Raw genomic sequence first — 115343 nt, forward strand, 5'->3', positions numbered from 1 at the left:
ACGGATATTCCTGTACGCCGTATTGAAACTGATCAACTCCATGCAATACGGAGAAGCTGAGGGAGATGCATAGTTTGGATATTTGCCCCAAATATTTAAAATTTGGTTAATGAAAAATTCATCCAAAAACGTGTTGACGGAGGAAAGTTTAGCGTAATATAATGACGACAAGCTTGCAGATGAAACCATTTCGTAGTAAATGTGCTCGCGATATTTTTATCCAAACTTCAATAGATTTTACCCCAAATATATTTGTCTTTTTTGCGCAAAGTGATTCAATACCCAAACTTAAGTACTTGGGTAGCACTCATCATATTCCCATCACATGACCATCAATCACGATCATCACATAAGAAAATCCATCACATCAGACACATTTCAATTATTCACCATTCAGCATGGTGCAGGAAGAAAACTCCTTATGAACCCAAGAACCCAATGATCTAGTAGATCTTTGCACCTATGATCCTATGAACCCCGACTCGTATGAATTTTATAGATCTCACCATGAGAGCCGACTAGAAAATATCTGATTGAACGTTAGCCATTGTGCTGCATGCTTTATTGCTGACGCTTATTTCCCCTTACCTGCATCTAGCTGCTGCACAAGAGAACTAGCGGCATCGCGTATTGAAAGCGCTTTACTATAGAGGGCGATGTGCTGCTGCAAGCGGTTGTTTTGCACAAGACTTGCAAGCATAATCGAGAGGAGAATGAGGAAATGAAGACAGAGAAGCAAGTTCGAATTGGCATGATTGGTGCACGAGGAAGAGGGACAATCGCAAAATACTGGCATCAGCCGGAGGGTCGATCCATTGTAGTAGGCGCAGCTGATATTTATCCGGAGCGCCTTCAGGAATTCAAGGACGATGTTAACCCGGATGCGTTCGTCACGACAGACTATCGGGAACTCCTTGCACGCGAAGATATCGATGCGATAGCGGTGACCTCGCCTGATTTCTGTCATGAGGAGCATGCCATAGCAGCGCTGAAGGCAGGCAAGCATGTATTTTGCGAGAAGCCGCTGGCGATTACGGTGGAAGGCTGCGACAATATTTTGAACGCATGGAAGGAATCCGGCAAGCATCTGATGGTTGGCTTCAATATGCGCTACATGAACATGTATCGCACGATGAAGGAAATTGTGGATTCTGGTGTAATTGGCGAGATCAAGGCTGTATGGGTAAGACATTTTGTAGGCTGGGGCGGGTATTTCTATTTCCACGATTGGCATGCGAACTCCAAGAACAGCACAGGATTGCTGCTCCAGAAGGGATCGCATGATATCGATATCATTCATTGGATTACAGGACGCTATGCGACGAAGGTGAGCGCATTCGGCAGCTTGGACTTTTATGGCGGGGATAAGTCGAATGACTTAACCTGTCCAAGCTGTGAGGAGCGGACAACGTGTACGGAAGCGAGCCCAGGGAGACTGATCGAATGTGCATTCCGTGAAGAGGTGAATGTGGAGGACAACAATATGGTCATTATGGAGCTGGAAGGCGGGATTAAGGCTTCCTATTTACAATGCCACTTCACACCAGATTATCAGCGGAACTATACCTTTATCGGCACGGAAGGCCGGATGGAAAATAACGAAATGGAAGACAAAGTATACGTATGGACGCGCAAATCCAATACAGAGCGCGAACTGGCAGATCGCGTGTATCAGATTAAGGAGGCGAAGGGGTCGCATGGCGGAGCGGATCCGAACATTTGCAAGGACTTCGTCGATATGATTCTGCATGGGAAGGAGCCGATAGCAACTCCACTTGCGGGTCGTATGAGCGTGGCTGTAGGTTGTGCGGCAACCGAGTCGATTCGCCAAGGCGGCGGCGTTGTCCCTGTCTCGCCAATCCCGAATTTGGATGCTGCCGCTATCCTATCGGAGGGCTAATCCATGAAGCAGCCGGATAGCTTGCACGTAGACGATGCATCAGGGAGGAAGAGGCGATGAAGGCAACTGAACTTGCAATGCAGCGTTCCAGTGAGCTTGAACCTGGGCGCAACAGTCGAATGGAGCGTATACGCAGGGGGCTGGTGAAGAATTGGCAGTTGTACCTGCTCCTGCTTCCGGTCGTGTTGTACTATATCATCTTTCACTATTTGCCGATGTATGGCATTCAGATTGCCTTCAAGGACTTTATGGCGAATAAGGGGATATGGGACAGTCCGTGGGTTGGCTTCAAGCATTTTGAACGCTTCTTCAACAGCTTCTACTTCGAACGCCTGCTGACGAACACGGTGCTCATCAGTCTGTATTCCTTGGCGCTAAGCTTCCCAATCCCGATCTTCCTTGCGCTGATGCTGAACGAAGTGAAGGCCGAGCGCTTCAAGAAGGTCGTACAGACCATTACGTACGCCCCGCACTTCTTGTCGGTCGTCGTTGTTGTGGGGATGCTGTTTATTTTTCTGAATCCGAGTACAGGCATTATCAATCATCTGATCGTGGCGATGGGCGGCGAGCCGATTACTTTCATGACCTCACCGGGCTGGTTCAAAACGCTGTATGTGTTGTCCGATGTATGGCAGACGATGGGCTGGAGCTCCATTATCTACTTGGCTGCTCTTTCAGGTGTCGATCACCAGCTGCATGAAGCAGCGACCATTGATGGCGCAACGCGTGTACAGCGCATCTGGCATATTAACCTGCCTACGATAGCGCCGACGATCATCATTCTGCTCATTTTGAATCTGGGCAGCGTCATGTCGGTCGGTTTCGAGAAAGTATTCCTCATGCAAAATTCACTCAACATGAGCAGCTCAGACATCATCTCCACCTATGTGTATCGTACCGGTATTTTGGACGCGCAGTACAGCTTCTCAGCTGCCGTTGGATTGTTCAATTCCGTTGTCAATTTTGCGCTCTTGATTGTTGTGAATTACATTGCGCGGCGTGTCAACGAGACGAGCCTATGGTAAGGGGGACAGAAGATGATCGACCGTTCGTTTGGCGACCGCATATTTAACCTAATCAATTACACGCTGCTTACTTTGCTCACTCTCATCGTTCTGTACCCGCTCGTATTCGTGTTGAGTGCTTCCATCAGCAATCCGGAACATGTGCTGCGCGGCGAAATGTGGCTCATTCCGAAGGGTTTCAATCTTGATGCCTATACGAAAATTTTTCAAAACAAGGACATTCTGCTCGGCTACAGCAACACCATTCTATATACGGTCATCGGTACGGCGCTTAATGTCGTGATGACCATCTGTGCTGCATATCCATTATCTCGCCGTGATCTGGCAGGGCGGGGATTTGTAACCGGACTTATCGTATTCACGATGTTCTTCGGGGGTGGATTGATTCCTACCTATTTATTGATTAAAAACTTGAACATGCTCGATACACTGTGGGTCATGATTATCCCGAATGCTGTATCCGTATGGAATATCATCATTATGCGCACCTTCTTCCAGCAGTCGATTCCCGGTGAGCTTCAGGAATCTGCGATGATCGATGGATGCACGCACATTCAAACGCTGCTCCGTATCGTACTGCCGCTATCCATGCCGATTATTGCAGTTATGGTGCTTTTCTATGCAGTGGGTCATTGGAACTCGTACTTCAATGCCTTGATTTACTTGACGACGAAGGAGAAATTCCCGTTGCAGCTTATCCTGCGCGAAATCTTGATTCAAAGCGATTCCGGCGAGTTTGTGAAGCTGACTTCTGAATCAGCGGTCCGGATGAAGATGAGCGTGGAAGGGTTAAAGTACGCTGTACTCGTCGTAGCGAATTTGCCAATGTTGATATTGTATCCGTTCTTGCAGCGGTACTTCGTGAAGGGCATCATGATTGGCGCATTGAAGGGGTAGATTACACGGCTATCGGTATCGGTATTCCAATATTGAATAATCAAGGGGGACATGTGATGCGTTCAAGAAAATGGTTCACATTGACACTTAGTGTGGTGCTGAGCTTCTCATTGCTCGTAACAGCGTGCGGCGGAGGCGGCGGTGGTGCAGCGAACGAAGGCAATCGTGATGAGCGTGTGGCGCTGATGAACAAGGAGGGCATGCCGATCGCGAAGGACAAAATGACGATGACGGCCTTCGCCGGCAAGTTCTTCGCTTCTTCCGATTGGAGCAAGCTGATGCTCTGGCAGGAATACGAGAAAATGAGCAATATCCATATCGAGTGGGAGACGGTGCAGATCGACAGTCTGAAGGAGAAGCGCAACATTAAGCTGGCTGGCGGCGATTATCCAGAGATGTTTTTCGCCTCTGCACTGCCGAAGACGGATTTAATCAAATACGGTAGTCAAGGAACATTTCTCAGGCTGAACGACCTCATTGATCAATATGCGCCGAACTTCAAGAAGATTATGGAGCAGTACCCGATTGTAAAAAAGGGAATTACGATGCCGGATGGCAGCATTTACGGCTTCCCAACCATATTTGATCCGGAGTTCAAATCGCTGTTCTACGGCACACCTTGGATGAAGCAGGAATGGCTGGATAACGTAGGAATGAAGGCGCCAACCAATCTGGATGAATTGGTTCAGGTGTTGAAAGCGTTTAAAGAAAAGGACCCGAACAAGAACGGCAAGCAGGATGAGATTCCATGGGGATCCAGGGGCGTCAGCATTATGATCAACTTTTTGCGCGGACCATTTGGATTAAGCAAGAACGGGATAGCCAACCCGAATGTGGATCTTGATCCGGCGACGGGCAAGCTTCGCTTTGTTCAGTCAACTGATGAATATAAGCAATTGCTGCAATATGTCGCTAAGCTATACAAGGATGGACTGCTGGACAAGGAAACCTTCACGATGAAGGATACGGACATTACCTCGAAAGCGAGCGCCGGCTTATATGGGTTCTTGGACGGTGTTGATCCGAAGGCCGTATACAATCAGGATGGTTATGTGGGGATGCCGGTCATTCAAGGGGTGAACGGAGAGAAGCTGCTGACGAATATCGGCTCGCCGCTTGGCAACCTCGGCATGTTCGTCCTGACGGACAAAGCGAAGAATCCAGAAGCCGCAATTCGCTGGATTGATCATTTCTATGGCGATGAAGGCGCCAAGATGTTCTTCATGGGCTTTGAAGGTGTTACCTATCAGGTGAACGACAAGGGTGACTATGAATATCTAGATGCAATTAAGAACAACAAGGATGGTCTGAATCTGGATCAGGCCATCAGCCAATACCTGACGTGGCCGGGCGGCTACTATCCTGGCATCGTGAAGCAGAAGTTCTTCAAGGGTGCGGAGGGCTATCCTTCTTCTGTGAAAAATGCACAGGATGCAGAACCATTCTCCGTGAAAATGGAAGATGTGTGGCCGTCCTTCAACTTCACGCCAGAGGAGCAGGAAGAATTGACGACGATCCAGACGGACATCCAGACGTATATCGACGAGATGCGCGACAAGTTCGCCTCTGGAGCTGCAGGCTTCGACCAGTGGGATGCGTATGTGAAGCAGTTGGAGCAAATGAACGTGAAGCGTTACTTGGAGATCTATGAAGCTGCTTATGAGCGTTATAAGGGTGGAAAATAATCTATCATTAGACCATATGACCCGCAGTGGGCACTTGAAAAGAGGCTGCCTTGCGGGTCGTTTTTTCGATTAGAAGGATTAGAAAAAAATATTGACACCGTTTTCATTACCAATTACTATGAAATTGCGGATAATTGGGTCACCCAATTTTGAATGAAACGCATGAAAGGTAATGAGCAATGACGATTAAAAAAATTAAGTACCACCGTGTCTATGAAGATGTCATTGAACAAATAGAGAATCTGATTCTCGAAGGCAACCTGGCTCCGGGAGATGTATTGCCAACGGAAAGGGAGCTCGCCCAAGCATTCGGCATTAGCCGCGGAACTTTGCGGGAGGCCTTCCGTATTCTCGAACGAGAAGGACTCATAGAGACGCGCCCCGGAGGCGGACGCTTCTTGAGCAAGACGCTGAACGAAGCCGAAGACAAGAAGCGTATGCTGGAGAATATCGAACGAGCCACGATCATTGAGCTGCTCGAAGCAAGAGAGATATTCGAGACGGGCATCGTCGAGCTTGCAGCGGAACGAGCGACCGAGCAGGATATTCGGGAGATTGAGCAGGCATTTGAGAAATGGGGCAAGATTGACCGTGACTCTGATGATTCGGATGATTCGAATGGTCAAGCCAATCCGGATCAAGCATTCCATCTCTCCATTGCCAAGGCGACACACAATGTTGTACTCGTCAACTTGATCGATCTGCATATCGATCTGCTGCAGAAGACACTTGCGAAGACGGAACATATTCCGGGACGCAAGGACGATGTATATAAGGAGCACTACCGCATTTTACAAGCCATTAAGGAGAAAAACCCACAAAAAGCAAAGGAAGCACTGCTCTATCACTTGCAACAAGTTAAGCAGAACATTCTGCTCCACAATGGAAGCTCAAAAGGGTGAGCGCATCGCTTCCTTTTGATCATTAAATTGGATCATCCAATTACCCACATTTCCAATACTCCCTAGAACTCACACCTAGACCCTAAAGAACACCGGATAGCAAGCTGCAAACAAAAAATTACAACACGCATTGCGTACTGTGATGGTGGAGGGTACCTATGACAAAAGAACAATTCAAAATCCTGGCCCCGTGCGGGATGCTGGGCTATGGCTTTCCAAGGGCCTCGTTCATGAACGGTATGGCGCATCATCCGGATGCCATTGTCGTAGACGCTGGGTCTACGGATGCCGGTCCCCATAAGCTGGGTGCGGGAACTGCAATCGTCAGCAAGCAGGCTTGCAAGAAGGACTTGGAGATTATGATCAACGCGGGAATCCAGGCGAAGATTCCGATCATCATCGGATCGGCCGGGGGCAGCGGCGCCAAGGTACATGTGGAATGGACACAGGCCATCATCATGGAGATCCTTGAAGAGCATCGCTTCCAAGGCATCAAAATCGCCACGATCTGGGCAGACATTCCTCACGAGGTGGTTGCTGCGAAGCTGGATGCCGGGCAGTGCGAGCCATTGGGCCTGACGGTTGCACCGCTGACTCAGGAACGCTTGGCGGCAACGACGAACATCGTGGCGCAGATGGGGCATGAGCCAATTGTAGAGGCGCTTCAAGAAGGAGCGGATATCGTTATTTGTGGACGAGCCTATGATCCGTCTCCATTTGCGGCAGTTGCCATGCTTCATGGGTTCGATACTGCGCTTGCCTATCATCTAGGGAAAATACTAGAGTGCGCCGCGCTGTCTGCTGAACCGGGTACGACTAAGGATTGCATGCTGGGCATATTGCAGCCGAATTCCTTTATCGTGAAGCCGCTTAGCGAGGCACGCAAATGCACAGCCGTATCGGTTGCCGCCCACACGTTTTACGAGAAGGAGCATCCGTACATTTTGCATGGTCCAGGGCTGACGCTGGATTTGGAGCATTGCATCTTCACGGAGCTTGGTGATGGCAGCGTAGAAGTAAGCGGCAGCCGAATATCGGAGACTCCGGTGTACAAAATCAAACTGGAAGGCGCTATGAAGGTGGCCTGCCGTACCTTCGTCATTGCCGGTGTACGCGATCCGCTCCTTATTGCACGGATTGAAGAGGTAGAGGAACTGGTCAAGCAGCAGGTGTATGAGTACTATGATGAAATTTCAAGGGAAGACTACCACATTCATTTCATTAATTATGGCTTGAATGGCGTGTTGGGAGAGCTGGAGCCAATTCGGACACCTGCTCATGAGCTCGGTGTCGTCATCGAGGTAACTGCCAAGACGCAGGAACTGGCGAATGCGATTTGCAGTTCTGCCCGTTCCACCTTCCTTCATTACGGGTATGAGGGAAGAAAGTCGACGGCTGGCAATCTGGCATTCCCATTTGCACCGAGCGACGTGCCGTTCGGCGACGTTTATGAATTTTCCGTCTACCACTTGATGGAGGTTGCGGATGGGCTGGAGATGTTCAAGAACGAATATACAGAGGTGTAGTCATGAAGCTATATGACGCTGCGGCCGTATTTCGAAGCAAAAATAGCGGGCCCTTCGAGATTACGATAGACGTCTTGTTCAAAGAACCGGAACTCTATTACAAAATGAAGCAGTCTGGTCGAATTAATAAAGAGATGGTATCCAGGTTATACCAAATCCCGGTTGAACATATTACGCAGCTTGTGTTTTTCGACCAAGCGCTCGGCTTCAAAATTACGTTCGCCAGACAGGTATCCTCAGGCACCGTATTCGATCGGGATGTATATGGAGCGCAGCAGCATGCGCCGCTCATGGAATTGGAAATCAGCTAAGCAACCGCCCGGAGGTGAGTGGAAATGAAAGCGGCTTCGAAATTAAAGCGGGTGTGGGCGGACAAAGTGCTCTATCTCCTGCTGCTGCCTTGTATTGCGTATTTTCTCATTTTTCATATATGGCCCATTATCGGAATGAAACTGGCCTTCTTCGACTATCGCATTTTGGGTGACCATGTGTTCGTGGGTTTGCAATATTTCCGCGAATTATTCAGTACACCCATCTTTATGAATGTTCTGGCGAATACGCTCATCATTAGTGCGATGAAGCTGGTATTGCTGTTCCCACTGCCCATTTTGTTCGCATTAATGCTTAATGAATTCCGCAATGGGCGCTTTCGCAAGGCGGTTCAGGTTATCTCCTATTTGCCTCACTTTTTATCGTGGGTCGTCATTACAGGAATATGGTTCGAATTTTTATCTCCATCGACAGGTGCCGTCAATGAGCTCATTCAAGTGTTCGGCTTTCCCGCGCATGACTTTCTGACTGACAAGGGCAGCATTCGCTGGGTTCTGCTAGCGAGTGAGGCATGGCGCAGCATCGGATGGGATTCGATTATTTATCTTGCGGCCATCATGGGAATCAGTCCTAGCTTGTACGAAGCGGCATATGTAGATGGGGCGAGCCGTTGGCATATTGTAACGCGGATCGTGCTTCCGCATTTGTATATTCCGATGGTTACGATCTTCATCCTCAATGTTGGTTTCATTATGAACGCAGGGCTGGATCAAGTATTGAACTTCACGAACGATTCGGTCAACAGCAAGATCGATATCATCGATACTTACGTGTATCGGGTTGGTCTCATTAATGGCCAATACTCGTTTGCAACGGCAGCGAATTTATTCAAGAGCTTAATTGGGGTCATCCTTGTGCTGTCGACTCATTTTATATCGAAAAAAATTACGAACAAAGGCGCCTGGTAAGGAGGGATGCATCTTGCGAAATAAAATAACCGTATCCAAAATGCTGATCGGCCTCATCCTCTCAGCACTTGTCTTAACGATGTTCATCCCGATCATGAACTTGATTGCCAGAGCGCTGTCGAATCCAGACAAGGTTCATATGCTGCGGGGCTATGAAATCTGGCCGCAAGGCTTCTCCCTTATTAACTTTCAAGTTGTGCTCAACAATGCACTGGTCAGCAAGGCGCTGTTGAACTCTTTGTTTATTTCAATTACGGGTACATGCATCAGCGTTATCTTTACCACACTCGCGGCCTATGTGCTGACCCGCAAACATTTAGTAGGCAAGACGCCGATTATGATTTTTCTCATTATTATTATGATCTTCGAACCGGGGATCGTGCAGGAATACATGGTCATTAAGGATTTGCATCTGCTCGACAGCTTATGGGCTATGGTATTCTACCGGATGATCAATGTGTACTACCTTATCATTATGATGCGTTTCCTTGAAGAGATCCCGGACTCCCTTATCGAGGCGGCGAGAATCGACGGTGCCGGACATATTCGAATGTTCGTCAAAATTGTCCTGCCGCTGGCTCGCATACCACTGCTGACAATCGGGATGTTCTATGCGGTTGCCAAATGGAATGAATTTTTCAAATCGAGCATTTTTCTATCGAGCCGCGACAATACCGTATTGCAAGTGCTGCTGCGGCAGTTCGTTGTGGAACGGGACAGCACAGCCCTAATCGGCACAGCCGATCTGCTGAAAAACAGTAATGTTGCGCAGCTGGATTTCTCATCTCTGAAAGCAGCGACGATCGTCATTGCCATTATCCCGTTTCTTATCCTCTATCCTGTCATTCTGAGACATTATACAAGCGGAGTGATGGAGGGCGGAGTGAAAGAATAAACAAGCTATTGTGATCAAAGAATTGCATTTTGTTCAAAGAAAAGCAGCACAGCCTTCTTGGTGCTCAATACCAGCGTATGAACACGAAGGATCATAAATATGGGGGAGGAAATGCAATGAAAAAAATGATTTTCCTTATGCTTGCCAGCTTGATGATGCTTACTACAGCGTGTGGTTCCAGCGGAACGAAGGATGCGGGAGATGCACAATCATCATCCGAACAAGAGGCAGTCACGATATCAATTGTCGGTAAGGATCTGCCGCCTGATGCAAGGGTGATTAAAGGGATTGAGGAAGGCATGAAGGCAGAAGGAAAGAACATTAAGCTGGAGGTCGTTCCAGTACAGAGCGGAACTTATTCGGAGAAGCTGGGCTTACTGCTGCAAAGCGGCACGATTCCGGACATTATGTACTTCCAAGGCGGGGATTACGCATTTGCCATCACGCAGCAAATCCTTGAAGATCTCACCCCTTACATTGAACAATCCACCCATGTAAAAGCATCCATGAACGTGTTCAATCAGGAACGCACGAAAAACTATCCGTATTTAGTATGGCTGTCGCCAACAAGCAGCCAAATTCCAGTCATGCGCCAGGACTGGTTCGATAAGTCGGCTACAGGCAAGGAATTGCTCGCGAATCCATCCATAGATAACTATTATCATTTTTTCAAAGAAATGAAAGAAAAGAATGGTGCCAAATTTGCCTACACGACAGCGGGCAATCTTGATGAGCTCGATGTGATGTTCGCACAAGCATTCGGTTTGAACTCGACATGGATTAAGGGCGCGGACGGGAAATACGCATTCGGCAAAACTACATCATTTGAAAAGGACAAGCTGGAGTTCTATGCCAAGCTGTATAAGGAAGGTTTGCTTGATCCAGAGTTTCTAACAAAGAAATGGGATACGAAGGAAAAAGCTTTTTATGATGGCCAAGCTGCCATTATCGCAGGGACACAGGGCAAGGTGATCGACCTGTACAATAACAAAATGACGTCTCAGAATGGAGCGTCGGCCAAGGTAATGCCTCTGCTGCCAGCGAAAGGCAAGGCGCAAGGCTACCTGCCGATCGATGTCAGCAAGGAAAGCCGCGGCTTTGCGATAAGCAGAGTGTCCAAGCATAAAGATTTGGCTTTTGCTGTACTCGAATATTTGGCTAGCCCGAAGGGGCAAATGCTCGATAAGCTCGGCATTGAAGGTGAAGAGTATGAGATCGTTAACAACAAAATCAAGCTGAAGGACAAATTCGCGGAATGGTACCCGCTATTCGTCGGCTCTACGATTAACTTCAAGCCGGAACATGAATTCGATCCTGCGACACCATACCTGTCTGAACCGGCAATGAAGTCAATGGAGATGATTGACTCTCTGTCGAGCAAGGATAATGCCTTCATAATACCAGCCGAACTTGCCGGCAAATGGGACGCCTGCAATGAGCTGTACAAGGAATTCGCAGCGAACATCGTGATGGGCAGCAAATCGGCAGCTGACTTCGACAAGTTCGTGCAGGCGTGGAATGATGCCGGTGGCAAGGAAATTACAGAGTACGCGAATCAAACGATCAAATAGGAAGCTCGAAAGCTAGAGCGTATGAGACTGGATATCGGGGAGCGAGGCGACTGCCTCGCTCTTCAGGCAGGAGGGAGAGAAGCGGGATGGTTTCTTTTGCGCAGCGAGTACAAGGAGCAATCTACGGAACAGCCTATGGGGATGCAATGGGTGCTGTCGTAGAGAAAATGACGTACAGCGAAATTAAAGAGAAGTATGGGCGCGTGGAAACAACGCAAACGAAATGGTGGAAGGCGGATTGGCCGGAGGCAGCGAGGCAGGGGAGAATGAGAGGCCAAGGCATTATTACCGACGATACGTTAATGACGCTCGCATTAATGAATGTATATGTTACGGAACGCCGTCACCTGGATGCCTATGATATGGCAAATGAATTCGTGAAGGAGATTGCGTTTCGGCCACGGTATATTCCGGAATTCGGCCGGGAAGCGCTCATTATGGATCGATTGTTCTATCCCGAGAAGCATATTTTCAATCGGCATGTGCTCGCGAATTGTGAACCGCGCGAAGGCGGGTACGGCAATATGGTCAACTGCGGGGCAGCCATGTATATCTCCCCGATCGGCATCGTGAATGCCTGCAATCCGAAGGGAGCCTATGATGAGGCGATTCTGTTCGCATCCGGGCATCAGCTCAGCTACGGCCTCGAGGCGGCAGGCGTAATGGCATGCTGTGTTGCGAAGGCAATGGAGCCGGGAGCGACCGTACATGATATAGCGGATACGGCGCTGCATTATGCGAAGGACGGCACGAAGCGGGCGATACATGACATTTGCGAGACGGCTCTTCTTCTTCAGTCCCGCAAGGAGGATCGAGAGGAAATCGTTCGTTCCTTCCATGAAGTGCTCGCGCGCTATTCACCAATGGGAGACGATGTGCATCGGAGCATACACAAGATCGGCATCCCATCCAATCACTACACGCCAAGCCGATTGTTCGCCATCGAGGAGCTGCCGCTTGCACTGGCTTATATCTTGCTGCACGAGGGCAATCTGCTGGAAGCGGTCAAGGACGGGGTCAGCTCGGGGCGCGATACGGATTCCATCGGCGTCATGATCGGCGCTATTCTGGGGGCTATGCAAGGCGTGCAGGCAATACCTGCGGAAGAGATAGCTACACTCGAAGACATCAATCAGCAGCGCATCGATCAGCACTGCGAAGCATTCATGGAAGCGGCAACCGCGATCATTGGCACGGATGCCCAGTTACATCGAAAAAGAGAGCAAATGATAGATCAGATGATGTAACTCATTTACAGCATACGAAAATGGAAAACGTTCTTACGTTCTAACATTCTTACTTCATAACATGCAAGAGAATAACGACTTAGAGGCGGTGACAGATTGTATGATACCGAACAATTATGTAGAGAAGATTTATGCAGGTTACTTGGGAATGAATATCGGGATTCGGCTCGGAGCGCCGGTAGAGCCGACAATTTGGACCTATGAGCGAATTCAGAATACGTATGGCGAGATTACGGGATATGTGAAGGATTTTAAAAATTTTGCGGCAGATGACGATGCCAACGGCCCTTATTATTTCCTCCGTGCACTCTATGATGATGCGGTGGATCGTGACATTACGCCAAATGATGTGGCGCGTGCTTGGCTCAACTATTCTCGCGAAGGCATCGGCATGTTCTGGTGGGGCGGATATGGCGTAAGCACTGAGCATACCGCGTATATCAATTTGAAAAAAGGAATCTCCGCTCCGCAATCTGGTTCGATTGAGCAGAATGGACAAATTATTGCCGAACAGATTGGCGGTCAGATTTTTATTGATACATGGGGACTTGTGAATCCCTGCAATCCGAAGAAGGCGGCTGACTTTGGCGAAGCAGCGGCAAGAGTATCACATGATGGTGAGGGTGTGCTTGGCGCGAGATTTTTCTGTGCGGCGATCTCGAAGGCTTTCGAGACAGCGAACATCGAAGACATTATTGAAGCAGGTCTAGCGGAAATTCCAAGCGATTCCCTCTACGTGCAGGTTGCGCGTGCTGTGCTCGCCTTCTATGAACAGCATCCGGACGATTTCAGAGCATGTCGCGCGATGCTGGAGCGGGATTGGGGCTACGATAAATATACGGGTGTATGCCATATCATCCCGAATGCAGGCGTATGTGTGCTGTCCATGATCTACGGACAGGGCGACTTTAACCGTACTGTCGAAATCGCGACGATGTGCGGCTGGGATACGGATTGCAATGCTGGCAATGTTGGAACGGTGCTTGGGGTAGCTTGCGGCTTAAGCGGAATCGGGGAACATTATCGCACGCCGATCAATGACGGTATCGTCATGTCGGGCATTTCGGGTTATTTGAACATTCTTGATATTCCTACTTATGCGAAGGAACTGGCGATTCTGGGCTATCGCTTGGCCAATGTGCCATGCCCGCCCGAGCTGCTGGACAGCTGCAAGGAGAACGAAATCCATTTTGACTTCGAGCTGCCAGGCTCAACACATAATATGCGCGTATCTGATCCATTCTTCTGCCGCCTAAAGCATTCTACAGAACAGGCGTACCAAGGAACGGGATCGCTTGAGGTGCTATTTGATCGCATGACTCGCGGTGAGAGCTCGAAGGTGTTCTACAAGTCATTTTACACTCGGGATGACTTCAACGATGAGCGTTATTCGCCTACCTTCTCGCCGAAGGCTTATTCAGGGCAGACGGTATCGATGAAAATTTACCTTGATCAGTGGGGCGGCAATGCGCCGATGACGATTGCCCCATATGTGCGTTTGGCGAAGAGCAAGCGGGATTTGGTACAGGGTTACCGCAAGCTTGTGAACGAGCAGTGGATCGATGTGGAATTTGTCATTCCAGACACAGAGGGAGAATTGATTGATGAAGTTGGCATCGTTCTGGAGTCAGACTCTACGCGCAAGCCGAAGAGCCTTGGACGCATCTTCATTGACGAATTCCGGATTTACGGCAAGGCGGCCTACACAATTGACTTCCACAAGCAGGCGATGAGCTTCGGCTGTGTGACCCCATTTGCTCATAATCAAGGGGCATGGAGCTTGGTAGATGGCAGCATGTACGTGATGACTGCCGAGTCTAGCGAGTCATATGCAGGCAATTATTTTGCGACAGATTACTCGGTTGAGGTTACGCTCAACCCGCAAAGCGGGGATTCACATCTTGTTGCGATTCGGGCTCAAGGCGCCATGCGCGGCTACCATGCGGGACTGAACGGTAAGGGTCAAGTGTCTTTATACGCCAATGACTTCGGCTACAAGAAGCTTGCCAGCTGTGCCTACCCATGGAAGTTGAATCAGGAGTACGACATCAAGCTAACCGCAGAGGGCAGTACCCTTACACTAAGCATCAATGGCGAGCAATTGCTGCAGCACGAGGATGATGCGTGGAGCTATGGCATGTATGGAGTAAGCACGCTCGGTGCGGCTAGAACCTACTATCGAAAACTGACAATAACGGAGCTGTAAACGAGACGAGCGCCATTTTACAATACGAAGAACCCGCGGGATAAGGAGGGCGGGTTTTTCGTATTTTCGACGATTAGGTCGTGATTCTCGGGTGCTGCGTTTAGGAACGCTTATTTCCTTTGGAACTTTTAGCATCCATCGTGTTAAGGAAATCCTTTGTGGTTCGAACCACATACTTGACCTCATCAATCGATCTTTCCATGAGCGTGATTCTATGTAGATCAAGAAGCATCTGCTTGTCTTCGATGCCATCCTCGATGCCGAGCTTCTGGAAGTCAAACAGTTCACTAGGCATAATATCCAGCGCATGCATAAGAGATTCCAATGTCTTCAAGGTTACATTGACTTTCCCGGATTCAATATCGGATATCCGCGACTTGCTCATGCCCTCTTTTCCCGTTCTTTCTGCAACTTGCTCCTGGCTTAATCCTTTTGCGAGTCGAATCATTCTTAGCTGTTCGCCAACAAACTTAAGCAAATCTGACATGATGTTCACCTCAGTTTAGAGGTTATTGAATCGTAGAGGAAAATGAGATATCACTATAACATAACAAAAAGATAAATGTTATACTATAATGGAACTATTATATGGAAAATGATATGAATCATGGATAATTGCATTTCCGTAATCAGTTTAGTAATCGATGTGGAGGAAGAAAAAATGTCTGATTGGGTAAAAGATACCTTGCAGCAACGGTTGGAATTCCTTAGGACACAAGTCGAGATGCTACCGGAAATAACAATACTGCAGAATAAATTAGATGAATTGGAGCATTCGATTCAGCGCAAGTTAGGTCGAAGTGGGCGCAGCTTGCACAAGGAATGGATACAAGTGCAGAACGAGATGGCTTCTATGCAAATGGGATGGATCTATGCAAAGGGTGTACAGGATGGATTGAAGATGCTCATCTTCTTGAACAAGTCAGAGGAAGAATTGGCGATGAGTAATAGCCATCTCCCAATGAACTAGCAAGAACAATGTCATCAGGTTAGACAAGCTCAGCAGTAAGAACTGTTGGGCTCTTTGTATTGGTTTCATTCATAGCTATATTGACGATGATAATCATTATCAATTATGATGAGAAAGATGGTAGGATTCATTAAGATAGATTCATTATGCTCACCGATTTCTTCTATATAAAGTAGGAGGCAGTATGAAAACGATGAATAAACGGAATCATTCCAGCAGTCGCATTTCCTGGAATGAAGCGATCTATAAACTGCGTACAGCAGAATACCGCAAGGATGTGCAGGGCTATCAATCCGCTCAACAGTGGACAAGTACACATCTGTTGATCATTACAACACAAGGGCATGGAACGGTACAGCTGGACAAGAAGGAATATTCCTTGTCTCGTGAAAGTGCGTATTGGTTCGCCCCTGCTCATACATTCGGCATGAAATCAGAAGCAGAAGATGGCATAGAGGCCTATCTTTTTTATTTCGATATGTATAGAGAAGCAGAGGAAGGAGCACTGCTTCATCCCTTGCATGATGAACGGGAAATCGAACACCAGGAGACAATTGCGGTGACTTCAGCAGGAGAACTGACACTTCTGTGCGATGCAGTCGTTCGCATGCATGGCAGCGAGAGTGCTCAGGAACGATTCCGTGCTCAATATGCCTTCCAGGAGCTTATCTATACGCTGCTGAATAAGAAGCCGAACCACACTGATCATGGAAGTTCTTCCATTGAGAGAGCGAAGGCATACATGGAATTGCACTACAGTGACAGCTTGTCGATCGAGCAATTGGGAGCCATTGCAGGAGTAAGTCCGAAGTATTTCGTCGATTTATTCAAAAAAACATTTGGCCTCAGCTCAAACGATTATTTGACAGAGCTGCGAATGAATAAGGCGAAGCAATTCCTGAATCGATCTGATGTGAAGCTGCGAGATATTGCGCATCAGGTTGGATATCAGGATGAGTTTTATTTCAGCCGGAAGTTCAAGCAGATGGTTGGTGTTTCCCCTTCGGTTTATATGAAGAGCCGCAGGAAGAGAATTGCTGCATACGGAACTGGAGTAGCGGGCTATCTGCTGGCGCTCAATATTATTCCCTATGCTGCGCCGCTGCACCCGAAATGGACGAAATACTATTACGATCAATATCGCTATGATATTCCTGTTCATCTCAGCGCGTACCGTGTCAATGAGCACTGGGAAGCGAACATCATGAAGCTGCACGAGGCGGCGCCGGATGTAATCGTCAGCATAGATGGGCTTGCCGAGGAGGAGCAAGAGCAGCTTGGTCAGGTAGGCAACGTCTGTCAAGTTCCAAGTACGAGGAATTGGCGAGAGCAGCTGGTGCATACAGCGAAGCTGCTTGGGGAAGAGACGGAGGCTGCGAATTGGCTTGCTCAGTATGATCGTAGAGTGGATTGGGTAAGAGAACAACTTCCATCTGGCGTGAAGGATGAGACCTTCCTCTTCGTTAGAATTTTGAGAAAGCAGATCTATGCATATTGCAATCGTGGAATTGCAGAGGTTGTATTCGATAATCTGCAGCTCCAACAGGCATTCCAATGGCCAGAGCAAGTCTATAACATGGAGCTGTCATTGGAGCAGCTTGCCCTAATCAATCCAGATCGCCTGCTCGTCAACGTCTGCCAAGAGAGTGAGACGTTAGCCGCTTGGGAGCAGCTGCAGGAAAGCTGGCGATGGCAGCAGCTTAGTGCTGTGCGTCGTCAACGTGTTCATCTGATACATACAGATCCTTGGGTCGAGTATTCTCCGATCGCGATGGAACGAATGATGGATACGATGCTTCAATTGCTATCTGGAAATTGTCCATAACAATTCAGGAATTTATCCATTGGAGATTCGGGATAAACGTTCTATCATTTAATAGTGATAATCATTATCAATTGAAACGTTAGAAGGGAGTTCAGAAATAAATGAACAAATGGATGGTTAAGGGGTTATTATTGCTTTCACTTTCACTGGCATTGACAGCATGCGGTGCTGGTGGCGCGAAAGAAGGCGCTGATGCGAAGAACGGTTCAGGCACGGAAACGACTGCACCTGCAGCGTCTAACACAGACAATAAAGATAAAGAGTCGGCACCATCCGGCGAAACAAAAACAATTACGTATTTGGATCAAACGTATACGATCCCTGCTAAAAAGGAACTTCGCATCGTAATTTCTGGTTCTATGGAGTCCATGGAAGATGCGGTTGTACTTGACGCGAAGCCAGTTGGTGCAATTAGTGTAAGCGGGCAGTTCCCTGACTTGTTCAAGAAAGCGACAACGGAAGCCGTATCGGTCGGAGAGAAGATGGAGCCGGATTACGAAGGAATCTTGAAGCTGAAGCCTGACGTCATCCTCGCTTCTACGAAGTTCAAGCCAGAGGCTATCGAGAACTTCAAAAAAATTACGACTACCATTCCGGTATCACACGTGTCTACGAACTGGGAAGCCAATCTGAAGCTCTTGGCAGAACTAACAGGCAAGGAGAAAGAAGCGGAAGAGGCTTTGAACAAGTATAAAGCCGACTTGGATGCGACGAAAGCGAAGTTCGGCGACAAGCTGAAGGACAAGAAGGTACTAGCGGTTCGTGTTCGTAAGGGCGATCTGGCGATCTACCCTGAGGGAGTCTTCTTTAATGCTTCCCTCTATAACGATTTGGGTCTGACGGCTCCCGCAGAAGTGAAAGCAGCGAAGGCGCAAGAATTGATCTCGCTGGAGAAATTCTCGGAAATCAATCCTGACTATCTGTTCGTTCAGTTCTCTCCAGATGAGAACAAGAATACACCGAAAGCACTGGAGGATTTGGAGAACAATCCAATCTGGAAGAGCGTTAATGCGGTGAAGAACGGCAAGGTGTTCGTCAATGTTGTGGACCCGCTCGCACAAGGCGGCACAGCGCTCAGCAAATTCTTGTTCCTTGAAGCAGCAGTAGATAAGCTGTCCCAATAATTCAGATGTTCAAATAATAAACAACAGGTTGGTACGATATGCATAATAAGAAGGCATTGGCGATTGCAATCATGATCTTGTCACCAATTGCCATGGTGGCGGTCATCGTATTATCCGTGCTCTATGGAGCCAAGAACATTGATGCGAATACCGTATGGAATGCTGTGTTCCACTTCAATCCGGACAATGTAGATCACCAAATTATTTTGCACTCGCGCATGCCGAGGGCAATAGGGGCGCTCTTGATCGGGGCGTTCCTAGCCGTATCAGGAGCCATGATGCAGGGGATGACAAGAAACTATCTTGCATCCCCTTCTATTATGGGGGTATCTGATGGTTCGGCCTTCGTCATTACGCTGTGCACGATTTTGGTTCCTTCTGCGTCATCCATTGAAATGATTTTCTTTTCGTTATTAGGTTCATTGTTTGGCGTCGTTGTCGTGTGGGGATTGGCCTCCACAATTCCGGGTGGGTTGTCGCCAGTGAAGATGGCGATTGTCGGAACGGTTATCGGAACCCTGCTCAGCAGCATTTCATCTGCGATCGCCGTTTATTTTCAAATTTCGCAGAATATCAGCTTCTGGTATAACGCTAGGCTTCATCAATTGGATCCCCAGTTAATTAAGCTTGTTATTCCATTTGCTATTGTTGGATTTATTCTGGCGATGTCTGTCACCAGATCAATTACGACACTCTCGCTTGGCGAAGATGTTGCGGCTGGCTTGGGGCAGAAGACGTTTTTTGTAAAGCTGCTTGCAACCGCTTCAGTCGTCATTTTGACCGGTATTTCGGTAGCGCTGGCAGGCAAGATTGGCTTCGTTGGTTTAATTGTTCCTCATATTGCACGTATGCTGGTTGGAGTGGATTACCGGTGGACGGTGCCTTGTGCAGGCTTGCTGGGGGCCTTGTTCCTTGGCCTTGCTGATGTACTCAGCAGATTCATCAATCATCCATTCGAAACTCCAGTCGGTGTAGTAACAGCCTTAATTGGGGTTCCATTCTTCCTCTATCTCATTCGCAAAAAAGGAGGGGGAGGACGTGCATAGAGATTCATTGCTTCGTTGGTGGGTTGTATTTGGCGTTGGGCTCGCATTGTTCTGTACTGCGGTCTATATAAGCGTGACAAATGGCGTCTTCGATATGACGGTGAAGGATGTCATCAATACCATCCTGGGCATTGATCCGCAGCCGGATCATGAGCTTGTTATCTTCGAGTTCAGACTGCCGCGCATTGTGCTGTCTGCGATGGTAGGTTTGGGTCTGGGCATAGCAGGCGCTGTTATTCAAGGCATTACGCGGAATGGCCTTGCCGATCCAGGGATTTTGGGTATTAACTCTGGTGCCGGAGCTGCAGTCGTACTGTTTATGTTTTTCTTCCAAGGGAAGATCGTCGGCACAGATTGGTTTGCAGTAATGGCTATGCCTTTGTTTGGACTTGTCGGTGGCTTGCTGGCAGCTATCTTTATTTTTGCGTTCTCATGGCATCGAGGCAGGCTTGATCCGCAGCGCTTGATCTTAGTTGGTATTGCGGTAGCTTCTGGTCTCGGGGCATTGTCTATGTATATTTCATTGAAGATGAATCCGCAGGACTTCGAGATGGCAACGGTGTGGATGTCAGGCAGCGTGTGGAATGCGAACTGGCATTACGTTGTGGCCGCATTGCCATGGCTCATCATTTGCGTCCCATTCATTTGGTTCAAGTCACGGAAGCTGGACTTGCTCCAATTCGAGCGAGACAGTGCGATGAGTCTTGGCGTGGCAGTCAATCGGGAGACAAATTTACTGCTCATAGCCAGCATTGGGCTTGTCAGTGCTTGTGTATCCGTATCCGGCAGCATTGGCTTCGTCGGCTTGATCGCACCGCATATTGCACGGAAGCTGGTCGGTGTGAGTCATCATCGCATGCTGCCCGTGTGCGGAATAATCGGGATGGTTATCGTTGTCGTCTCCGATTATATCGGCAGAACGATTTTTGCGCCGATATCATTGCCGGCAGGTGTCGTTGTGGCGCTGCTCGGCGTTCCGTATTTTATCTACTTGCTCTATCGAGCTCCGAAATAGGTCCGATGTTCGAAAGACATAACATTGACATCGGCAGAGTCATCGGAATTCATTCCGCACAATAGGGGGAGGAACCAGCATGAAAATAGCAGAACAACCGATTACGCTGCCGCGTTCTACGGTTTACAATATGGGTTCCACGCATACGAACCGAGATTATCGAATTAGTGTTAGTGTTCCCGAGGGCGAAGCTCCTTCGGAGGGGTACCCGGTTCTGTATGTGCTCGACGGCAACGCGTTATTTCCTCTTTGCGCGGAGTCGGCTCGCGTGTTGAAGGGGCGAGGCATTCGCGGCTTCGGCCCTCTGGTTGTTGTAGGGATTGGTTATTTGACGGAAGGAAACTTTCCTGCGGATCGCTTCTATGAACTGACACCTCCAACGGATCGTGCATCCTTGCCGCCAAGACCAGGCGGGGAGGAATGGCCGCCAACTGGAGGCGGCGACAACTTCCTTCGCTTCATCGAGGAAGAGCTGAAGCCAGCAATCGAAGAGGCGTATCCGATTGATCGTTCGAAGCAGGCTTTGTTCGGTCATTCACTCGGTGGCTTATTCACACTGAATACGATGTTCACGAAGCCTGATCTGTTCCAGACTTATATTGCGGGCAGCCCCTCTATTTGGTGGAGCAATCGCTGCGTGCTGGAGGCGGAGCAGGTATTTACGGCGAACCGAACTGTAGAGCCTGATCCAACCCCTGTGCGGCTGCTCATGACCGTTGGGGAAGAGGAAGCCTCACACCCGAATCGGATGCTGCATAATGCGGAGGAGATGTACCAACGCTTGAACAAGCTGGAGGAGAACGGCTTGTCCGTGGATTTTCATGTATTTCCTGGTGAAGGGCATTTATCGGTGCTTCCCGGCTTGATCGGACGCGCAATCCGATTCGCGCTTCATAAATAAGAAGTAACAAGCAGCCTGCTGACCTATTTCAGCAGGCTGCTTGTTTGTTTGCGGATCGGCGCGCCTATGTTTGCATGTTTTAACGTGACATATATGACATTTATCATGTCCCTTATCTGACGTTTATGACTACTGCGGATGACACGGATTCTCTATACTTAAGATAATTAAGTATGGGTTCATACGATATCACCTATGTTCGTTAACAATTTAGGGGGAACTGACAAGATGGCCGATTCGAAGCTTACTAGCTTGAAGAAGGAAGTAGCGCCTTATGAACAGATCGATATGCGATCGAGCATTCGACAAATATGCAATACGATTTTACCGCTTTTGGTTCTGTGGTATGCCGCTTATGCGAGTCTTTCGGTATCCTACTGGCTATCACTCGTGTTCATGGTCATGGCGTCCGGCTTCGTCATTCGGACATTTATTATATTTCATGACTGCTGTCACCAATCCTTTTTTAAGAGCCGGAAGGCAAACGATATACTGGGAACGATTACAGGGGTGATCACCCTTGTTCCGTACCAGCAATGGAAGAACAGTCACTCTATCCATCATGCCACAAGCAGCAACCTAGACAAGCGGGGAATTGGCGACATGTGGGTGCTGACGGTTGAGGAATACGAGGAGGCTTCCTGGTGGACGCGTCTAGCTTATCGTGTATACCGCAATCCAGTGGTCATGCTCTGCATCGGGCCGATTGCCATCTTCCTGATTGCTTATCGCTTCAATGTTAAAGGTGCGAAGCGTAAGGAGCAAGTGAATACGCACATTACGAATATTGGAATTGTAGTATTATATGCATTGCTGTGTTGGGCCATTGGTTGGCAGGCATTTCTGATGATCCAAGGGCCAATCTTCTTATTGTCGGGCATGCTCGGCATCTGGCTGTTCTATGTGCAGCATCAATTCGAGGAGACGTACTTCGAGCATGAAGATGAATGGAGCTACGTGAAGGCGGCGGTAGAAGGAAGCTCCTATTACAAGCTGCCGAAGTTGCTGCAGTGGATTACCGGCAACATCGGCTTCCATCATGTGCATCATCTTAGTCCGAAGGTGCCGAACTACAATTTGGAGAAGGCGCATGATGCGTCCATTCCGCTGCAGAAGGCAACGACAATTACCCTGCGTACGAGCCTGAAGTCGCTCCGATTCCGACTATGGGATGAAGAGAGAAAGGTATTTGTTAGCTTCAAGGAACACAAGCAGATGCTGCTGCAGAAGTCAGGTCGCATTAGAAGCTCTATCAAGCCGCCAAGAGCGGGGATTCAAGGGGAATAATGAGCACGGCTTGGCATCATTATGGTAAGATACAATTAAATATGGCAAGAGGAAGGAGGAAGACAACCATGCAGAAGTGGTATCACATATTTCACAGGAGTACGGGATTGAGCCCGTACGTGTGGGTTGTCTTTTATATCCTTCCTTTTTACTTTATATTTCGGGCCTCTTCGCCATACGAAGTTGGTATTGGCGTAGTCATGATACTGGCGTTTTTCGGCTGCTATGTGTTGTCGTTTGTATCGAAGGGATGGTGGGTCTACTTTTGGACCTCCTTCCAAGTGATTATTTCCATTACAATGACGGTACTGTTCGGATATGTATACTTTGCATTGTTTCTGGCGTTCTTTATCGGTAATATTCAGCACAAAATCGGCTTTATTACGTTATATACCATCCACTTGATTAGTACGATTGTGACGATCAACTATGGATTTGTAACGAAGAATCCGGTGCTCATCACGCAGCTGCCATTCGTTCTTGTCAGCATGATCGGAGTTATCCTGCTCCCAGTAACGACTTATAATCGCAACAAGCGAGATAAGCTGCAAGGAGAGCTGGAGGATGCCAACAAGCGGATTGCGGATCTGGTGAAGCTGCAGGAGCGACACCGCATTGCCCGTGATTTGCATGATACGCTTGGTCAGAAGTTGTCGCTCATCGGCCTGAAGAGTGATCTTGCAGGCAAGCTTATTCATAAGAATCCCGGACGTGCCCAAGCAGAAATCAATGATGTGCGGCAGACAGCGAGAACGGCCTTGAAGGAAGTGCGGGAACTGGTGACGCAAATGCGGGGGACGCGGCTGGAGGATGAGCTGTTCCGTATTAAGCAAATTTTGAAGGCGGCTCAAATTGAGTTTAGCCTAGAAGGCGGCAAGCCTGCGAATATCTCTCTTCTTTATGAGAATGTACTCAGTATGTGCTTGAAAGAAGCGGTTACAAACATTGTGAAGCATAGCAATGCGACGTCCTGTTCGATTCAATTTGAATCTTCGCAAGCAGAACTTAAGGTTAAGGTGCAGGATAACGGTGTTGGGATGGACACCAGCCTTCAGTCGACAGGCAATGGCTTGCTTGGAATGAAGGAACGGCTTGAGTTCATTAACGCAAGTATGGACATTGTATGTGATCAAGGTACGGCCATCATCATACAAGTGCCGATCGTGACGAAGCAGCCAATTAAGGAGGTGGGGACGTGATACGTATTGTCATTGCGGAAGATCAGCGGATGCTGCTTGGAGCGCTAGCGTCTCTGCTGGATTTGGAAGAGGATATGAGTGTTGTCGGGCGGGCAAGCAATGGGGATGAGGCTGTAAAGCTCGTTCATGAGCACAATCCAGATATATGCCTGATGGATATTGAGATGCCAGGGAAGAGCGGGCTGGATGCCGCTGAGGAACTGAAGGGCGCAGGCTGCAAGGTCGTGATCCTGACGACCTTTGCCCGTCCGGGATATTTCGAGAGAGCCGTGAAGGCAGGCGCGAATGGATATCTGCTCAAGGACAGCCCGAGCGAGGAACTGGCAGATTCAATCCGCAGCATTATGGCAGGCAGACGGATCTATGCTTCTGAACTGGTAGATGAAGCATACTCGGAAGAGAATCCGCTGACAGAGCGGGAGAAGGAAGTGCTTTGTCTGATTGCAGACGGCAAGAATACGAAGGAAATTGCCTCAGAGCTGTATATCACGACAGGAACCGTGCGCAACTATATTTCAGTTATTCTCGACAAGCTTAATGTGGGCAATCGCATCGAGGCGATTACGCGGTTTAAGGAGAAGGGCTGGTTCAAGTAAGGCTGGATATCGATAGAAATGGAGGAGTGCGCTTAATGCGCGACTCCTCTTTTTGTGAAACCATTGCATGACCTAAATAGTCTAATGATGGTGAATATTCGATTAAGGAGTGAGTGGCAATGACAGTTACAAATCATACAACAGCAATTCCGAAATTAGGTGTAGGAGCGGTAATTCGCAATCAAAATGACGAAATTCTGTTGGTCAAGCGCAACCGGAACCCGGAAAAAGGAACATGGAGCATTCCTGGCGGCAAGCTGGATATGTACGAATCATTAGAGGAATGCGTTATCCGTGAGGTGCAAGAGGAAGTTAACCTGGATATAACGGTGACCCAATTGCTATGTACAGCGGAAACGATCCGTCCCGAAAATGATGAACACTGGGTGTCCCTCATCTACGATACAACAGTACAGGGAGGAGAAGCACGCAATAATGAGGCAGACGGAGCAATTGGGGATATGCGTTGGTTTTCCCTGGACAAGCTGCCCGAGCAATTGGCCTGCTTTACGAAGCCTGCAATAGATCGAATATTGGGAAAAGCTTGAGGCTTGAATCTAGTTTGGTTTAAGTGGAACGTGTGGGAATGAGCGTGGTGCAACATTTTCCGGGAAATAATGTGGCTGAGCGACAAAAACAGAACAAAACTACTTTCAGCAACAGGGTTCTTGTATTCTGCTATTCCTCAAAATTATTGAGATGAAAAAGATATCGCAAGATGTTAGCTGATGGGATTCAACAAAATAAACCATTAGAGGGGGAAGACGTAATGCTTGCTTCAGATGGTCAGGTATCGATTAGAGAAATGTCTTATGCTGATGAAGACTTTGCTTTGTTATATAAATGGCTGAATGATAAAAAAATCCTAAGTTTTATTGAAGGTCCAAGTACCAGATTTACATGGGAACAGATTATAGGAAAATATGGGCCACGGGCAAGAGGAGAGCATTTTGTCACCCCGTGTATTATTGAATTTAATAATGCTTCTATAGGATATTTACAGTTCTATCCGTTACAACAGGATGAAATTCATGAATATGGAGCAAAGCTTGATCAACCGCAATTCGGACTAGATATATTTATAGGAGAGACTGATTTTTGGGATAAGGGAATCGGAACTCTGGCATTGAAACTTATCATTCGGTATTTATTTACCGAGCGAGAAGTTGAGGATATTTACATAGATCCACAAATCGTGAATGTCAGAGCAATCAAGAGTTATGAAAAATGTGGATTTAACAAGATAAAAGTACTACATGAAAGAGAATTGTTTGATGGAGAATATAAAGATACCCAACTAATGAGGATAACATTAGAGGAATTTATGATGCAAAATGATTGAACTAATGGCTGTATTCATTCAATGAACCAGCGGCAGTGTACTATTTTACAACACAAAGCTGCCGCTGGTTTTATAGAGTCGACCTATTACTTTTTTGGAACGATTAACTGAAGCCCCTGCTCCCTTACATACTTGATACATATCCGTTTTCACTAGACCAAGCGAATTTTATTCAAAACAATTTTTCACTCGAAGAACATGCTGCTTTGCTCCTCATCTGCAATCGCTTGAATTTCCTCTGCTCCGATATTGATATAGATATAGCCTTCTTCTTCTTGCTTCTTCAAGGCGCGTTCCTTCGTAAACTTCGGACTTGCCTCTCCCGAATCCTCATCATAGACGAGCAGAATGCCATCTGTCTTGCGGAACAGCAGCTCGTCCCTTGCGATGAACTGCCATTTGCCACTGTAGGGAGCATTACTCACCGAGCCATAGTAATCGATTCCGCGCATAATTTCTTCGAAATAGGTTTGCTTCTCCTCGCTCCACTGTGCTTGAGGATTGGCGTACGCCGTAATAATGGAGCATTTCAACTGCGGATATTGTTGTTTCAGCGAGATAGCAGCTTCGCAAGCCCATAAATCGACTCCATACTGGCCAGGTGTGATGACCCATTTTAATCCTTCTTCAATTAGCGGAATAAGGCGAGATTCTATCGCTTTGCGTATATAAGGAACTCCCTGATGCTTATTGTTATAAATGCCGAGTTCGTGAGCTCGATAGCCGGTAACGAGTAGATTTTTCAATGTATGATTCCTCCGAGAATGTATCTATATATATGATTATAGACGGTATAACTAAAAATGATAAATATACATAGAATGGGACTAAATATCTAGTTCCTTCATCAATTTGACACATGTTTTAGTTCTAAAATCCCTGTTACAGAGACGTATGAATTGGTTAATATGAGTAAGTATACTAACATTTAGGGGGAAAAAGTTTTGAAAAAATGGGTTGCACTATTGTTGGGGGCAATATTAGTAGTAAGCATGACGGCTTGCGGAGATAAAAAAGACGCTGCTGGAGCAAACAGCTCTTCTACAGCACAGACGACAACTGAGACAGAGAAAAAGGATGCTCAGGTTCCATCTGTCGATGAACTTATTCAAAAATCAATTGATGCAAGCAAGTCGCTCAAGAATTTCTCTATGGACAGCCAAGTGAAGCAGGATCTTACAATTAGCCAAGGTGAACAGAAGCAAGAGCAAAATACGGAAATAAAACTGAAAAGCGACATGACTAAAGAGCCTTTCAATCTGTATCAAGAAATGACAATGAACGTAGCGGGTCAAGGTGAGCAAAAAGTCGTTCAGTATATTTCGAAGGACGGCATTTATTCACAAGTGAACGGGCAATGGACGAAGATGCCGGATGACATGAAGGCACAAATTCTTGAAGGTGCGGAGAAAGGGGCAAGCCCAGAGCAGTCCCTGGAACGCTTCAAATCGATAGCGAAAGATTCGAAGGTATCCGAAGAAGGTACTAACTATATCTTGACGGCGGACTTGTCCGGTGACGGGATGAAGGAACTGGCGAAGTCGTTGATGACCCAATCTGGTTCTAACAGTAATCCTCAAATGGAAGCAATGATTGAGCAAATGAAGATTAAAAGCATTAAGATGAAGTTTGGTGTCAACAAGGAGTCATACCAACCAACAATATCCGATGTCGACATGTCTATGGAAGTAGAAGAGCAAGGTCAGAAAGTTGAACTCAATATGGTTATGACAAGCACATTCTCGAAGCATAACGAGGTTGGCGAAATCAAGGTGCCACAAGAAGTATTGGACAGCGCTAAGTAATCGCAATGTATAGACTAGACCGTCGAATCTACGGATTTGGCGGTTTTTTTATGGCATTAATAGTTCTATTCTACTAATTTCTGTTTCGGAATAGGGCTACGTTCACTTTGTCTGTCTATCGATATTGGTTACTATGAGGGAGCATACTAATTTTGGGAGGCAGACGGTTTTGAAGAAGTGGACGGCAGCACTCGTAGCGATCATGGTAGTACTAGGCATTACAGCATGCGGCAACTCAACACCTACGGCAGGAGAATTGATTCAAAAGGCTACGGATGCGGATAAAACATTGAAGAGCTATTCAATGGATGTCCATGTTGAGCAAGTGAATGGGATTCAAGGCGACAGCAGCAAAGAAGAAAAATCGGATATTACAATCAAAACTGACTTTACAAAGGAACCGCTTGGTTTCTATCAAGATACGTCAATTGTGTCAGACCAAACGAACCAAACGATTAAACAATACTTCACCAAAGAAGGAGCATACTCTCAGGTCAATGGCGAATGGGCGAAAGTTCCGGATGAGTTGAAGAGCCAGTGGGAAACGAACATTAAGAGCCAAATGAGCTTGACGCAAAATCTCGATAAATTTAAGCCGTTAGAGAAAGATTCGAAGATTACCGTGGAAGGTAACGAATACATCATGACTACGGATATGTCTGGCGATAAAGGCAAGGAGTTGGCGAAGACGCTGTTGTCCGAGTCATCTGGTGAAGAAGCTGCGGAAGCGCTTGGCAAGATGAATGTTAAGACGCTTACCATGACATATGGCGTGAATAAGGAAACCTACTTCCCAACAAAAAGCGGCTTTACACTTGTGCTCGAAGGGGAAGAGAACGGACAGAAGATTTCGATCAGCATGAAGGTGACGAGCACAATTACGAAGCATAACGAATTGGCCGAAATTAAAGTGCCGAAGGATGTTATCGACAACGCTCAATAGGATACGATTTCGATTGTCTATGAAGAAAGAAAATAAAGTTATAGACTGAGAAAATATAGTTCCGACGGCATTACTGTTATCACGCGGTACACCCCATAAAAGGAAAAAAAAGCAGAGATCCTATGTGTTAATCTAGGATCTCTGCTTTTTGTGTCATGATGAATATCTTATTGCTCGTGTATCACGCGGTACAAAACGAGTGCCGCCTGCGCTCGAGTGAGCGTTCCCGCCGGATCAAGTTTGTTATCGGTGGTTCCTTTGATAAGTCCTTTGCTCACTGCGTACACAACGGCTGTCTTTGCATCCTGTGAGATGAGTTCTTCATCCTTAAATCCAAGCGAAGCGCTTGAATGGGACAGATCAATTTTCAATGCCCGCGTAAGCATCACGACCATTTTTTCGCGAGTAATCGGTTTACGTGCCCCAGGCTCTGCAATCCGCTGTTCCCAAGTCTTTCCGTTATTCGTCAAGCGATCAAGCAAGGTGGCGAACTCCGCTTGGGTAATAACGTCGTTCGGCTCGAATGTGTGTATGCTGCCTTTGCCGCGCATCAGTCCGTGAGCTGCAATGACTTCAATTTCATCCTTTGCCCAATGTGCAGTAAGATCATTGAAGGATCTTGCATGCTCTGCAATCGTGTAGGTGCCGAACTGCGTGACCTGGAAGGAAATATGCTTCTTATCAGCTGCCTTCATTCCGGCCAGTTTATAGCTCCAAGCATTTGTTGTTACGCCTTGAGCTTCTGCGTACACGCCTGCCTTACGAATATCTTTTGTAGCTTCCATCAGCTTCAAGGAGATTTCCAACAGGATATTCTTTGCTTCTTGCGGCCCACGGATCGTGATCATCGGAGACGTAAAGGTCGTCTCGCCATGATGCTCGCTAAAACCTTTGTCCTTATGCTCTGCAAGAGACACCACAAGCTTGAGTCCGCTCGTTCCGATGAGTTCCACAATAGACTTATTCGGAATGGTAATATCGAATTCGGCTGTAGACAGAAGCAAATCCTTTCCTGATTCCTGCAGCAGTTTGGCGGCCGATTTGTCCAGCGTGAAGGAGACTTCATTGTAATCCTTCATGCTTACATCGCTAATATCGGGTTGAACCTGCTTGGCATTTTTGTCCTGCAGCTGTTTTTTCACGGTATTCGCATTTATCTTGAACTCCGCATTCACTGCATGCTCCTTCTTCGTCTCTGCCAGTAATCCTGCCTTCATCGTCTTACCGACTGGAATTGTTCCCACAGAAGTCGAAGGTGTAGAACTACTAGAACCTCTAGAGCCTTCAGATGAGGAAGACAAAATAGGCAGCTCTGGCTTCGGATTCGGATTCGGATTCGGAACAGACGGCTTGATGACATCAACGGTAGACGAGTGAATGTAACCGATTCGGATCCGTTCATTGTTTGCGTTGAACAGATTCGCATTTACAAGATTGAAGGTATATTTCCCTTCTTGGTCGCTCGAGAAAGCGATGGTTGCTATGTCGCCGTCTCCTTCATAAGCGCCTCCGTTGAGATTTACGGAGTAATCCAATTGCTTCTGGCCATTAGGTAAATCGGTTATGTTCTTTGTCGTGATAAGCGGGACATCCGGATAGTTCAACTTTTGATAGGTAGCCATCGTAACGCTTGGCTTTATATCTAAGAGAGTCAAGCGGCTGTCATAAGTAAGACTGAATGAAGCTGAATATACTGCTTTCGACACAGAATATTCGACCTTTACATCGAATGGATCTCCTGTCAGAACCTTAGATTTGCTGAGGCTAGGAGATACAACATCAGGATCGGGCTTTTTATCGTCGACGGAATTCTGCGTGACGAAGTTCTGTGTGTAATATACATTTGAATTCCCCCCGAAGTACACACCCACCCCTAGATGAGAAAAGTCTCCCAAAATATTCGAACGATGTCCTTTCGAGTTCATCCAGTTCTCGTGAACGAAGATGGCACTCGACTGTCCAGCAGCAATGTTTTCCCCTGCCTTTTGGTATACGATTCCGTCCGCCTTCAGCCGATCGAACGGGGATTTGCCGTCCGGATTGTTATGATCGAAGAAGCTTCTCAGCCCCATATCGTCGCTATGCTTGCGAGCAGTTCCCGCAGCCTTTTCATTCCACTTCAATGGCTTCATGCCCTCGCGGACACGCACAGCATTAGCCAAATCGAGGATTTGTTGCTCAAAGCTTGTCTGCAATCGCTTGCTAGGCGTGCCAAAGTACCCCTTGAACGCCAGTTCCACATCCTGGGCAATAAATTGGACAGCCGTCACCGTATTCCCTTGATGGAGATCATAGAACACGGTTGCATACATACCGCCGACCTTGTACAGGCTATATTGTCCGCTGTTGTCCATATTGTAAATCGTATTGCCTTTCCTAATTTGACTGAGGGAAGATCCGAAGGCTGCCTCTACCTCCTGCTTGGTTGAACCGAATCCAATGCTTCCATAAGAATCATTCGCATTCGTATAGAGTGCAACGACCTTGTGGTCCTGAACACCAACTTGTAAGTAATGTTTATAATCCTGATTGTAAATATACCACTCGAAGCCATATTCACTTAGATCCTTGCGAACCGGCAGTCCGATTTTTTGGAATAGTTGATCCTCGCTCATTCCTATGGTGATGCCTTGCAGTTGGTCTGCCCCTGCCTGCGGAGCATTGTTCGTTTTCGTGACAGTAATCATACTACCGACCAGCTTATCCGCTGCATAAAGGGTCGGCTGATAGATAAGCATCCCGGCTAACAGCGCAGCGCTAGCTGTAATCGTCATACGCCGCATTCTTCCTGCTTTAATGTGTTTATGCTGTTCTTGGTACATTGCGTTGTTGGTTGCTGTACAACATGGCCGCATCATTTCATCTCCTATTCTTTTACATTCTGCGATCAAATGAGATGAACACCGGGGACGCTTTACAATAGCACAAAAAAAGCGCCACCCTAATGGCAGCGCAATAAAAAAAGACGCACGTAATGTCGCAATTAGGGCAACCCGGCTGTCATCGCATTGTGAAATACATTAGACCCGTGGCTTTGCGTCCCCTGCTTTCGCTAGGGTTTGCCATTATCCAAATGTTACAGATTAAATGTCTATAGTAACATGTAAATGAACAGCTTGTATACAACTGTGCCTATAGGTACGCAAAATTCATCAAGTACCAGGTCTATCAACCCAGTACGATATTTATGTTCGTCATGCACCTCTTCAATGAAGCTGCCCCATTTTTAAAAAAGGATCATGAAAGTACCATTAAGACTTCGCTCGAATTTTAGTTAAAATCACATTGGCCGCTTCTACTGCACCACCAGCATTCTGAAAAGTTTCTGACAGTTTTAGCGCATTTTCCTGATATGTCCGATTCGTCAACACCTCAGATACCGCTGCTGCCAAATATTTTGGCTTCTTTCCTTTCAACTGTAAACCTGCACCCAGTTGAGCAACCCGATCAGCCACTAATCCTTGTTCGCTATGTTGCGGAAATAAAACCATTGGAACTCCAAAATAAAGGCTTTCATTCACACTATTCATACCGCAATGGGTAATAAATACATCGGCTGTTTGCAATACCGATATTTGATCCACGACGTTATTCACTGTAAAATTTCTTGGTATGTTGCCAAGAGAAGCAATCTCCGTTTTTTCACCAACTGACATCACAACATCATAGTCCGTATCTGCAAATGCCTGAATAACTTTTTGGTAAAAATCTTGATTTTGATTCAGTATAGTCCCAAGTGAAATGTAGATTCGTTTTCTATCTTTTTTATTAATCTGTATCGACGGAGACTGTCTGATGGATGGTCCGACAAAAGCATATCTTTCAGAAAACGTATCCGCCATCGGTTGGAATTCTTTCGAGGTATAGACAATGGTGTCTGTCTCATTATTATTTTGAACAATCGATATAAAATTCTCAATTTCATACCCATGATTCTTTAACAACTGAATTTTTCTGTTCATTCGGGGCAAACCCACGATCATTCTCCATAAATCGATAAAACCACGCTTCATCAGTTTCGCGGTGTACTGATTAAAAGCAAAGGTAGTAGTCGAACAAACATATGGAATTTCTAGTTTTTTAGCAAATAATTTTCCCCAAAAGCATATAGAGTCAGATACAATACAATCCGGCTGAATTTCCCTTAATTCCTGACATACCTTCTCATCCAAAGCAATGGTCGTATCGGCAACCATCTCAATTAATGCTGTAAAATCTTTGCCAACCTTGCGATCCAATTCCTTTTGTGAAAGCTGGGGCAAGAACTCATCACAAGCAATGAATGCAGCGCCAGCACCTTCTATTTTTTCCTGAAATTCTAGAAAGGAATAGTACCAAACTTGATGGCCTCTATTGACTAATTCGGCTACCACCGGAATGGTTGGATTAGTGTGACCATGCGCGGGTATCGAAAAAAATACAATTTTGCTCATTCTGATTCATCTACCTCTCGCTCCGCTTTTTGGATCATCTCTACAAATTCCATGAAATGATTACTTTTTAAGAGAGCAATCCCTTTTGTCGCATCTTCCCCCAAGACAATCAGCTTATCACCAGCTTGTATCTGATACATTTCGCGTGCCTGTTTGGGAATGACAATCTGTCCCCGATCACCTACCTTCACAACACCAAAGAACTGCTTCCCCGTGGGAGCGAGCTGATTCGCCGCTTCTTCACTCATATCACGGGATAATTGATCCAAGGTTACTTGAAAAAGTTCAGCGAGTATTTTGCATTTAAAAATATCGGGCAAGGCCTCCCCGTTTTCCCACTTTGCTACGGTCTGTCGTGATACGTTTACCTTCTCCGCTAATTGCTCCTGACTGAATTTATGCTTTTTACGCAACACACGAATATTCATACCAATCATATTTTTCATCTCCATATACGTTAAATATATAGAAGAACCAAGGTGAAAATCTATCAACAGTTCGCAACATTTTATGTTAAGAATTGTGGCGAAGAACAGGTCATAGATGAAGCTAACGTCGATAGCGCCGTATTCGATTTTGCGAACCAAAAGATCCTTAAGTACAAGCTCGTCCAAGGAGACCATGGAGATTTGGGCAACGTCCTTCGCAACACATTTTTCGCAATATATCCAATACCTGTGCACTGCTATTTGTCCATATCATACCAAATTAATAGAGAATACAAACTGAGGTGTTCTGTTAAAGAACAAGACTGTCGACAGTCTTTCTGTATCCATTAGATGTATCGATGATGTCTAAATGCTTCTATTTTATTGAAGTAATAGGTTTTAACTTACTGTTCCCTTCTTTATAAATTGGCTAACATGGGTAAAGCAGATTATTTTAGGGGGCTGTTATTTTGAAAAAACGGATAACCATACTACTAGCATTCTTATCATTACTAGGGATAACGGCATGCGGCAATACGATGCCCACTGTAGATGAAGTATTGCAGAAAGCAATTGAGGCTGATAAACGTGTAAAGAGCTTTTCCTTGGATATCGTTCAAACACAAACATTGACAGCAGACCATAAAACACAAGAATCAAAGGTAACTACAATGAGATATGACTATACCAAGGAACCGATAGGTTCATATTTCGAAAGTTCGATATATTCTGATGAAGTGAACCTAACGAAAAAAATGTACAGAACGAATGAAGGAACATATTTTCTTGGATATGATGGTCAATGGAGGAAGTTGCCAGATGATTCGATGAATCCAACTCAAATACAGAAGGATATGGATTTGAATGAGCTCTTTAGACAGATCAAGATGTATGCAAATGAAGCGAACTTATTTCAGAAGGCAAAGATTATATCGTGACAGTGAGTTTGGAAAATGAAAAGGCTAAGGAAGCGGAACATTTTTTGTGGTCGGAGTTACCAAGCAAGGAAGAGGATAAATTAGAACAGGAAAAGTCGGAGCAAAAGGGTAATAAACAAATCATGCTCGATATGAAAAACATAGTCATTAAATATCGGATCAATAAGGATAATTATTTTCTTATGAGTACCGCTTTAGAATATACCAAGTCAGGAGAAGAGTCCGGACGAAAAATTGAGGAGCATTTTGTAAGTAACTCAACATACACTAGACACAATGTGGTTCCTCAGATTAAAGTGCCACAGCATATTATAAAAAGCGCTCAATAAGAAGTTATTTTTCTACTGGTTGATTCCGCCGCATCTTTTGAATGCGGCGGTTTTTGCATATTCTTGACAGGACGAGCTATGATCGTGTATGATTTTCCTCGTAATACCATTTTATGATGATGAGGATTAGAAAGGGGATGGCGGTATTGTCAACTGTTCTTCAACGGAAATTGGCTTAAGACGGGAGAAGTCTGCCCATTTTTAGCTTAACGCCAATCGAAGAACAGTGGATAAAGAACCGATTCCTTTTTTCATATACAAGTACGCGTTCATGAACTTTGGGTGCAGAACCAAGCGGAACGAACAGACAACGGTCTGTTCGTATTGGTCTACAGCACTAAGGATGAATTGAACTACCATTAAGGGCTATTTGTATAGGGCAAGGCGATTCGTTCGCCTTGCCCTTTTTTGCATACACACAAGTAGATACTTTCTTTATGAAGCTGTTCTCTCGCTTGGCGTTGAGCATCATTTACGCACATGCAAAGGAGAGAATGACATGAGTATGTTATCTGTAGAAGAAGTAACCCATTTTTATGGAGATAAACGAGTATTTCTTGATATTAGCTTCCGCTTGCTACCGGGGGAGCATGCTGGAATTGTAGGCAGCAACGGAGCGGGCAAATCAACATTGCTGCGTATCCTGTCCGGTGAGCTATTGCCGGATGCAGGGAAGGTGGAGTGGCTGCCTCATGTGAAGGTAGGTTATTTGCAGCAGCATATTGATCTGCAGCCTGGGATGACCGTGCTCGATTATTTGCGCGGGGCATTTGGTCACCTCTATGCCATGGAACAGAATTTGATGGAGTTGGCACACAAGATGGCCGAAGATGCTGACAATCTGGAGTTATGGCTTGCCAAGTATGGGGAGCTTCAGCATCGACTGGAGCATTCGGGATTTTATGAGATTGAAGTGAAACTGGAACAGATCGCAGCAGGCTTAGGGCTGCTTGATATTGGTCTGGATCGGGATGTCGAGAAGCTGAGCGGAGGTCAACGCACGAAGCTGCTTCTAGGAAGATTGCTCTTGGAAGAGCCCCATGTTCTCCTGCTGGATGAACCGACGAACTATTTGGATGAGGTGCACATTGATTGGCTGAAGGGCTATTTGAAGGGGTATAAGCAAGCCTTTTTGGTCATTTCCCATGATAATTCTTTCTTAAATGAAATTGCCACGTCGATCTTTCATGTCGAGCACCAGAATATTAAGCGTTATGTAGGCAACTACGAGGCATTCCGCAGCGTATACGAGCTTAATAATTTGCAGCAGCACGAAGCGTATAGCCGACAACAGAAGGAAATTGCCAGACTCGAAGATTTTGTCCAGAAAAATAAGATTCGCAAGGCGAAGCAGGCCAAGAGCCGCGAGAAGATGCTGGAACGCATGACGCGGATTGATCGACCAACTTCTGGTGCGAAGCCGCGGTTTTCTTTCCAAGTTCATGTGGAGCCTGAAGGTAGAATTATGAGGGCTGAACAGCTGCAAATCGGCTATGCGAAGCCGCTATGCTCGCCTCTGAATCTGTTGATGAAACGAGGAGAGAAGATTGCGATTGTCGGTCATAATGGGGTTGGCAAGACAACGCTGCTTAAGACGCTGCTTGGAGAATTAACCCCATTGCATGGCAATGTTCGTCAAGGAGAGCGGGTGAAGGTGGCTTATTTTGCCCAAGAGCTGTTCGTATCCGACGATTCCGCGCTTGATCAATTATGCGCATTCCGTACAGACATGACACATCAGCAGATACGCAAGCTGCTTGCGATGACTGGGTTGACGGAGGAGCATATTCGGCAGCCGCTCAGCTCGCTAAGCGGCGGAGAGCAGGCTAAGGTGCGATTATGCGAATTGATGCTGACGGACAGCAATGTGCTCGTGTTGGATGAACCGACGAATCACTTGGATACACGGGCGAAGGAGGCCCTTATAGAGGCGCTGCGCAGCTACACTGGTTCAGTGCTGCTGGTATCTCATGAGCCTGACTTTTATGCAGATTGGGTTACACAGGTGTGGTCGTTGAAATAAAGGCTGCTCGGTTTGCAGCTCGACCATAGTAGGGAGATTGCAGAAAGCTGCAGTCTCCCTTCTTTTCTTGGAAGCAAGAGAACATTCTCACTATTCATATTTTTTAACTGTGATATAATGTTGGTTAAAATAGGAAGGCGAGGTTATATGAATGCCACTTGAAACATTTACTGCTTCTGCACATCTGCAAAAGGGAATGGTTGTAAAGGCGAGATCACGGAATTTCGAGATTACGATTGACGAGCCGAAATCGCTGGGCGGTACGGATACGGCAATGAATCCGGTTGAAGTCGTACTGTGTGCGTTAGGCGCCTGCCAGTCCATCGTGGCAAGAGCATATGCCCGTAAATTCAATATTCAGCTGGAGCAATTTTGGGTGGAGCTTGAGGGGGATTTGGATACAGATGGCTTCATGAACAAATCTGACGTGCGCCGAGGCTATTCTGAAATTCGCTACAACATCCATGTGAAGAGCAATGCTTCCTATGAGCAGGTCGAACAATTCGTGCAGTTCATTGAGCGTACATGTCCGGTTGGGGATACGATTAGTGCTCCTGTTCGACTTGTATTGAATGGCATTATTCTGGAACAGGACTCTCCGCAGGTCACAACATAATGTAGGAGATGCACCGTAATCTTAATTGCGCCCCTGTACAGTAGGGATGATTCCACCTATGATGGAATAGAGACTACGACATGGAGGCAATTCAGATGAGCAATTCAATTCGACTACATGAAAATTTTGAACATGAACAATTGAACACGAACTTGATGTGGTACTCGCCGCCTCGAGCGTGGGAGATCAATCAAGAATCTGCAAAACTCATTGTTCGCACCGTCAAAGAAACCGATTACTGGCAAAAGACACATTATGGCTTTGAAGTCGATAATGGACATTTTCTATATACAGAAATTGAGGGGAACTTCAGGCTGACGACCAAGGTATATTCCTATCCTGTTCACCGTTATGACCAAGCAGGGCTAATGGTTCGCTATTCGCCAGACACTTGGCTCAAAACATCTGTAGAATATATTCCGGATGGGAGCAATAAGCTCGGCGCAGTCGTCACGAACCACGGATATTCGGACTGGTCAACCCAAGAGGTTGATAATGGGGATGCTCCGGTCTACTTCCGTATTTCCCGGATTGGGAACGACTTTTATGTCGATTACTCACTGGATGGTGCCGCATGGAAGCAGCTTCGCATGACCCATTTGTTCGAGCAGGAGTCGAAGCCAATTCAAGTTGGTGTCTATGCATGCAGTCCGCAAGGTGAAGGGTATGAGGCACATTTTGATTACATAACGATTGAAGAACTTTCGGATGATCGAACTCAAGTGTATAAGTAATGGGATTGCTTCAGAAACAGAGTTTATCTTGAAACTCGACCTTTAAATGGTCAATGTGGGGCCCTTCTCAATAAGGGCCTCTTTAGCGTTTGCGCATTTTGGATACTTCTCGAACCTAGGAACTATCTCAAGTTCGGCAAAAGGATGCACTCCGATCAACCCATCAAGCAATCGATATCCACATGTGACGTGTGTACGTTACCCCCTATTCTTCGCTACAATCCATCGTTTTCGGTGATGGAATTCTGCTCTGCCGTACTAGTTCCTGTATGTTCCGGCCCGGATTAAGTTGAATGCAGGGACGTTTTCGTGCATAGTAGAGGGTGAGGACAGTACGGAACTACTACAATAGAATGGGGAACAATCTTGAAAACGTTCAAAAAAGTCTATATAGAGCTGACCAGTGTATGCAACTTGGCTTGTACGTTCTGTCCGCCGACAGAACGCAAAGCGAACTTCATGAAGCTGGATGCATTCAATCATATTCTAGATGAGATTAAGCCGCATACGAATCATATTTATTTGCATGTCAAAGGAGAGCCCTTGCTCCATCCGAAGATCGATGAACTATTAGACGCAGCCCATGAGAAGAGCTTCAAGGTCAATATTACAACGAACGGTACACTTATACGCAAGAACAAGCATAAGCTGCTTGGCAAGCCAGCGCTGCGCCAGATGAACTTCTCGCTTCATAGCTTCGATGGTCATATTGGCTCGGAGAACCGTGATAAGTATCTTGCTGATATTTTGGAATTCGTGCGTGAAGCTGAAAAGCATAAGGTTATCTTTTCGTTCCGACTATGGAATTTGACGCAGGATAATAAAACAAACATGGAGCGCAATCGCAACCGCGAGACGCTTGAAATTATTGAAAAAGAATTCAATTTGGACTATCGAATTGAAGAAAAAATTATCCCGGGCAGTGGTGTTAAGATCGCAGATCGTGTTTATTTGAATCAAGACCATGAATTTGAATGGCCAAGCTTGAGCGCTCCGGAGGATGATGGCAAAGGCTTCTGCCATGCGCTTCGTTCCCAAGCAGCGATACTCGTGGACGGAACCGTTGTACCGTGCTGCTTGGATGGCGAAGGGGTTATTAATCTCGGTAATGTGAACCGTGACTCATTCTCGGAGATTGTTGAAAGTGAGCGAGCGAACAACTTGTTCTACGGATTCTCCCGCAGAGAAGCTGTGGAGGAACTGTGCCGCAAGTGCGGGTATCGCAAGCGGTTCGGCACATAACAGAATGATGTTAATCTGAGCGACAGCAGCGCATGAAGGTAGGAAGTTCATGCCCTTCTCTCGAATACGTTGAAAGTTGAAGTCCTTATTAATCATGTATGGTTAATAAGGGCTTATTTGTTTTAGTATTGTTGCGATGCTCTAATTGAGGAGGAAGACATTTCAAGGGTTTATCAAAATGTTTCCAGGTTGTAAAATGTTGATATATAAACAACAGGAGAGATATGTACATGGGAAGCAGTGAATGGATGTTAATCGCAGCTGTTATGATAGCCATTTTGCTCGGAGCTTCGATCTTGGTTGCGATTCAAGGAAAGAAGCCATCGAAGAAGAATGGAAGATTACCGCAAAACCGGGCAAAGCGAGGTACTACAAATAGAGCTTCAACACGTTGTCGTGAAGATGAAGCGATCTTATCAAGTAAGTTGGAAGACTTGACGGGTGCTGAGTTCGAGCGCCTGTTGGCCCTTTATTTCCGAGATCAAGGTTATGGGGTCACAGAGGTGGGAGTCGGCGGCAGCGATGGGGGCGTGGATCTTGTGATTACGGATCGACGGGGAGAGAAGACCGCTGTTCAGGCGAAGTGCTATGCCAGTCACCATAAGGTTCCTGTGCAGACGGTTCGTGAACTTGTTGGTGCTAAACGGAATCACGATTGTATTTTATCCTTGTTGATTACGACATCAGATTTGACAGGGCCAGCGAAGAAGGAAGCGGAACAATTCAAAGTGGATTATTGGCACGGTGCACTCATTGAACACAAGCTGCGTTCATGGGGGAAGTGGAATCCTAGGAAAAGGACATCGAAGAAAAGTAGTCGAGAAATGGAAGTAGCAAAAGCAGAGCTGAAGCAAGGTAGTAAGGAAAGCGCAGCATCCGCATCAATGATTTGTACTTGCGGCTCGCCAATGGTGAGAAGAAAAAGCAAGCAAGGACAAGCATTCTGGGGATGCTCAACCTATCCGAAGTGCAGGCATACCCGATCGGTATAATGGTACTCTAGGAACAGAACACATATAACTAAATTACGAAACCGCTGGATGATCAATCATATAATCATAGTTGACGTTAAGCGGTTTTGACCTACCCACACTTTTTTATCCGTAGAATCTATCCCTTCAGAAATTCTTCAGAACTCATTAAGAACTCATTCAGAGCAAACTCCCTATGATCCCAAGACATGTTGGATATGATAATAACAACCAAGGATACGAGCGAAAGGGAGACGTCAAATGAGTGTGAACATGATTCGGGAAAAGCTACTGTTCTTAAATACATTTTTTCGAACGCCCAAACAGATAGGGAGCATTACGCCAAGCTCACGATTTCTCGCGCAGCGCATGATGGATGCTGTGGACTGGCAAGAGGTGCAGCATGTTGCCGAATTAGGCGCGGGAACAGGGGCCATTACCAGATTTATCGATACGGTTAAACGAGATACGGCCAGAGTGATTTTGTTCGAGAAGGATCCATTGTTGCTGGCGCGTTTGCAGGATAACTATCCCGAATACGCTGCTTATCCGGATGCTGGTGAGCTAGGCAAGATATTGGGGGATGAAAGTAGGGAGAAGCTGGATTGTGTGCTGAGCGGGCTGCCATTCTTCAACTTCCCGCAGCAGTTGCGTGATCATCTGATCGAGGAAATTTACGCATCGCTTAAGCCGGGAGGTCTATTCGTTGCATTCCAATACTCTCAACAAATGAAGCCGCATTTGGCTCGCTATTTTAATATCGAGAATATTCATTTTGTGTTTCTGAACGTTCCACCAGCCTTCGTATATGTATGCCGGAAAGGGAGCGGGTTGCAGTAATCGGGTATTCGGCCTTCGACTCTCGATCCTTTTGGGGGTTGAATATCATTTCTTTTTCAATTGGATTGTTCATACACTTCTCTTAAGCTGTATACTTGCTCTACAGAAAGGAGAGTAAGGATGGGATGAGTCAAGGGATATTAGTAACAGATGATGATGCGGACATACGAGATGTGCTCCGCATTTACTTGCACAATGAAGGCTATACCGTGTTTGAGGCAGCAGATGGGATTCAGGCATTGGAACTGCTGCAGCATGAACATATTGATCTTATTATTCTGGACGTGATGATGCCGAATATGGATGGTATGCAGGCATGCATGGCCATTCGTCAACATACGAAGGTGCCGATTATCATGCTCTCCGCCAAAGGAGAGAGTCTGGATAAGATCACTGGACTTCATACAGGCGCGGATGATTATATCGCCAAACCATTTCATCCGATGGAGCTTCTGGCGAGGGTGAAGGCTCAATTGCGCAGACAATCTTTCGCGGAACAGGAAGAACGCATCATGCAGGCGCCCCCGATTTCAGATGAAACGTTTATCGAAATAAAAGATTTATGCATATATCCGGAACGGCATCTCGTTATTGTCCGGGGGAAGGAAGTGCTGCTCACCCCTACTGAATTCTCGATATTGGAGCGGCTGGCACGGCGGCGGGGGCATGTATTCAGCATTGATAAGCTTATTGAATTGGTCTGGAAGGAAGACAAATTCATCACGGACAATACAGTAATGGTGCACATCCGCAATATTCGAGAAAAGATTGAAGAGAATCCTAGAGAGCCTCAATATATTAAGACCGTATGGGGAGTGGGGTATCGGATTGAATAGAAGGATATGGGCGATGCTGCATGGGAAGCATAACATCCGAGGACGTTTGTTCTGGTTTGCGCTTCTCAGCTTGTTTTGTACCTTTATTACAATGGCGCTCATGGATACGGTATCGTCCTATTTAATAGGTCACGGTGTCAGTCCATTAGTGTTTCTATTTCTATACCTTGCATACTTCTTTCTCTTTACACGCGGTTTACTACAAGATTTAAAGAGATTGACAGAGGGGATCATGTCTATTGCCGAGGGGGATCTGCAATCCCGTGTAACCTTGGATAGACAGGATGAACTCGGCATTATTGCAGATTCTATTAACCATATGGCGGAACAGTTGCAGCGCATGATTGAGAAGGAGCGTCTTACCGAGCAGATGAAGATGGAGCTTATTACGAATGTCTCGCATGATTTACGCACACCGCTGACAAGTCTGATTGGATACTTGAACTTGTTGCAGCAGGAGGGGGCAGCAAGCAAGGAAGAGCAGCTGCGCTACCTTCACAATGCATGCCGGAAGACCGAGCAGCTTAGCCAGCTGATCAATGATTTGTTCGAATATACAAGACTAGCTGACAATCGAGTGGAAATCGAGCGCTCTCGTCTTGATTTGAGCGGACTGCTCCGCCAATTGCTTGTTGAATTTGAACCGTTGGCAAGAGAGGCGTCGCTCAAGATTCGGCTTGTCCATGCATCCCAACGTGCGATAATGATAATGGCAGATGCAGAGCTGCTTGTTCGATCAATGGATAACTTACTAATGAATGCGTACAAGTTCTCGATAAGGCCCGGAGAAATTACGGTGCGGCTCTGGGAGCAGAATTATACAGTATGGCTGGAAATAGAGAACTGGGGGCAGCCTATTACGAAGGAACAGGAGCAGCGATTGTTCGAGCGGTTCTATAAGGCGGAAGCCTCTCGTAACGATCAACACGATAGCCCCGGGGCGGGTCTCGGCCTATCTATTGCCTATCATATTGCAAGACTGCATCGTGGTCAGCTCAGCATGTCGCATGAGGAGGGGAAGTTCACGTTCCGTCTGGAGCTCCCGCTGGACGGTCAGTAACAATGGATAAGTCTGGCTTCTCCCCTATACCATGGAGTCAATAGAATAGATCTAGTAGAAGAGGGCACATTTCCAGTTCATTTGGGAATGTGCCTTTTATGATGTGGAGGGGAAGAGGATCACCCAAGGAATCAACAATCATAGAAGTACTCTATTTGATGGATAAAATAACCATAAAAGGATTGCATCGTCTTCACAATACAGGAATGATATGGTATCACTAGCATATGGATCGCGAGAGAATCACTCAGGAGGAAATTATGAATCTAGTACTGCATATGGTGAAGTCACTATGCCTCAGCTTTTTTGCATTAATCATGATAATGCTCATTGTCCTATTTCCACGCAAGCTGGAGATCGGCATGGAAGGCTATAAGATGACAGCGAAGTATCAGTTCAGCTGGTCGCAGTATGCCGAGAACATCACAGGATTTATACGCGGTATCTTTGTTGACAATACCTTAGGCGTAACCCGTTACGGGGAAGCTGTAGGTTCTGAGGTGCTGACAGTGATGGGGAACAGCCTAACTATTATTGTGATTGGCTTTCTATTAAGTTTTATATTGGGCTTGTTGAAAGGGATTGCTGACTATAAGCTGTCCAAGTCGAAGTGGAATGTGATCGGGAACGGAACGACTTGGTTGTTTCAATCGGTGCCTGACTTCATGGTCGTGCTGCTCATTCAATGGTTTGTTATTCGATACATGCCGTTTATTCATTTCTTTGAGCAAAAAGAATGGTATGCCTTCCTCATTCCATCTGTACTTGTATCCGTATATCCAGCTATGTATATTGCACGAATTACGAGCGCTGCAATTGCGGCGCAGGAAGGACAGATGTACATTCAGGTTGCCAAAGCGAAGGGAGTGGCGCAGCGAATGATTTTGTTCAAGCACGTTGGCCGCAACAGTATGGGAACGATTTTGTCCCACCTGCCTTCCTTGTTCGGATACACCCTGTCTAATTTACTAATGGTTGAATACTTAATGAGTTATCCTGGTGCAGCTCACCGTTTGTTCCAAGCGATTGATTATGATACTAGCTTCGGATCGGGAGTGAATTATGAGCCGGGTATCATTATCGGGATTGCATGCTGTTTTACGATTATGGTGGTGCTAGTTCAGTGGATTGCCTTGCTGGCCAAGCGTTCCATTGCGCCGACATCGAGATAAAGGAGTGTCCTCATTGAAAAACTACACACTATGGATCGGTGGGGCAATGCTCGCCTTGGTTTTATTTGTGATGTACCTTGGTCCAGAATTGCCGTTCATAGACAAGTCGCTTACACCCGAAAAGCATAGATGGTCAGAGCAGGGCAAGCTCATGCTACCTCCCTACAAAGCTTCGGATCTGAACTGGATTGGCTCGGATAAGAAAGGCGTCGACAACTTGAGCAAGCTCGTGGTAGGAACCAAGGAGACGGTCTATATCGTCTTCTTCATTGCTCTGCTGCGCTATATAATTGCAGTGCCATTAGGCGTGCTCGCGTATAAGCAGAAGGGAGTTGCTCATTGGCTGGTAACAAGCTTGAATCAGATATTCACGTTTCTGCCTGTTATTTTCTCAGCTATTCTATTACTGAGTATGCCGTTCATCCAATATTCGAGCAATCGTATTCTATGGGTAATCCCAATTCTCGCTTTGCTTGAGGTGGGGCGAGTGGCACATATTGTGCAGCAGCAGGCGAACCATATCTCACACGAATTATTTGTGGAAGCAGGAGAATCGCTTGGATTAAGTGGATGGCGCCTGGTTCGAAATTATTATATGCCGTCGCTTGTACCGGAGATCGTCATTAATTTTTGCATTGATTTGGGCAAGGTCATGCTGCTTATTGGACAATTAGGTGTGTTGAGTATTTTCTTGACGCACAATTGGGCCGAGGTTGATTACTTCACCATGAAATTTGTGAATACAAGCACCAACTGGGTGTCCTTGCTTGCAGAGACGCGCGCGGATATTTATTTAAGCAAGTTCACTTTCGTATTTTATCCCGCGCTCGCTATTCTGTTCACGGTGCTCACCTTCAATCTATTGGGAGAGGGCCTACGACGCCACTTCAACCGCCGTATGGGCTCCTATTTATAGAAGACAGAGAGACGCAATACGATGCGAATTTTGAAATCATCACGTTCGACAGAGACAGAATCCAGCAGGCAGAGAATCGAGCGGAGACAGACAAATCTGGCTTGGCGTTATGCAGAAGGATAGCAAGCTTAGCTTCTTCGTAGAGTGGGAAGAGCAGGATGTCTTCATGACATACGATGTTCATAAATAGAGTGGGGAAACGCATTGCTCCGATTGGATATATGCTTTAGATTATAGAATTATAGACAAAGAAAAATATCCCAATCACAACGAGATGATTGCTTAATGGAGGGTGCCGGAGAGATGAGTGTGAAGGCCATCTTGCTAGGAGCAGGAGTGCGAGGAGCAGATGTATACGCACAGCATGCTTTGCAATTCCCAGAGGAATTAGAAATTGTCGCGGTTGCCGAACCGGACGAGGAGAGGCGGGCGGTGTTCGCGCGCGAGCATCATATTCAGGCGGAATATGTATTTTCGGATTGGAAGGAAGCACTGCAAGGGGCACGCTATGCGGATGCGGTGATGATCTGCACGCAGGATCGCATGCATTACGAAGCGACGATGATGGCACTGGAGCAGGGCTATCACGTGTTGTTGGAGAAGCCGATCTCGCCTTCACCTGAGGAATGCGTCGAGATTGAGGCAGCTGCGAGACGGTGCAACCGGATCGTTCTTGTATGCTATGTGCTGCGCTACACACCATTCTGGTCCTCTATCAAGCAGGTGATCGATGCAGGCAGCATCGGAAGGATCGTGAATATTCAGTTATGTGAAAATATAGGCTTCGCTCACATGGCCCATAGTTATGTACGTGGCCATTGGAGTAAGACGAGCGAGTCCAGTCCGATGATTTTAGCGAAGTCATGTCATGATTTAGATATTATTCTGTGGCTTATGCAGCAGGATTGCAGGCGGCTGACGTCCTTCGGCTCGCTGTTCCATTTCAAGCGGGAGAATAAGCCAGCAGATGCGCCGCTCTATTGTACAGACGGCTGTCCGCACGTTAAAGAATGCTGCTATGCAGATTTGAGATATTACTTAGGAGAAGGTCGTCGTCGTGCGCTGCATTTCACGAAGGATCCTACAGATGAGCATATTCGGGACGTGATTCGCGAGACGCCTTATGGGCGGTGTGTCTTCCAATGTGATAATGATGTCGTCGATCATCAGGTGGTCAATATGGAATTTCGCAACGGAGCGACGGCTTCCTTTACCTTGTCCGCCTTCACGCATGACAGCTCGCGAATGGTGCAAATATCAGGAACGAGCGGGGAAATACGTGGTAACCTAGAAAAGCAGACATTCACAGTATATGATTTTGTTGATGATACCTCACAAGAGATGCATGTCCATGATGAGGGTCGCGAAGGCTGTACGGCCATGATGCATGAATTTTGCCGTCTCGTTTCGCAGCCGCATAATAGGAACGACTTATCGGCTGTGCTGCGCGGCTCCGTGCAGAGCCACATGATGGCGTTCGCTGCCGAACGATCCCGATTGCATGACGGAATGCCTATGGATATTCAGCAGCTGACGCGATATTACCAGCAGGTAGTCAGCAAGCCCTTGGTAGGTACATGTTCAGAGCGGTAATGTTCCAACGATCACTCGATAAAAAAGAGAAGGGGCTCACCGACGAATGTAAAAATTACGTTTGGTGCAGCCCCTTGTTATTGTAGAACGATGATTCTGTCTTCCGCAACGTAAACCTGTAATTTCTGAGGATTACAGGTTTACAACTCTTTGCTTGTTCCTGCGGCCTTCACTGGAACGCGGTCACCACGCTGCGTCCAGAACGCCAACCCCATCGTTGCAAGCAGTAATATACCCGTGACCCAAAATACCATGTGGATGGAGAACACACCACTAATAGCCCCCCCAACGAGTGGGCCGAGCATTCCGCCAAATTGATTCGCGGTCTGATTCAAGCTGAAGGCGCGTCCACGGAAATCACTGTCTGTTGTCCGCACCACGAGTCCGTTCAATGCTGGGAACACAGCGCAGAAGAAGATGCCATATGTAAAGCGGATAATCGAGAACCACCATATATTTTGAAACGGAATTTGAGCGAGCGTACCGATACCGCCCGCGAGCAGGCCGATCAGAAGAACCTTCTGGAAGCCGATGCGGTCGGCAAGCTTACCCCATCTTGCTGCGAACAGAATACTTGCAACGCCAACAAGCGAGAACACAAATCCAGCTACTAATGAGGCGTCCTTCGCGGAATGCCCGATCTCTACAATGTAGAGAGGCAGAACAGGCTCTATCGTCATGACCGAGAATTGGGTCAATAGGGAGAGCAGAAGTACGATCATGAACGGACGATTTACGGATGCGATCCGAATGGTATTGACGATCGAACTGCTGTCCTTCGTTGGAACGAAGTTCTCTTCTTTTACCCAGAAGATGACGAGCAATGTTGCAATCAAACACAAGATGCCTGCACATGCGAATGTCAGACGGCTGTCGAACAGCTTCGATAAAATACCGCCAAGGAGCGGTCCCATTATTGTACCGGTTGCAGTTGCGGTTGCCATCATCGACAGGGCATAGCCGACCTTTTTTTCAGGTGTACTTGTGCCAACAAGGGCAATTGATCCGGGGATAAAGCCTGTCAACAGGCCTTGCAATATACGGATCGTTAATAGCTGGTACTGATTCGTAACGAAGGCTAGCATAATATAAGTTACGAATAGTACAATTCCGGCCCGGATAATCATTGGCTTGCGTCCATACTTGTCGCCAATCGCCCCCCAGAACGGAGAAGAAATGGCACCAGCGAAAAATACGCTGCTGAACAAAATCCCCGACCACAGCTCAATATGATCCTTTACACCAATTTGAATCAAGAAGAGCGGCAGGAATGGGACGACCATGGAAAAGCTTGATGAGACGATGAATGTACCAAACCATAGAATCCATAAATTTTTCTTCCATGTTTCCATTGGACTTTCACTCCTGTAGTTGTTTTCAGCAAGAGAGCGATTCCTTCGGAGTGTGTTGTTCCTAGAATCTCGTTTCTATTTGCCTACTTACTTTAGCAATAAACTATTATACACGACCCGCCTATGAAAAGCTTCCAACGTTTGCATATGCAAACTCGCTGTATCGTATGCGGTGACATGCCGAATGGACAGCATATCCTCTCATAATGGGCATATGATCGAAGAGTCGACAACTGAATAGGGGGGCGTATAGAAGGGACAGATTGTCTTCCTAGCTTGAACCTATTCATCTCCTGTCTCCCGTAGGCGCCTAGCGATATATCAGCCAAGTGTCTATCACTGTCGGCAGCGAAAGAAGCAAAGAGAGCGCCCGCGTAATTTGCAGGCGCTCTACTTCGTAATGGTATAGTATACGTAGCGTTCGCGAATCACACTATAGACTACAGGCGAAGTGCGGCTAAATCGAAAGCAGGCACGAGACCTTCCTTCGCTGCGCGGCCAAGCAGTGCTTCGACTGCAGCATAGCCGTCTTCACCTAAGTTTCTAGTAAATTCATTCACGTACAGGTTAATATGGGCATCCGTTACTTCAGGCGACATCTCCTGTGCATGAGCTAGGACGTATTCACGCGATGCTTCTGGGTGTGCCCATGCATATTCGACTGATGCGCGTGCCCAGCCGGCGATTGCGTTCACATTAAGCGTGCGGCGGGCGATTATGGCACCGAGTGGAATCGGCAGGCCGGTATCCGCTTCCCACCACTTACCCAGATCGGCAAGCATTGTGAGACCGTAAGACGGATATGTGAAGCGAGCTTCATGAATAACTAGCCCTGCATCAATGTGGCCATCTCGAACGGCCGGCATGATCTGATGGAACGGCATGACGACAATCTCTCCGACCCCGCCTGGCACATTCTGTGCAGCCCACAACCGGAACAATAGATAGGCTGTAGATCGTTCACTGGGCACTGCGACACGTCGGCCAGACAAGCTGGATGGGTCAGCTGGGGTCGAAGCCGATTCCTTCGTCAATACAAGCGGTCCGCAGCCACGGCCAAGCGCTCCCCCACATGGCAGCAGGGCATACTCAGACAGTACCCAAGGCAATGCTGCGAATGAAATCTTGAGCACATCTAACCCGTTTCCGCTCGCTGCAAGGTGGTTCGTGATATCAATATCTGCATATGTTACATCTAACTCCGGGGCACCCGGTATAAGTCCATGCGCCCAAGCATGGAAGACAAACGTATCGTTCGGGCATGGGGAATAGGCGATTTTCATGATTACAGCACCTCTACTAATACTGCGCTGGCAGCTTCTAATGCATTCAGCGCTTCTTGAATCCGCCAAGCGGCACGATCGCGCGGTCCGACGGCATTCGATATCGCGCGTAGCTCTAGTACGGGCAGACCGAAATCCTGCGCCGCGGTTGCTACGCCATAGCCTTCCATGGCTTCAACGGCTGCTCCAGGCACACGTTCTGCCATTTGGGCTGCGGTTGCAGCTGTGCCTGTCACGGTTGCAACCGTGAGCACGGGGCCGGAACGTGCTGGCAGATTCGCTGCTTGCAGAGCTGTCGCTACTTGAGCGACAAGCCCAGCATCGACAGGAATGCGAGCAGAGCCGAAGCCAAGCTCGTCCAGACTGGAGAATCCCTCTGGGGTCTCCGCACCTAAATCTGCGGCAATGATGTCGCTTGCGACGACCAATGATCCAATCTCAGCTTGTCCGGGAAATCCCCCGCCGATACCGGCACAGATGACAAGCCGATAGTTGGATGAACCCTCATTTGCAAGCTTCCGAGCCGTCCGGGCTGCGGCCGCTGCTACACCCACGCCACCGAGAATGACGTCATATTGGGGATGATGCTGAAGGCCGCGCAATACGGCATCCCGCTCTGCTGTGACAGAAGTCACAATTAGAATGCGGCCCTCTGTTGGCTGTTCGGCGGCTTCAGCTGCACTAAAGACAGTTGAAACCGCTGCTGAGGCATCCTTCATTTCCTTCATCATGTTGGTCGCTCCTTTATGATACAAGACAAGCGTTTCACACACACCGTCTATCGCATCGGAAAAATTATATATCGATTTACTTCCTTCAAATTATCTTCTTCCTCAATTTCTGTAAAGAGGGGATTTATTGTGTAAAGGGGATAATCTATGCTTGCTTCTTATCTTATGTTTATACTAACATATCATAGGATGGTTTATGAATAGAAGCATTTACGATTACCAAGTGAGCTCAGGATCGTGAACAGGTTTCCGCAGTGGAAGCAGCGGTTTAGCAGATCAATATCGGTTATGATATTGTTGGGCATGGAATGACTGATGCAGATAGATGGACTCAAAAGCAGGCAGATGATTGTTCAGGAGGAGTTGATTAGAAGTGGTCTCAAATCGTTGGAGTGAGCAACATGAAGTATCATCTGATAACTGTGATTACAAGCGCGATTGTCGCTTGTCGACATTAATGGAGTGGATGCAGCGGGCAGGTGATTCCCATCTTGCATCGCATGATGTATCCATGGACGAATTGGTAGGCAGCGGCATGGCTTGGATGCTGTTGACCGTGGATTTGGAACTGATGAGAATGCCGAAGTACGGAGATGTACTTCAGTTGGATACATGGCATAAGGGAGCGAGAGGCGTTCAATGGCTGCGTGATTATGTGGTCTACGATGCAGAGCATCAGCAAATTGCTCAATCCCGCACGACATGGGCACTTGTTGATCTGAATAAGCGGCGTATTCTTCGGGCATCCGCATTTCCTTATGATGTTCCTGTCAATAATGAGGATTCTGTGGGGGAGATGCCTGAGAAGGTTGCCATACCAGAAGAATCTTCTCTTCGCCTTGCTTATACCCTCCACGTAAGACAGAGCAGTATTGATATGAACGGCCATTTGAATAATGCCAGATTTGCTGATATATGCTTGGATGCGATGACGCAAGAGGAATTGGAACGAGGTGTGTCGCGCTTCCGAATTACGTACCATAAGGAAATCATTCTCGGGGATCAAGTAGATGTATACCGTTCTACTGGTGAAGCGCTGCATGCAGATGATCGCCGCTGCTTTATTCGTGGACAAGCTTCGGATGGCAGTACGTTGTTCGATGCTGAAGTTGTTTATCGAGAAGAATAGCTGCTGGATGGATGGTGCCGGGGATTGGGGAGCGCTAACGTTGCGCTCCTCTTCTCTGTGACAATGACATTAATCGTCAGAATGATCGGATTACGTCGGCTAATTGACATAATTGTCGAAAAAAGACATCGTCCTCAAAAGGATGATATGATACTATATTCCTGAAATTGGATTTTTTCGCCTGGGAGAGTGCAGAAATTGAAAAAAATAATAACAGCAGTTCTAGGGATAGCCTTAACTTTTACATTCATTACACCACATGGGCAAGCTCACGCAGATGCAAGTTCATATGGGGTTATGGATACGAAGGCGTACCGTACTTACGTCCCGATACGCTATTTGAGCGATAAGCTGCACTATCAAGTGACATGGGAGCCTACGAGTAAGCGCATAGAGGTGGTAAGCGACGATAATTATCTGGAGATGACATTAGGTACAACGCAGGCATATGTCAACGGAATGAATACGGAGTTGGAAGCAGCCCCATTCCGAGCAGGGGGGACGACTTATGTTCCAGTTCGGTTCGTCAGCGAAGCAATGAACCTGTCTATGGAATGGGACAAGAACGGATCGCTTGTCCATTTTTGGAATGGGGACAGTCATGTTCGCTTGCCTATTGTCTCGAAGCAGCGGATCAACCAAACATCGTCAATTGAGAAGAGCTGGCGAGCATTCAAGGTCGGGAACAAGCGGGTGACGACCACGATGCTGACCATAAATCTGCTGCATCCTCATATACGTCTCGGCGTAGGAGTGGGTTACGGAGGAGAGGGCTCGGTCGATAACCTCAAGCATATGGCAAAGCGTAATTATGCAATCGCTGCGATAAATGGGGGCTACTTTGATGCTTATTCCAATTCGAAGGTGAAAGTCCCGTATGGCTATGTAGTTAGAAACGGAAAAATGATACATAACGGCTCTGGCGATAAACGAAGTGTGCTTCTGTTCACGAAAGATAATCAAGTAGAGATGATCCCGGGGCCATCATTCATAGATCGATTCCAAGAAGGGGATGTGTACGGAGCTTTGCAGGTAGGGCCGCGTCTTATTACAGACGGCAAGATTACCGTTAATCTGAAGGGCGAAGGCTTTAAAGATCCGAAAATATTGAAGCACAGCAGCATACGCAGTGCGGTTGGTATAACCAAGGACTACAAGCTAATGATCTTGACTACATCCAGCGCTACGATTCCAGAGCTTGCTAAAGTGATGAAGCAGGCTGGCGCTTATCAGGCGATGAATTTGGATGGCGGAGCATCAAGCGGCCTTTATTACAATGGAAGATATATGACATACCCTGGGCGGAACATTAGCAATGCGCTGCTCATTTTTAAATAAAAGAAGTACTGAAAAACAGCCGCAAAATTGCTATATTAGCAGACTGCGGCTGTTACTCTATCTACGAATCAATCTACCTTGGCTCCGTATGCTCTAGCAAATGCAACGGCTTGAATCATATCAATTCGGACTTTGGTAAGTTCCAGTGCTTTGAAGTTCACTCCGTTCATCTCAGCTCCTCGCAAATCTGCACCAGCCAATTTGGTTTTGGTGAGATTTGTACGGGTTAGATCGGCATCCCGTAGGTCAGCCTTCTCCAGCTTGCTTTCAGTCAGGTCTGCCTCCATGAAGCGAACACCACGCAAGTTCTGCCTCGTTAAGTTCGCATGGCGCATATTCGTATACGACCAATCTCCTCCGATAATCGTTATGCCATCCCATAATACAGTGGTGAAATCCGTCCCTACCATTTTGCATTCTGCAAATTTGGCCGCGAATAAATTCACTCCTGTGAACCGGCAATTCGTAAATGCACTGTGCGTGTGTGTAGAGCCATTGAGCACGGCTCCGGTGAAATCACAGTCAATAAATTGACAGCTTGTTGTCACTGCTCCATCCAGTTGTGCACCTCGGAAGCGGCAGGAGGTAAACGTGCAATTGCGCAGCTCAGACTCGCTCCAATTGACATAGCTAAAGTCGTTGCCGTCGTACTGTTCTTCTATATAAGTTGTCATAGGATACTCCTTTGTAGATTTCATACGATATCGTTCATCTATCCCAGTAGTTATCGTAACAAGGAAATCTACCTGTTTGCAATGATGCAAATATTACGAGGGGACATCACGAAAAAATACATTTCGACATTCTTTTTTCGACAGTCATCTCACTATTGTTTGTATATACTTTCTCTATGTCTTTTCCCATCCATAGATCGACACAGAAGTAGCATGAACAGGGATTTTCAACAAGATCCATGAAGATTATTATATTTTATGGAGACGCATATTAGAAATGGTTCAATTTCCAGATTCTAAGCAGGATTTTACATATTTTTGTTGAAGTATTGCCCATATCGGATATGGAATGATCCTTGAATACATACAGGGGTGTGAAATGGGATTTAAAAACTGGTTCACGCGAGGTATTTTCATAGGCCTCATTATATTGGTTATTGGAGCTATAACATCGCCTTCTCTATTATCCACACAACCAGAACCCACTAAAATAACGATTACCCAATGGGATGTAATATGGGAAAAGCAGCAAAGTGCATGGAAGGACATTGTAAGGAGAACAGAGGGATGGGAGACAATTGATCTTCAATCAAGCGTCCCTCTAAAGCCACAAGGAAGCCAATCTGCATGGTATCGAATTTCTCTCCCGCCTGTGCATTGGGATCAACCCGGGTTATACATAAGTATGTTATATGGATTTGAAGTAGATGTATACTCGGATGAAGGTAGAAAGCTGTACCACTCTGCACGTGATTATGGATCTGACGTATATCAAATTCTTGTGCCGATCAGACCATCCTCTAATAGTCAACATGTATATATCCATACGGCTACAACGGTAGAACGAATTGGAATCCAGAAATCAATCATCATCGGCAATTACCAAGAAATCATTCAAGATTATGCGAATCAAGGGCTCATAGATATTTTACTAGGTAGTTCATTGGTGTTTATCTCCATTGTAATGCTTATTTGCGTCTTTTCCCTTCGTAATATTGACGTGCCCAGTTGGTTATCTCTTAATATCGTAATCATGGCTGTTGGTATTATCATGATTACGAACTCTAAGTTTATTCATACTTATTTCGGCGAATATGGCAAACTGACTGTCATCTTATTTGACATCGCCATGCAAGCCCTTTCCCCAGCACTAACTTATTATTTCGAGCAAATTACTGGACCCGGACCATTCTCAATTACATTGAAAATCAGGAAGTTTCAAGTTGTTTACTCTATACTCATGCTTGTGTGCCTGTTTATAAATATACTATCTAATAATCAGTTCTATGGTTTTTTTTACTTTATAACCGTCAAAGTGTATGCAGTCCTAATTGTCGGGCAATTGTGCTTGCTGACGGGGCTTTCTATCGTATACGCTATCCGAAAAAATGTGGACGCGATATTGTTTGCAATTGGCTTTACTGTTTTTGCTATTGTGACATTAGGAGAATTAGTTTGGTTTCTGCTTCATTCTGGCCAGTATGAACTTACCATTTGGAAATGGGGAGTTATTGCCTTTATCATTGCCTTCATCATGATTATGGGCAGAAGAATCGTTGCGACGCATGAACAGGTTATTCAATATTCCAAGGAGCTTGAAATGTACAACGGCAAGCTGCAGCATTCCGAAAAGATGCACATCATCAGCGAACTTGCAGCCTCTGTAGCCCATGAGGTGCGCAATCCGCTTCAGGTAACGAGAGGATTCCTTCAGTTGATGAAGAATCACTCGAATGACAAAGAAAAGGAATACGTGAAGCTTGCATTAACTGAGCTTGATCGCGCATCCGAAATTATTACTGATTTCCTCACTTTTGCGAAGCCAGAGCTCGAGGATGTCGTGATTCTTAATGTTGGGGAGGAGCTTAGGCAGATTGAGGGGATACTTATGCCGCTTGCAAATATGCAGGGTGGTGTTATCGAATTGGAAGTAGAGTCAAATTTATTGATTTACGGCAACTCATCCAAGTTCAAGCAAGTATTTATCAATCTGATCAAGAATAGCATCGAAGCACTGCAGGATGGCGGTATGATCCGAATAGCAGGGTATGAAGAAAGAGGGGGTATCATGATCTGTGTTCAGGATGATGGTGTAGGGATGGATCAGGAGGAGATAGCACGCCTTGGCGAGCCTTATTTCTCGAATAAGACGAAGGGAACTGGGCTAGGGTTGATGGTCACCTTCCGCATCGTTGAAGTTATGCAGGGAAGCATCCATTTTCACAGTGAGAAGGGGAAAGGGACAGAGGCGATAGTGCGCTTTCCTTCTGCACTGGAACAGCCACCTATTGCGCTTCATAGTGGTACTTAGACGATTATACAATAGTGAGAAGGGGCATTCCACAAGTCATAGCCTGACGAGGGAAAGCCCCTTTTTAGAGGGAGATTATTTACCAAACGAAACGGCGAACGCCTTCTGCAGGGAGTGTCTCTGCTGGATTTGGAGGTATGACGAGGACGAAGCGATCTTTTGTTTCTTCCTGAGTCGTTAGTTCAACATGGTCAGGAATCGAAATGCCTAGTACTTCTTTAATGGCAGCCTTCGGATCTTTGAGCAAGCGCTCCTTAAATGAAGGATCTTCCCAGGCCTTGTGAATGATTTGATTTTTGAAAAGTTGCTCCGTAGTTACCATGTGCACCCCTCCGTATATGGAATGAACTACACAGATAATGTAACACTTTGCCTGTTTTCTGAACTACTACTTTGTTACCGAATTCGACAACCAATACGACAATCCGCCCATCATCAGCACTTCACGCTGCTGTCGAATATGGTCGGCTTCTTCGACAAGAATGTTTGCTAGTGAACGGTTAAACTCTACAAGTTGAGGGGACGCTTCCGGCATGGCATCCAGCTTGGCTTGAAGTTTCAAAGCTTCTTGACCAAAGGAAGCGAGGATGTCGGATACGGTAATGGCATGTCGAACGAGTTCCTCGGTAAGTGGTTTATCTGTCGGAATCTGTTGAATAGAACGAATCCACGCCAGCAGACAATTATAGCTTCCATCTTGTAGATCTGTCTGCCAATCTGCCCAGTCATCGGTCATCTGCAAACAAACAAGCACAGTATCAACGGCCTCGTTTACATGCGGGAGCTTATCCTCCATACCCGTTAAGAAGAGCGCGCCGCTACTAGACAGCTTGACGAGGGCTGACTTGTGAGCGACCTTGAGGCGATCCGTCATAAATACATCCTGCTCACGCTCGCTAGTGACGCCATGAACCCACTCCCATGTGTACTGCCTGAAGCTGTCCCATAACGGGGACTGGGGAGGGAACATCTGTCTATAGATGTCGAGCAATTCGATATAGCATAGATTACCCAAGGCAAGCTGCTCGGCCTTGTTATCGCAATCATTATCCATGACATCATCTTGGATAAAGTAATAGAGCATGCCGAATATGCTTGCAAGCGCCAGGCGGCGGCAATGCGCTGTCGAGAGTCCAGTCATGTCCTGCATCCAATAAGGGAGGCAGTAGCATATATAATTATTTGTGCTTCGATCGTTACTGGGATTGAATTTCTCTATATAGCGCAATCCTGCGTCATTCAGCGGGGCTGGGAATGTCTCGATGATACACTCGGCATCTTGAAAGACCTGTTCAATCTCGGAGCGGAACGGTTCATACCAATGCATAGTATCCCTTCTTCCTATGTGATTGATGTTGCAACTCTGATATGTATGATGTTCGGACATGATGAGAAAACTGGCAGGCATGTGCAGCGTTTGTGAGTAGGATGGTAGCAGCATGAATGCATAAGAGGTAGGTGTGAGTGCGGAACTGACACAGAAGATGCAGATGTTGATAGGATATCTTGAATAGGAAGTGGAAGCTAGGAAGTTGAGATCAGTTACCACCAGTATAGAGGAAGATTGGATACATCGACAAGAACATTGCTGACTATTAGGAAGAAGTCCAACTGGAGAAGTCTGCCTACAAAAATCTATCTACAAAAGTCTGTCTACCAAAGTCACATCTCGCTTTGCTCATTTCGTTTCTACCTCGGCGCTCCCCTTGAGTTACCAGGGAACGGGATCTCGCTCGGGGAAAAGGGACGCAACCTACATGAAGCCATTCCGTATTGGTATAGAAATAACGGTTTAATCTAATGCGGAGACGGAGAGATCAAGAGGAATGGGAGAATCGAGAGACGAGCTTCAACAGATGCTGCAAGCGATAGAGGAATGGGAACGCGAGCAGAAGGACTTATCCATATTCGAGAAGATAGGACGGCTGCCATTCGCGCTGCTGGATCGCTTCACTCCCAAGGGGATACAGAATAAGATTGCTGAATTGCTAGATGAGTTGGGAGGCTATCTCCATACAGGAGGAAGCTACCTCGTCCAGAAGAAGAGCATATTGCAGAAGCTTTGTGCAAAATGGGCAGAAGAAGATCCTGTTTCCCTGGCGGCCTCTACTGCGCAGGGGAATCCACTGGATCTGCTGGCTGTGAAGCAGATGCCTCTAGCTCTGAGCAACACAGTTGCGGATTCGGTACGGGAATCCAATAAGAAGGTAGCATTTGCTCAAGGGGCAACGACGGGATTTGGCGGCATATTTACATTAGCGGTAGATATACCTGCGGTTCTTGGGATCGCGCTTAAGGTGCTTCAGGAGACGGCGATCTGCTACGGCTTCGATCCGGATGATCCCAGAGAGCGGCTCTTTATTGTGAAGTGTATGCAGTTCACGATGTCCGACATTGTAGGCAAGCAGGCGGTGCTGCAAGACATTGGCGACTACGACAACCCGAATAGACTTCGAGACTCGGTGTCTGAAGTACAGGGATGGCGGGAGACGATGGTGTCCTTTACCGATAATTTTGGCTGGAAGAAGCTGTTCCAATCCGTGCCGGTTATCGGCATGATATTCGGTTCGTTTATGAACCGTTCTATGATTCATGACATGGCAGAGACAGCGCAGATGCTATACCGCAAGCGGGCAGTGCTGGAACGTCTCAATGCGCTGGATGACTGCTGCTAAGCGCTAGTTGCAGATATTGCTTGCTGCCCCTTCGAACCGATCCTTAATCCTATGGCAAGCGGCTCAAAGGGGCAGTGGTTAGATGTAATGAATTCGGCCCAGCGGCAGCGGCCTGCGGCACAATTCACGTAAAGCAGGCCGCGGACCAGAGAGGCCGATGATGGAGATCAGGAGACGCTCTACTCTAGGACATGATTCGCTTCTGTCCCTCTAGTGCTCGAATCTCGCTTACATTTTGCGTAAATTCTAACGTCCCCATATATTGCCCCGACTCATCCCGAACAGCGAAATAGCGAAAATAGACGAACTTATCCTTGAACGGGATCCAGAAATCCTCGACATCTTTTTTTCGCGATTATTAATAAGTTCGCTCATCGTAAGTCTCCTTTGTCATTGAGATCCATTATCAATAAGTCAATGCATGCTTAGATGAAAGCAAAGAACAATACGGGACGATTTGATTGAGATCACATTTTGCTTTGCATAATTTTTGACGCATTTCCTTAAACGAATTGCATTTCCGTACCCAATCTTGGAACAGTACGGCTTATTTGTGCTGGCTAGGCACTTCATTTGTGTGTGGGGATAGGTGTGTTCTCAGTTTGTAAAGAAGAGTGAGGAAGCATAGGTGTTATGTATGTAAAAATATGGTTTGTTAATGGCAGGTATTTCAATTACTATTTATGTACGGATATACACAGTGCGATGTAGAAATGAAGTGCATATCAAGGTACAGGAGTGCCGTAGACAGGCGGGCCCACATGCGGCTGATGAAGAGTCAGTCGATGCCGACATGGCCCAGTGCACGGTGCTGGTTAAACGAATATGAGACGGGATGTGATGCTATTCATGAAGGGAAAGACATTGTTGTTTAGTCATGTCCGTGCTCATCTGCCGCTCTATGTGACAGCTGTAGGCTGCATGGCGTTAGCCAATATCATTTACTCCTTTTTCCCCACCTTGCTAGGGCGATTCACTGATGAGCTGCAGATGCGGGGGCTGACGAAGGGGTCCGTGATTCATTACAGCTTATGGCTGCTTGGAGTTGCTATCGGATATGGCTCCTTGTTTGGAATTGGACAATATTTGAATCATCGCCTAGGACGTAAGTTTGAATTCAACATGAGACAGAAGCTGTTTACTCAATTTACAAGATTAAGTGAGCACTATTATTCGAATCACGGTGTAGGCAAGCTTCTCAGCTATTTCATGAATGATGTTACCTCGGTTCGAGAAACGATTGCCAACGGCGTGAACCAGACGACGAATGCGACGATCCTGCTCCTGTCGGTCATCATTATGATGGGGGTAAGTGGCATTCCGCTATATTTGGTATTCGTGTGCGTGCTTCCACTGCTTACGATTCCGCTGTTTGTCATTTATTTCGGACCGCGCATTCGCACTCGTTCACGTGCGGTGCAGGATTCCCTTGCGGCGATGACGGAGTCCGCAGAAGAGCAATTCGGTGGCATGAAGGTGACGAAGACATTCGCAGTTGAGCATGTGGCAGAAGAACGCTTCGGCGCAACAGTGGATCAGATTTGCAGCAATCAATTAGGGCTTGTGCGGATGACATCTCTCTTCCAAGCGCTCATTCCGTTCGCTGGCTCACTTTCCCTCGTTATCGCAATAACGTATGGGGGTGTGCTGTCGATGCAGGGACAATTATCCCTTGGAAGCTTCGTTATGTTAACCCTGTATTTGCGCATGATTATGACACCCCTGCAGCAAATCGGCAATGTCATCAATGTGATGCTCCGCTCACGAGCTTCTCTTGATCGCTTGAACCGGCTGTTGAATGAAGAGCCGGACATCCGTGAATATGCGGGTGCTCAGCCAATCTCGGCGGACGATGCTGTGATCGAGATCAGGAACCTGACATTTGCCTATCCAGAGGAAAGTAGAGAATCATTAGCTGATGTGAATATTCAGATATCAGCAGGCAAGACGCTCGGCATTGTTGGCAAGACGGGCAGCGGCAAGTCGACACTAGTGAAGCTGCTGCTTCGCGTCTACGATCCTCCGAAGGGGACAATTCGAATCGGAGGCCAAGACATCTGTGAAGTTACGCTAGAGAGCCTGCGTACCCAAATTGGGTATGTGCCGCAGGATGGATTCCTATTCAGCACGACTATTCGAGATAATATTGCATTCTATAACCGAAATGCTGCAGACGAAGCGGTTGAGGAGGCGGCGAAGCAAGCGGACGTATGGGACAATATTATGGGATTTCCCGATCAGTTCTTTACGAAACTGGGAGAGCGCGGCCTTACCTTGTCCGGCGGCCAGCGTCAACGAACGAGCTTGGCACGGGGAATGATTAAGAACGCGCCCATTCTCATTTTGGATGATAGTGTAAGTGCGGTTGATGTTGTAACAGAGACGACGATATTGAACAATCTCCGGGAAGTTCGAAAGGGCAAGACGAACATCATTATCGCACACCGGATAAGCGCTGTATGCCACGCTGATGAAATTATTGTCCTTGATCATGGCAGCATTGTGGAACGTGGAACACATGAAGAACTGATCCAATCAGGCGGCTATTATGCCTCGCTCTATACGATTCAAGAGGAGGGGAAGAGAAATGCCTGAACCGACAGCGAACGTAAAGGGCAGGAACAATCATCATCCTGCACAGTCCAAGGAGATAGGCTCACGCATGGCAGGGGCTTCTCCCGAAGAGCGCAGGCAATCGTTTCGCGCTATGTTCGCTTATGCGAAGCCGTATCGCTTGACGTTTCTCGCCATATTTTTATGTACATTCCTTGCAATTGGAGCGGATTTGCTGCAGCCTTATCTCGTGAAGATCGCGATTGACGATCATGTCTTGGCCGGGAAGCACGGTGTGGGCACATTATTTCTGATTGGCGGCAGCTATTTGCTTCTCGCGCTGCTTAGCTTGCTGTTCACCTATATTCAGGCGAACCTGCTTCAGAAGGTGGGGCAGGGCATTGTCGGCCAGTTGCGGAAGGATCTGTTCAAACATATATCAAAGCAATCGATGTCATTCTTCGATCGCCATTCGATGGGCAGCCTCGTAACGAATGTGTCCAGTGACACCGAGACGATCAACCAGTTCTTTACTCAAGTGCTGTTAAGCGTAGTAAGGGACGGCATGTCGCTTCTCTTGATCGTGGTGTTTATGTTTTCGCTCGATGCGAAGCTTGCGATGTTCTGCCTTATCTTGTTCCCAATTATTTTGGCGATTGCGGTAGCTTTCCGGAAGGCGCTGCGATCTGCTTATCAACGCGCACGGGGTGAGCTGTCAAGGCTTATCGGATTTTTGGCGGAGAATCTGTCGGGTATGGGCCTCATCCAGGTGTTCCATCAGGAGAAGGAGCAGACAGAGCGCTTCACGGCGCAGAATCGGAAGTATTTGCAAGAGAATCTGCGCGAGGTGCGCACGAGCATCATGTTCAACCGCTCGTTCGATGTGCTCGGCAATGTGTCGGTCGCATTCATTGTGTGGCTTGGCGGCATGGCCGTATTGGATACGTCATTGGCGTTCGGAGTTCTGTATGCCTTTATCAATTACATTCGGCAGTTTTTCCAGCCGATCAACCATATTACCCAGCAATGGAACACGCTCCAATCCACAATCGTATCTATGGATCGCTTGTGGCGCATCTTCCGCATTCAACCTGAAGTACAGGATCCGAAACCAGAGCAGGAGCATAATGTAGTTGCCTCTGAAGTGCAGGGCCAAGTCGACTTCAATCATATTCGCTTTGCTTATGTTGATGATCGCGACGTGCTGCATGATCTGGATTTGCACATTAAGCCAGGTGAGTTCATAGGTATCGTAGGCACGACGGGAGCTGGCAAGAGCTCACTTGTGAACCTGCTCGCGCGTTTCTATGACGTCAAGCGGGGAAGTATTGAGATTGATGGGGTTGATATCCGCCGACTGCCGCAGCATACGCTGCATCAGATTGTCGGACTAGTGCAGCAGGATCCATTTCTGTATTCGGGATCCATTCTTGATAATGTCCGCTTATTCCAGGATACCGTATCGCGGGAGGAAGTGATCTGGGCCTGCAAGTCGGTTGGGGCGCACGGCCTGATCAAGCGCTTGAAGCATGGCTATGATACAAGGCTGTCTGATCGCGGGAGCGGTCTATCGGCGGGAGAACGGCAGCTGATTTCTTTCGCTCGGATTCTCGTGTTCCAGCCCCGCATTCTCATCTTGGATGAGGCAACGGCACATTTGGATTCTCATACCGAACAGCTCATCCAGCAAGCGCTTGAAGTGGTCTCAGAGGGTAGAACGACGCTCGTGATTGCTCACCGTTTATCGACGATTCAGCATGCAGATCGCATTATTGTCATGCGGCATGGCCGCGTTGCAGAGGAAGGGACGAACGAGTCCCTTATTGCACAGAATGGGTATTATGCAGAGCTGATCCATCATTCGCGTTCGTACCCAAGAACAGCCGAGCAACAATAATCTGCTTAATACGATGCATCTTATCTCCTAATAGCAGTTCAGAGCTAGAATGGGAGGTAAGGTGTATTTTCATTTCAGCTTAGCTACTAGTTCTAGCACCCGTGACTTTATTCTAATTCCCGCCAAAGAAGCAGCACAGGATGGCTTCTATCACCAAGTTTCAGTTCTCTCGCGATATCCAGCATCAGTATTATCCTCTCATTCACTATTTAATCCTTGGCCGCATATCATGTGCCGGTACCCACGATTATTCTGTTATTTTATCTAAATTTAGTATTAGATTATAATTATTATTGATAAATGCATCTCGGTGTGCTAAATTAATAACACGCTTAATAATAATAATTATTATTTAAAACATAAAATAAAAACATGCGGAGGCGATATTATTGAGTAACCCGACGAAACTGACAACAAATCAAGGCGCCCCAGTAGCTGATAATCAAAACTCGAAAACAGCTGGACAGCACGGTCCAGTGTTGTTGGAGGATTACCATCTCATTGAGAAGCTTGCGCATTTCGATCGAGAACGTATTCCTGAGCGTGTCGTCCATGCTCGCGGTGCAGGGGCGTTCGGTGTGTTTCGTCCGTATCAAAGCATGTCTAAATATACAAAGGCAGCCTTCTTGCAGGATCCTTCCATTGAGACGAAGGTATTCGTGCGTTTCTCTACGGTCATCCATGGAGGGACATCTCCTGAGACGCTTCGCGATCCACGCGGATTCGCTGTGAAGTTCTATACAACCGAAGGCAATTATGACTTAGTAGGCAATAACCTGCCTGTGTTCTTTATTCGGGATGCGATTAAGTTCCCGGATATGGTGCACTCCCTGAAGCCGGCTCCACATACGAATATCCAAACACCAGATCATTACTGGGACTTCATGTCGCTGTCTCCTGAATCGACCAATATGTTGACATGGTTATTCTCAGACCTGGGTATCCCGGCGAATTATCGAGAAATGGACGGATTTAGCGTACACGCCTTCAAATGGGTGAATGAGGAAGGCAAGGTTGTCTATGTGAAATATACATGGAAATCACTTCAAGGTGTACGTAGCCTGACTGCAGAAGAAGCGGAGCAAATTCAAGCGAAGGATTTCAACCACGCTACTCGTGATCTGTATGATTCGATCGAAGCAGAAGACTTCCCTGAATGGGACTTGTATGTGCAAATGATTGAACCATCGCAAGGGGATGATTTTGATTTCGATCCGCTTGATCCTACGAAGGTATGGCCGGAAGAGCTCGTGCCGATGATGAAGGTAGGGCGGATGACATTGAACGAGAACCCAGCGAACTTCTTTGCAAGTGTAGAACAGTCTGCCTTCTCGCCAAGCGTACTGGTACCTGGCATCGAGCCATCGGAAGATAAGCTGCTGCAAGGCCGCTTGTTCTCTTATCCGGATACACAGCGCCACCGTCTAGGGACAAACTATTTGCAAATACCAGTCAATTGCCCGTTTGCCCAAGTTCGGAACCATCAGCGCGATGGAGCCATGAATGTGAATCAGGATCCGTCTCCAATTAACTATGAACCGAACAGCCATCCCGGCGCATATGTTGAAGCTGGAGGGCAATACGCAGAGAGCGAAATGCTCCTCGACGGCACGACGATGCGGCGTACGATTAGCAAGACGAATGACTTCGGGCAGGCTGGCGATAAGTATCGCAGCTTAACCCCAGAGGAGCAATCGCGATTGATTGCGAACTTGGTGAACGACCTCAAGCAGGTTAGACCTGAGGTTCAAATGCGCGCATTGTGCAACTTCTTCCGTGCCGATGCGGGCTATGGTGCCCGAATTGCGGCTGGCCTTGGGATTGACGTAAGTGCGCACACACAGCATATGAACTCATAACATGCTCTTAAGTAACGACGAAGACAACGATAAGAAAGGTAGGGACCCCCATGAATCGCAATTCGATGATCTCATTCGTACAATCTGACAGTAAGCGAGAACCCGTACATTTAACACAGCAGAGAGAAGCGGTCTTATCGTTCGTTAATCAAGCCAAGTCCCCCGCAACCGCGATTGAAATTTATATTGGAATGCGTGCGACCACGAAGCGCATTTCACTCTCTACGGTATATTGCAGCTTGAAATATTTTGTTAAGAACGGTATCGTGCGTGAACTGAATGAAGATCACACCTCGAAGCGGTATGAATGCATTGCCAAATAAGTACTTGAATCCTTGATGGATTTTATCATTTACATGAGGAAGGATAGAGGCTCAGATTTATATCTGAGTCCCTATCCTTTTTTTGCGTGACCATACCCTGATGTATTCCTTGGCTGCTCCCAATTAGATTGCAAAAAGAGGCTCTCATTTTTTGGATCTGGGGCATCTGATGATAGCGCTCGAAGACCGGCGATATGGTATATTAAGGGGAGAAATGCGTTTCGCTTGGGTGGCACATGGTCAATGATTAGAAGGAGAAATGGGTATTGATGCTTAATCCAGAGCAGCTTCAGTCGCTAATAGAGCAGATTGAGCTTGTTCTGCTGCCTGCAGCAGACATTCGCAGTCTGAATGGGGACGATCCCGTTCAAGTGTCCAATACACCGGTGGATTGGGAGGTTATTGGCGCAGGGAATTATGCGGTCGTCTTCAGCCATAAGCAATATGCCTCTGTTGCCGTAAAAGTGTATGCAGCAGGTAGGAAGGGTTTGGACGACGAAGCGGAAGTATATCGACGTCTTGGCAAGCATCCTGCCTATTCGGAATGTTATTACGTCGGGCAAGGATATTTGATATTGAAGCGGCTACCTGAGGTAACGCTGTATCACTGCCTCCGGCACGGGATATCGATACCACAATCGGTATTGGATGATATTGATGAAGCGCTGGAGTATGCATCCGCACGAGGGTTGACCCCAAGAGATATTCATGGGAAAAATGTCACCAATGATTGTGGCAAAGGGTATGTCGTGGATGTATCCGATTTTCTGATCCCGCAGCCTGACCGCATGTGGGGAGACTTCAAGCAGGCATATCGGTTGTTGTACAAACCGCTAGGCTTGAAGTGGGGAGTGCCGGTTCCGGAGTGGCTGCTTGAGCTGCTTCGCAAAAGCTACCAGATGTACCGTAGACGCGCGGCTGCGACGGGCTGCGATAAGAACTGACTAAGCGAGTGGGAAGGAAAATACATGGGAAGTAGAAGGTCATTAGTACTAGGAATTCATATTTAGCAATGTCCATACACGGTGTCAGGTAGGGCTGGCATGCCTCAGTATGGTGCAATATAAATGTAGTCATTATTGCCGCGAAGGGAACGATAAGATCATGTCAACCGAGAGACAAGGCCTGTCTTCAGACAAGAAGTGGGACAAGCAAACAGTAGTCGTGCATGATTGTCACGATGAACGGCATTTCGGAGCAGTTACAATGCCGATGTATCAGAACAGTCTGTTTACCTTTTCATGCCATAAGGAATTTTATGAGGCATTGGATTCTCCGCTAGAGCACCATCTCTACTCGCGCGGCAACAATCCGAGCGTCAATGAATTAGAGCGTCGGTTGGCTCTGCTGGAGCGAGGGGAAGCAGCACGCTGCTTCGCTTCAGGAATGGCGGCGATCTCTGCGGCCATTATGTCAGCGGTGAAGGCCGGTGATCACGTCATCTGTGTGGATCATGTCTATGGGCCGACTCGTGAAATGCTTGGCAATTACCTGCACCGCTTCGGGATTGAGACGACATTCGTGAATGGGGAATCGATTGAGAGTATAGAAGCCGCTGTTCGGCCGAATACTTCGATGTTATATCTCGAGAGCCCGACAAGCATGACGATTCGACTTCAGGATCTGCGTGCATGTGCAGAGCTCGCCAAGCGAATCGGAGCGACAACGATCATTGATAATACGTGGGCGACTCCGATATTCCAGAATCCGCTGGAACTCGGTATTGACTTGGTGGTTCATTCCTTGACGAAATATATTGGCGGACATAGTGATATTATGGCTGGGGTTATTATCGGTTCACATGAACGGCTGCAAGAAATCGGACGCCAAGAATTTCTGTTATACGGCGGAATCATGACGCCGCAGACAGCATGTCTTGCGATGCGCGGACTGCGCACGCTCCCACTGCGTATGGAGCGGCTGCAGCAGAATGGTCTTGCTGTGGCTGCGTATTTGGATGAGCTTCCGTACATTGCACGAGTAAATCATCCCGGACTGACTACTTATCCGCAGCATGAGTTGGCGAAGCAGCAAATGAGTGGGTACGGGAGCTTGTTCTCCTTCGAGATGGCGCTTCCGCTTGAGCAGGTGCTGACATGGGCAGATCGGCTGCAAATGTTCCGAATCGGGGTCAGCTGGGGTGGCTATGAGAGCTTAGTGCAAGTTGTTCGTCCACTAGCAGGGCAAGAGGGAGAAGAGCTTGTCCTCGTACGGCTGTACGCAGGACTTGAGGATCCTGAACTGCTCATTCAGGATATGCGCCGCTCCTTCGAACAATTGGGACTATCGTAGAATTAGAGGTATATAGGATGAACACAAAAGAACTGGCTGCGCAGATAGACGCGTCCAGTTCTTTTTGCGTTGCAGCCATCATTTTTCGATACAGAGGGTAATGTTGAACTCGCTCTCTTCATCTTCGATGTAGGCTGCAATCTTGCGCAGCAAGGCAGCAGCCTGTGATCCTGAAGCTGCTAAGTCATACTTGAACTTCATCTCTTCTTGGGATAGTACAACTTGGTGAGAAGCCGGAGAGAAGCTGCCCGTTTCATCTCGGAGCGTATAGCTTGCGTTTGCAAGCAGCGACTCGTTGGATGATCGAGGCATAATCGGATTGAATACACTTTTTTTCCCGCATAGATCCTCATAAATTTGTAGCTTCTTCAACCAATTGTAATACATCGAAGAGCTCTTGAACCCGAAGCCTTCTGCCATTTCATGAATACGATTGCTTAGACGCAGCTTCTTTATGGTATCAATTTGTTCGTCTCTCTCAAGGGACTCAATATCCTGAAGAGAAGGGAAATTCATACAATCAGCTCCTTAGTGTGATGAAAATCTCTTGGATTGATTTGGATAGATTATAATCTGTCAGGATCAGAAATACAATGTGTCAATTGTGTTACGAGGAGCAATTGGTTACATGAGAAATGTACGAGATGAAGCAGAATGTTTTAATAATTGTTGAAATTACTCTTCAACATGGCTCTTTTCGATCTGCGTAAGCACATCCCTATGAGATTCATGTGGAATGATAATTCTATTATTATATCATAAATTGAAATAAAATTTCAAAAGCGTATAATAAGATATAGAGGTCAAAAATGACATGTTCTCTCAACAAATAGGGCTTAATGGATTCAGCAGCAATTATTTATGAAGGCGTTTACATATCGTGTAGTGAATTGGAGTTTCTAAGGAGGAGAAAGGTTGCGCACACGATCATTAGCTGTAAAATCGGAACATATTATCATCGGACTAATGTCAGGTACATCACTCGACGGGATTGACGCCGCAGTCGTTCGCATTCAGGGTGCGGGAGTAGAGTCTCGGGCAGATATGATCGTCTTTCATTGCAAGGAATATGATGATGAGCTTCGAGAGCGACTGAAAAGATTGTGTACAAGAGGCGGTACGAGTACAGAAGAAATATGTATCATGAATGCCTATATGGGGGAAATGCTGGCACAGGCGGCGCGCGAGGCGGCAAGCAATGCTGGAATCTCGATGGAGGACGTCGATTTCATCAGCTCCCACGGCCAGACAATCTGGCACCAGCCTGTCGTAGATAAGGCAGATCGATGTGCGGTTCCTTCCACTCTACAAATTGGGGATATCTCAATCATTGCCAAGCATACGGGTGTCCCCGTTATCGGAGATTATCGGCCGGCGGATATGGCAGTTGGCGGACAGGGAGCGCCATTAACGCCGTATGCGGACTATCTGTTGCTGCGAGACTCGGAAGTGGGCAGAATTGCGCAGAACATTGGCGGAATTGGCAATTGTACGATTCTTCCTGCTGGCGGGGATCAGAGTACGGTGACCGCCTTCGATACGGGTCCCGGCAATATGCTGATCGATCAAGCCATCTATCAATTATCGGGCGGGGCATATGGGTATGACCGCAATGGGGAATGGGCGTCACGCGGCCAGGTGAATACTGAGCTGCTGGATGAATTGCTTGCACATCCATACTACGCCGAGCCGCCAGTGAAGACGACTGGACGTGAGATGTTCGGTACGGATTATGCGCTGCATTGGATCGAGCATGGCAGAATGCTGGGGCTGTCGGCTGAGGATATCGTTGCGACATTCACCGCATTGACGGCCCGCACGATTGCGGATGCCTATCGGCAGTTTGTATTTCCTCAACACCGCATACGAGATGTTATTGTCAGCGGAGGTGGAGCACGCAATGCAACACTGATGCGCTGGCTTGCGGAAGAGCTGCCGGAACAGAAGGTGACAGCCTCTGATGAGATGGGATTGCCGGGAGATGCGAAGGAAGCGATCGCATTCGCCCTGCTTGCAAATGATTTTATACACGGGATTCCGAATAATTTGCCTCGTGTTACCGGAGCTGTGCGTCCAACCATTATGGGCAAGCTGGCCATGCCATAATCCACTTCATAGCTATGCTTGCTATGAAGTGGATGAGAATTTCTCGGTAATAGGACTTACGATTGCGTTCTAAGATTCATCACAATGCTGTGGGGGGATTGGGCGATGCCGGAAGGTCGTCTTGCTGCGAACAACGCACAGTTTCAGGATGCTAGCGCGCTGATTGATGATGCAATAATGAGTGGAGATATTCCAGGGGCCGTCTCGCTTATTTGGTACGGTGGTCATGCGTTCGAGTATGCTAGGGGCCATGCAGTGGATACAGATAAGCAGAGGATACCAGTCACGATTGATACCATATACGATTGTGCTTCTTTGACGAAAATTGTCGTGACACTCCCGTTACTATTGATGCTGGTTGAGTCAGATAAGCTTAACTTGGATGATCCTGTGGTCACGCACATGCCCGAGTTCAGCGGCAATGGAAAAGATTCGATTACGATTCGCCAATTGCTCGCACATACTTCAGGCCTGCCTTCTCATCGGGATCTGTACTCGCAGGGATGGTCATCTGATGAGATTGCTCGCCATCTGGATCAAATGGAATTGGTGTATCCACCGGGAGCGGACTGTCAGTATAGTTGTCTCGGCTATATTGTGCTCGGCAGACTTATAGAGCGCGTATGCGGAGAATCACTGGCTACAGCGGCGGAACGCATGCTGCTGAAGCCGCTCGGCATGGTGGACAGCAGCTTCAATCCTCCGCAGGAGGCTCGTTCACGAATAGCGGCTACGGAATATGATTCGATGCTAGAGGAGCATTGCTGGGGAAGGGTCCATGATGAGAATGCAGCTGCGTTGGGCGGCGTCGCCGGAAACGCAGGGCTGTTCGCTTCGGCACGCGATCTGGCGCACTATGCCCGCTTGTGGGTAAACAAGGCTGAGCTGGATGGAGCGGAGGGCAATTTGCTGTCTAACCGCGTCATTCAAGAGGCGCTCCGTTGTCAGACTTCCAATATACCCAATGCAAAGCGAGGACTCGGTTGGGTGCTGCAAGGAGATACCGCTGATTTTGCTGGAACAGGATGGTCAGCCTCCAGCTTTGGTCATACAGGCTTTACGGGTACAAGCATATGGATCGATCCTGAACGGGATATCGTAGTGGTGCTGCTTACCAATCGCGTGCATTATGGACGGGATAAGAGTATATCAGAACTGCGACGCCAATTTCATGAAGCCGTCCTAGCAGCAATCACAGAATAAAGTTGATTTGTCGGCATGAAACGGAGAATTCACGTCCCTTTATCACGATTTTCGTCTAAAACCGCCTGCTGTTCGCTTTGAGCGTTCGGCAGGCGGTTTTGTCTTTCGCTATAATAGATGAGCCAAGTTATCATTTTGGTTATGCATATTTCATGATATAGGATATAATGGAAATCAGCTGTATGTGGAAATATGTCGTATTTTCAATGTAAAAGGGGTACTACGATGACATTACCGATTCTTTATATGGTCATTCCTTGCTATAACGAGGAGGAGGCCTTGCCAATTACGACACCCGTACTCATCGAATTGCTGAAGGGACTCGAACGGGATCAGCTCGTATCAGCCGACAGCCGTATCGTGCTTGTAGATGATGGGAGCCGAGATGGAACGTGGCAGCAGATCGAGAGGGCCCGCGCCGCTCACCCTGTTATTTGCGGATTGAAGCTTGCTCGCAATGCCGGCCATCAGAAGGCGCTGTTAGCCGGACTTATGTACGCGAAGGAGCATGCGGACTGCATCGTGTCGCTAGACGCCGATCTTCAAGACGATACCGGAGCCATTCGAGAATTCGTGCGCAAGTTTCATGAGGGATACGAGGTCGTATACGGTGTTCGCAACAGCAGAGCAACAGATACATGGTTCAAGCGCTGGAGTGCTGAATCCTTCTATAAAGTGATGCGCAAGATGGGTATCCCATTGGTATACAACCATGCAGATTATCGCCTTATGAGCCGGAGGGCTGTAGAACACTTGAGCGAATTCCATGAAGTGAACTTGTTCTTGCGAGGAATCGTACCGCTGATCGGATTCCGTTCTACAACAGTTGCCTATGACCGTATGGAGCGTGTTGCAGGTGAATCGAAGTATCCGCTTCGCAAGATGCTGTCTTTTGCATGGGATGGCATTACGTCGTTCAGCATCAAACCTATGCGCTTTGTTACAATGCTTGGTTTCATCAGCCTGGGAGCGAGTATTATTGCCGGAGGATACACGCTTATTTCCAAGCTGACAGGACATACCGTGTCCGGCTGGGCTTCATTGATGTTCTCGCTATGGTTCATCGGCAGCATTCAGCTGCTGGCGTTAGGTGTGATCGGAGAGTACATCGGGAAGATATATAATGAAGTAAAACGCAGACCACCCTATATTGTGGAGACGGTGCTGTCTGACGCATATGTGGCACAGAATGAGGCGCAGCCTTCCTGGCCGGGTGCCCAGCGTGCAGAGGTGAACCGATGAGCCGTGAGCAAGCGGCTAGGAAGGGCTGGCTGGGATTATTCAGCCGCTATGCGGTTGTCGGCGTGATTAACACATGCATTGGACTTGGGCTTATTTATGCACTGATGCACCTTGCTGGATGGGATCACTTCGCATCGACATTTGTCGGGAACACCATAGGGGTGCTGTGCAGTTATGTGCTCAATCGCCGCTTTACGTTCCAATACGAGGGGGCGCAGCTCAGCAGCTTCATTCGGTTCCTTGTTATTTCCTTGCTCTGTTATGCAGCAGCCTACGTGCTGCTTCATCCTGCATTCTCGGCGCTGGTTACGGGGCTGCTAGGCTCGCTGCCGCAATCATGGCAGCAATCGCTGATTGTGTTATGCGAAGCGGGTGCTTACACCGTAACTTCGTTTGTGCTCCATCGACTGATTACCTTCGCCGCACCATCGTCAGCATCTGAGCCTTCATCCCGTGCGGTGCGAGCGAGTGACGGACAACACGGAGAGGACTATGACAACTACCGCAGTGCAGAACGCCAATAAATGAAATGAGGCGCTTCCCCATCTCGGGGAAGTGCTATTCTTTTTAGTTAGGAGAGTGATTCTTGGCATGAAACGAAAAGATTGGGTATCTTGGGGTTCCGTTCTAATCGGTGCTATCATTTTAACATGCATTTTGTTTACTTCACCTTATATCGGAGTAGCAGATAACGGAGACTTTGATCGTATCGTGCGGAGCGGGGGGATATCGCCGCTTAATGACACGTTTACATATGAGGACAAATATTTCGGATTTAGTCATTCCAAATATGATTACGGCCCATTTGCTGTCAATTATGCGTCTTCGCAGGTGTTGTTTGTCTTCATTGCAGGGCTGCTTGGACGGGTGCTCAATCCATCCTATTTCCCGATGCAGGCAATGGGCATTGTATATTCATTGCTGCTATTAAGCACACTGTTCGTCATTGTCCGCTACGCTTGTGCAGGCAAGCGGTGGCTGCAAATCACAGCAGCGCTCTGTGTGCTGTTCATGTTTTTCGATATTGGATATGTCGGTTATTTTCATTCCTTTTTCGGTGAGTCGGTTTCCCTGCTGTTTCTATTGTTGTCCACGGCGATTGCGGTTACTTTGGCAAGGCAGCAGCATCCTTCACTCACTTGGCTAGTCCTATTGTTTGTCTGCGCGTTTATATTGGCAGCCTCCAAGATTCAAAATGCGCCGGTTGGCTTGGTGTTTGCTTTATATGGGCTTCGATTGTACAAAAAGCGGCCGGATCGAGCTTGGAAGCGGGTGATAGCTGGGGGAGCAGCCTTCATGATCGCGACAACAGCGCTCATCTATGTGTTCGCGCCTAAAGAGCTGAAGCAAATCAATTTGTATCAGACGATCTTCTTCGGAATTTTAAAAGATTCTCCGCATGTGTCAGAGGACTTAGATGCACTAGGCATCCCTCAGAAATATGCGGTTCTCGCTGGAACGAACTATTTTCAATCCGATGTCCCGATTAAGCAGGATGCGCCTGAGCTTACTGAACATGTTTACTCCAGACTTGGACATATGGACATTGTTGGCTACTATTTGCGTCATCCAGGCCGGATCATTGACAAGCTTGAGGCTGCCGCTGCGCAGGCGACATTTATTCGTCCTTATTACCTAGGGAGCTATGAGAAGGAATTGGGTGAGCCACGCGGTGCACTATCGTATACCTACAGTACTTGGAGTGAGGGCAAGAAGAAACTAATTCCGAAGAACTTTACCTTCTTCTTCATCTTCTTTGTACTATACATTGGCATCGTGCTGAAGGAGTATATTCGGAATAAATATAAGCGTCAGATGCTGGATGTCACGCTCATCGTAGCCTTAATAGCGATTATCTCCGTCGCAGTGCCACTTGTCGGCGATGGGGAAGCCGATTTGGGCAAGCATCTATTCCTGTTCAATGTGAGCTTCGATATTATGATCGTATTTACGGTCATTTGGATCGTGTCACAGGTGCGCCGGATATTCGACCGTTCGCCGGAGTTGGAATAGCGGGCGAAATACAGCCATGATATAGCTGCGCATATGGGAAATCCCCTCGGGCCGCAGCTGCACATCGTAAGATATCGATGATGCAGCTACGGAACTCCGAGGGGATTTTTATACTGCCTAATCTGTTATAGATCCTTAACATTGTTATGCATAATGGACAAGATTCTGCGGAACGTTTCCACTTCTTCCTCTGTTAATCCTTCAATCGTTTTCTGGTAAGCTTCAATGGATGGAGCAAGTATGTCTTCTTTGATTTCTCGGCCTTTGACAGTCAAGTATACACGAAGTGATCTGCGATCCGATTCATGCGTTACTCGATAGATAAAGCCTTTTTTCTCGAGCTTGAACAGCATGCGAGCTACATTCGTCTGGTCTTTATGCAGCCGCTCAGCGAGTTCCTTCTGTGTGATTCCTTCCTGCTCCCACAACACCACTAAGATTTCCCATTGGTCGACAGTGATGTCGAAAGGATTTACAACCTTCTGATAATAATTCGTAAGCTTCAAATCTGCCCGATGAACAATGACTCCGATATACTTTTCTAATTCCAAATGCGGACCCCCAGATTCATTCACATCGTTATTATAGTTGTTCAAATACGCATACTTTGAACAACCCCTATCGTTGTTATGACCATTATAGGTAAGGACAAATAACGTGTCAATGAAGCGGGACAGTTGTCGATTGAGCGACGAATCCGGGTTACTTCCGTGTCCTCAAGGCTGTGCTGCTGCCTTCTCAGCAACGCTCATGACGATCTCGGCAGCCCGTTCATATCCTCCTGCTTCGCGAAGAGACTTGCCGATGGCATGGGCTTGCTGCTTATAGGAAGGGGTATGCAGCACTTCGAGTAGTGCGCTCCGCAGCACTTCTGGCGTGAGACTTTGATGATCCACGATAACTCCAGCTCCCCGGTTCTTCACTTGCATGGCAACCATAGGCTGATCGGACGTTAATGGGATCATGACGAGCGGCACATCGTAGTATAAGGCTTCACTTGTGCTGTTCATGCCGGCATGTGTAATGAAGACATCCACTTGCTGCAGCACTTCCAATTGCGGCAAGTAGGGTTTAATAATGAAATTGTCTGGAATCAAGTCAGCAAGCGGCTCCATATTTGTCTCTTTGCCACAGGCTAAAATGAATGTAATGGATTCATTGCGAAAAGCTTCAAAGCATAGCTTGTAAAATTCAATGTTATTGTTCAAAATGCTGCCTAGCGATATATAGACGGTATGTGCGTAAGGAAGCTGGCTGCGATCCAATGTGAAGGTTGGGGCATCCATGCGCGGTACGATGGATGAGCCAGTGAACACATAGCTGTCGTCCAGCAATTCTGCATTCGGCTGCAAATCACGGCTGAGATGCACGACCTTCAGCTCTCCATATGCCTTGAAAATATCAGACATGTCGGGAGTGGATAGTTGATAGCGCTCCGCTAATTGCCCCGCGATCTCCATCGAGGAATCATAGATTGCCTGAATTTCCTGCTCCTCCTGCTCGGTCAGCTGTTGTTCTGCTCCGAGCGGTTTCACGAATACGAACGAAGTGATGGAGCATACAGCAGGGATGCCAAGCCGCTCTGCAATGATTTGCCCGCCCCAGCCACCTAATAAGTAATCATAAATCAAATAGTCGTAAGAGCCCTGCTCAGTGAGAGCAAGAACCTCTGGAATGATAGGTTCAATCATGCCGCGCAGGATGAAATGAATAAATTGGTAAGGATGCATGTAAACTTTCGGCTTCAATATCGGATCATCAGCAAATGATCCTCGGGCGTACGTGTAAGTGATGACTTTTGCACCTGTTGCTTCAATCCGTTTGCGATATTCCTCGGTGCACACATAAGTGACTTCCTCGCCGCACTTCACGAGCTGCTGAACCAAGCCTAACGATGGATTCACATGTCCTTCAGCAGGAGTAATGACAACCAATGCACGTGCCAAATCGTCCACCTCCAATAATGGATGCTACATTGATGAATGTGACTGTACAATGCTGTGGGCTTTCATTGTAATGCGGAAAGACGTAACGAAACTGAGAACAACGAAGCAGAGTTGCAGAACCAATGCCATCATGACACCCGTGAAGATTCCCAATTGCAGGCTTTCACTTAGAGCTACAAGGGCCCCACTTATCCCTATGCTTACAGCTATGCTGAATGAATCGATGAATTGGAGTGTGGCGGATACCTCGCCCTCCTTGCCTTCCTCAGCCAGCTGCAGAGCAACTGCTCCAATTGTTGGGGTGGCTAGCCCGACTCCAAATCCGGTAATCTTTATGCTCCGGAAAGAAGGCAGTGTCATACAGAGTGCGAGCACGATAAGAGGGAGCACGAGCCAAAACACGAATCGCCACGATAAATTGATCGAGATGAGGCCTGCGACATAAGGTCCGATTAATGCAGGAAGAACATAAGCGGCTGAGAAAGCTGCCAATATAGAGGTGCGCAGCGAATCCGGGTATCGAACCGTTACAATGTAATAGACACAGGTGACAAGGGAGCCAGCACCAAAACCCTGCAATGCTCTTCCTGCAATGAGCATATACATATGGAAGGAGAGAGCAGCTATGATGATGCCAATGACAAAGATAGAGCAAGAGACGAGAACGGATGCAATTACGCCATGCCGATCAATTTGTTTGCCGATAACCATGGTACCGATAAGTTGAAATAATAAGAAGGTACTAAAGATCCAGCCATACAAATGGATGCCTTGCAGACTGTGTGCGAGTGTGGGAGCTATGGTAGTAATGGCGAGACCCTCGAAGGCGACAGTAGATAAAATGAGTATGATGCCGATTGTCAACGCCCGATACGGAACTTGAAAAATTCCGGTGTCTGCAGAACGAATTCCAACACACCTCCGTTCAAAAGTTATAATTGCCTTGACAATAGTAGTCATAGCAACTAATTGGGTAAAAAGAGACATAACCGTTATGTATGGATGCAATACAATGGTTATGTCTCTTTGTCGTCCTAGATAGTTGCTACGACTATTATATTCACGGCAATCATTTATGTCAATACCTGTAAATTTGAATATTCACTTAGCTGGAGCTGCAGATTACCATCTGATCCACAGGTTTCCCTTCCAAGTCGGGATATTCGCCCAGCGCTTTCCTTTTGCATCATATTTCACTGTACGCACGGTTACCGTCTGCGGCTTCAATTCTCCAACCTTCTTGCCATCAATGGCTTGATAGAGTGGAGTTATTGCTGTTAACTTGACACGCTGGCTTTGTTCTGGATTTAGTATCCATGCTTTGCCTTGATAACTATTGATCTGATACCAGGTAAATCCGGACTCATCAATTTGCTCATTGATAATAGGAAGTGTCTGCGCTGCAAGATTGCCCGTCTGCTTGCCGTTGGGTATGTTATATATGGTTGTATTGGGGCCGACTGCAACGAGTTTGGAGTAGGCATTCGGGTCTTTCATCCACGCTGTACCCATCCATGTAAACACTCGATACCAAGTCGTATTGTGCTCATCCTTCGATGCTGCTTCAATTGAAATCACCTGGGGCTCCAAGAGGCCTACTATTTTACCGCTGATTGAATCATAGAGAGTCGTGTTTTGTTTCAGGTCTATCGACACGATTTCTGTCGTAACAACTCCAGTTGTATCTGCTGCTTGTGCGGCAAATGCTCCTGTTGCAGCTATCGTACTGAACGTCAAAGTCATAGCCATCACTGCCACTAATTTCTTCATTATTGAATTCTCCTCTCTCATGGTTATACAATGGTATGGTTTACTGCTAAGGTGAACATTCCGATTACTGGTTACTGGACTTGTTGTCAGATACCCACTTTTATGTTAGGCCTTCTCGAGGATATTGAAGTTTGCGATGAGGACATGAAGGTATCATTTATAGGTGACATAAGGAATGTTCCCCCGCCTTGTTTAGTATGTAACCGGTTTACATGGTAGTGAAACAATATTTTGGAAGGAATGATAAGAGTGAAGACATTGTGGAAATGGCTGCGCCGTGGATTGTTGACGGTCATCGTATTGTTTATTCTGCTTGCTGGAGCGGCGTATTTTTACATTCAACCGACTACGGTATTAGGCTGGCCTCCTCAAGTGGATGTGTCCTTGTCTGAACGTTTGGAGCAAATCGTACACAATCGTTCTCTTACGATACAATTTAGCGAAGAAGAGATTAATGGACTGGTATCCAAGCATATGCAGGAGACAGAACCTTATCGCTCGTTGAAGGAAAAGTGGAATATTAGTGGGATGAAGACAGAGCTTGCGAACAATGAATTGGAAGCAACGATTCAATTGGAGCCTATCTCTTATGTTCAAGCAGAGCTCAAGATTACATTCCAATTGGAGTGGGATGATAGCAGTCAATCGGTACGTATAGTGCCGACTGATGCTCGCGTGAAGGACATTTCAATCCCTCTCTCATGGCTGTCACTGCAGACGAAGGAATTTTCCTTATCGTCAGAACTGCCGCATTTAGTTAAAGTAAAAGAAGTGAAGTTCTTAGAGGATGGCTGGAAGTTCCGCTTTGGGCTGAAGCTTTAGTACGGAGTAAGATAAGCCTATTTGATGCCGATTGCTAGGTTCATGTTAGGGTAAGTGTGTTAGATAGGACGATAGAAAAGGACGTGACAGTTTGCCTAATCGTGAACAACTGCTCCAATTGCAGATGAATTTCCGCTCTATGCTGCGTGGGATGCGCACCCAATGGGATCGGCATTTGGAACTGCATAATCTCAATGTAAATATGACTCAATTTGCAGTACTGAATCTTCTATTTCGCAATGGGGCAATGAAAGTAACAGATGTAGCGAAGGAGCTTCGCTTGACACCTGGAGCCGTAACGGGCATAACCGATAAGCTCACCTTGCTGCAATATGTTATACGCAATCGAGATGCACTTGATCGTCGCATTCATTATTTGGAGCTTACAGAAGCCGGACATGAGAAGGTCAAGGCAGTAGAAATCCAGCGTGAGATTGTGTTCTCGCGCTTCTTCGAAGGAATTCCGGATGAAGAGTTGCTTCATTTCATACACATCTGTAAGCAAGTCAACCTCAATCTGGATGAAATATCACAAGTTGGGGAGTAATAATAGCATCACATGATGCTGGATGGAATTATGGACATGAGAATGTCCGCGCCTCCTGCGACCAAGGAGTGAAATGACCGTGAGCAACGGTTGGTGGTTGATCGTTCATGCTGTTGTTGTGCTTGGACTCCTCTATATGCTGTATGTCATGCAGAAGAGGCATGTGTCCTTTACGAAGCGGGTATTTGCTGGGCTCGGCTTAGGGATTGTATATGGAGCGATTCTCCAGCAGCTATATGGAGCTGGGCATGATATTGTACGTGTGCTCAACGATTGGGTGTATATCGTGGGTGGTGGCTATGTACGTCTGCTGCATATGGTCGTCATTCCGCTGATTATCGTATCTATCATTTCCGCGATCTTGCATGTGACGACGAGAACGGGTGTTGGCAGGATGAGTGCAGTGATTATAAGCATCCTGATCGCGACGACTGCCGTTGCAGCTGCTGTCGGCATCGCATCTGCGCTGGCCTTCAATTTGTCCGCTGTGAATATGGAGGCGGGACAACAAGAGACAGAACGTGGGCAGCACTTGAGTGAACAGGTCGGAGAAGTGCGTGATATGACGATCCCGCAGCAGGTACTGGAGTTCATACCTACGAATCCATTTCTCGATATGACAGAGGGAAGAAGAACTTCTACCATTGCAGTTGTTATTTTCTCTGCCTTTGTTGGAATTGCAGCATTAGGTGTGGCTAGGAAGAAGCCTGAGCATGGGCGCACGTTCGCCTCTATCATTGATTCGCTACACGCGGTTGTTATGCGGATGGTGACATTGGTGCTTCGATTAACGCCGTATGGTGTTCTTGCGTTGATGATTCGCGTTGTGTCTACGACAGCACCAGCGGAGATATGGAAGTTAGGCCGATTCGTAATTGCTTCTTACGTTGCACTGATTGTCATGTTTATCATTCACCTGCTGCTTCTTGGGCTATCGGGGATATCACCTGCACGATACGTGAAGCTCGCAACTCCTGCCTTGGTATTTGCCTTTACGTCACGTACAAGTGCAGGTTCTATTCCGATCAATGTGGAGACACAGAGGGATAAACTTGGAGTACCGGAGAGTTTTGCGAATTTTAGTGCGTCGTTCGGCGCTTCAATGGGGCAGAATGGATGTGCCGGCATATATCCTGCCATGCTGGCCGTTATGATTGCACCTACTGTGGGAATGAATCCGCTCGATCCATGGTTTATTCTGCAGCTCATAGCGGTAGTTGCGATCAGTTCCTTCGGTGTTGCGGGTGTTGGAGGAGGAGCTACATTTGCCGCACTAATCGTGCTGTCCTCGATGAATTTGCCGGTTGGCTTGGCGGGACTGTTAATTTCTGTAGAGCCCCTAATTGATATGGGGCGCACCGCGCTAAATGTAAATGGATCCATGCTGGCGGGCGTATTATCCTCTCGTTGGCTAAGACAGTGGGACAAGGAAGCATTTCTCCGTGGTGAGAGCCGTTCACTTTCCGGGGAAGAATCTTAGTTGAATATGATATGAACGGTTAAGTATTACAAAAGGCTAAAGGCTCGTCATACGGACGAGCCTTTTTTGTTATTCTTGTATGCTGCATAGAGCGATATGGCGATTATGATACTCGTCTTCCCGTCACAAGGGAGATGATGAACAGAACGAGGAAGATAAAGAACAGTACTTTGGCGATGGATGCTGCTGCTGCTGCGACGATCCCAAAAAAACCAAACACACCTGCAATTACAGCGATTACTAAAAATATAGCTGACCATGTAAGCATAAGCAGTTCCTCCTTGATAGAATGTTACGAAAAAGGTTTGGGCCGAGCAGCTTGTCTATGCTGCTCGATTGTCGTGGCTTGCATGATGATTACCACAGCGGGAGGACAGCTAAACAATTGGGTATTTTTGTTTCACAGTTCTGCTTTCAGGGTATTTATTCATAATTGGTATACGGAAAAATGTGTTATGCTTGGGAATGCGGAGAAAGGCGGTATTCATCTATGTTATTGGAAATTAGTGCATTACTTGCAGCAGCAGCGTTTGCGGTGCTGGTGTTCTATCTGATTCAAACACTGCTGTCAGCCAAGCGCTCTCTGGAGCGGGCTGCCGATACCCTTGAGCAAGTACAGCAGACCGTGAATTTATTGAGTGGCGACTTGCAAGGTGTCGCCAAAAATGCGAATGAACTCTCTCTAGAGCTGTCTGAGCAATTAAAGAAGATGGAGCCAGTGATGGACTCTGTTCAACATGCCGGTGAAGCCTTGAACGAGATCTCAATCGCTGCGAAGCAGGTATCAGTAGGACTGGTTAAGGGGGTACGTCGAGCCGCAGGGAGATTTGAACGTAAGCCCACCCCTGATAGACGAGTGTCTAAGGAGCATCAGGCAGCAGCGTCTGCGCCTGTATCAGCACCGCTGCAGGCGGATACTGCTGTGATAACACAGGAGCCACTGGGTGAAGCCGAGCATAAGCAAGAACGTGAACAATCACCGCAGGGACAAAGCCATTCCCATTCCACAGCTAGCCAACAGCAGGATTGGAAGGAATGGGTCGATATTGGGACGAAGCTGTGGCAATTGTGGAGACAGCGCGCATAGTGCGGGAGAGCCGGTTAACAGTTTGGTTAACCGGCTCTCGTTTTTTTTCACAGGCAAGTAACAAAAAGAGATGATCTTCTTTGGCCTTTTCCGGTATAGTGGTAGTTGGGAATTATGGGGGGCTATGTCGAAAAGGCACGAACTATATCATAATCGATGAGGGGAGGAGAGTATGATGAACGTTCTCGTCGTTGATGACAATCCGACGAATGTCATGCTCATTCGGGAAATCCTTCGTAAAGCTGGCTATGACGGAGTGCAGACTGCTTCGTCAGCCCATGAGATGTATCAAGTTCTTGGGATGGATGGGCCTCTTGGGCCTATGTATGTACCGGATATTGATCTTATTTTATTGGATATGATGATGCCGGAGATTGATGGACTGGAAGCTTGCAGCACGATCCAACAATACTCTGAGCTTCGGGACATTCCGATTATTATCGTAACGGCGATTGGGGATTCCAATATGCTCGCAGAGGCATTGGATGCGGGTGCGGTTGATTATGTCACGAAGCCGATTAACAGGGTGGAGCTGCTGGCTCGAATCCGGCTAGCGCTGCGCTTGAAGCGGGAGAAGGATTGGCATAAGGAACGTGATCGCCATATTCGCGATGAATTAAGCTTGGCCGCGAAGGTGCAGAGCTCTGTGTTGACAGAGCCTTATCAAGATGAACATATTACGATCAAGGCACTATATCAGCCTTCTGAGGAGCTGGCGGGAGATCTGTATGCTTGGTTCCCGCTGGGCCAAGGCAGATATGGAATTATCATAATCGATGTTATGGGGCACGGCGTATCCTCTGCGCTGCTGTGTATGTTCATTGCTTCCGTTCTACGGGACGCCGTTATGCAGATCGAACAGCCGGATCTTGTGCTTAAGCGATTGAATACGAAATTCCATCAGCTTCATATGAACGGGAATTTAATGCTCTATTATATGACTGCATTATATGTGGTTGTTGATACGAACAAGGGATGCATCCAGTATGCGAACGCAGGACACCCTCCTGGCGTTGTCATGATGGAGGACGGTGAGCTCATAACCTTGGAATCTACCGGATATCCAGTAGGCATGTTCCCAGAGCTTGAAGTAGAGACCAAAGAAGTAAAATGCGACTCACGTGCTCGAATTGCAATGTATACGGATGGGTTAATGGAAACGGCAGGCAACAGCGTGGAAGAGGCTATGGAGCGCATTGCCAATATTCTTCGACACGAGAAGACGTTGCAGAGCAGTTCATGGGACGAGCTGTTTGCACCTGGTTCTGATGAGGACAGTGAGGATGACAAGTGTCTGATTTGGGTGGATGTTCATTGATTTAGAAGGAGGAGCAGACAGTGAAGTTACGCACGAAATTAATCGCTGGCTTCGTTCTGTTCATGCTTATCATATCCGGACTTGGCTGGGTGTCTTATGATCGCATGAGCAGCTTGCAGCAGGATCTGGATCAGATTTATACGGACAGCTTCCGCAAAGTGGAACTTGCCTTTTTGATTCGGGACGACATGGACAATATCGCCAGCGTGCTGGTGACCGATATGCTAAACCCGAATGTTAACGGCGAAGAACTGTTGCAAAAAGGGAAGGTTTACCGTGATGATATTGTTAAATCGTTCAGGGAGTTGACGGCACAATATTCAACGGCGCAAGAGAAGAAGCTCATCGAGCTGGCGATACGCGATTGGGACAAGTACGACGAATTCGTCAACAAGTCAGTAGAGCTCACCACCAAGAATAAATATGAAGAAGCCAACGCATTGCGAAATAAAGAGGGATTGGAATATCAACGCAACTTGAAAAACAGTGTGGCCGATTTGGCCAATCATCATGAGATGTCGATTGACAATCAGGTGCTGGAAGCGAAGAAGCATTACGAGCAGTCGATTACTTTGACGGCCGGTATCATGGTGCTGGGGCTTGTCGTTTCCTGCGCGATTATGTTGTGGGTCATCCCGAGTGTGACACGGAATTTGAATACGATGTCCATCATGATGCGCAGTCTTGCCCGTGGAAGGCTTCGTATTGTACGTAAGCTTGAGCCGCATACGAATGATGAGATTGGAGAAGTCATTCAAGTGTTCAAGCGGATGGCAGAAGACTTGGAAGCACGCAAGAAGAATGAGGAATTGTATCGGAAGGCTCAAGAAGAGCAGGCATGGATCGATGGAAATGCAGCACGTGTTACAGAGCTTCTGAATGGAGCCGCTACATTGAATCAGGTTGGGCAGATGTTCATTAGCGAGTTCGTGCCGACACTTGGTGGACAATATGGCGCCCTGTATATTCGAAATGAGACGGATCAACCAGATGTATTCGAACTGTTCGGTACTTATGCAGCTACTGACGATTTGAAGGCTGAGCGAACAATGGTTGTTGGGAAAGGCCTGCTCGGTCAATGTGTCGTGGATGAGAAGCCAATCATTATAAGCGACATGAAGGATTGCTCCATTCGAATTGAATCGGGCGTATGTCAATCTCAACCGATTGAGCTTATCTTATTCCCGATTATGTTCGAACGCAGAGTGATTGCGGTGTTAGAGATGGCATCATTGACGAAGATGTCACCTGTACAGCATCGACTGCTCGAAAAGCTCGCACAGAAGCTCGGGGTCATCGTGCATACGATCTCTGGACGCTTGCGTGTAGAGGAATTGCTGCGTGAGTCACAGGCGCTTACCGAAGAACTGCAATGCCAGTCTGAGGAACTGATGACACAACAGGAAGAATTGAAGCGCTCGAACGAGCATCTGGAATCGCACACAGAAGCATTGAAGCGTTCTGAGGAGATGCTCCAGCGTCAACAGGAAGAACTGGAACACTACAATACGGAACTGATCGCGAAGACACGTGCGCTGGAAGAACAGATGCTGGCAACCCAAGAGAAGAACGAAGAGCTCGAAGGGGCGCGAACGATATTGGAACGCCAGACATTGCAGTTGGCCTTGGCTTCGAAGTACAAGTCTGAGTTCCTCGCTAATATGTCTCATGAACTGCGTACTCCGCTTAACAGCCTGCTGGTGCTGTCCCAATTGCTGGCGGAGAATAAGGAAGGGAACTTGGGACAGAAGCAGGTCGAGTATGCGCGTACGATTAACATGTCCGGTTCGGATCTGCTTAAAATGATTGATGAAATCTTGGATTTGTCCAAGATCGACGCAGGCAAGATGCAGTTGAATTTTGAAACTGTCTATTTGAGCGAATTGGCCTCCTTTATGAGCGACAGCTTTGAGACAATTGCAGAGCAGAAAGGGCTTGAGTTCAAGGTAGAGATAGATCCAGATCTGCCAAGCTCCCTAGTAACTGATGGGCATCGAGTGAAGCAGGTTGTACGCAATTTGATTGGCAATGCATTTAAATTCACAACGAAGGGCTCAGTAACCCTTCACATTGCGAAGGCGAAGCCGGAGCAATTGCCTTCCCCGCTTCAGGAAGCGGATGAGCCTTATTTGGCGATACATGTTGTAGATACCGGGATCGGCATTCCGAAAGATAAACAAGATTTGATCTTCGAAGCGTTCCAGCAGTTGGATGGTACAACTAGCCGAAATTACGGCGGCGCAGGGCTCGGTCTGTCCATCAGCCGAGAGTTGGCAAGACTGCTTGGCGGCAAGCTGCAGCTGGTTAGTCGAGAGAAGGAAGGCAGTACGTTTACCTTCTTCCTTCCGATGAAGGCGGTAGAGCCTTCATCAATTCCAGTTAACTCCACCGTTGCTTTGTATGAAAAGGCGATCGCAGAAGCCCAAGCGGCACTAACCGTAGAGGGCGAAGAGGGGCATACATCAGAGGAACGCAGTAAGCTCGTCAAGCCTCATCTGCCGCAGGTATCTGCGAACCATGAGGGTATGCCTCTTACTGCTTGGGAAGAAGCGTTGCTCAAGGAAGTCGCTGTTTCTGAAGAAGTGGACGGACATAAGTGGCCATTTGGAGAGAAGAAGCTGCTGATCGTTGAAGATGATGGTCCGCAGCGACAGTCTCTAATTGCCTTAATTGAAGGAGCGGACGTAGCCGTTACCGCGGTCTCTACCGGGACGGAAGCACTCAAGGTACTCGGGGAAGAGAAGTTCGACGGCATGGTGCTGGATTTGCTGCTTCCTGATATGACAGGTTTTGAATTAATGGATGAAATTAGTCACCACTCCCGAATCCGTCGTATCCCGATCATTGTATACACTGGCAAACTGCTGGATGCGAAGGAAGAGACGGAACTGAAAAAGCGTGCACAGAGCATCATTATTAAGGATGTGAAGTCTCCTGAACGTCTGCTGCAAGAAACGATGATTCTCTTGAAGCGTTCGGAGGAAGTTCAGCTAAGCGATGAAAAAGAAAACCAGGGACCAAGTGATATGCTGCTGTCAGGCAAGCGGGTACTGCTCGTCGATGATGATGTGCGCAATGTATTTGCGCTATCAAGCGTGCTAGAGCAGTACGATATGAATATCGTGTATGCTGAAAATGGACGCGAAGCACTTGAAGCATTGGATGGGGAAGAGAATTTCGACCTCGTTCTCATGGATATGATGATGCCGGAGATGGATGGCTATGAAGCGATGCGCCGCATTCGCGAACAGCCTCGATTCGAGAAGCTGCCGATCATAGCACTGACGGCGAAGGCGATGAAAGAAGATCGCAATAAGTGCATTGAGGCAGGAGCGTCAGACTATGTCAGCAAGCCATTTCAGACGGAACAGCTGCTTTCATTGATGCGAGTATGGTTATATAAATAACAGGTAAGCAATATGTTGACATGATGAATGAAGGAGCAAGGATAAGATATGAACGGAAACGGGCTCGGTTTACATGATGAGAGAAGAAGGCCCCAGGATTCGGACCGAGAACGCATTGAGATTGAATTGCTGTTAGAAGGGGTTTATCGAGTTTATGGTTATGATTTCCGGGACTATGCGTATCCTTCGCTCAAACGGCGCATTTGGCATCAAGTGCATGAGGAAAAGGTAGACACGATTTCGGAGCTGCAGGGCCGAGTACTCTATAATCGGGAATGCTTGCAGCGTTTTGTCCGCAGCCTGTCGATCCCCGTTACCGAAATGTTCCGGGATCCCTCCATGTTCTTGGCATTTCGTCAACAGGTCGTCCCTATGCTGCGTACGTATCCGTATATTCGGATATGGCATGCGGGTTGCTCGACAGGAGAGGAAGTATACTCCATGGCGATACTGCTTCATGAGGAAGGGCTGTATGAGAAGACCAGGCTGTATGCAACCGATATGAATCCGCTATCGCTGCAAAAAGCCAAAGAAGGCGTATGCCCGATGGACAAAATGCGCACATACACCAAAAATTATTTGGAGGCGGGCGGGACAAGCTCTTTCTCCGAATATTATACGGCTTCTGGAGAGGGCGTTGTCATTCATCCTTACTTGCGTAAAAATGTAATTTTTGCAGAGCATAACCTGGCAACAGATCGATCCTTTAATGAATTTAACGTCATCCTATGCCGCAATGTAATGATTTATTTTAATGAGCCGCTGCGCAACCGGGTTCATGATCTTTTCTATGAGAGCTTGGCGCCACTAGGTGTGCTTATTGTCGGAGGCAAGGAATCCTTGCATTTTACAGGGAGAGAATCTCAATACGAGGAGATCGATCGTAACGAGAAGATTTATCGTAAAATACGATAGGAGGCACAATTGTGAACACCTTGGAACCAATCAATATTTTGCTCGTTGACGATAGGCGCGAGAATTTACTTGCACTTGAGGCCGTGTTGTCCGAGGAAAGCTATCGCTTGGTCAAGGCTACTTCAGGCGAGGAAGCTTTGCGCCACTTGATGAAAGAGGAATTCGCCGTTATTGTGCTGGATGTTCAAATGCCAGGCATGGATGGGATCGAGACGGCCAAATGGATTAAGGCTCGCGAGAAGACGAAGAATATTCCGATAATATTCGTATCCGCGAACTATAAGGAAACCGAGCATTTATTTGCTGGATACTCAGCGGGTGGGGTTGACTATATGGTCAAGCCATTCGTCCCCCATATTTTGAAGTCGAAGATTCATAGCTTCGTTGGTATATTCCTGGCACAGAAGCGGCTGCAGGCGCAGAAGATGCTTCTCCATCAGAAGACGAAGGAACTTGAGCGGATGAACAGTGAGCTGGCAGCTGCAAAGGAAGCAGCGGAGCGTGCGGCACTTGCTAGAACACAGTTTTTAGCAATGATGAGCCATGAGATTCGAACGCCGATGAACGGGGTGCTCGGAATGGTTGATCTGCTGCTCGACACTGAGCTGACAAGTGAGCAATCGAACTATGCGGAGTTGATCCGCAAGAGCGCCGATACACTGATCAGGACGATTAATAATATTCTTGATTTCACCAAGATGGAATCAGGCAAGCTGGAATTAGAAGAATTTCCGTTCGATATGAACTCGCTCATTACAGAAGTTTATGAGCTGTTCATGGTCGAGGCGAATAAGCGGGATTTGACCTTGTCGTATTCAATGGATGAGGATGTGCCATCGTTATTGTATGGAGATATGCTGCGCGTCAGGCAGATCCTTATTAATCTCGTAGGAAATGCAGTCAAATTTACGAATCGTGGGAATGTCAGCATTTATGTGTCCATTATCGAAACGAAGCGCACGGGGGAAGGCAATAAGTTCCATGTCCAGTTCGATGTACGGGATACAGGAATCGGTATTCCAGTCGATAAGATGGAAGGGCTGTTCCAGCCATTCGCACAGCTTGACTCTTCTATGAACCGCAAGTATGGCGGAAGTGGATTGGGGCTTGCCATTTGCAAGTCGCTTGTCCAATTGATGGACGGGGATATTCGTGCCATACCGGTACCAGAAGGGGCCCTATTTACATTTGACGTATGGTTGAAGGAATGTGGCGAGTAGCCGTCGCATTCTTTTCCCATTGTTTCGATTTAGATGATGAAGGTTATTTACCAATAAAGTACATTTAACAAGTTTACCTATGTATAGGAGAGGAACATGATGAACGGAAAAAAGTTTGCAGTTAAGACGGTACAGCAAGAGGGACAAGTAATTGTCCAGACTTGTGGAGATTTGGATTTGGCAGCAGCGAAAGAGTTTCGTTCCACGATGGAACCGATTGTGAACGATGCGAACACAGAGCTTACCTTAGATCTGAAAGAGCTGACGTATATTGATAGCACAGGGATTGGAATCTTGATCTCGATATTGAAGATGCGTCATGAGCAGAAGTCAGCTTTCCGTATTGTAAATGTACCGACACATGTCCAAAAACTATTTGATATGACAGGTATTTCGAAATTTCTGACCCCACAAGCCTAACAAATGAACGATGAAAGGGACTGAATCAGAATTATGGAACACGCAAGAGAATGGAAGCGCGTTAAGTTATCATTGCCAGCACAAGCCGAATATGTGGAGTTGGCACGGTTGACTTTGTATGGCATCGCAAGCCGTATCGGATTCTCCTATGAGGATATAGAAGATATGAAGGTAGCGATTTCGGAAGCTTGCAATAATGCAGTGCTATATGCGTATGATTCGCAGGGTGGAGTCGTTGAAGTACTGTTTGAGGTTGCTGAGGATGAGATTGGGATCATCGTACAGGATGAGGGAGCGAGCTTTGATGCAGCAAGCAAGACCAGTGGGGTGGAAGGCTTGCATGACAAGCAGCTTGAAGATATTCAGGCCGGTGGTCTTGGATTTTATTTAATGCAGGCGTTGATGGATGAGGTTGAAGTGATGAGCGTCGATGGTCACGGCACCGTTGTGAAGATGAAGAAGCGCCTGCAGCGAAGCGGGGAACTTCTATGAGTGCTGTCCCTCAACAACATTCATCCGAGGAAGCAACACGGCTCATACATGAATATCAAGCTACAAATGATAATGAGATTGCAACGATCCTCATTCAGAGATACGATCCCATGGTCAAGATGGCCGCAGGCAAGATTTCACGCAACCGTCCGGACTTGTATGAAGATTTGATGCAGGTCGGCAATATGGCATTGATTCGCTTATTGAAGCAATTCGATAGTTCGTTAGGTGTTCCGTTCGAAGCTTATGCGATGAAAAGTATGATTGGGCATATGAAGAACTTCTTGCGGGACAAGTCATGGTATATACAAGTTCCACGCCGGATTAAGGAAAAAGGTGCGCTCGTACAGCAGACCATTGATGAGCTGACAATGAAGCTTGAGCGGTCGCCTAATGTAAATGAGATTGCGGAGAAGTTGGAATTGTCCGTCGAAGAAACTGTCGAAGTTCTAGCCGGTCGAGAGTGCTATCATTACGTCTCCTTAGATACCCCATTATCGCAGGATGAGAGTGCTGCGACATTGGGAGAGCTGATTCGCTCTGAAGCCGACGATTATGAATCGGTGGAACGCAAGATGGATCTGATGGAGGCTATGAAGGAACTCAAGCCGGAAGAACAAAATGTATTGGCACTTATATTTAATGAAGGATTATCACAGCGCTCGGCTGCGGATCGTCTCGGCATTTCCCAAATGAGCGTATCGCGCATCCAGCGGCGTGCAACGGAGAAACTTAAGAATATATTGACATCGAATAATTCTTCGTAGAAAAAATGAAGATGCTTGTCTGTATAGACAGCATCTTCATTTTGTGTCTGCTATGATGGTATAGATGCAATTCTCATGAAAGATTAGATACCGTTCACTATTCCTTCTTCAACTCGTCCGCAATTTCCTCTGCTACGTCTGCAGATGCTTCCTTCAACTGATTTGCAGTGTTGGCTGTTGCTTCCTTTACGGTTGCAGCGAACTCCTTGGATGCTTCTTTCACGCTGCTAACGACTGCACCCGCTTTTGATCCAACCGTTTTTACGGTTTCAGCTGTGCGGGATCCAAGATCTGTCGCCATTTCTTTTGTTTTGCCGCCTACTTGCTGTGCCTTATCGCTTATATCTGAGCGCAGCTCGCGTCCGGATTTCGGCGCAAGCAGCAGAGCTGCAGCCGCTCCTATCGCGCCCCCAATGAGAAGTCCCTTTACAAATGTGTTGCAATCCATTTTTGCGTTATTGCATTCTGTGTTTTGACTCATACTAACCTCTCCTTTTGTGTGTAGTCGAAAGTCTTACTAGAGGATTACACAATTTTAGGAGGTTTGAAACAGAGGCACCCATTATCTGTACCTATCGAGCGCTTCTCTTGCGGTCTCTCAGCCACTGCATCGCCATAATGGTAAACAGAAGCCAGATTGCACCTGCCGTGTATCCGCCCAGCACATCGGTTACGTAATGAACACCCAAATAAATGCGGCTAAGCCCGATGCATACAATAAGTAATACCGTAAGCACAAGCACATATCCGGCAGGCTTGCCCTGTTCTTTTAAGTGAACCCATATTAAATATCCAATCATGCCGAAGAAGGCAGTACTAACCATGGAGTGACCGCTTGGAAAGCTGTAGCCATTTTCAACGACCCAGTGTTCCCAGTCTGGTCTTGCCCGCTGGAAGCAGATCTTCAGGCCTTCATTGACCAAGGCGCCTCCCAGCGAGACAGTCAGAAGGCTTATGGCGTCCCATCTGCGCTTGTACACGAAGGCAAGGAGTACAATAAGTATGCCAGCCAATGGTACAACGACACGGCTAGATCCGATATGGGTGATCCATGTGACGACAGTTGTTAAGGTAGGGGAGGCTGCTTGGCGTACCGTATCCGTTACGTAGCGATCGAAGTCAGTCGTTTGATTCAGAAGAACACTTCTAGTGATAAAAAAGAAAACGATAGCCAAGATAAGTGTCGCGGCAGCTCCCCCTAGAAGATTTAGTGCGAACTTGCGTTTTGCTTCTGGCGTAACGCCCCGATATTGTTGTTTCACAGTTGTCAACACTTCTCCTTTAGGTGTATGTTTACATTACAAGATGTCCGCTGATGCTTCTTAAAGCACGAATTATGGACAAAAGGTAAATATGTAATATCAATAACATATTTCCATGCTTTGTTGCAACTGGAAGAAATGAAAGGAAGACGAACATGAATGAACGTCTAGTGGAGGAAACACGTAATGGCTGGCTGGAGTGCGAGCATCGTGGTGCAATCTGTGGTGTCGATCGCCATCTGCAGCCTCAATATGCGCTCGGAGATATATATACACCGATGTTCCTGCGTTCGGCAGGCAAGCCACTGCAGGCGATCCCTGTTGTTCGCAGTGGGACACTTGAGCATTATGGGCTGCAAACTCGAGATTTAGCGTTGATGACAGCGTCTCATCGAGGAGAATCCATTCATATTGATACGATGGAACACATTATGCAGTGTGCGGGACTTGAAGAGAATCATTTGATTTGCTCGCCCTCTTTTCCATTGAACGAAGAAGTGAAAGAGCAGTATTTGCGCGATGGAGGAGAACGCCGGAGAGCGTATCATAATTGTGCTGGCAAGCATTTCGGCGTCCTTGCATGGAGCCATATGATGGGCTGGGATCTGGCGACTTATACGGAACCTGAACATCCCGCACAGCAAGAGATTACACGTACAATCGGCGAGATGGCAGGTGTTGATCCAGAACAGATGCATGCAGGTACAGATGGCTGTGGTTTCCCGGTGTATGCACTTCCGCTTCAAGGACTCGCAACGGCGTATGTGAAGATCGCCTGCCCAGAGCTTATTAAGGATGAACCGACTCGCCAGGCTGCAGAGCGCATTCGCAATGCAATGCAGGAGCATCCATTATTAGTTGGCGGTACGAATCGGGTTGACTCGCTGTTGATGGAAGATAAGAACATCATAGCCAAGGGCGGCTTCAAAGGGATATTTGCCTTCGGACTTCGTCGTGAAGGTCTGGGCTTCGCCTTCAAGGTAGCGGATGGTTCAGATGAGGAATGGGCGCATATTGTTGCATCGATTCTCGAACAGATTGCTTATGAGGAGAAGTCGACAATTGAGCGTATTCGTCGCGTGTTCCCAGGCACAATTCGGAACGACAACGGCCGTGTGGTCGGAGAACAGAAGACGGTATTTCAGCTTCAAGCATTGAAGTGAGCGGTATGATGCGCAATTTCGTTGTAGTATGACATCATAGAAGAGGTGAGCTAATGAATCCCATACTCTTAGAGGTTATCGGTACGACAGTGCAAGAGGTGAAGGAAGCGGCGCTGCATGGAGCAGATCGCATTGAACTGATTACTGCATTTTCAGAAGGGGGACTAACCCCTAGTCTCGGGCTCGTTGAAGAGGCTATAGCTTCCGTAAGTATTCCGGTTAATGTGATGGTACGGCCGCATAGCCGTTCATTCGTGTATGATGCTGACGATCGAGCAACAATTGTGCGCGATACTCGCTTGTTACGTGAAACTGGAGCGAATGCTATTGTTTTTGGCGCGCTTACACCGGAAGGGAAGGTAGACGTTGATCTGCTTGAGAGAGTGTTGGAGGCAGCCGGCGATTTGCCGCTGACCTTCCATCGCGCGATCGATAAGTCTGCCGATCTGCTACAAGCCTTGGATGTTCTGCTTGCTTACCCACAGGTGACTACTGTACTGACATCGGGCGGTCAGCCAAGCGCTCTGCAAGGCCTTGCGTGTATCCAGTCCATGGTGCGGCAGGCTGCTGGCTCGAATCTGGGGATTTTAGCTGGCAGTGGACTGACCGCGGAGACAGTGGTTGATTTCACAAGGGAAGCAGGAGTGAAGCAGGTTCATTTTGGATCGAATGTACGCATAGGCGGTCATGCCCTAGCACCAATTGACCCTGAACGTCTGCGGGCTTTGCGGTCGTCGCTCAATACAATTACGGTATAAATAAAAATAGCTCCCGAGCCGCTTTGCTTATGCACTGTGCGCTAGGAGCTATTTTTCGTTTGGTTGCAACTGGTGATGCGATACGACAAAGTGTTAGGAACGGCGTAATTTGCCGAGCTCAGAGACAATCGCCTCTACTTCACTGATGCTGAAAGCAGGCTTGCTCATAATGATATCGTAAATATCCTTGATGTCGTCATATTGCTCTACGGAGAACGCAGAGGACTGCATCGCTGCTGCCGTAGCCATCTTCAATTTATCCTTGATCACATCAATCATCATTTCTACATTGGCTTGCGTTCTTTCATTGGAAACCATGGTTCTCCTCCTTAGACGCTATTGCGATAACGTCCTATTCAACATGTCCGTATTGTATCACGAAAGCAGTGGAAACAAAACGATATCCTCGCCTAATTCAATGTTCGTCTCCGAGGCATTTCTTATGCTTCCTTCCTTATTGTGCCTTGCTTGGCATCAGTGGAATTGTACAGTAGAATGTGAATCATGAAGCAGATTGAATCATGCAGCAGAATGAATTATGAAGTAGGATTGATCAAGAAGTACAAAGAACAGAAGGAGCTCTCCGCCCATGCAAGTCAACGGCAGTATGAATAAGGTATACGAACAGAGCGGCCAGAGAACGCGCTGCACGATAGATCGTCTCCAAGATTGGCTGCGGCAAGTCGCAGACAAGCATCAAGGTCAGGACGTTATGTTCGTCTGCATCGGTACCGACCGATCCACAGGAGATGCGCTTGGACCCTTGGTTGGCACCCGACTTGCGCAGCATGGCTTGCAGGTGGTAGGGACGATGGAAGAGCCATGTGATGCCACGAATTTGCAATCCCGGTTATCTGCGCTGCGGGATCATGTTGTGACGGTTGCAATCGATGCTTGCCTCGGACATCCAGGCTCCGTAGGACAATATCTGGTCAGCCACTCCTCCTTACAGCCAGCAGAATCGGTCGGCTTAGCTATGCCGGAAGTGGGTCAATACAGCATTGCTTGTGTCGTGAATGTGAATGGCCCGAAGCCGTATTGGACATTGCAGACGACTTCCTTGCATCACGTCATGAAGATGGCGAACGAAATAGCGGATGCTATCATCGAATCATTTCTTCCCGAGCCAAGCATAAATACCGAATAACCTCCATACAAATGATGTCGTGGGCCAAAAAAAGATGGAGCCGGATCGCCCTCCGCCTCCATCATTCGGGTTCATACAGATGTGCGTGTTAAGCTGTACCGATCCGTTCTGGGGGAACGGATCATTTTTTACTTTCCCGGTCCGTCAGCTTGATGATGAGCTGAACTAACCCGAGAATAAATGCACTCGTGGCAAAGAAAAGTTCGAACCCTTGCATATTGTTCACCCCCCCTCTATTCCATATCGCAGATTACTGGTGCGGGCAATGCTTGGAGTTGGCTGCTGATTCAGGCATTTATGGGTAGTGTAATATACTATATATGTATGGATGTTTTTGGAATGAAAGAATGCTTTGGACAAGCTTTTTTGAAAATTTTGTGTAATGGTAATTAAAGGTGCATATTTCGGCAGGTTCTGCATAAAATGAAGGCTTGCGAATTTGAGAACGTACCAGAAGGAGAGAGGGATAAGCGATGACAAGAATACAGGTGGATGCTAACTTTACGATGAATGTAGAACAGCAAGGACAAGGTCCTGCTGTCCTATTGCTTCATGGCTATTGTGGAAGTTCGAAATATTGGGAAGCGATAATGCCGATGCTGGCGCAGAACTATCGCGTCATTGCTCCAGATTTGCGAGGTCATGCCAAGTCAGATTCACCTGTAGGCGCATATACCATTGGACAAATGGCTGACGATGTGCTTGCGCTTGCCGATAAGCTCGAGCTATCGCAATTTGTGCTGCTTGGTCACTCTCTTGGTGGATATATTACGCTGTCGTTCGCTCAGCGCTATAGCAGCCGCTTGCATGGGTTCGGGCTGATCCATTCCACGAGCTTGCCGGATACCGAAGAGGGCAAGCAGAATCGCTTGGCCGTTGTCGAGAAGCTGCAATCGCAGGGTATCGTTCCTGTTGTGGACGGATTAATCCCGAAGCTGTTCGCGCCACAGCATCTTGAAGAGCATGCCTTGCAGGTGAGCAGGGCGAAGGAGATTGGATATTGCACACCGCCGCAAGGAGCTGCTGGAGCAGCGCTTGCGATGAGAGAGCGAACTGATCGGACTTCGGTATTGCAAGGAACTGAGTTACCCGTGCTGTTAGTAGCGGGAGAGCACGATCAGATTGTGACAGCAGATAAAGCCTTTACGGCGAGCGGGGACAATATTTCGCAGGTTACGATAGAGAAGGCGGGTCATATGAGTATGATGGAGACGCCAGCGACACTTGCGGATGCGCTGCACACCTATTTAGCTAATGTATTTCAGTAAGAGGCAGCAGAAGTGTTCTGATGTATTAGGGACAACGATGATATGGATGACCACGTCTAGGGGAGCTTCACTTGAGGAAGCTCCCCTTTTTCGCTATACTTGACTTACTTTTTGGATGTCTGAATCCGAATATTATGTACATGAAGCGAGGCTTTGACATGAATGAGGCGTTTAAAGCACTTGCAGATCCGACTAGGCGACAGATTATAACCTTGTTGAAGGATAAGGATATGACGGCAGGAGACATCGCCGATCACTTTAATATGACGAAGCCAAGCATCTCTCATCATCTGAATGGGTTGAAGCAAGCGAAGCTCATTCTTGATGAGCGGCGAGGCCAGCATATATGGTACTCACTCAATACAACCGTATTGCAGGAGGCTCTCGGCTGGTTTCTTGATATCATTTCATACCAGGGGAAGCGAGGGATGGATGATTAATGAAACTACTGGATCACAGTCTGGAGAGAAGGGCATTTCTTGTATTGTTTGTGTACAACGTGATTGTAGCTGGACTGTTGTGGCTGGCATATCCGAAGCTTCCAGAGAGGATTGTATCCCATTTCAACTACTATGGCGCTCCTGACGGGACAATGGAGAAGACGATAGTTTTTATCATATTCTCTGCTATCTTAATACTGATCCCCGTACTTTTGCCGTTCATTCGACGTGCAGATCCGCAGCAGCACAATTACAAGAAATTCGAATCCACATACATATGGTTCGGCTGGGCATTGTCTGTGTTCCTGCAAGCTATATTCGGCGTCGTGATCGGCTATCATCTAATTAACGGGTTTCCGGTGCAATCTCTGATATTAACTACGCTCGGATTGTTGTGGATGTTCCTTGGCAACATGTTTGGACGTGTGCGGTTCAACTATTTTTTCGGTATCCGTACGCCGTGGACGCTTGCAGACGAACAGGTATGGCGCAAAACGCATCGTCTGGCCGGCAAGGTGTGGCTTATATCGGGTTTACTAGCATGTGCTGGAGCATGGCTGCTGCCCCTCCACTGGGGTGGATATATCGGTTTACTTGTAATAGCGGTATCAGTCTTTGTCCCCATGATTTATTCCTACCTTGTCTTTCAATCTAAAATACGGCCGAGGTGATGGTGATGCACCAACGTGATTATTTACTCCGGTTAATTGAAGAGATGACTCGTATGTTTGGTCAAGCGCTTGGACTAAAGGAAAAGAAGAAGCGTGAGCAACTGATTGTCGAATGGGATGAATTGTTGCAGCGCCGTTTTCGGATTAGCGGGGAACTGGCTGACAAGCTTCCGGCAGAGGACATCATACGACTGTTCCGGACGGGAGAGCGGCTGCATGCAGATGAGATCCAAGCATTGGCGATTGTACTGTATGAGCGGGCTAAGTTGGATTGGGAACGAAGCAGGCATGATGATGAGTCGTCGCCGTTTGGCGCTGCCGAAGTGCCGCGATATGGTGAGAGCATGATGGGAACTGACAATGACGAGACAATATATATTCTGCGATTGATGAAGTCGTACGAGCTTTTGCTGGAAGCGACCTCGCAAGGTAGTGATCGGAGGCTGCTTCCGGTTCAAGACTCGATGGAAGCGATATATCAGGTAATCAAAGGCTATCATATTGATAATCGCTTAAGGGAGAAGATGTGGCGCTGGTTTGAGAAGGAGGGTCGTCTGGCTGAAGCAGAGGACTCTTTGTTTGAGTGGTTGAACAGTGGAGAGCGGCATCATCCTGAGCAGGCAGCAAGTCGATATACGCAAGCGTTGAAGTTCTATGAACGACTTGATGCAATGTCGGATGAGACGCTTCTAGAAGGCGGATTAAGCCGAGAAGAGGTCATCTCGGGCAGGGAAGACGTAAGTAAGAGTACAGCATGGCAAATGGAACGGTAGGAGTTATAAGCAGATGGAACAATTAACAGAGTTAGTTGAACGAGTGATTACAGAACAAATCTTAAGCAGTGCAGTGCTTAGCCAACTGCGGCGCAAGCCTGAGGAGGGCTACACCAAGGTGCTGCTCAAGCCGGTGCAGTTGCGCGGACAGATTCAGATCCAGTTCGAGTATCATTATGATAATAAGGTGACGCATGATAATGTCCCGTTAACAGAAGCGGCTGCGAAGGTGATGTCTTTATTCGAGAGTACATTCAAGCAGGGACTGTTGCGGACAACAGAAGGCGATTACCAAGTGTTGATCAGCAAGAAATTCAAGGTAACGATTCGCAAGCAAGCGGCAGTTGTGCGCAAGGTTGAAGTGTCACATAACCGCAAGAAGCAATATGTGTTGAACGAGGGAGTTCCGGTTCCATTCTTGGTCGAACTGGGCATCATGGGCAAGGAAGGCAATGTGATTGCAGCGAAATATGATAAGTTCCGCCAAATCAATCGTTTCCTCGAAATGGTGGCGGATGTGCTGCCGCATCTGCCGAGCAATCGTACGGTCCGCATTATCGATTTTGGCTGCGGCAAATCGTATCTAACGTTCGCGCTGTATCATTTTCTGCATGTAGAATCCAAGCTCCCGGTTCACATTGTAGGGTTGGACTTGAAGCGGGACGTCATCAAACGGTGCGAGGCGCTTGCTAGGCGCCTTGACTATGACGGACTCTCCTTCCAAATGGGGGATATCGCCCAATATGAAGGTGCCGATGAGGTCGATATGGTGGTGACGCTGCACGCTTGTGACACCGCGACAGATGCAGCGCTAAACAAGGCTGTACGGTGGGGAGCTCAAGTTATCTTGTCGGTTCCATGCTGCCAGCATGAATTGAACCGTCAGGTGGAGCAGAGCGTGCTGGAGCCCTTGTTGAGACACGGCATATTGAAGGAACGTTTCAGTGCCTTGGCGACGGATGGACTGCGGGCGAAGTTGCTTGATTGCGTAGGATATCGTACACAATTGCTCGAATTTATTGATATAGAGCACACACCCAAGAATATTTTGATTCGTGCGGTTCGCGGTGAAGAACCTGCTGGGCAGGTAGAAAAGACTGACCCGCAAATGTGGAACGAGTATGAGACGTTCAGACAGTTTTTGAACGCAGATCCGTACTTGGAGCATGCCCTGCAGGAGCTGTTGGAAGCTCGTGGCTGCAAGCGCACAGTATAAGTATCTAAGGCTAGAGCCCTCTCCGTTGTGTAGAGGGTTCTTTTTGATGTGGGGGATAGGCAGGCTCATAAGCTGAATTGGTTCTTAGTTATGATCCAACGAATATGGGCGGCTCTCGTTACATCGCATAATGTAGGGCCTGCTCCTTCTCTAGTGAGCTACATACATGAACTCCTTGGTCGAGCGACTCTATCCAGCAGTATGCTTCTCTTCAAATTCCCTCCGTTTTGGACGATATATAAAGGAAGGTAGTATGGAACAGGAACAGTAACAAATCAATGCCCATTAAAAGAATCTATAGCTGCATGGTTATAGAACAGGGCAAAGTGAGTTGTTGCAATAGAACAAGCAGGACGCCTATGTCTGGCTCGATCTTCATACAGCAAGAGCAAGATTAACGTGAATAGTGAAACGAAGCGAAGCGGAGCAAGGGGATAAACTGCGAACGAAGAACCTAGGAGGTTGAACGGTCAATGACGGGAGCTTATGTAACGGATGCTCCAGAGCATTTGTTAATGTCGCTTTTGCACAGTCGTACAGTGCTTGAGGGCGACAACTGCATTGCAACGGGAGTATTGTCTTATTTAGAAGGAGATGTCATGGAGGTAGAACTGCCAGAATTCGAGCGGTTTGAACTTGGAGAGGCGCTGAAGGTGACCATATATTCGCCGGTAGGCATATTTAATTTCCATACTCAGGCTGTGGCACGGCATGAAGGGTCGTTGATGCTTATTCATCCGCCGCATCAACAGCGTAAATTTACAGATCAACGCTTATTTCCGCGAATAGAGGTACGCAAGCATGGATACGTACTGCCTCCACGACCGGCGGAAGGAATGGCAATTACGCCGACGCCAATACCGATTCATATCGAAGATATTAGTTTGAATGGGATCGGTTTCAACATTAAGGGGAACGCTTCATTCGTGGAAGGAAGCGAATTAGAGGCTGAACTGCAGCTTGGATTTGCTGTTCCTTGCCGCTTAACGATTGCTCGTATGGCGAGTCGGGAAGACGATATCTTCTATGGAGCCAAGCTTCAGGTAACCAGTGATCCTGCACAACGGTCCCTGCGTGCATTTATTATGCGGGAACAGATTAAATCACATATTGATCGCAAATCAAAAAATTCAATAACAGCTCGCCCATAACATGCTAAAATAGCAATGTACTTCACCATTACATAGAATAGAAATGGTAGGAGAGAAAGGGAGGGAGGGAGCAGCTTGAAGCGCGCTTCTCGTCATGTAAGGAACTTATTAATCGGATGTCTTGGCATCGTGCTCCTATTAAGCGCCTTACCAACATCGACGTCAGCAGCTGGGCTAAATAATCGATACCCGACTAAGGTATTTGAGGTATTCACAGACGTTGCAATGAATCAGGAAGGGCGTCAGAAGATTAAGGCCGAGTTAATTCAGCCATCTGTTACGAATGTTACGTATCAGGAAGTGGTGAACATTGATCCTGCAATTGCCGAAGTAAAGGTAGATTTACCTAACGAAGAATACGTGGTGACGCCGCATAGTCCAGGATCGACTACGGTCGAGTTCAAATGGACCCAAGGGGATGGAACGGTGCTTCATCATAAGTTTGTCGTTGCGGTAGTCGACCCCTCACAGGGTAATATTATTCCTCGGATTAGAGAACCTGAACAGGAAAGTTATGTGCAGCTGGGGTCTTCTGAAATCAATGATTTCCAATATATATTTGAGAATGTAGATTGGAGATCCAACTTACCGGTACCTTATAACGAGCTTCGCTCTGGAAATGGATTCAATAATATAACACCTGTTAATCAGAAAAGATATATTTTCAGCGCTGTGGCTCAGAACGCAGTGGATACTAGATGGGTATTCAAAGTAACAATAAAAGATACGAACGGTAAAGATATATCCGCTACATACTATAAGGACTATAAAATCAATCGATCGCCCAGCCTGAAAAATAATTTCGATCGAACGCTGCATTTGACTCCTGGCGGTGAAGCAAGTCTTGAGCTGTCAAGATATTTTGAGGATTTAGACAATGATGAATTATTCTTTACTGCAGTCTCGGCAAACGGCCTGGTCTCATGCGAGATTAATGGGGATAACCTGTTGTTGCGTGCGAGAGCCGATTCCGCAGAGGGCATCGAGAAAATCACGATTACTGCGGATGATCAACGACAAGGTATTCCTGTGCATGGAACATTAAGCATGTACATCAGCAAACCGCGCGAAGTTGGCATTGCCGGTACTTATCCAGAAGTAGATAACGGCTTTGAAGTGATGCCAGCTGGCTCCGGTGAGTATTACATGGCTCCATTTGAACAGTATCTGCCTTCCTATGCAGAGCTCGAACAGAAGGTTGCATCAGGTAATGCTCGTAAGGGAGAACTGACAAGTGGGGGCAGCCTTACATTCATCATTGATCAACAAAAGGGCCAATCTAAAGGATTTGATGAAGGACAGTATGGTCTCTATCTGTTCGATGGAACGACGGTCACGCTGGAGCGAGCGATTGAACTGTCCGGCAAAGAGAAAGTCATTCGTGAATTGAAGGAGCTGGCTGCCGCAAGAGGCGAATCATCCTATCAGATTGTGGACGCGCAGCAATGGCTGTTCACGAAGGGTGACAATAATTTTGTTCGCGCTAAGATCGTGATGGCGATTCTCGCAGAATAACAAGCAGTATCGTCAGAAGGTCAACCTAAGGGTTGGCCTTCTTTTTGATTGTCCATCATAATAAATATAGAATTGGTAGAATCGGGAAAGAAGGGGGAGTGCAGATGAAGGTGGATTTACAACAAGATGGCCATGGCAATTTTGTTGTTTTGTATGTTGGAATCGGGATAATCTTCGCTGTGCTTCTTGTTGGGTTATGGAAGCAGGGGCTGTTCTATGATCGCGATGTGGGAATGCTATCCCTCCTGCTCTGCGCAGCTTCTGTATGTATGCTTGTCGCATGGAAGTGGGATGCAGTCCTTCCATTGCCACTCATATATCCGCTTCCCCTGCTCATCGGATATTTCATTAGCTGGGTGTTAGGGCCTGCAACCGTATATGGCACAGAGATGCAAATCCTAAGAACCGCGATGCTGCAAGCTTGGATTATACTGCTCGCCATTATGCTGCACAGAGGGGGGGATCAGGCTAAGCGGCTCATTACAGGTTCAATCATGTTAGTCGGATTCTTAATCAGTGGCAGCGCTCTTGGCATGCTCTATGGATGGATACCGAATGAATCAGGTGTGATGGTGAGTCAGAATTCAGAATTGTCGGCGTTTGGATTTCGATTAGGTGGGGTTGTCCAATACCCGAATACGCTTGGTGTACTTGCCGGGGCGTTCGCGTTACTGCACTTGAACGGTGCAGCCTGTGCGGCGGCTAAAGCTCGAAGCCAACGGAGTGGAAGTGTTCATGTACGGGTTGTCTCTACCAAATGGCTGCTTGCGGCTGTGCCGATTGTTCCCCATTTGGTCGTCCTTGGTCTTACCGAATCAAGGGGATCCTGGATCGTGTTCGGTATCGTATTGCTGGTTGGAATCTGGAGCGCTCGCGACTATCGTGCGGAGTACGTGACGACGTTTTTGTGGTTCGGAGCATGGTCTTTCCTAGCGGCCGCATGGAGTGCCTCGATGTGGCAGAGTGGGGATGGGTGGCTGCCGATGCCTGTTTGGTTCGCTTGGATCGGTTCAATTGTACTGTTCAGCGGCGTAATGCTGAGTCTGTCTCAGAACCGTTGGCTACGAAATGGGTTGATTCTCATCATACTTCCAATGCTTATGATAGCAGGCATTCACTTGCTGCCTACAGGGGCAAGCAGTCGGATTACGGATCATTATGCTACTGCAGGAGCGCGAACATTGTTCTATAAGGATGCAATTACTCTGTGGAAGGAACATCTTTGGTTCGGCGCAGGCGGAGATTCATGGCGGCAGCAGTTTGCACGCATACAGAGCGAGCCGTATGTTGGCAAGGAAGTGCACGGCAGCGTGCTGGATATGCTGCTTGATGTAGGGCTGGTATTTACAATGCCTGCAATAGGGTTAGTATTAGCAGCATTGCTGCTAGCATGGCGTCGGCATGCCGGATTCGGATTGGCCGCAGCGATGCTGCTTGCACATAGTCTGATTGATTTCGACATGTCGTATGGGCTAGTGACGCTGCTGTTCGCATTGCTGCTAACGCTGGGCTTGTACGATGAGAGCCTCAATCATGGCTCTCCAAGGATGCGTTTCGCGCTGTGGCAGGTAGGCACGAAGCGCGGGAAGCGTCTCGCGGCACTGCTGCTTGCCGCTCCGCTGGCAGCCGCAATCGTGCTCGCGTCGTGCCACCTCGTGGCACAACAGCTCGCCGCGGCCGCCAGCGCTGCTGCCGACAAGGCCACAGGCCCTGTCGGCATGGCCCGCGCGCATGCGCAGCAAGTGGCTGCGCTGCGCTGGGCGCCCGCGAACACGGCGCTTCGCATCGCCGTGAGCCGAACCTTGCCTCCGCAGGAGGCGCTTGCCCTTCTGCAGGAAGGGCTGCGCTACGAACGCGATGGCAAGGGGCTCTACCGTGCGCTCGCCTTGGCAAGTGCACGCCTTGGCCGCGCCGATGATGCCGCCGCTTGGTGGGAGGCGGCGGTTAGCAGCGACCGCTTCGATCGCGTGCTGCAGACCGAAGCCATTGAGAAGCTGTCGCTTGCGGCGCACTACAGTGCAGATCGCCTTCAAGCGGCCGCATATGCGAACGCAGCAGGCAAGATGTTCCGGCGATATGAAGCGGAGGCACATCATGTCCTTCTCATGAGCAATCCTGCGAACGGCAAGCGTTTCGCAATGACGGAGGAAGCGAAGCGGGCTTACAGCTCGATCGTTTCGTTGATCACGAGGGGACAGTAGTTCATGGACGTTAACCAGAATTCGGAGCGCTGGTCGCCTTCATTTGACGTCACCAGGATACCGGACTTTTCTCATGAAGTTGAAGGTGAACTTTGAACATGCTGTGCCTGCCGGCACGCCGATAGGTGCGGAATCTCGAACAACTCAAGAAAAAACCGGCCTCGTCGCAGATAATGCGAACAGAGGCCGATTTGAACTTTCCGCTGAATTAATATTCGCCACTCCAAGGCGGTACGATCAGATTAATAGCATCGTCCCGCAGCATCCGGTTGAAATCAGCGGTACGTACCTTCGCTGGAGCGAGTACGTCAATGTTGCCAGCACGATAAACAATATGAAAATGACATCCATAAGACGGGAAGTTGGCTTATTTTCAGGCTCTATACTGGAGTCTTTTGATCTGCATAAACCGCTACCCGGAAACCTCCTGCATTTCTTGCGGCTGCGTTGATTGGAACCTGGTCGGCCATAATACGTGCTGAAAACTCAGGCATATGACGCCAATGATGAAGACAACTGTTCCCAGCAAGAAAAACACATTGCTCACACCCATTCCACGGATCAGTAAGCCTCCGATTAAAGGCGCACCTACCATCATCGTGCTGGCGGACATATTTTGAATGCCAAAGATCCGGCCTGTCATACCCTCAGGAGTTTCTTTCTGTAGGACATAGTTATAAGTCACAATAGACATCCCGTTTCCAATACCGATCACAAGTCCCAAGACGATGCTCCATATTTCATGCGAATCCACCCTTAAGAGTCCCATGCTTCCAAAAGCAGCTCCAATCAACGCGGCTCCTCCCCCGATCCCAAGTCCATACCTCACTTTGCCAAGACGGTTCAGCAATAGGATGGTGATAAACGCTCCGACTCCTGTGGCAGCCACCATCCAGCCAAGCAAAGACTCGTTATGAGGGGCAATTTCCCGATACAACGTCGGAAACTGGAAATCGATCATCAAAATAATCAGCATAATGATCATATTCACGATAAAACTACTAAAAAGAATCCGGCGCTGCAGCAGCAATACCCACCCTTGCTTCCATAATTGGGCGAAGTTCATCTTAGTTCCTGCGCCGTTTTCCGAGTCATCAGAATTCTCCCGATTCTCTGCTTTTGCATTTTCATCGATATGCCGCATTGTATATAGCAAGATGCAGGAGAAAAAGCGCGTGATGGCATTCACCAAAATACATAATTGTGGGGAGATCACTGTTAAAGCCACTGCGCCGAGCAGGGGCCCCGCGATTTTGGAAAATTGATTAACGAGTCCGTTATACGAGGTTGCTTTGAGCAGTTGATTCTCCTGAACTACCTGGCGCGTTAACGCTTGATGCGCTGGAACGCGGAATACTCCCATTGTGGCGCGAAACGCAAGCAAAGGCAGCATCCAGTACATGCCGGGAACAAACAGCAGCAATATGGTGAGCAGCGTCTCGGCTGCATCGGCCAACAGCATGAGATTGACCTTCTTCCAGCGGTCGGCGATTACACCGGCGAAAGATCCGAACAGAATGCCGGGGAGAGCGATCATCACCGGAATCAAGGCGATCATAAACGGATCCGCATGCCAGCGGTATGCCACCAGAATCTCAATTGCAAAGACGTCGAACCATTCGCCGAAAGATGAGACTGCATAAGCCGAGTACATTTTAGTAAAAACCGGGTTTTTCCAAATAGATGTCTGGCGCCCGTTAGATACAGATGTGGTAGACATGAATTTTTCCTCCGCTAAATCAGAATTACTCTCACTTTAACGAAGAAATATCAGGGGATTATCAGACAGAACCTAAAATCCGCTCAATCATCTGTTCTATAGGCTGTTTATATGCCTCCAGCTTATACCGCCGTTCAAACTCATTATATCGAGTCTGGAAGGTTCGCAGCAGTTTGGAATCGTTATATGACGTTTTCAAAAAATGGAGCGTACCAACGATCAACCGAGCGAGCAGCGGTACATGATGCGCCGTTTCGCCGGCCTCAAGGCCATATTCGAATGCAGCTGCTGCTTCCTGGGGGCAGCCTTGAAGCAGCAGCAATTTCCCTCTTAAACCATGGTAGGCGCTGATTTCCCGCAAATAAGGAGCTTCAGCCAGCATGTCTTCGATCTGCCTAGAGCACCGCTCCGCCTCCTGGATACTGCCTGCGACCAAATGAATATGCATTTCCGACATGGCAATATGAACCTTGAAGGTATCCAGCTTACCTTGCTCCTTTTCAATGATCCGATAAGCTTCTTGCACTCGCTGCAGATCCTCTTCAACACGACCGTTATCTGCATAAAGACCGAGGATATTTAACACTTTCAGCTCACGATGCATCTCAAACGGCAAAATACCCGATTCTATTGTCCGTTCAAAGTAATTCAGACTTTTTGCCGGTTCCATGTAAAAAGAGTAGTAAAATATCAGCAGCCAATATAATTTATCTGGGTTCTCCGCACTGCTTTCCAGAAACCAGTCCAGATCTGCCCGCACAAACCTCAGAAACATTCGATGGGAGGGACTGATATTCACGCCAAGAAGCTCTTGCTGATTGACAAGGGCTAACATCGATTGGCTTTGCCCTAACATGAGATAGGTGTCCAACAACTGCCCGATTTGCTTCTGCAATCCACTATCCGTCAGCGACGGAACCGCAAGTCCCAGCGTTTCTTTTATTGTGAGGCCGTAGCAAAGTCCCCGCACGGTGATCAGTTGAACTTTTCCGCTCCATGGTTTCATTCTTTTTCGGAGCCGATACACATGATCATCTACCGTTCGCTCGCCCGGATATTCCATTGGCCATACCTGATCCAGCAGCTGCTCCCGGCTAAAGACCTTGCCACGATTTCGGTACAGAAATTCGAGCAGCGCGTATTCTTTCGCAAGCAAGTTGATTGTCTCAGCCTGAAAGCTGACAGAATAATCACGAGGTTCAAACGCAAGCCCGGCCACCATAATCAGCATCCTCAGTATTCCTTGTCGTAATCGACAATGCTGCGAGCAGGACGTCCCTGTGCGATATAGGCCTTGAGATTCTCGATAAACAGCTTCGTAGCTCGTTCCTTCAATTGCTCGGTATTGCCTCCAATATGAGGAGTCATGATGACATTGTCCATGGACCATAACGGATGATCCTCAGGCAATGGCTCAATGTCGAACACATCGAGGCCAGCGCCTGCGAGGTGACCGCTGTTCAAGGCGCCGATAAGAGCATCCGTCTTCACCGATGCACCCCGTCCAACGTTGATAAACAGTGCCCCTTGCTTCATGGCAGCGAACCTATTTTCATCATATAAGTTTATCGTCTGAGATGTCTTTGGCAGTATGTTGACGACTACGTCGCATTCAGATAGAACTTCATTCAGCTGCTCGAACGTGTACAAGCCGTCGACATAATCAGTCGGTTGAACGGAGCGGCGTACGCCTAGAACACGCATCCCGAACGCCTTGGCAATTCGTGCAACCTCAGCCCCGATTTGACCGATGCCGATAATCCCCATGGTCTGGCCCAGCAGTTCCGTATAATTCCCTTTACTGTCCCATACGTGTCGATCTTGGTTGCGAATCGCTTGTGGCAGATTGCGAGTGAAGCCGAGCAGCATCGCGAATACCGTCTCCATCATCGGGACGGGATGCACACCCCCCGCCGTAGTCAACATTACATCGTGCTTGCGGAGTGTATCCATCGGAATATAATCGGCACCAGCCGTCCACAGCTGTATCCAGCGAAGCGGGGAATCATCATGGAGGCATTCCTCGATGATAGCAGGCGACCAACCGAAAATAACTTCAGCTTGTCGGAATACGTCTCGATCGAGCTCCTTAGCTCGTCCAGCAATGATATTGTATTCGGGAGCAGCGAGGCGAATGCCCTCTAGAAGTTCTGGCGGCAAAGCTAGTGCACATACGATATTTTTCAAGATGAAGTCCTCCTTAGCGTCCATTTTCTAACATCATAACTCGAATCCGATTGGTGCGTCTATGAGTGCTCCGTAGGTTGCTGGACATTAGAAATAGGCTGAACGGATGGTAACCGACAGCCTGCATGAGCGATTATAGCAGTTAGCCTCCGAATGCTTGCCGGAAGCTGGAGGATAATTTCGCTTGATCTACATTCCACAGTGCGGCAAGCTCTTCGCAGACGGTCTCGTCCCACCAATCGGACAGCTTCTTGCGGTTGGCACCGTTCTCGTGAATCCAGATCAAGTTCTCAATCACTTTGCGATAGTATAGTTCTTCTCCTTGTTTGACGAGATCTTCGGGAATCCAGACGTTCATCCGCTTAATGGTTCGATACAACTCATTGTTGCAAGCACGGCGAATTCTTCTGGCTGTGGGGAGAGGCCTTGTATGAGGCTCCTTCGGGGCTTTCAATGGATGACGACTCCTTTCCTGCATATATGTTCATCATATGCAGGCATCCTACCCAGGTTCCTTGTGGCCACGCGCTATTTCGAATCGATTACGATATACCCTACCATAGGGCCTTCATGCTGCATATCCGGATGGGTTAAGCAGACGATGCGATGAATGCCTTCTTTGGCAGTAAAGGTGATGACGGTTTCTTTGTCTTTCTCGATGCTGCCTTTTACATTCATGCTCTCGATTTCGAAATCATGCTTTTTTCCGTTAATTCCGCGAATACGAAGCTCTACTCGCTCACCGGCTTTGGCGTGAACGGTACCCGGAATAAATTGATACACTTCGATTTCTTTCCCATTATCCAGTTTGGACTTAACCTCTCCTGTAACCATGTGGAGAATTCGAGTCGATTGAGGTGCTGCCTCAACTGCCCGTTCCGACCGCACGGTTTCATAGCGCCAGAACGCTGCAGCTACTAATATGGCGGAGAAGACGATTGCACCAATTCGCAATTGTTTGCGAGAGACAATCCAAAAACGTGTCAAATTGTGAAACCTCCTTTGCCCAATTGAGTATCACTTATTAGTGCTTGTTCATAACATTTCATTTGCAGGCAGCCATTACTAGAGAAGATATAAGGTACAAGCTTGTGCTTAGTCCAAGTGTATGCATGGCCAGGGTAGCGCATGACTTGTGTTATCCCATGGGTAAGGAGCATCAAGATCGAACAAGCCAAAGTCATGATTGGAGTCATGGCGATCCATATGTTAGAATAAGCTGGGAATTAAAAAGGGAGAGAGACGAGCTATGGCATGGATACATGATATGATCAATATGCTGCTTCATTGGGTGCAGCAGCTTGGGGAATGGGGAATAATGCTGGGGCTCATGATTGAAGTCATTCCGAGTGAAATCGTGTTAGCCTACGGCGGATATTTAGTATCGATTGGCAAGGTCAGTTTTATCGCTGCGATTATTTTCGGCACAATTGGTGGTGTCTTTGCGCAACTCATCGTATATGCAATCGGCAGATATGGCGGGCGGCCCTTCTTGGAGAAGTTCGGGAAGTACATCCTGATACGCAAGCACCATATTGAGAAGTCGGAAGAGTGGTTCCAGAAGTATGGAACAGGCGTAATCTTTTCTGCACGATTCGTTCCGGTCGTCCGTCACGCGATTTCCATACCAGCAGGAATATCCAAGATGCCGGTAGGAAAATTTACGCTTCTGACAACGCTGGCTGTAATCCCATGGACCATCCTATTTGTTTATTTGGGGTACGCGCTTGGAGATCAGTGGGAACATATTAATGAGAAGGCGGCACCTTATGTTCAGCCATTTATTTTGGTTGCACTTGCTGGCCTTACCCTATATTTTGTTATCAAATATATGAAATCCAAGCGAAGAGAGGGGAACCCGAAATGAGCAAACATGTAGCGAATGTGATAGGTCAAGGAATTTCACCACAAGCATTTATCGACTCCATGCAGAAGAACAAGGAAGCCTTCATTTCCTGGTATGATCAATTTGCTTGGTCCAGTGAAGAAGAGAAGAAGTTCTTCGAATCGCTTCAATATCGGGACGATCTCCGGTGCTTAATCTTGGCGGCAGATTGGTGTGGAGATGCGGTACGTAATGTGCCTGTTGTGTTCCGCGCTATGGAAGCAGCAAGCATTGACACGGAAGTCTTAATTATGGAACAGTTCCCTGAGGTTATGGATCAATTCCTGACGATGGGCGGACGCTCTGTTCCAATCGTCATCTTCGCTGATACGGGCGGTTACGTTCTCGGTCAATGGGGACCTCGTCCAAGTGACGTACAGGCACATATGATCCGATTCAAGGAAGAGAACCCGGATCGTGAAGCTCCGGATTATCAAGATAATTTGAAAGTAGTCAGACAGCGTATTCTCGAACAATACGGCGAGGGAACGGGCTATCATGCTCGAATTACGTCTGAATTGAGAGAACTGCTGTCGGGCTTTTAATATAGCAAGGAGCTGACAAGACATTGTTTACAATTCAAAGTTTCAATTTAGGTCCTGTCCAAACAAACGCCTATCTATTGACAAATGAAGATACGAAAGAAGCGGTTGTCATTGATCCAGGCATGAATCCAGATCGGCTGCTGCAAGCGCTCGATGGACTAAACGTTAAGGCAATATTGTTGACACATGCGCATTTCGATCACATTGGCGGTGTGGATCTTGTGCGTAAGGCACATCCGTGCCCGGTGTACATTCATGAGCTTGAGGCGGAGTGGCTGACAACACCGGAACTTAATGGCTCGACCATGTGGCCGCAAATGTCTCCGCCAATGTCCATGAAGCCTGCGGAACACTTGCTGCAAGATGGGGATACACTGGAGCTGATCGGTTATTCCTTCTACGTCATGCATACACCTGGCCATTCGCCGGGCAGTGTGAGCTTCTTGCATGATAAGCACTTGTTCGCAGGTGACGTTCTTTTCCGGGAAAGTGTGGGGAGAACAGACTTGAGAGACGGCAGCATGAAGACACTGGTGAACTCTATTCATAAGAAGCTGTTCACACTAAGCGACGAAGTGACGGTATACCCCGGACATGGTCCGACTACAACAATTGGATACGAGAAGAAGCACAACCCATTTGTCTAATACGATTTTGCAGTACATAAGCGCTTGGCACTCCTGATTCCTGATGAACAGGGAGACCGAGCGCTTTTTGATGCTCACTTTATCCAATATCCATAGATCCATTTTGCTAGCCAATCCTCGCTCGTGATATGATCAGGGAAGCATACAGCAACGATGGGACTGCCTACTACTATGTATCGCAGTCCTTTTTTTTACATAACAGATACAAGTGCAAATAAAACGGCAGATATCATTTCCTAATACGAGGAGGAGTCAGTTGATGCATTCCGAACAGCGAATACATGCAGCAATTATCGAAGAGCATCGCAATCGAATCGCTCGCCTGCAGCAGAAGATGGAGCTTGCTGGTATCGATTTGTACTTAGTTACACACAACGTGGATATATATTACTTAACCGGCTCCATGCAGACCGGCTATGTGCTCGTACCGAGATGCGGCGAACCTGTCTATTTGGTGAAACGCAGCTATCTGCGTGCGCAAAAGGAGTCGATCATTCGCGTTGCTCCGCTCGGTTCGTTCCGTCAGCTTGGTGAGACGATCCGCTCATACTATGCGGAGCTGTTCCAAGTTAAGGAAGCTGTCGTCATTGCTACAGAGTTCGATGTTCTACCTGTTCAGCAGTATGAGAGATTGAAGACGGTCATTCCAGATGCGAATTGGACAGACGGATCAATCCTATTCCGGGAACTGAGAATGATTAAGTCCTCTGATGAACTGGATCGCATTCGGGTTGCCGCAGCTGCTGCACATAAGGTGCTTGCTGCTGCTGCAGATTACATCCAGCCGGGAATGACAGAACTAGAACTCATTGCGTACATTGAACGAGAATTCCGACTGCAGGGCCATGTTGGAATGATCCGAATGCGCGGCTTCAATCAGGAACTAATAACTGGCATGGTGGCATCAGGAAGTGCAGGCGCAGAACCGACTTATTTCGACGGCCCCGCTGGAGGGCTTGGACTGACACCTGCAAGTCCACAAGGATCTAGCCGTAAGGCGATTGAAGTGAATGAACCTATTCTGATCGATTTCGGCTGCTGCATCGATGGATATGTAATTGATCAGACCCGAACCCTTGTCATTGGGGAACTGGACGATGAACTCCAGCGTGCTTATGATGCTTCGGAAGCGATATTGCGTGCAACTGAGGAACACTTGAAGCCGGGAACGGTATGCGAGACATTGTACGAAGACGCGGTTGATATGGCGAAATCGTATGGATTGCAAGAGCATTTTATGGGGTATGGTGAGGATCAAGTCAAGTTTCTTGGACATGGAATTGGTATGGAAATTGATGAATGGCCTGTATTGGCCCGCGGGTTCAAGCAGCCGCTTCAGGAGGGGATGGTAATTGCTATCGAACCTAAATTCACTTTCCCGGGACGCGGTGTCGTAGGTATAGAGAATACATACCTCATTACTGCTGATGGATATGAGAAGCTAACGACTGCGGAGGAAGGATTGCGAATCATTTCTTTGTGAACATAGACAATAGCTAGAGTCGGATGTACAGCTTTTATCGTATGCAATATAGAGAGGCTGCTTTTTGTGACCAATTGCGATACTCGTACGTATACATTTACAGAAACCATAAATTCTAGTACCATATAGAATACATCTAACGGATGGGAGGCATGGACAATGCTGCCTTTGGGAGAGAAAGTAGTCATTGTTGCCGACCGTTTCGAACAACATTTGCCTATCGGGGAATACGGCTATATTATTGCCTATGACCGCAATGCAGACAACGCATTCGACTATGTCATCCGAGTTCCGAGAGCAAACCGCAACTTTTTCGTGCCAGCATCCGATGTCGATCAAGAGGAACGGTTGCTGCAGCAGGAAGCGGACCGCATCGAACGGGAAGCACTTATCGATTATGCACTGGCGACCCATAATGAATCATTATTCCGTCGAATTATGAACGCAGACGCAGAGCCTGATAGCGAAGAGAGCGAACAGGACGGAGCAATGTCACAAGAAGAGTTCATTCGCCAAGTGAATTTAAGAGCTTGGATTTGAAGAAGACGCCGATCACCGGTCATTCCGGTGCTTCGGTGTTTTTTTGCATCCATTACTTTATCAGAATGACGCGTTGAGTTGATTCCGCTTCTAAGCTATAATAAGGGGATGAATTTGGCCTTGATGGCGCAAGGAGGAACAGGCTGCCGATGAGCATTCACGTACAAGACGTCGAGCACGTTGCTAAGTTGGCAAGACTCGACTTGAGCAATGAAGAGAAAGAGCGTTACACGGAACAGCTGAACGCGATTCTAAAATATGCAGAAAAATTAAATGAATTGAATACCGATGACGTCACGCCAACGACTCATGTTCTACCTATACGGAACGTGATGCGTGAGGATGAAGCGCGTCCTTCACTGCCGATAGAGAAGGTAATGGCTAACGCACCGGAAGAAGAAGATGGTCAGTTCAAAGTACCGGCCGTTCTGGAATAAAGCGAATAAGGGAGGATGCCCGCATTGACACCACTTGAGATGTCATTAACGGAAGCAAGACAAGCAATACAAGAGCGCAAGCTCTCCGTCTCTGAATTGGTGGACGCGTCATTCCGACGCATTGCCAGCACGGATGAGCAAGTGCAAGCATTTCTTACTATGAATGAAGAGGGTGCCCGTAACGAGGCAGCGGCAATCGACAAGCGCATCTCGGCAGGAGAACAGATCGGCTTATTGGCTGGTATCCCTGCAGGGGTTAAGGACAACATCGTAACGGAAGGAATGCGCACAACATGTGCAAGTAAATTCCTTGATAATTTCGTACCTGTATATGACGGTACGGTATCCCGCAAGTTGAAGGAAGCGGGTGCCATTACAATTGGTAAGCTGAACATGGACGAATTCGCAATGGGCGGATCCAATGAGAACTCTGCTTATCGCACGACTCGCAACCCGTGGGATTTGGAACGTGTTCCGGGCGGATCTAGCGGTGGTTCCGCGGCTTCCGTAGCAGCTGGACAAGTTGCGTTCGCGCTAGGCTCTGATACAGGCGGATCAATCCGTCAGCCAGCTTCCTATTGTGGAGTCGTTGGCTTGAAGCCGACATACGGTCTCGTTTCTCGCTTCGGCTTGGTTGCATTCGCATCTTCATTGGATCAAATCGGTCCAATTACGAGAAATGTGGAAGATGCAGCCCTTGTGCTCCAAGCGATTGCAGGCCACGATAAGATGGATTCCACTTCGGCGAAGGTAGAAATTCCGGATTATGCAGCACAGCTGACAGGCGATGTGGCTGGTCTGCGCATTGGCGTGCCTTCTGAATATATTGGACAAGGTGTCGATCCGAAGGTGAAGGAAGCTGTGCTCGCTGCCTTGAAAGTATTCGAGGATATGGGTGCGACATGGGAAGAAGTATCGATGCCGCATACCGAATATGCAGTAGCGACCTACTACCTGCTTGCTTCCTCGGAAGCTTCCTCCAACTTGGCGCGCTTCGATGGAGTTCGCTACGGAGTGCGTGCGGACAACCCTGACAATCTGCTGGATCTGTATCATCGTTCTCGCAGTGAAGGCTTTGGACAAGAAGTGAAGCGCCGCATTATGCTGGGTACGTATGCACTAAGCTCAGGCTACTATGATGCCTATTACTTGAAGGCGCAGAAAGTCCGCACTTTGATTAAGCGTGACTTTGACGAAGCATTTAACAAGTTCGATATTTTGCTCGGGCCGACAGCACCGACTACGGCATTCCGTATCGGCGAGCAAATTAATGATCCATTAGCGATGTATTTGAATGATATATTGACGATTCCGGTCAGCTTGGCTGGCGTTCCAGCAATTAGCGTACCATGCGGGTTGGCGGATGGATTGCCGGTTGGCTTGCAATTGATTGGCAAGGCGTTCGACGAAGCGACTGTGCTTCGTGCAGCCCATGCGTTCGAACAACGCACGGAGTTCCATAAGCTGCGTCCGCAGTTGTAATTGAGGAGGCTTACGACATGCCAAGTACGAAATATGAAACGGTTATTGGCTTGGAAGTGCACGTTGAGCTGCACACCAACTCGAAAATCTTTTGCGGTTGCTCTACCGAATTCGGAGCACCGCCTAATACGCATACTTGCCCGATTTGCTTAGGGCATCCCGGCGTACTGCCGGTATTAAACCACCAAGCGGTAGAATATGCAATGAAGGCTGCTATGGCGTTGAACTGTGAAATTGCTCCGGTAAGCAAGTTTGACCGGAAAAACTATTTCTACCCAGACTCTCCGAAAGCATATCAAATCTCTCAGAACGATCAGCCAATTGGGCAGAACGGCTGGATTGATATTGAAGTGAACGGAGAAACGAAGCGGATCGGCATTAACCGACTACACTTGGAAGAAGAT

General features: G+C 47.5%; 106 protein-coding genes, 3 pseudogenes and 1 riboswitch (1 of these 110 cut by a window edge). Of the genes and pseudogenes, 83 read left to right on the plus strand and 26 right to left on the minus strand.

Going from position 1 to position 115343, the window contains the following annotated elements; genetic code table 11:
• Positions 1-721 precede the first annotated feature (721 nt).
• From PBN151_RS17865 to PBN151_RS17920, 12 genes are all read left to right on the plus strand, one after another.
• Positions 722-1900: a Gfo/Idh/MocA family protein gene (locus PBN151_RS17865; RefSeq protein WP_072730186.1), complete on the plus strand. Its 1179-nt coding sequence runs from the start codon at positions 722-724 to the stop codon at positions 1898-1900.
• A 119-nt stretch (positions 1901-2019) separates the two neighbouring features.
• Positions 2020-2925 carry an ABC transporter permease gene (locus PBN151_RS17870; protein WP_227774837.1) on the plus strand — a complete coding sequence of 302 codons (906 nt, stop codon included), beginning with the start codon at positions 2020-2022 and terminating at the stop codon, positions 2923-2925.
• A 12-nt stretch (positions 2926-2937) separates the two neighbouring features.
• Positions 2938-3822, plus strand: a complete 885-nt coding sequence (locus PBN151_RS17875) for a carbohydrate ABC transporter permease (RefSeq protein ID WP_072730100.1) — start codon at positions 2938-2940, stop codon at positions 3820-3822.
• A gap of 56 nt (positions 3823-3878) precedes the next feature.
• The gene (locus PBN151_RS17880; RefSeq protein WP_072730101.1) at positions 3879-5507 is read left to right on the plus strand and encodes a type 2 periplasmic-binding domain-containing protein; all 1629 of its coding nucleotides are present in this window, start codon (positions 3879-3881) and stop codon (positions 5505-5507) included.
• A gap of 179 nt (positions 5508-5686) precedes the next feature.
• Positions 5687-6409: a FadR/GntR family transcriptional regulator gene (locus PBN151_RS17885; RefSeq protein ID WP_065291321.1), complete on the plus strand. Its 723-nt coding sequence runs from the start codon at positions 5687-5689 to the stop codon at positions 6407-6409.
• Positions 6410-6567: 158 nt separating this feature from the next.
• Positions 6568-7935 carry an acyclic terpene utilization AtuA family protein gene (locus PBN151_RS17890; RefSeq protein WP_072730102.1) on the plus strand — a complete coding sequence of 456 codons (1368 nt, stop codon included), beginning with the start codon at positions 6568-6570 and terminating at the stop codon, positions 7933-7935.
• Positions 7936-7937: 2 nt separating this feature from the next.
• Positions 7938-8246 (plus strand): DUF4387 domain-containing protein, encoded by a 309-nt coding sequence (locus PBN151_RS17895; protein ID WP_072730103.1) that lies wholly within the window; start codon positions 7938-7940, stop codon positions 8244-8246.
• A gap of 24 nt (positions 8247-8270) precedes the next feature.
• Entirely contained in the window at positions 8271-9173 is a 903-nt protein-coding gene (locus PBN151_RS17900; RefSeq protein WP_072730104.1) for an ABC transporter permease, read from the plus strand.
• 13 nt (positions 9174-9186) lie between these two features.
• The gene (locus PBN151_RS17905; protein WP_021255373.1) at positions 9187-10068 is read left to right on the plus strand and encodes a carbohydrate ABC transporter permease; all 882 of its coding nucleotides are present in this window, start codon (positions 9187-9189) and stop codon (positions 10066-10068) included.
• A 116-nt stretch (positions 10069-10184) separates the two neighbouring features.
• Complete coding sequence (locus PBN151_RS17910) at positions 10185-11639, plus strand: extracellular solute-binding protein (protein ID WP_072730105.1); 1455 nt, start codon at positions 10185-10187, stop codon at positions 11637-11639.
• An 86-nt stretch (positions 11640-11725) separates the two neighbouring features.
• Complete coding sequence (locus PBN151_RS17915; RefSeq protein ID WP_072730106.1) at positions 11726-12886, plus strand: ADP-ribosylglycohydrolase family protein; 1161 nt, start codon at positions 11726-11728, stop codon at positions 12884-12886.
• Between the two features lie 61 nt (positions 12887-12947).
• Positions 12948-15092 (plus strand): ADP-ribosylglycohydrolase family protein, encoded by a 2145-nt coding sequence (locus tag PBN151_RS17920; protein ID WP_227774810.1) that lies wholly within the window; start codon positions 12948-12950, stop codon positions 15090-15092.
• Between the two features lie 100 nt (positions 15093-15192).
• Here the strand turns inward: PBN151_RS17920 and PBN151_RS17925 are convergent, their stop codons facing one another.
• A complete protein-coding gene (locus tag PBN151_RS17925) occupies positions 15193-15579 on the minus strand; it encodes a helix-turn-helix domain-containing protein (RefSeq protein ID WP_021261022.1) in 387 nt (128 codons plus the stop codon).
• 174 nt (positions 15580-15753) lie between these two features.
• Here PBN151_RS17925 and PBN151_RS17930 point away from each other — a divergent pair, with 174 nt between their 5' ends.
• The 11 genes from PBN151_RS17930 (at position 15754) to PBN151_RS17980 (ending at position 26397) form a co-directional block, all read left to right on the plus strand.
• The gene (locus PBN151_RS17930) at positions 15754-16062 is read left to right on the plus strand and encodes a hypothetical protein (protein ID WP_072730108.1); all 309 of its coding nucleotides are present in this window, start codon (positions 15754-15756) and stop codon (positions 16060-16062) included.
• Between the two features lie 193 nt (positions 16063-16255).
• Complete coding sequence (locus tag PBN151_RS17935; protein WP_175560745.1) at positions 16256-17887, plus strand: ABC transporter substrate-binding protein; 1632 nt, start codon at positions 16256-16258, stop codon at positions 17885-17887.
• A 101-nt stretch (positions 17888-17988) separates the two neighbouring features.
• Complete coding sequence (locus tag PBN151_RS17940; RefSeq protein ID WP_072730110.1) at positions 17989-19011, plus strand: ABC transporter substrate-binding protein; 1023 nt, start codon at positions 17989-17991, stop codon at positions 19009-19011.
• 38 nt (positions 19012-19049) lie between these two features.
• Positions 19050-20057, plus strand: coding sequence for a FecCD family ABC transporter permease (locus PBN151_RS17945; RefSeq protein WP_072730111.1), 1008 nt, complete (start codon positions 19050-19052; stop codon positions 20055-20057).
• Entirely contained in the window at positions 20050-21072 is a 1023-nt protein-coding gene (locus PBN151_RS17950; protein WP_072730112.1) for a FecCD family ABC transporter permease, read from the plus strand. The genes PBN151_RS17945 and PBN151_RS17950 overlap by 8 nt, the downstream gene beginning before the upstream one ends.
• A 79-nt stretch (positions 21073-21151) precedes the next feature.
• Complete coding sequence (locus PBN151_RS17955; protein WP_072730113.1) at positions 21152-21973, plus strand: alpha/beta hydrolase; 822 nt, start codon at positions 21152-21154, stop codon at positions 21971-21973.
• A gap of 228 nt (positions 21974-22201) precedes the next feature.
• Positions 22202-23260 (plus strand): Delta(5) desaturase DesA, encoded by a 1059-nt coding sequence (gene desA / locus PBN151_RS17960; protein WP_072730114.1) that lies wholly within the window; start codon positions 22202-22204, stop codon positions 23258-23260.
• A 68-nt stretch (positions 23261-23328) separates the two neighbouring features.
• On the plus strand, positions 23329-24459 hold the full coding sequence (locus PBN151_RS17965) for a sensor histidine kinase (RefSeq protein ID WP_065291312.1): 1131 nt from the start codon (positions 23329-23331) through the stop codon (positions 24457-24459).
• Positions 24456-25055, plus strand: coding sequence for a response regulator transcription factor (locus PBN151_RS17970; protein WP_021261013.1), 600 nt, complete (start codon positions 24456-24458; stop codon positions 25053-25055). The genes PBN151_RS17965 and PBN151_RS17970 overlap by 4 nt, the downstream gene beginning before the upstream one ends.
• A 119-nt stretch (positions 25056-25174) precedes the next feature.
• On the plus strand, positions 25175-25603 hold the full coding sequence (locus PBN151_RS17975; RefSeq protein WP_072730115.1) for an NUDIX domain-containing protein: 429 nt from the start codon (positions 25175-25177) through the stop codon (positions 25601-25603).
• A gap of 170 nt (positions 25604-25773) precedes the next feature.
• On the plus strand, positions 25774-26397 hold the full coding sequence (locus tag PBN151_RS17980; RefSeq protein WP_083545201.1) for a GNAT family N-acetyltransferase: 624 nt from the start codon (positions 25774-25776) through the stop codon (positions 26395-26397).
• Positions 26398-26582: 185 nt separating this feature from the next.
• Here PBN151_RS17980 and PBN151_RS17985 read toward each other — a convergent pair whose 3' ends face one another.
• Positions 26583-27143, minus strand: a complete 561-nt coding sequence (locus PBN151_RS17985; protein WP_072730117.1) for an SLOG family protein — start codon at positions 27141-27143, stop codon at positions 26583-26585.
• A gap of 198 nt (positions 27144-27341) precedes the next feature.
• Between PBN151_RS17985 and PBN151_RS17990 the strand changes: the two genes are divergently transcribed.
• Positions 27342-28202 carry a DUF6612 family protein gene (locus tag PBN151_RS17990; RefSeq protein WP_072730118.1) on the plus strand — a complete coding sequence of 287 codons (861 nt, stop codon included), beginning with the start codon at positions 27342-27344 and terminating at the stop codon, positions 28200-28202.
• A gap of 169 nt (positions 28203-28371) precedes the next feature.
• Positions 28372-29145 (plus strand): DUF6612 family protein, encoded by a 774-nt coding sequence (locus PBN151_RS17995; RefSeq protein ID WP_072730119.1) that lies wholly within the window; start codon positions 28372-28374, stop codon positions 29143-29145.
• A gap of 167 nt (positions 29146-29312) precedes the next feature.
• Here the strand turns inward: PBN151_RS17995 and PBN151_RS30500 are convergent, their stop codons facing one another.
• From PBN151_RS30500 to PBN151_RS18020, 3 genes are all read right to left on the minus strand, one after another.
• On the minus strand, positions 29313-31967 hold the full coding sequence (locus tag PBN151_RS30500; protein WP_227774813.1) for a CAP-associated domain-containing protein: 2655 nt from the start codon (positions 31965-31967) through the stop codon (positions 29313-29315).
• A gap of 162 nt (positions 31968-32129) precedes the next feature.
• Positions 32130-32219: riboswitch (cyclic di-GMP riboswitch) on the minus strand.
• 177 nt (positions 32220-32396) lie between these two features.
• A complete protein-coding gene (locus PBN151_RS18015; protein WP_072730120.1) occupies positions 32397-33578 on the minus strand; it encodes a macrolide family glycosyltransferase in 1182 nt (393 codons plus the stop codon).
• On the minus strand, positions 33575-34192 hold the full coding sequence (locus PBN151_RS18020; protein ID WP_370510430.1) for a helix-turn-helix domain-containing protein: 618 nt from the start codon (positions 34190-34192) through the stop codon (positions 33575-33577). The genes PBN151_RS18015 and PBN151_RS18020 overlap by 4 nt, the downstream gene beginning before the upstream one ends.
• A gap of 353 nt (positions 34193-34545) precedes the next feature.
• On the opposite strand from PBN151_RS18020, the pseudogene PBN151_RS32545 reads away from it, so the two are divergent.
• From PBN151_RS32545 to PBN151_RS18085, 12 genes and pseudogenes are all read left to right on the plus strand, one after another.
• Positions 34546-35273, plus strand: a pseudogene (locus PBN151_RS32545) (DUF6612 family protein).
• 499 nt (positions 35274-35772) lie between these two features.
• Positions 35773-37296, plus strand: a complete 1524-nt coding sequence (locus PBN151_RS18035; protein ID WP_072730123.1) for an ABC-F family ATP-binding cassette domain-containing protein — start codon at positions 35773-35775, stop codon at positions 37294-37296.
• Positions 37297-37447: 151 nt separating this feature from the next.
• The gene (locus PBN151_RS18040; protein WP_072730124.1) at positions 37448-37912 is read left to right on the plus strand and encodes an OsmC family protein; all 465 of its coding nucleotides are present in this window, start codon (positions 37448-37450) and stop codon (positions 37910-37912) included.
• Positions 37913-38007: 95 nt separating this feature from the next.
• Positions 38008-38646 carry a DUF1349 domain-containing protein gene (locus PBN151_RS18045; RefSeq protein ID WP_072730125.1) on the plus strand — a complete coding sequence of 213 codons (639 nt, stop codon included), beginning with the start codon at positions 38008-38010 and terminating at the stop codon, positions 38644-38646.
• 366 nt (positions 38647-39012) lie between these two features.
• Positions 39013-39888 (plus strand): radical SAM/SPASM domain-containing protein, encoded by an 876-nt coding sequence (locus PBN151_RS18050; protein WP_072730126.1) that lies wholly within the window; start codon positions 39013-39015, stop codon positions 39886-39888.
• Between the two features lie 230 nt (positions 39889-40118).
• Entirely contained in the window at positions 40119-40880 is a 762-nt protein-coding gene (locus PBN151_RS18055; RefSeq protein ID WP_072730127.1) for a restriction endonuclease, read from the plus strand.
• Between the two features lie 240 nt (positions 40881-41120).
• Complete coding sequence (locus tag PBN151_RS18060; RefSeq protein ID WP_175560746.1) at positions 41121-41699, plus strand: class I SAM-dependent methyltransferase; 579 nt, start codon at positions 41121-41123, stop codon at positions 41697-41699.
• A 125-nt stretch (positions 41700-41824) separates the two neighbouring features.
• Positions 41825-42535 (plus strand): response regulator transcription factor, encoded by a 711-nt coding sequence (locus PBN151_RS18065; RefSeq protein ID WP_021255341.1) that lies wholly within the window; start codon positions 41825-41827, stop codon positions 42533-42535.
• Positions 42528-43595 (plus strand): sensor histidine kinase, encoded by a 1068-nt coding sequence (locus PBN151_RS18070; RefSeq protein WP_139295374.1) that lies wholly within the window; start codon positions 42528-42530, stop codon positions 43593-43595. Before PBN151_RS18065 ends, PBN151_RS18070 begins: the two co-directional genes overlap by 8 nt.
• 260 nt (positions 43596-43855) lie before the next feature.
• Positions 43856-44767, plus strand: coding sequence for an ABC transporter permease subunit (locus PBN151_RS18075; protein ID WP_072730129.1), 912 nt, complete (start codon positions 43856-43858; stop codon positions 44765-44767).
• A gap of 4 nt (positions 44768-44771) precedes the next feature.
• On the plus strand, positions 44772-45683 hold the full coding sequence (locus PBN151_RS18080) for an ABC transporter permease (protein WP_227774841.1): 912 nt from the start codon (positions 44772-44774) through the stop codon (positions 45681-45683).
• A gap of 303 nt (positions 45684-45986) precedes the next feature.
• On the plus strand, positions 45987-47276 hold the full coding sequence (locus PBN151_RS18085; protein WP_072730130.1) for a Gfo/Idh/MocA family protein: 1290 nt from the start codon (positions 45987-45989) through the stop codon (positions 47274-47276).
• 140 nt (positions 47277-47416) lie between these two features.
• Here PBN151_RS18085 and PBN151_RS18090 read toward each other — a convergent pair whose 3' ends face one another.
• From PBN151_RS18090 to PBN151_RS18100, 3 genes are all read right to left on the minus strand, one after another.
• A complete protein-coding gene (locus PBN151_RS18090; RefSeq protein WP_072730131.1) occupies positions 47417-48628 on the minus strand; it encodes an MFS transporter in 1212 nt (403 codons plus the stop codon).
• Between the two features lie 440 nt (positions 48629-49068).
• On the minus strand, positions 49069-49911 hold the full coding sequence (locus PBN151_RS18095; protein ID WP_072730132.1) for a 1,4-dihydroxy-6-naphtoate synthase: 843 nt from the start codon (positions 49909-49911) through the stop codon (positions 49069-49071).
• A 2-nt stretch (positions 49912-49913) separates the two neighbouring features.
• Positions 49914-50639, minus strand: coding sequence for a futalosine hydrolase (locus PBN151_RS18100; RefSeq protein WP_083545208.1), 726 nt, complete (start codon positions 50637-50639; stop codon positions 49914-49916).
• 376 nt (positions 50640-51015) lie between these two features.
• On the opposite strand from PBN151_RS18100, the gene PBN151_RS18105 reads away from it, so the two are divergent.
• Both PBN151_RS18105 and PBN151_RS18110 read left to right on the plus strand, forming a co-directional pair.
• Complete coding sequence (locus tag PBN151_RS18105; protein WP_021255333.1) at positions 51016-51771, plus strand: acyl-[acyl-carrier-protein] thioesterase; 756 nt, start codon at positions 51016-51018, stop codon at positions 51769-51771.
• A 189-nt stretch (positions 51772-51960) separates the two neighbouring features.
• Complete coding sequence (locus PBN151_RS18110; RefSeq protein WP_227774817.1) at positions 51961-53109, plus strand: phosphodiester glycosidase family protein; 1149 nt, start codon at positions 51961-51963, stop codon at positions 53107-53109.
• Positions 53110-53177: 68 nt separating this feature from the next.
• On the opposite strand, the gene PBN151_RS18115 is transcribed toward PBN151_RS18110, so the two are convergent.
• Positions 53178-53783 (minus strand): pentapeptide repeat-containing protein, encoded by a 606-nt coding sequence (locus PBN151_RS18115; RefSeq protein ID WP_072730133.1) that lies wholly within the window; start codon positions 53781-53783, stop codon positions 53178-53180.
• Positions 53784-54162: 379 nt separating this feature from the next.
• Between PBN151_RS18115 and PBN151_RS18120 the strand changes: the two genes are divergently transcribed.
• On the plus strand, positions 54163-56094 hold the full coding sequence (locus PBN151_RS18120) for an ATP-binding protein (RefSeq protein ID WP_021255330.1): 1932 nt from the start codon (positions 54163-54165) through the stop codon (positions 56092-56094).
• A 79-nt stretch (positions 56095-56173) separates the two neighbouring features.
• Here PBN151_RS18120 and PBN151_RS18125 read toward each other — a convergent pair whose 3' ends face one another.
• Positions 56174-56416 carry an NHLP leader peptide family RiPP precursor gene (locus tag PBN151_RS18125; protein WP_021255329.1) on the minus strand — a complete coding sequence of 81 codons (243 nt, stop codon included), beginning with the start codon at positions 56414-56416 and terminating at the stop codon, positions 56174-56176.
• A 66-nt stretch (positions 56417-56482) separates the two neighbouring features.
• Positions 56483-57421 (minus strand): hypothetical protein, encoded by a 939-nt coding sequence (locus PBN151_RS18130; RefSeq protein WP_072730134.1) that lies wholly within the window; start codon positions 57419-57421, stop codon positions 56483-56485.
• 499 nt (positions 57422-57920) lie between these two features.
• Here PBN151_RS18130 and PBN151_RS18135 point away from each other — a divergent pair, with 499 nt between their 5' ends.
• Complete coding sequence (locus PBN151_RS18135) at positions 57921-58769, plus strand: EcsC family protein (protein WP_072730135.1); 849 nt, start codon at positions 57921-57923, stop codon at positions 58767-58769.
• A 184-nt stretch (positions 58770-58953) separates the two neighbouring features.
• On the opposite strand, the pseudogene PBN151_RS18140 reads toward PBN151_RS18135, so the two are convergent.
• A pseudogene (locus PBN151_RS18140) lies at positions 58954-59118 on the minus strand (PAS domain-containing protein); the annotation flags it as partial.
• Between the two features lie 500 nt (positions 59119-59618).
• Between PBN151_RS18140 and PBN151_RS18145 the strand changes: the two are divergent.
• The 6 genes from PBN151_RS18145 (at position 59619) to PBN151_RS18170 (ending at position 67693) form a co-directional block, all read left to right on the plus strand.
• Positions 59619-61364 (plus strand): ABC transporter ATP-binding protein, encoded by a 1746-nt coding sequence (locus tag PBN151_RS18145; RefSeq protein ID WP_072730191.1) that lies wholly within the window; start codon positions 59619-59621, stop codon positions 61362-61364.
• Positions 61357-63219: an ABC transporter ATP-binding protein gene (locus tag PBN151_RS18150; protein WP_083545203.1), complete on the plus strand. Its 1863-nt coding sequence runs from the start codon at positions 61357-61359 to the stop codon at positions 63217-63219. The genes PBN151_RS18145 and PBN151_RS18150 overlap by 8 nt, the downstream gene beginning before the upstream one ends.
• 389 nt (positions 63220-63608) lie before the next feature.
• Complete coding sequence (locus PBN151_RS18155) at positions 63609-65078, plus strand: catalase (RefSeq protein WP_072730136.1); 1470 nt, start codon at positions 63609-63611, stop codon at positions 65076-65078.
• A 50-nt stretch (positions 65079-65128) separates the two neighbouring features.
• Positions 65129-65401 (plus strand): transcriptional repressor, encoded by a 273-nt coding sequence (locus tag PBN151_RS18160; RefSeq protein WP_021255323.1) that lies wholly within the window; start codon positions 65129-65131, stop codon positions 65399-65401.
• A 269-nt stretch (positions 65402-65670) separates the two neighbouring features.
• On the plus strand, positions 65671-66345 hold the full coding sequence (locus tag PBN151_RS18165) for a serine/threonine protein kinase (RefSeq protein ID WP_072730137.1): 675 nt from the start codon (positions 65671-65673) through the stop codon (positions 66343-66345).
• A 160-nt stretch (positions 66346-66505) separates the two neighbouring features.
• Positions 66506-67693 (plus strand): trans-sulfuration enzyme family protein, encoded by a 1188-nt coding sequence (locus PBN151_RS18170; protein WP_072730138.1) that lies wholly within the window; start codon positions 66506-66508, stop codon positions 67691-67693.
• Positions 67694-67771: 78 nt separating this feature from the next.
• Here PBN151_RS18170 and PBN151_RS18175 read toward each other — a convergent pair whose 3' ends face one another.
• Entirely contained in the window at positions 67772-68209 is a 438-nt protein-coding gene (locus PBN151_RS18175; RefSeq protein ID WP_072730139.1) for a hypothetical protein, read from the minus strand.
• A 399-nt stretch (positions 68210-68608) separates the two neighbouring features.
• On the opposite strand from PBN151_RS18175, the gene PBN151_RS18180 reads away from it, so the two are divergent.
• The 5 genes from PBN151_RS18180 (at position 68609) to wsfD (ending at position 74257) form a co-directional block, all read left to right on the plus strand.
• On the plus strand, positions 68609-69799 hold the full coding sequence (locus PBN151_RS18180) for an anhydro-N-acetylmuramic acid kinase (protein WP_072730140.1): 1191 nt from the start codon (positions 68609-68611) through the stop codon (positions 69797-69799).
• A gap of 105 nt (positions 69800-69904) precedes the next feature.
• A complete protein-coding gene (locus tag PBN151_RS18185; protein ID WP_072730141.1) occupies positions 69905-71002 on the plus strand; it encodes a serine hydrolase domain-containing protein in 1098 nt (365 codons plus the stop codon).
• Positions 71003-71227: 225 nt separating this feature from the next.
• A complete protein-coding gene (locus PBN151_RS18190) occupies positions 71228-72244 on the plus strand; it encodes a glycosyltransferase family 2 protein (protein ID WP_072730142.1) in 1017 nt (338 codons plus the stop codon).
• Complete coding sequence (locus tag PBN151_RS18195) at positions 72241-72768, plus strand: GtrA family protein (RefSeq protein ID WP_072730143.1); 528 nt, start codon at positions 72241-72243, stop codon at positions 72766-72768. Before PBN151_RS18190 ends, PBN151_RS18195 begins: the two co-directional genes overlap by 4 nt.
• 67 nt (positions 72769-72835) lie before the next feature.
• Positions 72836-74257, plus strand: coding sequence for a glycan biosynthesis hexose transferase WsfD (gene wsfD, locus PBN151_RS18200; RefSeq protein WP_072730144.1), 1422 nt, complete (start codon positions 72836-72838; stop codon positions 74255-74257).
• 125 nt (positions 74258-74382) lie between these two features.
• Here wsfD and PBN151_RS18205 read toward each other — a convergent pair whose 3' ends face one another.
• From PBN151_RS18205 to PBN151_RS18220, 4 genes are all read right to left on the minus strand, one after another.
• Positions 74383-74808: a MarR family winged helix-turn-helix transcriptional regulator gene (locus PBN151_RS18205; RefSeq protein WP_028532002.1), complete on the minus strand. Its 426-nt coding sequence runs from the start codon at positions 74806-74808 to the stop codon at positions 74383-74385.
• A gap of 165 nt (positions 74809-74973) precedes the next feature.
• Positions 74974-76203, minus strand: coding sequence for a macrolide family glycosyltransferase (locus PBN151_RS18210; protein WP_072730145.1), 1230 nt, complete (start codon positions 76201-76203; stop codon positions 74974-74976).
• Between the two features lie 24 nt (positions 76204-76227).
• Entirely contained in the window at positions 76228-77163 is a 936-nt protein-coding gene (locus tag PBN151_RS18215; RefSeq protein WP_083545209.1) for an MFS transporter, read from the minus strand.
• Positions 77164-77325: 162 nt separating this feature from the next.
• On the minus strand, positions 77326-77973 hold the full coding sequence (locus PBN151_RS18220) for a hypothetical protein (protein ID WP_072730146.1): 648 nt from the start codon (positions 77971-77973) through the stop codon (positions 77326-77328).
• A 249-nt stretch (positions 77974-78222) separates the two neighbouring features.
• Between PBN151_RS18220 and PBN151_RS18225 the strand changes: the two genes are divergently transcribed.
• The 3 genes from PBN151_RS18225 to PBN151_RS18235 all read left to right on the plus strand — a co-directional run bounded on the left by PBN151_RS18225 (position 78223) and on the right by PBN151_RS18235 (position 80822).
• On the plus strand, positions 78223-78795 hold the full coding sequence (locus PBN151_RS18225) for a hypothetical protein (protein ID WP_072730147.1): 573 nt from the start codon (positions 78223-78225) through the stop codon (positions 78793-78795).
• A 91-nt stretch (positions 78796-78886) separates the two neighbouring features.
• The gene (locus PBN151_RS18230) at positions 78887-79342 is read left to right on the plus strand and encodes a MarR family winged helix-turn-helix transcriptional regulator (RefSeq protein ID WP_072730148.1); all 456 of its coding nucleotides are present in this window, start codon (positions 78887-78889) and stop codon (positions 79340-79342) included.
• A 136-nt stretch (positions 79343-79478) separates the two neighbouring features.
• Positions 79479-80822: an L-cystine transporter gene (locus PBN151_RS18235; RefSeq protein ID WP_370510433.1), complete on the plus strand. Its 1344-nt coding sequence runs from the start codon at positions 79479-79481 to the stop codon at positions 80820-80822.
• A gap of 103 nt (positions 80823-80925) precedes the next feature.
• On the opposite strand, the gene PBN151_RS18240 is transcribed toward PBN151_RS18235, so the two are convergent.
• The gene (locus tag PBN151_RS18240) at positions 80926-81090 is read right to left on the minus strand and encodes a DUF1328 domain-containing protein (protein WP_072730150.1); all 165 of its coding nucleotides are present in this window, start codon (positions 81088-81090) and stop codon (positions 80926-80928) included.
• A gap of 222 nt (positions 81091-81312) precedes the next feature.
• Here PBN151_RS18240 and PBN151_RS18245 point away from each other — a divergent pair, with 222 nt between their 5' ends.
• The 8 genes and pseudogenes from PBN151_RS18245 (at position 81313) to PBN151_RS18280 (ending at position 90448) form a co-directional block, all read left to right on the plus strand.
• Positions 81313-81909 (plus strand): DUF948 domain-containing protein, encoded by a 597-nt coding sequence (locus PBN151_RS18245; RefSeq protein WP_072730151.1) that lies wholly within the window; start codon positions 81313-81315, stop codon positions 81907-81909.
• Between the two features lie 175 nt (positions 81910-82084).
• Positions 82085-83227, plus strand: coding sequence for a SpoIIE family protein phosphatase (locus tag PBN151_RS18250; protein ID WP_072730152.1), 1143 nt, complete (start codon positions 82085-82087; stop codon positions 83225-83227).
• A gap of 20 nt (positions 83228-83247) precedes the next feature.
• Positions 83248-86634 (plus strand): response regulator, encoded by a 3387-nt coding sequence (locus tag PBN151_RS18255; protein ID WP_072730153.1) that lies wholly within the window; start codon positions 83248-83250, stop codon positions 86632-86634.
• 48 nt (positions 86635-86682) lie between these two features.
• Positions 86683-87549, plus strand: coding sequence for a CheR family methyltransferase (locus PBN151_RS18260; RefSeq protein WP_021255303.1), 867 nt, complete (start codon positions 86683-86685; stop codon positions 87547-87549).
• 11 nt (positions 87550-87560) lie between these two features.
• Positions 87561-88751, plus strand: a pseudogene (locus PBN151_RS18265) (response regulator); the annotation flags it as partial.
• 117 nt (positions 88752-88868) lie between these two features.
• Positions 88869-89189, plus strand: coding sequence for an STAS domain-containing protein (locus PBN151_RS18270; RefSeq protein WP_021255301.1), 321 nt, complete (start codon positions 88869-88871; stop codon positions 89187-89189).
• A gap of 33 nt (positions 89190-89222) precedes the next feature.
• Positions 89223-89681, plus strand: coding sequence for an anti-sigma B factor RsbW (rsbW, locus tag PBN151_RS18275; protein WP_072730155.1), 459 nt, complete (start codon positions 89223-89225; stop codon positions 89679-89681).
• Complete coding sequence (locus tag PBN151_RS18280; protein WP_028532007.1) at positions 89678-90448, plus strand: sigma-70 family RNA polymerase sigma factor; 771 nt, start codon at positions 89678-89680, stop codon at positions 90446-90448. The genes rsbW and PBN151_RS18280 overlap by 4 nt, the downstream gene beginning before the upstream one ends.
• A 97-nt stretch (positions 90449-90545) precedes the next feature.
• Here PBN151_RS18280 and PBN151_RS18285 read toward each other — a convergent pair whose 3' ends face one another.
• Together PBN151_RS18285 and PBN151_RS18290 are read right to left on the minus strand one after the other, a co-directional pair.
• Positions 90546-90929 carry a YtxH domain-containing protein gene (locus PBN151_RS18285; RefSeq protein WP_021255298.1) on the minus strand — a complete coding sequence of 128 codons (384 nt, stop codon included), beginning with the start codon at positions 90927-90929 and terminating at the stop codon, positions 90546-90548.
• Between the two features lie 91 nt (positions 90930-91020).
• Positions 91021-91710 carry a phosphatase PAP2 family protein gene (locus PBN151_RS18290; protein ID WP_227774825.1) on the minus strand — a complete coding sequence of 230 codons (690 nt, stop codon included), beginning with the start codon at positions 91708-91710 and terminating at the stop codon, positions 91021-91023.
• Between the two features lie 155 nt (positions 91711-91865).
• Here PBN151_RS18290 and PBN151_RS18295 point away from each other — a divergent pair, with 155 nt between their 5' ends.
• A complete protein-coding gene (locus PBN151_RS18295) occupies positions 91866-92873 on the plus strand; it encodes an asparaginase (protein WP_072730157.1) in 1008 nt (335 codons plus the stop codon).
• Between the two features lie 53 nt (positions 92874-92926).
• Positions 92927-93631, plus strand: a complete 705-nt coding sequence (locus tag PBN151_RS18300) for a copper homeostasis protein CutC (RefSeq protein ID WP_072730158.1) — start codon at positions 92927-92929, stop codon at positions 93629-93631.
• 93 nt (positions 93632-93724) lie between these two features.
• Here PBN151_RS18300 and PBN151_RS18305 read toward each other — a convergent pair whose 3' ends face one another.
• Entirely contained in the window at positions 93725-93949 is a 225-nt protein-coding gene (locus tag PBN151_RS18305; protein WP_021255294.1) for a DUF1128 family protein, read from the minus strand.
• Positions 93950-94220: 271 nt separating this feature from the next.
• Here PBN151_RS18305 and yyaC point away from each other — a divergent pair, with 271 nt between their 5' ends.
• The 10 genes from yyaC to PBN151_RS18355 all read left to right on the plus strand — a co-directional run bounded on the left by yyaC (position 94221) and on the right by PBN151_RS18355 (position 104464).
• Positions 94221-94778, plus strand: coding sequence for a spore protease YyaC (yyaC, locus tag PBN151_RS18310; RefSeq protein ID WP_072730159.1), 558 nt, complete (start codon positions 94221-94223; stop codon positions 94776-94778).
• Between the two features lie 473 nt (positions 94779-95251).
• Entirely contained in the window at positions 95252-96046 is a 795-nt protein-coding gene (locus PBN151_RS18315) for an alpha/beta fold hydrolase (protein WP_072730160.1), read from the plus strand.
• A 158-nt stretch (positions 96047-96204) separates the two neighbouring features.
• Complete coding sequence (locus tag PBN151_RS18320; RefSeq protein WP_072730194.1) at positions 96205-96486, plus strand: autorepressor SdpR family transcription factor; 282 nt, start codon at positions 96205-96207, stop codon at positions 96484-96486.
• Positions 96486-97157 (plus strand): SdpI family protein, encoded by a 672-nt coding sequence (locus tag PBN151_RS18325; RefSeq protein ID WP_072730161.1) that lies wholly within the window; start codon positions 96486-96488, stop codon positions 97155-97157. The genes PBN151_RS18320 and PBN151_RS18325 overlap by 1 nt, the downstream gene beginning before the upstream one ends.
• Before the next feature lie 5 nt (positions 97158-97162).
• A complete protein-coding gene (locus PBN151_RS18330; RefSeq protein ID WP_072730162.1) occupies positions 97163-97930 on the plus strand; it encodes a DUF6483 family protein in 768 nt (255 codons plus the stop codon).
• A 13-nt stretch (positions 97931-97943) separates the two neighbouring features.
• On the plus strand, positions 97944-99146 hold the full coding sequence (locus PBN151_RS18335) for a class I SAM-dependent methyltransferase (RefSeq protein ID WP_072730163.1): 1203 nt from the start codon (positions 97944-97946) through the stop codon (positions 99144-99146).
• A gap of 473 nt (positions 99147-99619) precedes the next feature.
• Complete coding sequence (locus PBN151_RS18340; RefSeq protein ID WP_072730164.1) at positions 99620-100297, plus strand: PilZ domain-containing protein; 678 nt, start codon at positions 99620-99622, stop codon at positions 100295-100297.
• Between the two features lie 75 nt (positions 100298-100372).
• The gene (locus PBN151_RS18345; protein ID WP_072730165.1) at positions 100373-101812 is read left to right on the plus strand and encodes a hypothetical protein; all 1440 of its coding nucleotides are present in this window, start codon (positions 100373-100375) and stop codon (positions 101810-101812) included.
• Between the two features lie 104 nt (positions 101813-101916).
• Entirely contained in the window at positions 101917-104013 is a 2097-nt protein-coding gene (locus PBN151_RS18350; protein WP_072730166.1) for an O-antigen ligase family protein, read from the plus strand.
• A 73-nt stretch (positions 104014-104086) separates the two neighbouring features.
• Positions 104087-104464, plus strand: coding sequence for a hypothetical protein (locus PBN151_RS18355; protein WP_072730167.1), 378 nt, complete (start codon positions 104087-104089; stop codon positions 104462-104464).
• On the opposite strand, the gene PBN151_RS18360 is transcribed toward PBN151_RS18355, so the two are convergent.
• From PBN151_RS18360 to PBN151_RS18380, 5 genes are all read right to left on the minus strand, one after another.
• On the minus strand, positions 104426-105733 hold the full coding sequence (locus tag PBN151_RS18360) for an MFS transporter (RefSeq protein ID WP_072730168.1): 1308 nt from the start codon (positions 105731-105733) through the stop codon (positions 104426-104428). The two genes, PBN151_RS18355 and PBN151_RS18360, sit on opposite strands and share 39 nt — an antisense overlap.
• A 61-nt stretch (positions 105734-105794) precedes the next feature.
• The gene (locus PBN151_RS18365) at positions 105795-106964 is read right to left on the minus strand and encodes a winged helix-turn-helix domain-containing protein (protein ID WP_083545204.1); all 1170 of its coding nucleotides are present in this window, start codon (positions 106962-106964) and stop codon (positions 105795-105797) included.
• 2 nt (positions 106965-106966) lie between these two features.
• The gene (locus PBN151_RS18370; RefSeq protein WP_072730169.1) at positions 106967-107920 is read right to left on the minus strand and encodes a D-2-hydroxyacid dehydrogenase; all 954 of its coding nucleotides are present in this window, start codon (positions 107918-107920) and stop codon (positions 106967-106969) included.
• Between the two features lie 142 nt (positions 107921-108062).
• The gene (locus PBN151_RS18375; protein WP_370510431.1) at positions 108063-108398 is read right to left on the minus strand and encodes a dehydrogenase; all 336 of its coding nucleotides are present in this window, start codon (positions 108396-108398) and stop codon (positions 108063-108065) included.
• 50 nt (positions 108399-108448) lie between these two features.
• Positions 108449-108907: a cupredoxin domain-containing protein gene (locus PBN151_RS18380; RefSeq protein ID WP_065291862.1), complete on the minus strand. Its 459-nt coding sequence runs from the start codon at positions 108905-108907 to the stop codon at positions 108449-108451.
• A 262-nt stretch (positions 108908-109169) separates the two neighbouring features.
• On the opposite strand from PBN151_RS18380, the gene uptA reads away from it, so the two are divergent.
• From uptA to gatB, 8 genes are all read left to right on the plus strand, one after another.
• Positions 109170-109787: an undecaprenyl phosphate transporter UptA gene (gene uptA / locus PBN151_RS18385; RefSeq protein ID WP_021255279.1), complete on the plus strand. Its 618-nt coding sequence runs from the start codon at positions 109170-109172 to the stop codon at positions 109785-109787.
• A complete protein-coding gene (locus tag PBN151_RS18390) occupies positions 109784-110350 on the plus strand; it encodes a thioredoxin family protein (protein WP_072730170.1) in 567 nt (188 codons plus the stop codon). Before uptA ends, PBN151_RS18390 begins: the two co-directional genes overlap by 4 nt.
• A gap of 23 nt (positions 110351-110373) precedes the next feature.
• Positions 110374-110997 carry an MBL fold metallo-hydrolase gene (locus PBN151_RS18395; protein ID WP_072730171.1) on the plus strand — a complete coding sequence of 208 codons (624 nt, stop codon included), beginning with the start codon at positions 110374-110376 and terminating at the stop codon, positions 110995-110997.
• 259 nt (positions 110998-111256) lie between these two features.
• Positions 111257-112480 carry a M24 family metallopeptidase gene (locus PBN151_RS18400; RefSeq protein ID WP_083545205.1) on the plus strand — a complete coding sequence of 408 codons (1224 nt, stop codon included), beginning with the start codon at positions 111257-111259 and terminating at the stop codon, positions 112478-112480.
• Positions 112481-112639: 159 nt separating this feature from the next.
• Entirely contained in the window at positions 112640-113020 is a 381-nt protein-coding gene (locus tag PBN151_RS18405; protein WP_021255274.1) for a hypothetical protein, read from the plus strand.
• A gap of 149 nt (positions 113021-113169) precedes the next feature.
• Complete coding sequence (gene gatC, locus PBN151_RS18410; RefSeq protein ID WP_021255273.1) at positions 113170-113457, plus strand: Asp-tRNA(Asn)/Glu-tRNA(Gln) amidotransferase subunit GatC; 288 nt, start codon at positions 113170-113172, stop codon at positions 113455-113457.
• Between the two features lie 39 nt (positions 113458-113496).
• Positions 113497-114939, plus strand: coding sequence for an Asp-tRNA(Asn)/Glu-tRNA(Gln) amidotransferase subunit GatA (gene gatA, locus PBN151_RS18415; RefSeq protein WP_090513492.1), 1443 nt, complete (start codon positions 113497-113499; stop codon positions 114937-114939).
• A 17-nt stretch (positions 114940-114956) separates the two neighbouring features.
• Positions 114957-115343, plus strand: the beginning of a protein-coding gene (gatB, locus tag PBN151_RS18420; RefSeq protein ID WP_072730172.1) for an Asp-tRNA(Asn)/Glu-tRNA(Gln) amidotransferase subunit GatB. It continues 1056 nt past the right edge of the window; only the first 387 of its 1443 coding nucleotides appear in the window; it begins with the start codon at positions 114957-114959; its stop codon lies off the right edge, out of view.

The sequence above is a fragment of the Paenibacillus sp. NAIST15-1 genome, from assembly GCF_001894745.1.
GTDB classification, from domain to species: Bacteria; Bacillota; Bacilli; order Paenibacillales; family Paenibacillaceae; genus Paenibacillus_B; species Paenibacillus_B suaedae.

What these genes read in the sequence shown, in the direction of transcription:
- PBN151_RS18360 (WP_072730168.1), bottom strand. Translation starts at nt 105,733, where the DNA reads ATGTCTACCACATCTGTATCTAACGGGCGCCAGACATCTATTTGGAAA.
- PBN151_RS18040 (WP_072730124.1), top strand. Translation starts at nt 37,448, where the DNA reads ATGCCACTTGAAACATTTACTGCTTCTGCACATCTGCAAAAGGGAATG.
- PBN151_RS18125 (WP_021255329.1), bottom strand. Translation starts at nt 56,416, where the DNA reads ATGGTAACTACGGAGCAACTTTTCAAAAATCAAATCATTCACAAGGCC.
- PBN151_RS18305 (WP_021255294.1), bottom strand. Translation starts at nt 93,949, where the DNA reads ATGGTTTCCAATGAAAGAACGCAAGCCAATGTAGAAATGATGATTGAT.
- PBN151_RS17870 (WP_227774837.1), top strand. Translation starts at nt 2,020, where the DNA reads ATGGAGCGTATACGCAGGGGGCTGGTGAAGAATTGGCAGTTGTACCTG.
- PBN151_RS18075 (WP_072730129.1), top strand. Translation starts at nt 43,856, where the DNA reads ATGAATCTAGTACTGCATATGGTGAAGTCACTATGCCTCAGCTTTTTT.
- PBN151_RS17980 (WP_083545201.1), top strand. Translation starts at nt 25,774, where the DNA reads ATGTTAGCTGATGGGATTCAACAAAATAAACCATTAGAGGGGGAAGAC.
- PBN151_RS18240 (WP_072730150.1), bottom strand. Translation starts at nt 81,090, where the DNA reads ATGCTTACATGGTCAGCTATATTTTTAGTAATCGCTGTAATTGCAGGT.
- PBN151_RS18235 (WP_370510433.1), top strand. Translation starts at nt 79,479, where the DNA reads ATGCTGTATGTCATGCAGAAGAGGCATGTGTCCTTTACGAAGCGGGTA.
- PBN151_RS18135 (WP_072730135.1), top strand. Translation starts at nt 57,921, where the DNA reads ATGGGAGAATCGAGAGACGAGCTTCAACAGATGCTGCAAGCGATAGAG.
- PBN151_RS17915 (WP_072730106.1), top strand. Translation starts at nt 11,726, where the DNA reads ATGGTTTCTTTTGCGCAGCGAGTACAAGGAGCAATCTACGGAACAGCC.
- PBN151_RS17955 (WP_072730113.1), top strand. Translation starts at nt 21,152, where the DNA reads ATGAAAATAGCAGAACAACCGATTACGCTGCCGCGTTCTACGGTTTAC.
- wsfD (WP_072730144.1), top strand. Translation starts at nt 72,836, where the DNA reads ATGAAACGAAAAGATTGGGTATCTTGGGGTTCCGTTCTAATCGGTGCT.
- uptA (WP_021255279.1), top strand. Translation starts at nt 109,170, where the DNA reads ATGGCATGGATACATGATATGATCAATATGCTGCTTCATTGGGTGCAG.
- PBN151_RS18150 (WP_083545203.1), top strand. Translation starts at nt 61,357, where the DNA reads ATGCCTGAACCGACAGCGAACGTAAAGGGCAGGAACAATCATCATCCT.
- PBN151_RS18195 (WP_072730143.1), top strand. Translation starts at nt 72,241, where the DNA reads ATGAGCCGTGAGCAAGCGGCTAGGAAGGGCTGGCTGGGATTATTCAGC.
- PBN151_RS17875 (WP_072730100.1), top strand. Translation starts at nt 2,938, where the DNA reads ATGATCGACCGTTCGTTTGGCGACCGCATATTTAACCTAATCAATTAC.
- PBN151_RS18100 (WP_083545208.1), bottom strand. Translation starts at nt 50,639, where the DNA reads ATGAAGGAAATGAAGGATGCCTCAGCAGCGGTTTCAACTGTCTTTAGT.
- PBN151_RS30500 (WP_227774813.1), bottom strand. Translation starts at nt 31,967, where the DNA reads ATGTACCAAGAACAGCATAAACACATTAAAGCAGGAAGAATGCGGCGT.
- PBN151_RS17965 (WP_065291312.1), top strand. Translation starts at nt 23,329, where the DNA reads ATGCAGAAGTGGTATCACATATTTCACAGGAGTACGGGATTGAGCCCG.
- PBN151_RS18165 (WP_072730137.1), top strand. Translation starts at nt 65,671, where the DNA reads ATGCTTAATCCAGAGCAGCTTCAGTCGCTAATAGAGCAGATTGAGCTT.
- gatA (WP_090513492.1), top strand. Translation starts at nt 113,497, where the DNA reads ATGTCATTAACGGAAGCAAGACAAGCAATACAAGAGCGCAAGCTCTCC.
- PBN151_RS18045 (WP_072730125.1), top strand. Translation starts at nt 38,008, where the DNA reads ATGAGCAATTCAATTCGACTACATGAAAATTTTGAACATGAACAATTG.
- PBN151_RS18260 (WP_021255303.1), top strand. Translation starts at nt 86,683, where the DNA reads ATGAACGGAAACGGGCTCGGTTTACATGATGAGAGAAGAAGGCCCCAG.
- PBN151_RS18190 (WP_072730142.1), top strand. Translation starts at nt 71,228, where the DNA reads ATGACATTACCGATTCTTTATATGGTCATTCCTTGCTATAACGAGGAG.
- PBN151_RS18350 (WP_072730166.1), top strand. Translation starts at nt 101,917, where the DNA reads ATGAAGGTGGATTTACAACAAGATGGCCATGGCAATTTTGTTGTTTTG.
- PBN151_RS18220 (WP_072730146.1), bottom strand. Translation starts at nt 77,973, where the DNA reads ATGAAGAAATTAGTGGCAGTGATGGCTATGACTTTGACGTTCAGTACG.
- PBN151_RS18340 (WP_072730164.1), top strand. Translation starts at nt 99,620, where the DNA reads ATGACGGGAGCTTATGTAACGGATGCTCCAGAGCATTTGTTAATGTCG.
- PBN151_RS17920 (WP_227774810.1), top strand. Translation starts at nt 12,948, where the DNA reads ATGCAAGAGAATAACGACTTAGAGGCGGTGACAGATTGTATGATACCG.
- PBN151_RS17865 (WP_072730186.1), top strand. Translation starts at nt 722, where the DNA reads ATGAAGACAGAGAAGCAAGTTCGAATTGGCATGATTGGTGCACGAGGA.
- PBN151_RS18015 (WP_072730120.1), bottom strand. Translation starts at nt 33,578, where the DNA reads ATGAGCAAAATTGTATTTTTTTCGATACCCGCGCATGGTCACACTAAT.
- PBN151_RS17880 (WP_072730101.1), top strand. Translation starts at nt 3,879, where the DNA reads ATGCGTTCAAGAAAATGGTTCACATTGACACTTAGTGTGGTGCTGAGC.
- desA (WP_072730114.1), top strand. Translation starts at nt 22,202, where the DNA reads ATGGCCGATTCGAAGCTTACTAGCTTGAAGAAGGAAGTAGCGCCTTAT.
- PBN151_RS18390 (WP_072730170.1), top strand. Translation starts at nt 109,784, where the DNA reads ATGAGCAAACATGTAGCGAATGTGATAGGTCAAGGAATTTCACCACAA.
- PBN151_RS18145 (WP_072730191.1), top strand. Translation starts at nt 59,619, where the DNA reads ATGAAGGGAAAGACATTGTTGTTTAGTCATGTCCGTGCTCATCTGCCG.
- PBN151_RS17930 (WP_072730108.1), top strand. Translation starts at nt 15,754, where the DNA reads ATGTCTGATTGGGTAAAAGATACCTTGCAGCAACGGTTGGAATTCCTT.
- PBN151_RS18120 (WP_021255330.1), top strand. Translation starts at nt 54,163, where the DNA reads ATGGGATTTAAAAACTGGTTCACGCGAGGTATTTTCATAGGCCTCATT.
- PBN151_RS17910 (WP_072730105.1), top strand. Translation starts at nt 10,185, where the DNA reads ATGAAAAAAATGATTTTCCTTATGCTTGCCAGCTTGATGATGCTTACT.
- PBN151_RS18170 (WP_072730138.1), top strand. Translation starts at nt 66,506, where the DNA reads ATGTCAACCGAGAGACAAGGCCTGTCTTCAGACAAGAAGTGGGACAAG.
- PBN151_RS18090 (WP_072730131.1), bottom strand. Translation starts at nt 48,628, where the DNA reads ATGGAAACATGGAAGAAAAATTTATGGATTCTATGGTTTGGTACATTC.
- rsbW (WP_072730155.1), top strand. Translation starts at nt 89,223, where the DNA reads ATGGAACACGCAAGAGAATGGAAGCGCGTTAAGTTATCATTGCCAGCA.
- PBN151_RS18375 (WP_370510431.1), bottom strand. Translation starts at nt 108,398, where the DNA reads ATGCAGGAAAGGAGTCGTCATCCATTGAAAGCCCCGAAGGAGCCTCAT.
- PBN151_RS17975 (WP_072730115.1), top strand. Translation starts at nt 25,175, where the DNA reads ATGACAGTTACAAATCATACAACAGCAATTCCGAAATTAGGTGTAGGA.
- PBN151_RS18280 (WP_028532007.1), top strand. Translation starts at nt 89,678, where the DNA reads ATGAGTGCTGTCCCTCAACAACATTCATCCGAGGAAGCAACACGGCTC.
- PBN151_RS18095 (WP_072730132.1), bottom strand. Translation starts at nt 49,911, where the DNA reads ATGAAAATCGCCTATTCCCCATGCCCGAACGATACGTTTGTCTTCCAT.
- PBN151_RS18245 (WP_072730151.1), top strand. Translation starts at nt 81,313, where the DNA reads ATGTTATTGGAAATTAGTGCATTACTTGCAGCAGCAGCGTTTGCGGTG.
- PBN151_RS18335 (WP_072730163.1), top strand. Translation starts at nt 97,944, where the DNA reads ATGGAACAATTAACAGAGTTAGTTGAACGAGTGATTACAGAACAAATC.
- PBN151_RS17890 (WP_072730102.1), top strand. Translation starts at nt 6,568, where the DNA reads ATGACAAAAGAACAATTCAAAATCCTGGCCCCGTGCGGGATGCTGGGC.
- PBN151_RS17945 (WP_072730111.1), top strand. Translation starts at nt 19,050, where the DNA reads ATGCATAATAAGAAGGCATTGGCGATTGCAATCATGATCTTGTCACCA.
- PBN151_RS18085 (WP_072730130.1), top strand. Translation starts at nt 45,987, where the DNA reads ATGAGTGTGAAGGCCATCTTGCTAGGAGCAGGAGTGCGAGGAGCAGAT.
- PBN151_RS18400 (WP_083545205.1), top strand. Translation starts at nt 111,257, where the DNA reads ATGCATTCCGAACAGCGAATACATGCAGCAATTATCGAAGAGCATCGC.
- PBN151_RS17900 (WP_072730104.1), top strand. Translation starts at nt 8,271, where the DNA reads ATGAAAGCGGCTTCGAAATTAAAGCGGGTGTGGGCGGACAAAGTGCTC.
- PBN151_RS18160 (WP_021255323.1), top strand. Translation starts at nt 65,129, where the DNA reads ATGAATCGCAATTCGATGATCTCATTCGTACAATCTGACAGTAAGCGA.
- PBN151_RS18115 (WP_072730133.1), bottom strand. Translation starts at nt 53,783, where the DNA reads ATGACAACTTATATAGAAGAACAGTACGACGGCAACGACTTTAGCTAT.
- PBN151_RS18250 (WP_072730152.1), top strand. Translation starts at nt 82,085, where the DNA reads ATGAACGTTCTCGTCGTTGATGACAATCCGACGAATGTCATGCTCATT.
- PBN151_RS18285 (WP_021255298.1), bottom strand. Translation starts at nt 90,929, where the DNA reads ATGAGTCAAAACACAGAATGCAATAACGCAAAAATGGATTGCAACACA.
- PBN151_RS18175 (WP_072730139.1), bottom strand. Translation starts at nt 68,209, where the DNA reads ATGAATTTCCCTTCTCTTCAGGATATTGAGTCCCTTGAGAGAGACGAA.
- PBN151_RS17895 (WP_072730103.1), top strand. Translation starts at nt 7,938, where the DNA reads ATGAAGCTATATGACGCTGCGGCCGTATTTCGAAGCAAAAATAGCGGG.
- PBN151_RS18060 (WP_175560746.1), top strand. Translation starts at nt 41,121, where the DNA reads ATGAGTGTGAACATGATTCGGGAAAAGCTACTGTTCTTAAATACATTT.
- PBN151_RS18330 (WP_072730162.1), top strand. Translation starts at nt 97,163, where the DNA reads ATGCACCAACGTGATTATTTACTCCGGTTAATTGAAGAGATGACTCGT.
- PBN151_RS18185 (WP_072730141.1), top strand. Translation starts at nt 69,905, where the DNA reads ATGCCGGAAGGTCGTCTTGCTGCGAACAACGCACAGTTTCAGGATGCT.
- yyaC (WP_072730159.1), top strand. Translation starts at nt 94,221, where the DNA reads ATGCAAGTCAACGGCAGTATGAATAAGGTATACGAACAGAGCGGCCAG.
- PBN151_RS17885 (WP_065291321.1), top strand. Translation starts at nt 5,687, where the DNA reads ATGACGATTAAAAAAATTAAGTACCACCGTGTCTATGAAGATGTCATT.
- PBN151_RS18215 (WP_083545209.1), bottom strand. Translation starts at nt 77,163, where the DNA reads ATGACTACTATTGTCAAGGCAATTATAACTTTTGAACGGAGGTGTGTT.
- PBN151_RS18365 (WP_083545204.1), bottom strand. Translation starts at nt 106,964, where the DNA reads ATGCTGATTATGGTGGCCGGGCTTGCGTTTGAACCTCGTGATTATTCT.
- PBN151_RS18315 (WP_072730160.1), top strand. Translation starts at nt 95,252, where the DNA reads ATGACAAGAATACAGGTGGATGCTAACTTTACGATGAATGTAGAACAG.
- PBN151_RS18270 (WP_021255301.1), top strand. Translation starts at nt 88,869, where the DNA reads ATGAACGGAAAAAAGTTTGCAGTTAAGACGGTACAGCAAGAGGGACAA.
- gatC (WP_021255273.1), top strand. Translation starts at nt 113,170, where the DNA reads ATGAGCATTCACGTACAAGACGTCGAGCACGTTGCTAAGTTGGCAAGA.
- PBN151_RS18325 (WP_072730161.1), top strand. Translation starts at nt 96,486, where the DNA reads ATGAAACTACTGGATCACAGTCTGGAGAGAAGGGCATTTCTTGTATTG.
- PBN151_RS18130 (WP_072730134.1), bottom strand. Translation starts at nt 57,421, where the DNA reads ATGCATTGGTATGAACCGTTCCGCTCCGAGATTGAACAGGTCTTTCAA.
- PBN151_RS18295 (WP_072730157.1), top strand. Translation starts at nt 91,866, where the DNA reads ATGAATGAACGTCTAGTGGAGGAAACACGTAATGGCTGGCTGGAGTGC.
- PBN151_RS18300 (WP_072730158.1), top strand. Translation starts at nt 92,927, where the DNA reads ATGAATCCCATACTCTTAGAGGTTATCGGTACGACAGTGCAAGAGGTG.
- PBN151_RS18320 (WP_072730194.1), top strand. Translation starts at nt 96,205, where the DNA reads ATGAATGAGGCGTTTAAAGCACTTGCAGATCCGACTAGGCGACAGATT.
- PBN151_RS17935 (WP_175560745.1), top strand. Translation starts at nt 16,256, where the DNA reads ATGAATAAACGGAATCATTCCAGCAGTCGCATTTCCTGGAATGAAGCG.
- PBN151_RS18055 (WP_072730127.1), top strand. Translation starts at nt 40,119, where the DNA reads ATGGGAAGCAGTGAATGGATGTTAATCGCAGCTGTTATGATAGCCATT.
- PBN151_RS18065 (WP_021255341.1), top strand. Translation starts at nt 41,825, where the DNA reads ATGAGTCAAGGGATATTAGTAACAGATGATGATGCGGACATACGAGAT.
- PBN151_RS18035 (WP_072730123.1), top strand. Translation starts at nt 35,773, where the DNA reads ATGAGTATGTTATCTGTAGAAGAAGTAACCCATTTTTATGGAGATAAA.
- PBN151_RS17940 (WP_072730110.1), top strand. Translation starts at nt 17,989, where the DNA reads ATGAACAAATGGATGGTTAAGGGGTTATTATTGCTTTCACTTTCACTG.
- PBN151_RS18355 (WP_072730167.1), top strand. Translation starts at nt 104,087, where the DNA reads ATGAAGTTGAAGGTGAACTTTGAACATGCTGTGCCTGCCGGCACGCCG.
- PBN151_RS17925 (WP_021261022.1), bottom strand. Translation starts at nt 15,579, where the DNA reads ATGTCAGATTTGCTTAAGTTTGTTGGCGAACAGCTAAGAATGATTCGA.
- PBN151_RS18405 (WP_021255274.1), top strand. Translation starts at nt 112,640, where the DNA reads ATGCTGCCTTTGGGAGAGAAAGTAGTCATTGTTGCCGACCGTTTCGAA.